General features: G+C 62.5%; 103 protein-coding genes. 64 read left to right on the top strand and 39 right to left on the bottom strand.

Features of this window, described 5'->3' with window-relative positions:
- Window positions 1-108: 108 nt before the first annotated feature.
- The 3 genes from KZX66_RS06420 to KZX66_RS06410 all read left to right on the top strand — a co-directional run bounded on the left by KZX66_RS06420 (window position 109) and on the right by KZX66_RS06410 (window position 1,761).
- A complete protein-coding gene (locus KZX66_RS06420; RefSeq protein WP_248077686.1) occupies window positions 109-402 on the top strand; it encodes an antibiotic biosynthesis monooxygenase in 294 nt (97 codons plus the stop codon).
- A gap of 24 nt (window positions 403-426) precedes the next feature.
- Window positions 427-1,440, top strand: a complete 1,014-nt coding sequence (locus KZX66_RS06415) for a zinc-binding alcohol dehydrogenase family protein (protein WP_248077685.1) — start codon at window positions 427-429, stop codon at window positions 1,438-1,440.
- 147 nt (window positions 1,441-1,587) lie between these two features.
- Window positions 1,588-1,761: a hypothetical protein gene (locus tag KZX66_RS06410; protein WP_248077684.1), complete on the top strand. Its 174-nt coding sequence runs from the start codon at window positions 1,588-1,590 to the stop codon at window positions 1,759-1,761.
- 8 nt (window positions 1,762-1,769) lie between these two features.
- On the opposite strand, the gene KZX66_RS06405 is transcribed toward KZX66_RS06410, so the two are convergent.
- Window positions 1,770-2,963 (bottom strand): Bcr/CflA family multidrug efflux MFS transporter, encoded by a 1,194-nt coding sequence (locus KZX66_RS06405; RefSeq protein ID WP_248077682.1) that lies wholly within the window; start codon window positions 2,961-2,963, stop codon window positions 1,770-1,772.
- An 84-nt stretch (window positions 2,964-3,047) separates the two neighbouring features.
- Window positions 3,048-3,245, bottom strand: coding sequence for a heavy-metal-associated domain-containing protein (locus KZX66_RS06400; RefSeq protein WP_248077681.1), 198 nt, complete (start codon window positions 3,243-3,245; stop codon window positions 3,048-3,050).
- Between the two features lie 146 nt (window positions 3,246-3,391).
- Here KZX66_RS06400 and KZX66_RS06395 point away from each other — a divergent pair, with 146 nt between their 5' ends.
- The 3 genes from KZX66_RS06395 to cueR all read left to right on the top strand — a co-directional run bounded on the left by KZX66_RS06395 (window position 3,392) and on the right by cueR (window position 6,438).
- Window positions 3,392-3,772 carry a hypothetical protein gene (locus KZX66_RS06395; protein WP_248077680.1) on the top strand — a complete coding sequence of 127 codons (381 nt, stop codon included), beginning with the start codon at window positions 3,392-3,394 and terminating at the stop codon, window positions 3,770-3,772.
- Between the two features lie 66 nt (window positions 3,773-3,838).
- Window positions 3,839-6,040, top strand: coding sequence for a heavy metal translocating P-type ATPase (locus KZX66_RS06390; RefSeq protein ID WP_248077679.1), 2,202 nt, complete (start codon window positions 3,839-3,841; stop codon window positions 6,038-6,040).
- On the top strand, window positions 6,037-6,438 hold the full coding sequence (gene cueR / locus KZX66_RS06385; RefSeq protein ID WP_248077678.1) for a Cu(I)-responsive transcriptional regulator: 402 nt from the start codon (window positions 6,037-6,039) through the stop codon (window positions 6,436-6,438). The genes KZX66_RS06390 and cueR overlap by 4 nt, the downstream gene beginning before the upstream one ends.
- A 77-nt stretch (window positions 6,439-6,515) precedes the next feature.
- Here the strand turns inward: cueR and KZX66_RS06380 are convergent, their stop codons facing one another.
- Both KZX66_RS06380 and KZX66_RS06375 read right to left on the bottom strand, forming a co-directional pair.
- Complete coding sequence (locus KZX66_RS06380) at window positions 6,516-7,412, bottom strand: PA4780 family RIO1-like protein kinase (RefSeq protein ID WP_248077677.1); 897 nt, start codon at window positions 7,410-7,412, stop codon at window positions 6,516-6,518.
- 134 nt (window positions 7,413-7,546) lie between these two features.
- A complete protein-coding gene (locus KZX66_RS06375; protein ID WP_248077676.1) occupies window positions 7,547-8,824 on the bottom strand; it encodes an acetyl-CoA C-acetyltransferase in 1,278 nt (425 codons plus the stop codon).
- Between the two features lie 105 nt (window positions 8,825-8,929).
- Here KZX66_RS06375 and KZX66_RS06370 point away from each other — a divergent pair, with 105 nt between their 5' ends.
- The 4 genes from KZX66_RS06370 to KZX66_RS06355 all read left to right on the top strand — a co-directional run bounded on the left by KZX66_RS06370 (window position 8,930) and on the right by KZX66_RS06355 (window position 14,871).
- The gene (locus KZX66_RS06370; RefSeq protein ID WP_248077675.1) at window positions 8,930-10,273 is read left to right on the top strand and encodes a 3-oxoacyl-ACP reductase; all 1,344 of its coding nucleotides are present in this window, start codon (window positions 8,930-8,932) and stop codon (window positions 10,271-10,273) included.
- A 3-nt stretch (window positions 10,274-10,276) separates the two neighbouring features.
- On the top strand, window positions 10,277-11,134 hold the full coding sequence (locus tag KZX66_RS06365; protein ID WP_248077673.1) for a MaoC/PaaZ C-terminal domain-containing protein: 858 nt from the start codon (window positions 10,277-10,279) through the stop codon (window positions 11,132-11,134).
- A gap of 292 nt (window positions 11,135-11,426) precedes the next feature.
- Window positions 11,427-13,004 carry a collagen-like triple helix repeat-containing protein gene (locus tag KZX66_RS06360; protein WP_248077671.1) on the top strand — a complete coding sequence of 526 codons (1,578 nt, stop codon included), beginning with the start codon at window positions 11,427-11,429 and terminating at the stop codon, window positions 13,002-13,004.
- 184 nt (window positions 13,005-13,188) lie between these two features.
- Window positions 13,189-14,871 carry a POTRA domain-containing protein gene (locus KZX66_RS06355; protein WP_248077669.1) on the top strand — a complete coding sequence of 561 codons (1,683 nt, stop codon included), beginning with the start codon at window positions 13,189-13,191 and terminating at the stop codon, window positions 14,869-14,871.
- A 111-nt stretch (window positions 14,872-14,982) separates the two neighbouring features.
- On the opposite strand, the gene KZX66_RS06350 is transcribed toward KZX66_RS06355, so the two are convergent.
- Together KZX66_RS06350 and KZX66_RS06345 are read right to left on the bottom strand one after the other, a co-directional pair.
- A complete protein-coding gene (locus tag KZX66_RS06350; RefSeq protein WP_248077667.1) occupies window positions 14,983-15,387 on the bottom strand; it encodes a response regulator in 405 nt (134 codons plus the stop codon).
- A 63-nt stretch (window positions 15,388-15,450) separates the two neighbouring features.
- Window positions 15,451-15,648, bottom strand: coding sequence for a Flp family type IVb pilin (locus KZX66_RS06345; RefSeq protein WP_248077666.1), 198 nt, complete (start codon window positions 15,646-15,648; stop codon window positions 15,451-15,453).
- 332 nt (window positions 15,649-15,980) lie between these two features.
- On the opposite strand from KZX66_RS06345, the gene cpaB reads away from it, so the two are divergent.
- From cpaB to KZX66_RS06305, 8 genes are read left to right on the top strand one after another with little or no spacing between them, the layout of a single operon-like run.
- A complete protein-coding gene (gene cpaB / locus KZX66_RS06340; RefSeq protein WP_248077665.1) occupies window positions 15,981-16,922 on the top strand; it encodes a Flp pilus assembly protein CpaB in 942 nt (313 codons plus the stop codon).
- A gap of 19 nt (window positions 16,923-16,941) precedes the next feature.
- Entirely contained in the window at window positions 16,942-18,159 is a 1,218-nt protein-coding gene (locus KZX66_RS06335) for a type II and III secretion system protein family protein (RefSeq protein WP_248077664.1), read from the top strand.
- On the top strand, window positions 18,156-19,349 hold the full coding sequence (locus KZX66_RS06330) for a pilus assembly protein (protein ID WP_248077663.1): 1,194 nt from the start codon (window positions 18,156-18,158) through the stop codon (window positions 19,347-19,349). Before KZX66_RS06335 ends, KZX66_RS06330 begins: the two co-directional genes overlap by 4 nt.
- Complete coding sequence (locus tag KZX66_RS06325; RefSeq protein ID WP_248077662.1) at window positions 19,346-20,617, top strand: CpaF family protein; 1,272 nt, start codon at window positions 19,346-19,348, stop codon at window positions 20,615-20,617. Before KZX66_RS06330 ends, KZX66_RS06325 begins: the two co-directional genes overlap by 4 nt.
- A gap of 11 nt (window positions 20,618-20,628) precedes the next feature.
- Window positions 20,629-21,510 carry a type II secretion system F family protein gene (locus tag KZX66_RS06320; RefSeq protein WP_248077661.1) on the top strand — a complete coding sequence of 294 codons (882 nt, stop codon included), beginning with the start codon at window positions 20,629-20,631 and terminating at the stop codon, window positions 21,508-21,510.
- Window position 21,511: 1 nt separating this feature from the next.
- On the top strand, window positions 21,512-22,399 hold the full coding sequence (locus tag KZX66_RS06315; RefSeq protein ID WP_248077660.1) for a type II secretion system F family protein: 888 nt from the start codon (window positions 21,512-21,514) through the stop codon (window positions 22,397-22,399).
- Window positions 22,400-22,409: 10 nt separating this feature from the next.
- Window positions 22,410-23,120, top strand: coding sequence for a tetratricopeptide repeat protein (locus KZX66_RS06310; RefSeq protein WP_248077658.1), 711 nt, complete (start codon window positions 22,410-22,412; stop codon window positions 23,118-23,120).
- Window positions 23,121-23,130: 10 nt separating this feature from the next.
- Entirely contained in the window at window positions 23,131-23,400 is a 270-nt protein-coding gene (locus KZX66_RS06305; protein ID WP_248077656.1) for a DUF3613 domain-containing protein, read from the top strand.
- An 11-nt stretch (window positions 23,401-23,411) separates the two neighbouring features.
- On the opposite strand, the gene KZX66_RS06300 is transcribed toward KZX66_RS06305, so the two are convergent.
- Entirely contained in the window at window positions 23,412-24,200 is a 789-nt protein-coding gene (locus KZX66_RS06300; RefSeq protein WP_248077654.1) for a response regulator transcription factor, read from the bottom strand.
- Window positions 24,201-24,327: 127 nt separating this feature from the next.
- On the bottom strand, window positions 24,328-24,777 hold the full coding sequence (locus tag KZX66_RS06295; RefSeq protein WP_248077652.1) for a prepilin peptidase: 450 nt from the start codon (window positions 24,775-24,777) through the stop codon (window positions 24,328-24,330).
- A gap of 72 nt (window positions 24,778-24,849) precedes the next feature.
- On the opposite strand from KZX66_RS06295, the gene KZX66_RS06290 reads away from it, so the two are divergent.
- Both KZX66_RS06290 and KZX66_RS06285 read left to right on the top strand, forming a co-directional pair.
- Window positions 24,850-25,293, top strand: a complete 444-nt coding sequence (locus tag KZX66_RS06290) for a TadE/TadG family type IV pilus assembly protein (protein WP_248077650.1) — start codon at window positions 24,850-24,852, stop codon at window positions 25,291-25,293.
- Window positions 25,290-28,028 carry a PAS domain-containing sensor histidine kinase gene (locus KZX66_RS06285; RefSeq protein WP_248077648.1) on the top strand — a complete coding sequence of 913 codons (2,739 nt, stop codon included), beginning with the start codon at window positions 25,290-25,292 and terminating at the stop codon, window positions 28,026-28,028. The genes KZX66_RS06290 and KZX66_RS06285 overlap by 4 nt, the downstream gene beginning before the upstream one ends.
- On the opposite strand, the gene KZX66_RS06280 is transcribed toward KZX66_RS06285, so the two are convergent.
- The 6 genes from KZX66_RS06280 to pbpC all read right to left on the bottom strand — a co-directional run bounded on the left by KZX66_RS06280 (window position 28,025) and on the right by pbpC (window position 34,735).
- Window positions 28,025-29,977, bottom strand: coding sequence for a pilus assembly protein TadG-related protein (locus KZX66_RS06280; protein ID WP_248077646.1), 1,953 nt, complete (start codon window positions 29,975-29,977; stop codon window positions 28,025-28,027). The genes KZX66_RS06285 and KZX66_RS06280 overlap by 4 nt on opposite strands.
- Before the next feature lie 100 nt (window positions 29,978-30,077).
- Entirely contained in the window at window positions 30,078-30,635 is a 558-nt protein-coding gene (locus KZX66_RS06275) for a DUF4136 domain-containing protein (RefSeq protein ID WP_248077645.1), read from the bottom strand.
- Between the two features lie 45 nt (window positions 30,636-30,680).
- On the bottom strand, window positions 30,681-31,283 hold the full coding sequence (locus tag KZX66_RS06270; protein WP_248077644.1) for a DUF4136 domain-containing protein: 603 nt from the start codon (window positions 31,281-31,283) through the stop codon (window positions 30,681-30,683).
- Between the two features lie 24 nt (window positions 31,284-31,307).
- Window positions 31,308-32,057 (bottom strand): methyltransferase domain-containing protein, encoded by a 750-nt coding sequence (locus tag KZX66_RS06265; RefSeq protein ID WP_248077643.1) that lies wholly within the window; start codon window positions 32,055-32,057, stop codon window positions 31,308-31,310.
- Complete coding sequence (locus tag KZX66_RS06260; protein ID WP_048723087.1) at window positions 32,050-32,358, bottom strand: MazG-like family protein; 309 nt, start codon at window positions 32,356-32,358, stop codon at window positions 32,050-32,052. The genes KZX66_RS06265 and KZX66_RS06260 overlap by 8 nt, the downstream gene beginning before the upstream one ends.
- A 61-nt stretch (window positions 32,359-32,419) precedes the next feature.
- Complete coding sequence (gene pbpC, locus KZX66_RS06255; protein ID WP_282445853.1) at window positions 32,420-34,735, bottom strand: peptidoglycan glycosyltransferase PbpC; 2,316 nt, start codon at window positions 34,733-34,735, stop codon at window positions 32,420-32,422.
- Between the two features lie 132 nt (window positions 34,736-34,867).
- On the opposite strand from pbpC, the gene KZX66_RS06250 reads away from it, so the two are divergent.
- A complete protein-coding gene (locus KZX66_RS06250) occupies window positions 34,868-35,161 on the top strand; it encodes a hypothetical protein (protein WP_248077642.1) in 294 nt (97 codons plus the stop codon).
- 36 nt (window positions 35,162-35,197) lie between these two features.
- On the opposite strand, the gene KZX66_RS06245 is transcribed toward KZX66_RS06250, so the two are convergent.
- Window positions 35,198-40,099, bottom strand: coding sequence for an alpha-2-macroglobulin (locus KZX66_RS06245; RefSeq protein WP_248077641.1), 4,902 nt, complete (start codon window positions 40,097-40,099; stop codon window positions 35,198-35,200).
- Window positions 40,100-40,262: 163 nt separating this feature from the next.
- Between KZX66_RS06245 and KZX66_RS06240 the strand changes: the two genes are divergently transcribed.
- Complete coding sequence (locus tag KZX66_RS06240) at window positions 40,263-41,606, top strand: MATE family efflux transporter (RefSeq protein WP_248077639.1); 1,344 nt, start codon at window positions 40,263-40,265, stop codon at window positions 41,604-41,606.
- A gap of 65 nt (window positions 41,607-41,671) precedes the next feature.
- Here the strand turns inward: KZX66_RS06240 and speA are convergent, their stop codons facing one another.
- The 4 genes from speA to KZX66_RS06220 form a co-directional block, all read right to left on the bottom strand.
- Entirely contained in the window at window positions 41,672-43,585 is a 1,914-nt protein-coding gene (gene speA, locus KZX66_RS06235) for an arginine decarboxylase (protein ID WP_017527874.1), read from the bottom strand.
- 143 nt (window positions 43,586-43,728) lie between these two features.
- Entirely contained in the window at window positions 43,729-44,100 is a 372-nt protein-coding gene (locus KZX66_RS06230; RefSeq protein ID WP_248077636.1) for a translation initiation factor Sui1, read from the bottom strand.
- Window positions 44,101-44,279: 179 nt separating this feature from the next.
- Complete coding sequence (locus tag KZX66_RS06225) at window positions 44,280-44,816, bottom strand: NUDIX hydrolase (RefSeq protein WP_248077633.1); 537 nt, start codon at window positions 44,814-44,816, stop codon at window positions 44,280-44,282.
- A 2-nt stretch (window positions 44,817-44,818) separates the two neighbouring features.
- The gene (locus KZX66_RS06220; RefSeq protein ID WP_248077630.1) at window positions 44,819-45,886 is read right to left on the bottom strand and encodes a DUF2333 family protein; all 1,068 of its coding nucleotides are present in this window, start codon (window positions 45,884-45,886) and stop codon (window positions 44,819-44,821) included.
- 300 nt (window positions 45,887-46,186) lie between these two features.
- Here KZX66_RS06220 and KZX66_RS06215 point away from each other — a divergent pair, with 300 nt between their 5' ends.
- From KZX66_RS06215 to KZX66_RS06155, 13 genes are all read left to right on the top strand, one after another.
- Entirely contained in the window at window positions 46,187-47,857 is a 1,671-nt protein-coding gene (locus KZX66_RS06215; protein ID WP_248077629.1) for a PleD family two-component system response regulator, read from the top strand.
- 53 nt (window positions 47,858-47,910) lie between these two features.
- Complete coding sequence (locus KZX66_RS06210; RefSeq protein ID WP_248077628.1) at window positions 47,911-49,872, top strand: methyl-accepting chemotaxis protein; 1,962 nt, start codon at window positions 47,911-47,913, stop codon at window positions 49,870-49,872.
- A 278-nt stretch (window positions 49,873-50,150) separates the two neighbouring features.
- Window positions 50,151-50,606, top strand: coding sequence for a type II 3-dehydroquinate dehydratase (gene aroQ, locus KZX66_RS06205; RefSeq protein WP_159932734.1), 456 nt, complete (start codon window positions 50,151-50,153; stop codon window positions 50,604-50,606).
- A 24-nt stretch (window positions 50,607-50,630) separates the two neighbouring features.
- Complete coding sequence (gene accB, locus KZX66_RS06200) at window positions 50,631-51,092, top strand: acetyl-CoA carboxylase biotin carboxyl carrier protein (RefSeq protein ID WP_012721998.1); 462 nt, start codon at window positions 50,631-50,633, stop codon at window positions 51,090-51,092.
- A 17-nt stretch (window positions 51,093-51,109) separates the two neighbouring features.
- A complete protein-coding gene (accC, locus tag KZX66_RS06195; protein ID WP_003188188.1) occupies window positions 51,110-52,471 on the top strand; it encodes an acetyl-CoA carboxylase biotin carboxylase subunit in 1,362 nt (453 codons plus the stop codon).
- 208 nt (window positions 52,472-52,679) lie between these two features.
- Window positions 52,680-53,558 carry a 50S ribosomal protein L11 methyltransferase gene (gene prmA, locus KZX66_RS06190; protein WP_248077627.1) on the top strand — a complete coding sequence of 293 codons (879 nt, stop codon included), beginning with the start codon at window positions 52,680-52,682 and terminating at the stop codon, window positions 53,556-53,558.
- A gap of 30 nt (window positions 53,559-53,588) precedes the next feature.
- Window positions 53,589-54,842, top strand: coding sequence for a DUF3426 domain-containing protein (locus KZX66_RS06185; RefSeq protein ID WP_248077624.1), 1,254 nt, complete (start codon window positions 53,589-53,591; stop codon window positions 54,840-54,842).
- A 185-nt stretch (window positions 54,843-55,027) separates the two neighbouring features.
- On the top strand, window positions 55,028-56,041 hold the full coding sequence (dusB, locus tag KZX66_RS06180) for a tRNA dihydrouridine synthase DusB (RefSeq protein ID WP_248077622.1): 1,014 nt from the start codon (window positions 55,028-55,030) through the stop codon (window positions 56,039-56,041).
- Window positions 56,038-56,358 (top strand): DNA-binding transcriptional regulator Fis, encoded by a 321-nt coding sequence (gene fis, locus KZX66_RS06175; RefSeq protein WP_221540807.1) that lies wholly within the window; start codon window positions 56,038-56,040, stop codon window positions 56,356-56,358. The genes dusB and fis overlap by 4 nt, the downstream gene beginning before the upstream one ends.
- Before the next feature lie 81 nt (window positions 56,359-56,439).
- A complete protein-coding gene (purH, locus tag KZX66_RS06170) occupies window positions 56,440-58,047 on the top strand; it encodes a bifunctional phosphoribosylaminoimidazolecarboxamide formyltransferase/IMP cyclohydrolase (RefSeq protein WP_248077619.1) in 1,608 nt (535 codons plus the stop codon).
- Between the two features lie 183 nt (window positions 58,048-58,230).
- On the top strand, window positions 58,231-59,523 hold the full coding sequence (gene purD / locus KZX66_RS06165; protein WP_248077616.1) for a phosphoribosylamine--glycine ligase: 1,293 nt from the start codon (window positions 58,231-58,233) through the stop codon (window positions 59,521-59,523).
- 102 nt (window positions 59,524-59,625) lie between these two features.
- Window positions 59,626-62,400 (top strand): hybrid sensor histidine kinase/response regulator, encoded by a 2,775-nt coding sequence (locus tag KZX66_RS06160; protein ID WP_248077614.1) that lies wholly within the window; start codon window positions 59,626-59,628, stop codon window positions 62,398-62,400.
- A 63-nt stretch (window positions 62,401-62,463) separates the two neighbouring features.
- Window positions 62,464-63,060, top strand: a complete 597-nt coding sequence (locus KZX66_RS06155; protein WP_003171467.1) for a MarC family protein — start codon at window positions 62,464-62,466, stop codon at window positions 63,058-63,060.
- Here KZX66_RS06155 and KZX66_RS06150 read toward each other — a convergent pair.
- The 5 genes from KZX66_RS06150 to cobG all read right to left on the bottom strand — a co-directional run bounded on the left by KZX66_RS06150 (window position 63,057) and on the right by cobG (window position 68,395).
- Window positions 63,057-63,836, bottom strand: a complete 780-nt coding sequence (locus KZX66_RS06150) for a hypothetical protein (protein ID WP_248077611.1) — start codon at window positions 63,834-63,836, stop codon at window positions 63,057-63,059. The genes KZX66_RS06155 and KZX66_RS06150 overlap by 4 nt on opposite strands.
- Before the next feature lie 225 nt (window positions 63,837-64,061).
- Window positions 64,062-65,702, bottom strand: coding sequence for a precorrin-3B C(17)-methyltransferase (gene cobJ, locus KZX66_RS06145; protein ID WP_248077609.1), 1,641 nt, complete (start codon window positions 65,700-65,702; stop codon window positions 64,062-64,064).
- Window positions 65,699-66,430 (bottom strand): precorrin-2 C(20)-methyltransferase, encoded by a 732-nt coding sequence (locus KZX66_RS06140; RefSeq protein ID WP_248077719.1) that lies wholly within the window; start codon window positions 66,428-66,430, stop codon window positions 65,699-65,701. Before KZX66_RS06140 ends, cobJ begins: the two co-directional genes overlap by 4 nt.
- The gene (locus tag KZX66_RS06135) at window positions 66,430-67,056 is read right to left on the bottom strand and encodes a precorrin-8X methylmutase (RefSeq protein ID WP_248077606.1); all 627 of its coding nucleotides are present in this window, start codon (window positions 67,054-67,056) and stop codon (window positions 66,430-66,432) included. The genes KZX66_RS06140 and KZX66_RS06135 overlap by 1 nt, the downstream gene beginning before the upstream one ends.
- The gene (gene cobG / locus KZX66_RS06130; protein ID WP_248077604.1) at window positions 67,049-68,395 is read right to left on the bottom strand and encodes a precorrin-3B synthase; all 1,347 of its coding nucleotides are present in this window, start codon (window positions 68,393-68,395) and stop codon (window positions 67,049-67,051) included. The genes KZX66_RS06135 and cobG overlap by 8 nt, the downstream gene beginning before the upstream one ends.
- Before the next feature lie 38 nt (window positions 68,396-68,433).
- Here cobG and cbiE point away from each other — a divergent pair, with 38 nt between their 5' ends.
- On the top strand, window positions 68,434-69,639 hold the full coding sequence (gene cbiE, locus KZX66_RS06125; RefSeq protein WP_248077602.1) for a precorrin-6y C5,15-methyltransferase (decarboxylating) subunit CbiE: 1,206 nt from the start codon (window positions 68,434-68,436) through the stop codon (window positions 69,637-69,639).
- On the top strand, window positions 69,636-70,355 hold the full coding sequence (locus KZX66_RS06120) for a cobalt-precorrin-6A reductase (RefSeq protein WP_248077600.1): 720 nt from the start codon (window positions 69,636-69,638) through the stop codon (window positions 70,353-70,355). Before cbiE ends, KZX66_RS06120 begins: the two co-directional genes overlap by 4 nt.
- Before the next feature lie 27 nt (window positions 70,356-70,382).
- On the opposite strand, the gene KZX66_RS06115 is transcribed toward KZX66_RS06120, so the two are convergent.
- The gene (locus KZX66_RS06115) at window positions 70,383-70,634 is read right to left on the bottom strand and encodes a DUF6124 family protein (RefSeq protein WP_248077598.1); all 252 of its coding nucleotides are present in this window, start codon (window positions 70,632-70,634) and stop codon (window positions 70,383-70,385) included.
- A gap of 480 nt (window positions 70,635-71,114) precedes the next feature.
- Here KZX66_RS06115 and KZX66_RS06110 point away from each other — a divergent pair, with 480 nt between their 5' ends.
- From KZX66_RS06110 to ureC, 17 genes are all read left to right on the top strand, one after another.
- Window positions 71,115-71,402 carry an addiction module antidote protein gene (locus tag KZX66_RS06110; protein WP_248077596.1) on the top strand — a complete coding sequence of 96 codons (288 nt, stop codon included), beginning with the start codon at window positions 71,115-71,117 and terminating at the stop codon, window positions 71,400-71,402.
- Between the two features lie 97 nt (window positions 71,403-71,499).
- A complete protein-coding gene (locus tag KZX66_RS06105; protein ID WP_248077594.1) occupies window positions 71,500-71,895 on the top strand; it encodes a DUF2946 domain-containing protein in 396 nt (131 codons plus the stop codon).
- 47 nt (window positions 71,896-71,942) lie between these two features.
- On the top strand, window positions 71,943-72,425 hold the full coding sequence (locus tag KZX66_RS06100) for a copper chaperone PCu(A)C (protein ID WP_248077592.1): 483 nt from the start codon (window positions 71,943-71,945) through the stop codon (window positions 72,423-72,425).
- 11 nt (window positions 72,426-72,436) lie between these two features.
- Window positions 72,437-72,844 (top strand): DUF2946 domain-containing protein, encoded by a 408-nt coding sequence (locus KZX66_RS06095; RefSeq protein WP_248077589.1) that lies wholly within the window; start codon window positions 72,437-72,439, stop codon window positions 72,842-72,844.
- 93 nt (window positions 72,845-72,937) lie between these two features.
- Window positions 72,938-75,007 (top strand): TonB-dependent copper receptor, encoded by a 2,070-nt coding sequence (locus KZX66_RS06090; protein WP_248077587.1) that lies wholly within the window; start codon window positions 72,938-72,940, stop codon window positions 75,005-75,007.
- A gap of 117 nt (window positions 75,008-75,124) precedes the next feature.
- Window positions 75,125-76,507 (top strand): PepSY domain-containing protein, encoded by a 1,383-nt coding sequence (locus KZX66_RS06085; protein ID WP_248077584.1) that lies wholly within the window; start codon window positions 75,125-75,127, stop codon window positions 76,505-76,507.
- Window positions 76,508-76,712: 205 nt separating this feature from the next.
- A complete protein-coding gene (gene urtA / locus KZX66_RS06080) occupies window positions 76,713-77,978 on the top strand; it encodes an urea ABC transporter substrate-binding protein (RefSeq protein ID WP_248077581.1) in 1,266 nt (421 codons plus the stop codon).
- 72 nt (window positions 77,979-78,050) lie between these two features.
- Window positions 78,051-79,553 (top strand): urea ABC transporter permease subunit UrtB, encoded by a 1,503-nt coding sequence (urtB, locus tag KZX66_RS06075; RefSeq protein WP_248077578.1) that lies wholly within the window; start codon window positions 78,051-78,053, stop codon window positions 79,551-79,553.
- A complete protein-coding gene (gene urtC / locus KZX66_RS06070; protein ID WP_248077576.1) occupies window positions 79,553-80,620 on the top strand; it encodes an urea ABC transporter permease subunit UrtC in 1,068 nt (355 codons plus the stop codon). The genes urtB and urtC overlap by 1 nt, the downstream gene beginning before the upstream one ends.
- Before the next feature lie 8 nt (window positions 80,621-80,628).
- Window positions 80,629-81,450, top strand: coding sequence for an urea ABC transporter ATP-binding protein UrtD (gene urtD, locus KZX66_RS06065; RefSeq protein ID WP_248077573.1), 822 nt, complete (start codon window positions 80,629-80,631; stop codon window positions 81,448-81,450).
- A 129-nt stretch (window positions 81,451-81,579) separates the two neighbouring features.
- Window positions 81,580-82,278: an urea ABC transporter ATP-binding subunit UrtE gene (gene urtE / locus KZX66_RS06060; protein ID WP_248077570.1), complete on the top strand. Its 699-nt coding sequence runs from the start codon at window positions 81,580-81,582 to the stop codon at window positions 82,276-82,278.
- A gap of 31 nt (window positions 82,279-82,309) precedes the next feature.
- Window positions 82,310-83,149: an urease accessory protein UreD gene (locus tag KZX66_RS06055; RefSeq protein WP_248077567.1), complete on the top strand. Its 840-nt coding sequence runs from the start codon at window positions 82,310-82,312 to the stop codon at window positions 83,147-83,149.
- 3 nt (window positions 83,150-83,152) lie between these two features.
- On the top strand, window positions 83,153-83,455 hold the full coding sequence (ureA, locus tag KZX66_RS06050; protein WP_003171437.1) for an urease subunit gamma: 303 nt from the start codon (window positions 83,153-83,155) through the stop codon (window positions 83,453-83,455).
- A 9-nt stretch (window positions 83,456-83,464) separates the two neighbouring features.
- Window positions 83,465-83,977, top strand: a complete 513-nt coding sequence (locus tag KZX66_RS06045; protein ID WP_248077564.1) for a GNAT family N-acetyltransferase — start codon at window positions 83,465-83,467, stop codon at window positions 83,975-83,977.
- A 5-nt stretch (window positions 83,978-83,982) separates the two neighbouring features.
- On the top strand, window positions 83,983-84,516 hold the full coding sequence (locus tag KZX66_RS06040; protein ID WP_248077561.1) for a GNAT family N-acetyltransferase: 534 nt from the start codon (window positions 83,983-83,985) through the stop codon (window positions 84,514-84,516).
- Window positions 84,513-84,818 carry an urease subunit beta gene (locus KZX66_RS06035; RefSeq protein WP_248077558.1) on the top strand — a complete coding sequence of 102 codons (306 nt, stop codon included), beginning with the start codon at window positions 84,513-84,515 and terminating at the stop codon, window positions 84,816-84,818. Before KZX66_RS06040 ends, KZX66_RS06035 begins: the two co-directional genes overlap by 4 nt.
- A 116-nt stretch (window positions 84,819-84,934) precedes the next feature.
- Window positions 84,935-86,635, top strand: coding sequence for an urease subunit alpha (ureC, locus tag KZX66_RS06030; protein WP_248077552.1), 1,701 nt, complete (start codon window positions 84,935-84,937; stop codon window positions 86,633-86,635).
- Between the two features lie 48 nt (window positions 86,636-86,683).
- Here ureC and KZX66_RS06025 read toward each other — a convergent pair whose 3' ends face one another.
- Window positions 86,684-91,849 (bottom strand): DUF6543 domain-containing protein, encoded by a 5,166-nt coding sequence (locus KZX66_RS06025; RefSeq protein WP_248077546.1) that lies wholly within the window; start codon window positions 91,847-91,849, stop codon window positions 86,684-86,686.
- A gap of 93 nt (window positions 91,850-91,942) precedes the next feature.
- A complete protein-coding gene (locus KZX66_RS06020; protein WP_248077540.1) occupies window positions 91,943-92,881 on the bottom strand; it encodes a DnaJ C-terminal domain-containing protein in 939 nt (312 codons plus the stop codon).
- A 238-nt stretch (window positions 92,882-93,119) separates the two neighbouring features.
- Here KZX66_RS06020 and KZX66_RS06015 point away from each other — a divergent pair, with 238 nt between their 5' ends.
- Window positions 93,120-94,388 carry an Hsp70 family protein gene (locus tag KZX66_RS06015; RefSeq protein ID WP_248077535.1) on the top strand — a complete coding sequence of 423 codons (1,269 nt, stop codon included), beginning with the start codon at window positions 93,120-93,122 and terminating at the stop codon, window positions 94,386-94,388.
- Window positions 94,389-94,463: 75 nt separating this feature from the next.
- On the opposite strand, the gene KZX66_RS06010 is transcribed toward KZX66_RS06015, so the two are convergent.
- The 3 genes from KZX66_RS06010 to KZX66_RS06000 all read right to left on the bottom strand — a co-directional run bounded on the left by KZX66_RS06010 (window position 94,464) and on the right by KZX66_RS06000 (window position 96,834).
- Complete coding sequence (locus tag KZX66_RS06010) at window positions 94,464-95,477, bottom strand: AI-2E family transporter (RefSeq protein WP_248077533.1); 1,014 nt, start codon at window positions 95,475-95,477, stop codon at window positions 94,464-94,466.
- Window positions 95,478-95,671: 194 nt separating this feature from the next.
- Window positions 95,672-95,974 (bottom strand): PsiF family protein, encoded by a 303-nt coding sequence (locus tag KZX66_RS06005; RefSeq protein WP_248077531.1) that lies wholly within the window; start codon window positions 95,972-95,974, stop codon window positions 95,672-95,674.
- Window positions 95,975-96,045: 71 nt separating this feature from the next.
- Window positions 96,046-96,834 carry a helix-turn-helix transcriptional regulator gene (locus KZX66_RS06000; protein WP_248077529.1) on the bottom strand — a complete coding sequence of 263 codons (789 nt, stop codon included), beginning with the start codon at window positions 96,832-96,834 and terminating at the stop codon, window positions 96,046-96,048.
- A gap of 97 nt (window positions 96,835-96,931) precedes the next feature.
- On the opposite strand from KZX66_RS06000, the gene KZX66_RS05995 reads away from it, so the two are divergent.
- Window positions 96,932-97,810, top strand: coding sequence for a DMT family transporter (locus KZX66_RS05995; RefSeq protein WP_248077527.1), 879 nt, complete (start codon window positions 96,932-96,934; stop codon window positions 97,808-97,810).
- Here KZX66_RS05995 and KZX66_RS05990 read toward each other — a convergent pair.
- Window positions 97,807-98,697 (bottom strand): triacylglycerol lipase, encoded by an 891-nt coding sequence (locus KZX66_RS05990; protein WP_248077525.1) that lies wholly within the window; start codon window positions 98,695-98,697, stop codon window positions 97,807-97,809. The two genes, KZX66_RS05995 and KZX66_RS05990, sit on opposite strands and share 4 nt — an antisense overlap.
- 176 nt (window positions 98,698-98,873) lie before the next feature.
- On the opposite strand from KZX66_RS05990, the gene KZX66_RS05985 reads away from it, so the two are divergent.
- Window positions 98,874-99,404 carry a ferritin-like domain-containing protein gene (locus KZX66_RS05985; RefSeq protein ID WP_248077523.1) on the top strand — a complete coding sequence of 177 codons (531 nt, stop codon included), beginning with the start codon at window positions 98,874-98,876 and terminating at the stop codon, window positions 99,402-99,404.
- A gap of 55 nt (window positions 99,405-99,459) precedes the next feature.
- On the opposite strand, the gene KZX66_RS05980 is transcribed toward KZX66_RS05985, so the two are convergent.
- Window positions 99,460-101,529, bottom strand: a complete 2,070-nt coding sequence (locus tag KZX66_RS05980) for an AsmA family protein (RefSeq protein ID WP_248077521.1) — start codon at window positions 101,527-101,529, stop codon at window positions 99,460-99,462.
- A gap of 346 nt (window positions 101,530-101,875) precedes the next feature.
- Between KZX66_RS05980 and KZX66_RS05975 the strand changes: the two genes are divergently transcribed.
- Together KZX66_RS05975 and KZX66_RS05970 are read left to right on the top strand one after the other, a co-directional pair.
- The gene (locus KZX66_RS05975; RefSeq protein WP_248077518.1) at window positions 101,876-102,289 is read left to right on the top strand and encodes a hypothetical protein; all 414 of its coding nucleotides are present in this window, start codon (window positions 101,876-101,878) and stop codon (window positions 102,287-102,289) included.
- A 152-nt stretch (window positions 102,290-102,441) separates the two neighbouring features.
- Window positions 102,442-103,074 (top strand): TetR family transcriptional regulator, encoded by a 633-nt coding sequence (locus KZX66_RS05970; RefSeq protein ID WP_248077515.1) that lies wholly within the window; start codon window positions 102,442-102,444, stop codon window positions 103,072-103,074.
- Window positions 103,075-103,079: 5 nt separating this feature from the next.
- Here the strand turns inward: KZX66_RS05970 and KZX66_RS05965 are convergent, their stop codons facing one another.
- A complete protein-coding gene (locus KZX66_RS05965) occupies window positions 103,080-103,574 on the bottom strand; it encodes a C40 family peptidase (protein WP_248077512.1) in 495 nt (164 codons plus the stop codon).
- A 277-nt stretch (window positions 103,575-103,851) separates the two neighbouring features.
- Here KZX66_RS05965 and ureE point away from each other — a divergent pair, with 277 nt between their 5' ends.
- From ureE to KZX66_RS05940, 5 genes are all read left to right on the top strand, one after another.
- Window positions 103,852-104,352 (top strand): urease accessory protein UreE, encoded by a 501-nt coding sequence (gene ureE / locus KZX66_RS05960; protein ID WP_248077509.1) that lies wholly within the window; start codon window positions 103,852-103,854, stop codon window positions 104,350-104,352.
- The gene (locus KZX66_RS05955; RefSeq protein WP_248077506.1) at window positions 104,349-105,023 is read left to right on the top strand and encodes an urease accessory protein UreF; all 675 of its coding nucleotides are present in this window, start codon (window positions 104,349-104,351) and stop codon (window positions 105,021-105,023) included. The genes ureE and KZX66_RS05955 overlap by 4 nt, the downstream gene beginning before the upstream one ends.
- Window positions 105,024-105,035: 12 nt before the next feature.
- Window positions 105,036-105,650: an urease accessory protein UreG gene (gene ureG / locus KZX66_RS05950; RefSeq protein WP_017526387.1), complete on the top strand. Its 615-nt coding sequence runs from the start codon at window positions 105,036-105,038 to the stop codon at window positions 105,648-105,650.
- 22 nt (window positions 105,651-105,672) lie between these two features.
- On the top strand, window positions 105,673-106,245 hold the full coding sequence (locus KZX66_RS05945) for a HupE/UreJ family protein (protein ID WP_248077503.1): 573 nt from the start codon (window positions 105,673-105,675) through the stop codon (window positions 106,243-106,245).
- A 125-nt stretch (window positions 106,246-106,370) separates the two neighbouring features.
- Window positions 106,371-107,480: an AGE family epimerase/isomerase gene (locus KZX66_RS05940; RefSeq protein WP_248077501.1), complete on the top strand. Its 1,110-nt coding sequence runs from the start codon at window positions 106,371-106,373 to the stop codon at window positions 107,478-107,480.
- Window positions 107,481-107,597: 117 nt separating this feature from the next.
- Here KZX66_RS05940 and KZX66_RS05935 read toward each other — a convergent pair whose 3' ends face one another.
- The 6 genes from KZX66_RS05935 to KZX66_RS05910 form a co-directional block, all read right to left on the bottom strand.
- Complete coding sequence (locus KZX66_RS05935; protein ID WP_248077499.1) at window positions 107,598-108,365, bottom strand: SDR family oxidoreductase; 768 nt, start codon at window positions 108,363-108,365, stop codon at window positions 107,598-107,600.
- 715 nt (window positions 108,366-109,080) lie between these two features.
- Entirely contained in the window at window positions 109,081-109,797 is a 717-nt protein-coding gene (locus tag KZX66_RS05930) for an ABC transporter ATP-binding protein (protein WP_248077496.1), read from the bottom strand.
- The gene (locus KZX66_RS05925) at window positions 109,794-110,669 is read right to left on the bottom strand and encodes an ATP-binding cassette domain-containing protein (RefSeq protein WP_248077494.1); all 876 of its coding nucleotides are present in this window, start codon (window positions 110,667-110,669) and stop codon (window positions 109,794-109,796) included. The genes KZX66_RS05930 and KZX66_RS05925 overlap by 4 nt, the downstream gene beginning before the upstream one ends.
- Complete coding sequence (gene livM, locus KZX66_RS05920) at window positions 110,666-111,943, bottom strand: high-affinity branched-chain amino acid ABC transporter permease LivM (protein WP_248077491.1); 1,278 nt, start codon at window positions 111,941-111,943, stop codon at window positions 110,666-110,668. The genes KZX66_RS05925 and livM overlap by 4 nt, the downstream gene beginning before the upstream one ends.
- 2 nt (window positions 111,944-111,945) lie before the next feature.
- The gene (locus KZX66_RS05915) at window positions 111,946-112,860 is read right to left on the bottom strand and encodes a branched-chain amino acid ABC transporter permease (protein WP_003236186.1); all 915 of its coding nucleotides are present in this window, start codon (window positions 112,858-112,860) and stop codon (window positions 111,946-111,948) included.
- Window positions 112,861-113,058: 198 nt separating this feature from the next.
- The gene (locus KZX66_RS05910; protein WP_248077486.1) at window positions 113,059-114,195 is read right to left on the bottom strand and encodes a branched-chain amino acid ABC transporter substrate-binding protein; all 1,137 of its coding nucleotides are present in this window, start codon (window positions 114,193-114,195) and stop codon (window positions 113,059-113,061) included.
- Window positions 114,196-114,466 lie beyond the last annotated feature (271 nt).

Raw genomic sequence — 114,466 nt, 5'->3', positions numbered from 1 at the left:
CCATTATCAAAATTCCGTTGAAACAGAGTGCTGTTTTAGCCGCTTTTATCGCGGGCGGAAATAGCCAATGATCTGCCCAACCTGCCCATTACGTGCCTGGAGTTGAATATGTCCACTGCCTTTAACGTCATTGCCACACTGATCGCCAAGCCTGGCCAACAAGCGACCCTGGAGCGATTGCTGCGCGGCCTGCTGGAACCGACTCGCCTCGAAGCCGGTTGCCAGCAGTACGACCTTTACCAGGACCAGCAACATCCCGAGACCTTCTACATGCTCGAACGCTGGAGCGACGACGCGGCGCTGGCCGACCACGACAGGAGCGCGCATATCCAGAGTTTTCGCGCTCAGGCGGCTGACGTGATCGAACACTTCGAACTCAAGCGCCTGACATTTCTTGCCTGATCACTGTCCTTTTACGGAGCCACCATGAAAGCCATCGCCTACTACGCATCCCTGCCGATCAACGACGAAAAATCTCTGCAAGACATCGAACTGCCGGAGCCGGTCGCCGGCCCGCGCGATTTGCTGGTGGAAGTCAAAGCCATCTCGGTCAACCCCGTGGACACCAAGGTGCGCCAGAATGTCGCTCCGGAAAACGGCACCGCCAAAGTGCTGGGCTGGGACGTGGCCGGCGTGGTCAAGGCCGTCGGCAGCGACGTGAGCCTGTTCAAGGTCGGCGACAAAGTGTTCTACGCCGGCTCCCTGATACGCCCAGGTGGCAACAGCGAGCTGCACACCGTGGACGAGCGCATCGTCGGCCATATGCCCAAGAGCCTGGGTTTTGCCGAAGCCGCCGCACTGCCGCTGACCGCCATTACGGCCTGGGAACTGCTGTTCGAGCGCCTGCAGGTGCGCGAAGGCCAACAGGACGAAGGCCAGAGCCTGCTGATTGTCGGCGCCGCCGGTGGCGTGGGCTCGATCTTGACCCAATTGGCCAGCCAGCTCACCGCCTTGAAAGTGATCGGCACCGCTTCGCGCCCGGAAACCCAGGAATGGGCCAAGGCGCTCGGCGCCGACCTGGTGATCGACCACAGCCAACCGCTGAGCGAAGCCTTGAAACAGGCCGGCCACCCTCAAGTGACTCACGTCGCCAGCCTGACCCAGACCGATCAGCATCTGGACCAGTTGGTAGAGGCGCTGCAACCCCAGGGCAAGCTGGCATTGATTGATGACCCCAAGGTGCTGGACGTGAGCAAACTCAAACGCAAGAGCCTGTCGCTGCATTGGGAGTTCATGTACACGCGCTCGATGTTCGAAACGCCGGACATGATCGAACAGCACAACCTGCTCAATCGCGTGGCTGAGCTGATCGATGCCGGCACCTTGAGAACCACGGTGGGCGAGCACTTCGGTGTGATCAATGCGACGAACCTGCGCCGCGCCCATGCACTGCTGGAAAGCGGTAAGGCCAAGGGCAAAATCGTACTGGAAGGCTTCTGAAGATAACGTCTGTCAGTGTCGTCTGTTATTGATGTAAGTAACGGACGACACCGCTAGTCAGAGAGTTGACCTTTGTCATATTTGCCAGCGTATTCAGGTTTATATTGGCCGCCTTTGCCACGATTCTTTTACGTGAGGAAGTCAGCAATGAAGATCCTGATAAAAGCGTTAGCAAAATCGCAGTGGGAGGTCCGTCTGGACCAGAAAACCATCATTTTCCACACCGAGGCCGAGGCTCGCGCCTTTGCCAATACCCTGCAAGCGCGCATCCAGGCGCCGCATCGTTTTCCGATCAGCCAGCAACAATCCGCCGCTGGCTGACCCGTCCTTCAGACCTGCGCTTGCAGGGCCCTGGCCCGTTGCAGGCGCTGGGTCATCACGGCCACCGTCACCGCCAATACACCGCACAGGCTGATGACCATCGCCATCGGCATGGCTGTGCCATCGTGCAGCATCCCGACCAAAGACGCCGCCCCCGCCGCCACACCGAACTGGATGCACCCGAGCAATGCCGAGGCACTGCCGGCCCTGGCGCCCTGCCCGCTCATGGCGCAGGCAGAGGTGTTGGGCAAAATGCAGCCCAGACTGGCGATGCAGATAAACAGCGGCACCAACAACGGCCACAGTGCATCCGTGCGCAATGCCGTGATGCCCAGCAACGTCAGGCCCGCCAGCAGATACACCCACACCGAACGCGACAGCAAAAACGCCGGGCCACGCTTGGCCAGCAGACGGGCGTTGAGTTGCGCCACCAGGATAAAACCGGCGGCGTTGGAGCCAAATACCCAGCCGTAATGCTCGGCGGGCACGCCGTAGAGTTTGATAAACACGAACGGCGAGCCGGCAATGTAGGCGAACATCCCGGCAATCGACAGCGCGCCGGTGAGGGCATAGCCGAGGTAAACCCGGTCCGACAGCAGTCCGAAGTAGCGGCGCAGCGAGCCTGACAAGGGCTGGCGCGGCTGGTGGGCCGGGAAGGTTTCCGGCAGGCCGAACGCCACGGCGACGGCGGCCATCACGCTGAAGAGGGTCAACGCCAGGAAGATCGACTGCCAGCCCCACAACCCAACCATCACCCCGCCGGCCAGCGGCGCGAGGATCGGCGCCAGGCCGGTCACCAGCATCAATTGGGAAAACACCTTGGCCGAGCCCACCGCATCACACTTGTCGCTGACCACGGCGCGGGAAATCACCATGCCCGCACAACCACCCAGTGCCTGTACGAAACGCGCGCCGATCAGCCAGTCCAGAGACGGTGCATAGGCGCAGGCGAAAGAGGCCAGGGTGAATAAGGTCACGCCACTGAGCAGCGGCCCGCGGCGGCCGAAACGGTCTGCCAGTGGTCCATAAATCAATTGGCCAATGGCAAGCCCTGCGAAGTACACCGCCAGGGTCAGCTGGATATGCTTTTCATCGGTGGCGAACGCCGTGGCCATCGCCGGGAAGCCCGGCAAGTAAAAATCGATCGCCAGCGGCGCGAAGGCGCTTAAGGCGCCCAGAATCAGAATTATGCGAAGGTTCATCAGGCACCCAAGTGAGTCGGCAGCCCGACAGTCTAGCCGGGGCTGGGTGCCTTGAACATTAAGATAGCTCGCTAACTATCAAAATCAGGCGAGCTTGGCGCTGTAACCTTCTTCGCACATCAGGCGGATCACCTCCTCGGCAGACAAACGGCTCTCCACACCGACTTCCCTGGCGGCCAGATCAACCTTGACGCTGGCGGCCGGGTCCTGGCTTTGCACGGCCTGGGTCACCGCCTTGACGCAATGGCCGCAGGTCATCCCTTCTACGCTGAATACTTGCATGACATGACTCCTTTAATGAGGTTAAAACCAGTTTCGACCTTGCCACGATGGCAAGGTCAAGTTCTGAAAACATCGGCCGGGCTGGTATTCGGTGGCACTGTCGGCCAAGCTTGAGCCCTCTTTGATTCAAACTTGGAGCATTCACCATGCGCTGGTCGTTTTTTGGCCTTGTCGGCCTGATGAGTTTGTCTGCCATTGCCCCACAGGCCGGCGCCGCTGAAGACTATGCCGTGCTGATCATTTCCCGGGAGCGCCTGGAGGTGCCGACCAATTGTGAGATTGGTCTGTACCTCAATGACCAACTGGCAGGCCGGCTGTTCCAGGAACAAGCGACGTCATTCAACCTGGCGCCCGGTAACGTATCGTTGCGCCTCAAGCTGCTGCCGGGCCAATCGCCGGGCTGTCTGCCCGGCCTGCTCGCACCGCCTGCGCAGAACATCACGCTCAAAGCGGGGGATGTGCGCAAGTTGCGTATCGCCCAGGGCCAGGACGGTATGTACCTCAAGCCCGCCGCACTGGAATACTGAAGGCACTTGACCTTACCCATAGGGCAAGGTTGATCCTAAGGGCCACTTCTCCTGGAGGACTGCCCCATGAATGGATCGACCACCTTCGACCTGCCCATCAGCGGCATGACCTGCGCCAGCTGTGCCGGGCGTGTCGAGCGCGCGCTGGGCAAAGTGCCGGGGGTGCAAAGCGTCAGTGTCAACCTGGCCAACGAACGGGCGCATGTTCAAGTGCTCGGCCAGATCGACCCGGCTGTCTTGATCGCCGCCGTCGACAAGGCCGGCTACACCGCCACCCTGCCCCAAAGCGAAACCGCCACCGACGCCAACCAGGCCCAGCGCCTGCACCGTGAACGTTGGGCACTGCTGCTGGCCATCGCGCTGGCGCTGCCGTTGGTACTGCCCATGCTGGTACAGCCCTTCGGCCTGCATTGGATGCTGCCCGCCTGGGTGCAATTCGCCCTGGCCACCCCCGTGCAGTTCATCTTCGGTGCACGCTTCTATATCGCCGCCTGGAAGGCCGTGCGCGCCGGCGCCGGCAACATGGACCTGCTGGTGGCCATCGGCACCAGTGCCGGCTACGGGCTGAGCCTGTATGAGTGGCTCACCGCCCCCGCCGGCAGCATGCCGCACCTGTACTTCGAAGCCTCGGCCGTGGTGATCGCGCTGGTGCTGCTGGGTAAATACCTGGAAAGCCGCGCCAAACGCCAGACCGCCAGCGCCATCCGTGCGCTGGAGGCACTGCGTCCGGAACGGGCGATTCGTGTGCGGGATGGTCGTGAGGAAGACGTCGCCATCCATACCTTGAAGCTCGACGACCGGGTGCTGGTCAAACCCGGCGAGCGTTTCCCGGTAGACGGTGAAGTGATAGAAGGCCAAAGCCACGCCGACGAGGCGTTGATCAGCGGCGAAAGCCTGCCGGTGCCCAAACAACCCGGCGACAACGTCACCGGCGGCGCCATCAATGGCGAAGGCCGCCTGCTGGTGCGTACCACCGCCCTGGGCGCCGAAAGCGTATTGGCGCGAATCATCCGCCTGGTCGAAGACGCCCAGGCGGCCAAGGCGCCGATCCAGAAACTGGTGGATAAAGTCAGCCAGGTCTTCGTGCCCACCGTGTTGGTGCTGGCGTTGATCACATTGCTGGGCTGGTGGCTGTATGGCGCATCCTTGGAGACCGCGATCATCAATGCCGTGGCGGTGCTGGTAATCGCCTGCCCCTGCGCCCTGGGCCTGGCGACGCCGACTGCGATCATGGCCGGTACCGGCGTCGCCGCCCGCTACGGCATCCTGATCAAGGACGCCGAAGCTTTGGAGCGCGCCCATGCAGTCAGCACCGTGGTGTTCGACAAGACCGGTACCCTCACCTCCGGCACGCCAAAAATCGCCCACCTGACCGCTGTCGATGGTCACGAGTCCGTGCTGCTGCAACAGGCCGGCGCGCTGCAACGCGGCAGCGAACACCCGCTGGCGAAGGCCGTGCTGGATGCCTGCCGCGAACGGGGCCTGACGGTAGCGGATGTCAGCGCCAGCCAATCCCTGACCGGACGCGGCATCGCGGGCACCCTCGACGGCCGTCAACTGGCCCTGGGCAACCGCCGCCTGCTCCAAGACAGCGGCTTGAGTGCGGGCGACCTGACAGGCTCAGCCCAAGAGTGGGAGGCCGAAGGCCGCACCTTGTCCTGGCTGATTGAAACAGGCGCGCACCCCAAGGTGCTCGGGCTGTTCGCCTTTGGCGACACCCTCAAGCCCGGTGCGCTGGAGGCGGTTGAACAACTCAAAGCCCGAGGTATCGGCAGCCATTTGCTCACCGGCGACAATCGCGGCAGCGCCCGTGTGGTGGCGCACGCCCTGGGTATAGCGGATGTTCACGCCGAAGTACTGCCCGCCGATAAAGCCGCCACCGTCGCTGAACTGAAAAAAACCGGGGTCGTGGCCATGGTCGGCGACGGCATTAACGACGCCCCGGCCCTGGCCGCTGCGGACATCGGCATCGCCATGGGCGGTGGCACCGACGTGGCGATGCACACGGCCGGGATCACTTTGATGCGTGGCGACCCGCGCCTGGTGCCCGCCGCGCTGGAGATCAGCCGCAAGACCTACGCCAAAATCCGCCAGAACCTGTTCTGGGCCTTTGTGTATAACCTGATCGGTATTCCCCTGGCCGCGTTCGGCCTGCTGAATCCGGTGTTGGCCGGCGCCGCCATGGCGTTGTCCAGCGTCAGCGTGGTGAGCAATGCCTTGTTGTTAAAAACCTGGAAACCAAAGGACGTGGAGGATCAACGCCCATGAACATCGGCCAAGCCGCCCGCCAGAGCGGGCTGAGCGCAAAGATGATTCGTTACTACGAGTCCATCGGCCTGCTCAAGGCAGCACACCGCACAGACAGCGGCTACCGCGTGTACGGCCCGGAAGATCTGCACACGCTGGCGTTTATCAAACGCTCGCGAGATTTGGGGTTTTCACTGGAGGAAGTCGGCAAGCTGCTGACCCTGTGGCAAGACCGGCAACGGGCCAGCGCTGATGTAAAAGCCCTGGCGCGCCAACACATCGATGAGCTGAACCAGAAGATTCTCGAGCTGGGGCAACTGCGCGACACGCTGCAGGACCTGGTGGAGCACTGCCAGGGGGATGAGCGACCGGATTGCCCGATCCTCAAGGAGTTGGCTTCAGGCACTTGCTGTACATGACAGGGGTTGCACAAGGCAACCGAAGACTCATGTGGTGAGCAGGCTCACCACAACAAGCCCCTTTCCATTTCAGTGCGTCACTGCATCCAGGGCGGCGGCGGTTCTTCGGCCGTCTTGGTGGTCGGTGCATCATCCGCCGCTCGAATCGCCTGCTTGCGCTCTTCATCCAACCGCGCCGCTTCGATCTCGCGGATCACGCCGCCCACATCGGCCAGCTCTTCCGGCTCGTCGAACTCGCCGGTCAATACGCTGGCCGGGTGCAAGGTGCCGGCTTCGTAGAGTGCCCACATTTCCTTGGCGTACTTGGTCTTCTTCAATTCCGGGGCGAAGCGCCCGAAGTAGGAAGCCATGTTGCCCACATCCCGCTCAAGCATGCTGAATGCGTGGTTGTTACCCGCCGCATCCACCGCCTGGGGCAGGTCGATGATCACAGGGCCGGTCGGCGTGAGCAGCACGTTGAACTCGGACAAGTCACCGTGCACCAGACCGGTACACAGCATCAGCACGATCTGGGAAATCAGGAAGGCGTGGTATTCGCGCGCCTGGTCCGGCTCCAGTACCACGTCGTTCAGACGCGGCGCCGCATCGCCGTACTCGTCGGCCACCAGTTCCATCAGCAGCACGCCTTCAAGGAAGTCGAACGGCTGGGGCACGCGAACGCCCGCACCGGCGAGGCGGAACAACGCTGCAACTTCAGCGTTCTGCCAGGCGTCTTCGGTTTCTTTCTTACCGAACTTGGAACCCTTGGCCATGGCCCGGGCCTGGCGGCTGTTACGGACCTTACGGCCTTCCTGGTATTCAGACGCCTGACGAAAACTTCGTTTATTCGCCTCCTTGTAAACCTTGGCGCAACGCAATTCGTTGCCGCAGCGCACCACATAAACAGCTGCTTCTTTACCACTCATGAGTGGGCGCAGCACTTCGTCGACCAGACCGTCTTCGATCAGGGGTTCAATGCGTTTAGGAGTCTTCATCAGCTTTTATTGTGGGTCCTTTATTACCAAATACGCGTATGGCACTCGTTATACGGCAATCGGCTCGCCGGTGGGAGGGGCTACCGACCTCTGACCACTCAAGAATGCATCCTATATGCCAGTTTCGGCCGGAATCAACGTTCAATAATCGCCGTCACGCCTTGGCCACCCGCGGCGCAGATCGAAATCAGCCCGCGCCCCTTGCCCGCCGCATCCAGCAATTTAGCCAGATTGGCGACGATGCGCCCGCCGGTGGCGGCAAAAGGGTGCCCGGCGGCCAGGGAACTGCCCTTCACATTCAGCCGGCTGCGGTCGATGGCGCCCAGTGGCGCGTCCAGCCCCAGACGGGTCTGGCAGTAGTCGGCATCTTCCCAGGCTTTCAGTGTGCACAACACCTGAGCCGCGAAGGCTTCGTGGATCTCGTAGTAATCGAAGTCCTGCAGCGTCAGACCATTCCTGGCCAGCAAGCGCGGCACGGCGTAAACCGGCGCCATCAACAGGCCTTCGGCACCGTTGGCGAAGTCCACCGCAGCCGCTTCTCCATCGCGCAGATACGCCAGGATCGGCAAACCGCGAGCCTTCGCCCAGTCTTCGCTGCCCAGCAGCACCAGGGAGGCACCATCGGTGAGCGGCGTGGAGTTGCCGGCGGTGAGCGTACCCTTGTCGCTGCGCTCAAACGCAGGCTTGAGCGCAGCGAGTTTTTCCAGGGTCAGGTCGGGGCGCAGGTTGTTGTCGCGGGTCAGGCCCAGAAACGGCGTGAGCAAATCGTTGTGCCAGCCTTCGGCGTAGGACGCGGCCATTTTCTGGTGGCTCTCCAGAGCCAACTGGTCCTGCTCGGCGCGGGGGATCTGCCAGGTCTGTGCCATCAATTCACAGTGCTGGCCCATGGAAAGACCGGTGCGCGGCTCGCCATTGCGCGGCAGCTCGGGTTTGAGGTGATGGGGACGCAGTTGCAGCAGGGTTTTTAATTTATCGGCCATGGACTTGCCGCGGTTGGCTTGCAGCAGGATTTTGCGCAGCTCCTCATTCACGCCGATGGGCGCGTCGGAGGTGGTGTCCACCCCACCGGCAATCCCACAGTCGATCTGGCCCAGGGCGATCTTATTGGCCACCAACAAGGCCGCTTCCAGCCCAGTCCCACAGGCTTGCTGCACATCGTACGCAGGGGTTTGCGGCGACAGACGCGAGCCCAGCACGCATTCGCGGGTGAGGTTGAAGTCTCGGGAGTGCTTGAGCACCGCACCGGCGACCACCTCACCCAGGCGCAGGCCATGCAGGTTGTAACGCTCGATCAGGCCCTCGAGGGCGGCGGTCAGCATCGCCTGGTTGCTCGCCGTGGCGTAGGGACCATTGGAGCGGGCGAACGGAATGCGGTTACCACCGATGATCGCCACGCGGCGCAATTGAGTCATGGAAAGCTCCCTCTGTCTGTTATGGGCGTGATCAATGAGCCTAGTCGAACGACTGCTACCCTGGGATGGTCAACCCTTTGAACCCCAGCCTTCGGAGAGCGTTCCATGTCTGACCGTTATATCGACTTCGCCAACTCAAGCCTCGGCCATCGCCTGGTCGCCGCCCTTGGCCTGCCGTCACCGGTACGCCTGGAACGCTGGCAAGCCGGGCGCCTGCGCCCTGTGGAAGGCGCCCTGCTGCTGGGCGGCGGCCCGCTGGTAACAAAGGTGCAGGCCTTTGCCCACAAACTCACCGAAGCGATTTACAGCTACGGCGCCGAGACGTCCACCTGGATCCCCGGCCACGGCCCCAAGCTGAAGGCGGTGGTATTCGACGCCAGCCACTTGCAGCACACCGATGAACTCAAGCAACTGCGCGAATTCTTCCAGCCGCTGCTGAAAAACCTCGACAACAGCGCCCACCTGGTCATCCTTGGCCGCGCGCCGGAAAGCCTCAGCGACCCGTTCGCCGCCAGCGCCCAGCGGGCCCTGGAGGGTTTCAGCCGCTCCCTGGCCAAAGAACTGCGCAACGGTGGCGTGTTGCAGTTGCTCTACGTCGGCGACGGCGCCGACGATCAGTTGGAAGGTGCGCTGCGGTTCTTCCTCTCGCCCAAAAGCGCGTATATCTCGGGCCAGGTGATTCGCCTGCAAGCCTGCGTCACGCCCGTTGAAGACTGGACCCGACCGTTGGCCGGGCGCAAGGCACTGGTCACCGGTGCCGCCCGTGGCATCGGCGCGTCCATCGCCGAAACCCTGGCCCGTGACGGCGCCGACGTGATCCTGCTGGATGTGCCCCAGGCCAAGGCCGACCTTGACGCGCTGGCCGCGCGCCTGGGCGCGCGCACGGTGGTGCTGGATATCTGCGCCGAAGATGCCGCCGCTCAATTGATCGAGCACCTGCCCGATGGCCTGGACATTTTGGTGCACAACGCCGGCATCACCCGCGACAAGACCCTGGCCAATATGACCCCGGACTATTGGGACGCGGTACTGGCCGTCAACCTCAATGCCCCGCAGTTGCTGACCCAAGCCCTGCTCGACAGCGGCACCCTGCACGACAACGCCCGCGTGGTGCTGCTGGCGTCGATCAGCGGCATTGCCGGTAACCGTGGGCAAACCAACTATGCCGCCAGCAAGGCCGGATTGATTGGCCTGGCCCAGGCCTGGGCGCCGCTGCTCGGCGAGCGCGGCATCAGCATCAATGCGGTTGCCCCGGGTTTTATCGAAACCCAGATGACCGCGCACATTCCGTTTGCCCTGCGTGAAGCCGGGCGCCGCATGAGTTCGCTGGGCCAGGGCGGCGTACCTCAAGACGTCGCGGAAGCAGTGGCGTGGCTGGGCCAACCCGGTTCCGGTGCGGTCAGCGGGCAAGCGCTGCGTGTGTGTGGGCAAAGTCTATTGGGAGCGTGAACCATGCAATGGCAGACCTTGAGCAGCCCCCCGTTTCTGCCGCCGCTGTATTGGCGCGCGGCACTCAAGCGCAAGATCACCGGCACGGCCCTGCCTGAACAGGGCGTGCGCTGCCGGGTCAGCGTCAATCCCAGGCAGGTGGCGGCCTATCGCAAAGTCTGCGGGTTTGCCGACAGCCCCATGCTGCCGGCCACCTACCCGCATATCCTGGCGTTCGGCTTGCAGATGCAGCTGCTCACCGATCACGCCTTTCCTTTCCCGCTGTTGGGCTTGATCCACCTGAGCAACCGCATCCGTATCCACCGGCCTTTGGGCGGTGTGAGTGAACTGTCCATCGCCGTGCACGCGCAAAACCTGCAGCCACACCCCAAGGGTGCGACGTTTGACGTGGTGACCCGCGTCGAAGATTCCCTCGGCCTGTTGTGGGAAGCCGAAAGTCGCATGCTGTGCCGAGGCGTGAAACTCGACGGCGAAACGGCGCAGGCCGTGCAAGCCGCCCCCACTCAAACCGGCGAAATCACCCGTTGGAAAGCCCCGGCCGATATCGGTCGCCGCTATGCCCGTGTGTCGGGCGACTACAACCCGATCCACCTCAGTGCCTTCACTGCAAAACTGTTCGGCTTCCCCCGGGCCATCGCCCACGGCCTGTGGAACAAGGCGCGCACACTCGCCGCACTGGCTGAGCATCTGCCCGCGGCCAATATTGAACTAACGGTCGAGTTCCAGAAGCCCGTGCGCCTGCCCAGTGAAGTGGTATTGCTTGCCAGTGCTGCCGGTGCCCGTGGCGAATTGACGTTGAAAGGTGCGGGCGACATTGAACATATGCGGGGTAAATGGCAGCCGATCACGGAACGGCACTGATTAATTGTATATATACGCAAAAAGTTATAGCGGGCCTGATCAGGCCCGCTTCTGTTAATTAAGCTTCTGATTTAAAACACCTATACATTTTTGATACTCGCCCGCCCACACCCTTTTGATTAATCATTAAGCCCCTTCCGAGCCGCCCTATATAAATCGTTAATACCAAGTTGAGCATTGAGAGAACACGCCTCCGGGTCTGTGATGAGCACACGGACAAACGCATCGTTATCCGAAGAAATAACCAGCGTTTGATGACAACTCAGGTTGTACAGGTGCAAGGAACTCAATCATGAATACTCAACGCATGTTTTGGAAAACCAGTACCGCATTGGCCCTGGCAGTCGCAATGACGCTCGGCGGTTGCAGCAGCGGTGGCGGCGGGCATCACAGCAGCGACTCTGCGTCCTCGGACACCGGCACCAGCGGTGGTACTGCCGGTGGTGGTGCCGGGGGCGGCACCGGTGGTGGCACTGACGGAGGAGGCACCGGCGGTGGCACTGACGGAGGAGGCACCGGCGGTGGCGGCACCGGCGGTGGCACTGACGGAGGAGGCACCGGCGGTGGCGGCACCGGCGGCACGCTGGTCACGGCCGATGTGGTTGACACCGCCGGCGGCACTGTCAGCGACCTGGGCGGCACTGTCACAAGCCTGGGCACCACCCTCGGCAGCCTGCCAATCGTAGGCGCCAGCGCACGCAGCCTGGTCACCGCCACCGGTACGGCCGTGAGCAGCATTGGCGATGGCCTGTCGGAAGGTCTGGGCTCATTGGGCACAGACAGCAACGCGTTGGGCATCACCGTTGCCGCGGTGGGCACAGGCGTTGCCGACCTGGGGGATGGCGTCACTGCCACCGGAAATAACGTTACCACCCTGCTGGGCAAAGTGCCGGTGGTACGCACGGCCGCACCGGCGGTCGGCGGTGCGGTAAACAAGGTCGGCAGTGCCGTGACCATGCTCGGCGACACCCTGAGCATCGCCAGCACCACTGGCCCACTGGGATCGGTCACCGATGCCGTAGGCGAACGCGTTCTGGTGCCCGTCGTCTCCCTGATGGAGAACACCACCGGCAAAGTCGGCACAAGCACCGGGCTGAACGGCCCTGTCGGTGGCCTGCTGCAAAAGGTAGGCGAAACCGCAGACAGCCTGGGGGATAAAGTCGCCGGCGCAGGCGGTACCGGCAACCCTGTGACCGGCGCCGTGGGTAATGTGCTCAATGGCATAGGCACCGTCGTCGGCAAGACCAGCGGTTATGTCGATCCGAACGGCGGCAGTTCCGGCGGCAGCGCCGGGCGACTGGGTCTGGCCGAGTTGATCGGCGGGGTGATCTCCGGCGCCGGCAGCGGCCTGAATGCAGGCAGCACCAACGGCGTGGTCAGCGCGATTGGCATCACCGGCGTCAAGGGTGGTACCACCGTGGCGTCCCTGGGTACGCTGCTCGGCGGCAGCGGCACGCCGAACATAAAGGCAGGCGCCTCGATCGCGCCCGTCACCAACACCCTCGGCGGGGCCTTGAACCCGGTCACCAGCGGCGTACAAAGCCTCACGCAAACCATCGGCGGCAGCACGGGCCTGGGCAGTCCGGTGAACGGCCTGGTCACCAACATCGGCGCTGCCGTCGGCAACCTGGGCACCACCCTCAGCGCCACTGGCAGCAGCCCGATCACCAATGCCTTGGGCGGTACGGTCAACGCCGTGGGCGGCACCGTGGCGTCGGTCGGTGGCTTGGTCACCGGCGGCACCACCTCCAGCAGCAGCGGCTTGCTCAGCGGTGGTCTGGGCCTGAATGGCAGCGCGTCCACCTCCGCCACCACCACAACCAACACGGGCGTACTCGGCGGAATCCTGGGCGGCCTGACCCGAAACTAGCCTTGCACCTGGCCGATTAGACGGCCTCACCTACAGCGCCTACGCTTGGTTGAGACGAGAGACCGCATCAGTCTCTCGTCTTTTTTATGGACCGTTCAATAGCACCTGCAAGCACCCGAACCGTGCCCCAAGAGCCCGGCGGGTATCTGCAAAACGTCGCTGCAGTTTGACCATGGAGTGTCCTATGCGCGCTTTGACGCCGTTGTTAGTGCTCACCCTCAATGCCTATGCCCACGCTGATACCCTGCCCAGCTTCCTCAACAGCAACGACACCATCCGCAACCTGCCGGTGCCCAACCTGCCAGCCGATGCCTACCGCCCTGTCACCCCGCAGACGCAGTTGCCGGTACCCGCCGCCACCGCCGCACAACCCTTGCTGATGGACACCAAGGTGACCATCAGCAAGTTGCAGATCGAGGGCGGCACGGCCTACGCGCTCAAAGACGTCGCCCAGGCATTCGAACCCTTGATCGGCCGCGAGACTAACCTGGCGCAGTTGATCGAAGCCACCCGCAGCATCACCCGGCGTTACCAGGAGGACGGTTATTTACTGTCCTATGCCTTCCTGCCGGAACAGCGCTTTGAGGGCGGGCTGGTGCGCGTGGTACTGGTGGAAGGCTACATCCGCGATTACCGGTTGGAAGGCGACATCGGTGCCGTCTCGTCCTACGTCGACAAGCTCGCCGAAAAACTCAAGGCCGAACGTCCACTCACCCGCAAGACCTTCGAACGCTACACCACGCTGATGAGCGCCATTCCTGGCGTGACCGTGCTGGCTCAAGTCCCGCCGCCTGGCACGACCGATGGCGGCACCCTCATGAACATCACCGCCAGCCGCAAACCCTTCACCACCAGCATGAACATGACCGAGGCCAGTCGTGGCGGCACCCAGGCGCTGCTGACGGCCACCAGCAATTCGTGGACCTCCCTGGGCGAACAACTGAGCATCAGCGGCCTGTTCCCGCCGGGGGACGACAAAGAACATTACTACCGCGCGGCCTACAGCCAATTCATCAATGCCGAGGGCACCCAGTTGTCGCTGGCGGGCGAACGCTACCGCGCCGATCCAAGCACCCACCTGCAAGTGGGCGATGGTTTGGAGCTCAAACCGCACAAGGCGATCGATCGCTACTCCATCGGCCTCAGCCACCCGCTGATCGCGTCGTCCAACGAGTCGTTGAGCCTGGGGACGCGCCTGTACGCGGTGGACCAGACCACGGGCTATAAGCTGGTGGGTTTCCCACTGCGGTTCGACATCGAAACCGACCTGCGCGCCCTGGCCTTCGAGGGCGACTGGCGCAAGGCCGACAGCACCCAACTGCGCATCCTCAGCGCCGGCCTGTACCAAGGCATCAACGGCCTGGGCGCTAAAAACCGCACAGACTTCGGCGGCCTCAAACCCGACCTCGACTTCTTCCGCCTGCGCCTGTCAGGCGTGCAGAGCAATACACTCTTCGATAACTGGCAAGGCGTGCTCTCCGGCGCGCTGTACTGGAGCAACGACACGCTGCCCGACAGCGAGCGCGCCACCTTCGGCGGGCAGAGCTTCGGCCGCGGCTACCCCGATGACCAGGGTTCGGGCGACAAGGGCTGGGGCATGGCTTACGAGATCAACTACAGCCACAATCGCGCCGGCGACTGGGTCAGGATCCTGCAACCCTACATCGTGCTCGACCGCGCCAAGACCTGGTTCAACGACCTGCCCGTCAAAGGCAACAACCTGTCATCGGCCGCCGTGGGTCTGCGCTTCGGCGACAACAAGTACTACAACATTGCCCTCGAAGCGGCCAAACCGATGTCGGACGAAGCCCTCGACAGTCTCAATCGCAAGCCGCGGTACTCCTTGAGTTTCAGTTATCAACTCTAACCATCGGCGGCGAACAGCGTCATGGGGCAAACGGGGCGACGTGGCAAGCCCGCGTGTGTGATGAGCGGGCTTGCCCGCGCCGGCCTGAAGGGGCGCCCTGCTCACCGGCATCTACCTATAACGCTGATTAACCGGAAACAGGCTGTCCAAGGTATCGATCAACCGCACCAGGTAGATAGGCTTGCGAAACAGGTCCAGTACCTGCAACCGCAGCATGTCACTCACATCATCCATTTCGGCATGACCGGACATCACAATCACCGGCAGGTCTGAGCGGGAAGTATGTTCGCGCAGACGCTTGATCAAGGACATACCGCTTTCCTCGGGCATGCGCAGGTCAGTGATGACCAGAGCGATATCGGGGTGCAGGGTCAGCTCCTGCAAGGCGAAGGTCACGGAGGTAGCGGTAAAGCAAATGAATCCCTCATTTTCGAGGGATTCGGCGAGTTCGACCAGGGCGTACTCTTCGTCGTCCACCAATAGAATTTCCTGGCGGGAGAATGACGCGCCGTTCATGAGTGGTCCCTGCTAATAGTTAATCGCCCCCATCAATGCAGCGCGGTGCCTTAGTGCCTGGCATTAACTACCGCTGGGCAGCCCGTTGGAAATCGAATTGAAGACGCCTTTGATTTTATCGCCAAGGCCCGTGCCGACACCGAGAATAACCAGTGCAACTATCGCGACGATAATTACATATTCAATCGCTGATGCGCCCTCCTGACGCCGGAAGAATAATTGCGTCTTTACATACAGTTTCAACATCAGATCAAGGAACATAAGACTTCTCCTTAAAACGCCACACAAAGCCGGTACGGCTCTAGCACCGAGGCTCGCGGCGTGCCACTAGAGCATTGTCAACAAACCTTGGGCTCACAACTGTAATAACGGATTAATCACAAAGTATTAGTCGCCTCCTCGCGCCGCAAACCTCCCTATATTTAACTGGCGCCAGTTAAAACGCTTGTAAATTTTCCGGCAGTTAATGGCGTTTTGTCCTAGCTGAGCTACCGTCAAATAGCCAAATCGTTAGATGTTCATCACAGCCACGGTTGCGTATTCACCCGTTTGGATTGACGGGTCAGCAGTGCACCGGGAGAAGGAGAGCCGTCATGAACAGTCGCATCAGCCTGGCACTGGCCGGCTTGCTACTTATCGGGGCACTGACAGCAGGGTACTGGGGGCTGGTGTTGAGTCGCGCACCCGAGCCCGCTGCCGTCCCTGCCGAACCTGTCGTTTCTGTTGAAAACACCGTCGCCGCCGTCGAAGACCAAACCCGCCAGCCGGTGGTGGTACTGGCGCACAACGTCCCGGCTTTTGTGCCGCTCACCGCAGCCGACCTGGCCGTGGAAAAACTGCGCACCGTACCCGCCGGCAGCCTGACTCAACTGGACCAGGTCATCGGCCGTATCCCTCTGCGGGCACTGGGCGCAGGCACGTGGCTCAATGAAGAAAGCTTCACCGCCGGCGGCCCGCTGGCCCGCATGATCCGGCCCGACGAGCGCGCGCTGGCCGTTGCGGTGGATGACGTGATCGGCGCCGGCGGCCAGTTGAGTCCCGGCGATTACGTGGATGTGCTGCTGTTTCTGCGCCAGGACGCGCTCAACGCCGAACAGTCGGCCCAGATCGTGATTCCGGCCATGCGCCTGCTCAGTGTCGGTGAGCAAATGGGCCTGGCCAGCGACGGCCAACCCGCCGTCCCGCCGCCGGCCACGGCCGAAGAGCGCGCCCAGGCCGTGCAACGTCGGGCCGCCGCCCGCACCGTGGTGCTGGCGGTGCCGGAGCCTTTACTGAGTCGCCTGATGCTCGCCACCCAAGCCGGCACCTTGCGCCTGGCGGTGCGCAGCGCAGACGAGCAGTTGCTCAGCCGTTACTGGGCCGGCGAAAACGACTCACCGGTCACGCTGGAAAAGGCTGACCGCGACCTCTACCAATTCACCCAACTTGCCCTGGTCGGCCCGCCCAAACGCGTCGCGCAGGTTGTTACGCAGCCTGCCGTGCGCCGTGGCATTGAAGTGATACGCGGTGCCCAGGCCACTGAACAAACCCCGTGATTGAGCAAGGATGCCTTGAATGAGCCATCGCTACGCAGTTGTGTTCGCACATGTGGCCTGGGCCCTGATGCTGTTGGGCGTGCCGTTAGGCACGGCGCTGGCGGCACCCGGCAATTGCAGCGCCCTTGGCCAACTGCCCGCGGTGGTCGAGGTGGGAGAAGGCCTGCAACAAGCGATGCAATCGCCGGTCCCCATTACACGCCTGGCCATCGGCGACCCCAAAATCGCCGACGTGCGGGTCAACGGCGACCGCAGCTTCCTGCTCACCGGCGTCAGCAGCGGCGCCACCAGCCTGATGGTCTGGACCGCCTGTGCCAGCGCGCCACGCCAGAGCATGGTGTTCGTCAAAGGCAAGGCCACCTCGGCGCTCACCCGCTTATCGCTGTCGCCATCGGACGATCCGTTGTTGTCCAGCCAGGTTCAGACCGACATCCGCTTTGTGGAAGTCAGCCGCACCAAACTCAAGGAAGCCAGCACCACGATCCTGGGCACCGCCAAAAATGCGTTTTTCGGCAGCCCCAACCTGCTCTTCCCAACCCCCACAACCCAAGCCCTGCCCATCAGCGGCACCAGTTTCAATATCGGCTTCGGCGGCGGCCGCGTTTCGGCGATGATCAACGCCCTGGAGCGCAGCGGCTTTGCCTATACCCTGGCGCGTCCAAGCCTTGTGGCCATGAGCGGGCAAAGCGCGAGCTTCCTCGCGGGTGGTGAAGTGCCCGTACCGGTGCCCAGCGTCGGCAGCGACACCATTTCTATCGAGTACAAAGAATTCGGCATCCGCCTGACCCTCACCCCGACGGTGATCGACCGCAACCGCATCACCCTCAAGGTGGCGCCGGAAGTCAGCGAACTGGACTACAGCAATGCCGTGCAGATCCAAGGCATCCAAGTGCCGGCCCTCACCGTGCGCCGCACCGACACCAGTGTGTCCCTGGCCGATGGTGAAAGCTTTGTGATCAGCGGCCTGATCAGCAGCAACAACCGCTCCACCGTCAGCAAGTTTCCTGGACTGGGGGATATCCCGATCCTCGGTGCGTTTTTCCGCGACGCCAACATCAGCCGCGAAGAAAAAGAGTTGCTGATGATCGTCACCCCGCATCTGGTCCAGCCCCTGGCCGCCAACGCCCAACTGCCATCCTTGCCTGGGGAAAAACTACGCAGCTACGACCCCAATTGGTACCGACTGTTTTTCCTCGAAAACGGCAATTTCGACCGCCGCAGTGGACTGTCCCAATGAGCGATAGCCTGAGCCAGACATTTCTGGCAATCACCCGTAACAGTATCGACCTGGAGTGGCTGCAGGGTGCATTGGCGCCGCTGGGGCAAGTGGTCAGCGCCGGCGGCGGCAGCCTTGATGAACTGCTGGCCCTGGTCGACGTGACCTTCGCCAATCTGGTCTTTGTGGGCCTGGACCGTGAACATATCGTGGCCCAGAGCGCATTGATCGAGGGGGCGCTGGAAGCCAAGCCGATGCTGGCGATCGTCGCTCTGGGTGACGGCATGGACAACCAGTTGGTGCTCAACGCCATGCGCGCCGGCGCGCGGGATTTCGTTGCCTACGGTTCGCGCTCCAGCGAAGTGGCCGGGCTGGTCCGCCGCTTGAGCAAACGCCTGCCGCCCGCCGCATCCAATGCGCACCTGGGCGGTCTGACCGTGCTGTATGGCACCCAAAGCAATGCCGACGGCGCGCTGCTGTCAAGCCACCTGGCGATGGTGGTGCAAAAGAGCGGGCAACAAACCCTGCTGCTGGATCTGGGCCTGCCGCGCGGTGACAGCCTTGCACTCCTGGGTCTGGAAAGCACCTTTAACTTTGGCGATGCCCTGCGCCATCTCAGACGCCTGGACACCACGCTGATCAACAGCGCCTTCGCCCGCACCGAAGACAACTTGCGCATCCTCGCCTACGCGACTACCGACGAACCACTGGAGCTGACCAGTGCCGCGGAGCTGTACATGCTGCTCAGTGCGCTGCGCCAACACTTCCAGCACATCGTGGTGAACCTCACCGGGCAAACCGACAGCGAAGCCCTGCGCACCTTTGTCAGCCACTGCGACAAGCTGTTGTGGTACACCGACCAGAGCGTGCTCGACTGCCGCCGCAACCTGGCGGTAATCAACCTGTGGCGGGACAAAGGCATGAAGCTCGAACACGCCAAGCTGCTGGTGGACCGCTACCTCAAAGCCTGCGCCCCCGGCATCGAAACCTTGGAAAAAAGTTACGGCCTGGCGTGCGTCGCCGTGCTGCCAATGAGCGCCGAACTACGCCTGAACGCCAAGAACCAAGGACAAACCCTATTTGCATTGGCCCCGCGCGAACCCTTGACCCAAGCCTTGCGCACCCTGGGCGAACGCCTGGCCAAGCGTTCCGAAGGCATGGAAAAACCCTCGGCGCGCTGGTTCGAGCGCTTGTTGGGGACGGGGAGATGAACGGCGAAAAACTGTTCGGCGGGCCAGCAAGCAGCGCCGCCGGAAATAACGACCACGATGGCCTGAAACTGGTGCTGCACCGCTACATCATCGATGCCATCGAGGAGTCCGGCAAAAACCTGTTGGAAGGTTCGCGCCAGTCCCTGGCGCAATTTGTCATCGACAAAGTGTCCGAATACATCACGCGCATGCACTTGGCGATTTCCCGCTATGAGATGGAACGCCTGGCCGAAGAGATCGTCGACGAACTCACCGGTTTCGGCCCGCTGGAAGTGCTGCTGCGCGATCCGTCGGTGACCGAAATTCTGGTCAACGGCCCGCACCGGGTGTTCATCGAACGCGACGGCCTGCTGCACCACAGCGACCTGCGGTTCATCGACGCCCACCATGTGGAGCGGGTCATGCAACGCATCCTGGCGCCGCTGGGCCGGCGCCTGGACGAGTCTTCGCCGATGGTGGATGCACGGCTACCCGATGGCAGTCGGGTCAACGCAATCATCCCGCCGATTGCCCTGGACGGCCCCTGCCTGTCGATCCGCAAGTTTCGCAAGGACATGCTCAAGAGCAGCGACCTGGTGGCGATGCAAACCATCGACCAGAACATCTTCGAGTTCTTCCAGGAGGCGGTGGGCAAACGCTGCAACATCCTGATCAGCGGCGGGACCGGCACGGGTAAAACCACGCTGCTCAACATCCTCAGCCAGTTGATCACCCCGCACGAGCGGTTAGTGACCATCGAAGACGTCGCTGAACTGCAATTGGGCCACCCGCACGTCGTGCGCCTGGAAACCCGCCCGCCGAATTCCGAGGGGCATGGCGAGGTCAAGGCCAGCGACCTGATCCGTAACGCCCTGCGCATGCGCCCCGACCGCATCATCCTCGGCGAGATTCGTGGCGTGGAGGTGCTCGACGTGATGACCGCCATGAACACCGGTCACGACGGTTCCATGAGCACGGTGCACGCCAACAACGCCCAGGATGCGCTGCTGCGCCTGGAAACCCTGGTGGGCCTGACTGGCCGTGTGGTTGCGGAAAAAACCCTGCGGCAAATGGTCTGCGCGGCGCTGGATGTGGTGATCCAACTGACCCGCCTGCCCGATGGCCGACGCTGTGTGAGCGAGGTCGTGGAAGTGGTGGGCGTCCGCGATGACGTGTATGTCACCAACACCCTGTTTCGCCTCGACCGGCGCACCGGCTGCGGTTTCCTGCGGGATGCGATCAACCCCGCAGGTGACAAACTGCGCCGCGAAACGACGCTGTCGCTCTAAGGAGACGCACCATGACCGGCCCGATCCTGCTACTGACCTGCATCATCCTGGTGGGCCTGTCATTGAGTCTGTTCAAGAATGGCTTGCGCCGGGCCAGCACCGACCGGGTGTTGGAGCGGCTTGCCGAAGGCCAGCCGGTAGCGGCGCAAGCCGTTGCCGGATGGGATGGACTGGAGCGCATGTTCCAGCGCGCCGGGCTGGGCAAACCCACCGACCGTCTGGGGCTGTGGCTCACCGGCTGGGCATTGGGCGCGCTGCTGGGCCTGGTCGTCGCCGAGTGGCTCGGCCTGTTGCTGATGATCGCTGTGCCGCCGCTGGCGCTGCGCGTGTATATCGCCTGGCGATATCAACACCGTGTGCGCCGCATGATCGAACAACTGCCGACGCTGCTGGACCACACGGTGCGCAGCCTCAAGTCGGGACGCACCTTGGCGGACGCGGTGCTGGGCGGCATCAACGCCAGTGAGTACCCGCTCAAACATGCCATGGGCCGCGTTCAGCGCAACGTGCAACTGGGCGTAAGCCTGCCGGATTCGATCCACGATTTTGCCGAGCTCTATGAGCGCGACGAATTCCGCCTGTTCGCTCTCGGCTTGAAGGTGAACCATCGTTACGGCGGCAATGCCAGTGAACTGCTGGAAAACCTGATCAAGATGATTCGCGAAAAGGAACAGGGGCTGCGCCAACTCAAGGCCATGACCGGCGAAACGCGGATGACCGCCTACGTACTGGCCGGGTTGCCGATCGGCATGGTGGCGTACTTCATGTTCGCCAACCCTGGTTACCTGATGACCATGTGGAACGACGAATCCGGTCGCTACCTGCTGTTCGGTGCGGCAGCCATGGACCTGACGGGCACCTTCGCCATGTGGCGCATGTTGCGGAGTATTTGAGATGGTCCTGCTCGCCTGCGCACTGATGATGTTGGCGGCGCTGGTGCTGATCGGCGGCCAACTGCTCGAACAACGCCGACGCCAACGCCTGGTCAACAGGCGACTGCAGGGCCAGATGATCCGCGAAGCCAAATTGGGCAGCCTGATGCGTCATCTCGGCACCAGTGCCCTGGCCCAGCGCTCGGTGAACCTGGACAACGAAACCCAAACCCTGCTCAATCGTGTCGGCTGGCGCAAAGCACAGCAACGCTCAATGTATGCCGCCTTTCAACTGGGTACGCCGCTGGTGCTGCTGGGCGTGACCCTGGTGGGGCAGCAGTTGCTTTACCCGCATAACGCCTCACCGTGGCTCGCGCCTTTGATTGCCCTGGGCATCGGTTACCTGTTGCCCAAGCGCATCCTCGCCGCCACGGCCAGGCACCGTCAGCAGCGTATCGCCGTGGAGGTGTCGACCTTTATCCCGCTGCTGCGCATTTTGTTCGAGTCAGGCATGGCGGTTGAGCAGGCCCTGCGGGTATTGAGCAACGAAGGGCAACGCCTGCTGCCGGAGTTGACCCGCGAACTGAGGCTGATCCTCAGCCGTGTCGATTCCGGCCTGGAATTGGCTGAAGAGTTGGGCAAGACCGCCCGCTTGCTGGCCGTCGATGAGTTCAATGACACCTGCACCATCCTTCAGCAGTTGATCTCGCAGGGCGGCGGCGCGATGAAGTCACTGCTGGCCCTCAAGCAATTGCTCGACGACCGGCGCCTGACACGCCTGCAGGAATACATTTCGAAAATGTCGGCAAAAATGTCGGTGGTCATGATGGTTTTCCTGTTTCCCGCCTTGCTGATCGTGCTGGGTGGGCCGGCGTTTATTGCCATCGCCCGCGCCTTGAACCACTTTTGAGGAGACCTCGATGAAAGCACTGATCACCGCACTGACGCTGTTAACGCTTGGCGGCTGCGCCACCTATGGCCAGTCGCCCTGGACGGAGCTGACTTCGCCCGCAAGTTGCGCCAAACCCAGCGCCGATCAGGACCTGGCGCTCAACGTTGCCGATGACATGGCCAACGAAGGCAAGCTGCACGCCAGCCTGGCCAACCTGCAAAGCCTGCCCGACGCCCTGCCCCAAGTGCGCCAGCGCAAGGCCCGCGCCTATCGATTGCTAGGGCGCGCCGAAGCCGAGCCGCTGTATCGCAGCCTGCTGGGCAGTTGCATGACCGCCGAAGGCGAACACGGCCTGGGGCAACTCGCCGCCGCCAAAGGCGACAACGCGCAGGCCATGGCCCATATGCAACGGGCGGCGCGGCTGGCGCCCACCGACGAAAAAATTCGCAATGACCTGGGCGTGATCTACCTCAACCAACTGCGCCTGGAAGAAGCGCGCTTTGAATTCATGACCGCCATCGAGCTCAAGCAGAGTGACGCCCTGGCGGCCGTGAACCTGGTGACCCTGCTGATTTATCAGGACGACTGGAGGCAGGCGGCCAACGTCGTCAGCCAACTGGGTCTGAGCCCCGAACAAGTGACCGCGGCCCAGGCCCGCGCCGAGCAACTCAAAGGCTCCGGTGCAGCGGCACGCAACGTAGCGGCGGTCAGTGATGCCCTGCCGGCCACCATCGAGTAAGGAGTCATTGATGAAAAGCCATTACCTGATCTGCCTGGCATTGCTGCCATTGACGGCATCGGCTATCCCAGCGGGGCCGTCATCACCGCAGCAAGCGGAAACCGAAAACTGGATGGCGCTGCAGGTCAGTGGACGCGCCGCCTCGCCCACGCCGCAAAGGGCCTCGCCCTACGAGCGGGAGCAGGCCTTGCAGCGTTGGCTGGACAGCAACAGGCATCCAATTCCGGATTTTTTCGACGAGAAGGCGGGGGGCGCAAGCGGCGGCCAGGGGCGCCAGTGACGCCCTGCCCTTCAGTGCGCCGTGACCGGCTGGCGCATCGCCAATTGGCCCGGCGACAGGGCCAAGGCCAACTGGGTGCGGTTATGCATGTGGGTCAGGCGCAGCACCTGGGACACGTACAGCTTGACCGTGTTTTCAGTGATCCCCAGTTCACAGGCGATCTGGTAGTTGGTCTGGCCCTTGCCCACCAGACGCGCGACATCCAACTGACGCGGGGAGAGCTTGTTGAAGATGCTCGGTATCGGCGCCGACACGGCGTCTTCGGCCATTGATTCAGTGTCATCGGCCGGCACTGGGGTTGGGCTGCGACGGACTTTGTCGAGGTCGTGATAAAGGTCATTGATGGATTCGGAGAGGTACTGCAACTTCAGGTTCAAGTGCCCCAGATGCAGCTCTTTTTGCCGTTCCTGCAATGCCGCTTCCTGGCGCTGTATGCCTTCCAGCAATTCGTCGAGGTTGATCGGTTTCTGGTAGTAGTCCGAGATTCCCGCGCGCAGCGCCTTGATCACGTCCTGCTTGTCGGAACGCCCGGTGAGCATGATCGCCTCGAACGCACGCTGTTTGCCCGCAACCTTTTGCATGGCCTGGACCAGCTCGATGCCGTCCATGTCCGGCATGTGCAGGTCACACAGCACCAGACCGATCTCGGCGTCCTCACCGAAGCGTTGCAAGGCGTGGCGGCTGGATTCGCACGGTACACAGCGGTACCCACTGCTCTCGAGAAATTCGCAAAGTTCTTCCACGATCAAGGGTTGATCGTCGACCACAAGCACTTTTACTGCCGATGTCAGCTTGTTCACACGCTACTCCATGCCTGGCAAGCCAAAGGGCGACCTATCCATTTTGACAAACAAATCGTTTACAGATGCTTCATAGAAAGTAGACGTAGTTTCCGAGTCTGTACATAGCGCAGCGCCAGGCCTGCGACTAGTGGATCCAAAGCCAATACAGCGCAAAACCGACCCATACAAAGGGGGCAAAAGGTTGTTTGGTTGCCGCGTGATCTGAAGGGCACCGCGCAGGCCCTGCAAGCCATTGATGGATAAGAACCCAGGCCCCCTGGGCAACGGCGGCACCGATCAACGACCACAGCACATGATCCACCGCACTGGCCAGCGCCAACGCGCCGAGCAACTTCACATCCCCCGCGCCAAAGCGGCCCAGCGCGTAGCCCGGCAGCGTCAACAACACAGCCAGCGCCAAGGCCCAGCAACCCTGGCCGGCAGGCGCGCCCAGCCAGGTGGTGCCGGTCCACAGCAGGTAGATCAACGCCAACAGCGCAGCGCCCAGGGTCAAGCGGTTGGCGATCTGCCGCTGCCGCATATCCTGCAGCGCACAGAGCCCCAGCCACAGCAGTACCACCACGCCATGGATCACGTAAAAAACATCCCTTTTCGTTGAATGATTCTATGCTGATATCAGGTAGTAGCCGTCAGGGTAGACGCAGTCATGAAAACAGGCCTCCCCAGAAAACAAAAAGGTGCCGCCGCGATCGAGTTCGCCTTGGTTTTCGGCATTTTTTTTGCGGTGTTCTATGGGTTGATCAGCTACAGCCTGCCTCTGCTGTTGATGCAATCGTTCAACCAGGCGGCCGCGGAGGCCGTGCGCCAGGCCATGGCGGTGGACCCGGTGAGCGCCGGCAGCGCCTACGGCACACAGGTCACCCAGCGCGCAAAAAATACCGTCGTGACGCAACTGAGCTGGATTCCCGCCGGTTTCAAATTCAAGAGCGAATACGTCAGCGCGACCTACGTCGGCACCACACTGACGGTGGCGATCACCTACCCCACGACCAACCTCTATTCAGTGTTCCCGGCCTTGGTATTGCCGGGCGTGGGTACCGTTCCGAAACTGCCCGTCAACTTGTACGCCCGCTCGAGCCTGCAGTTTTGAGCCCCACTGATAACCTCTTCGGGCGCCTGTTAGGCCGCCCCGGCGCACTGGACCTGGGGCCCCCCGCCGCGCCCGGTATGGGCTTGCACCTGCAATTGGATCAACGGGGTCACGTTCTCAGTATCAGCGGCAGCCTGCGTATGCAGCTCGCTCCGCGTGTCCGGAATGAGCCTCCCCCGCTGCTGCGTGAACTGGTGTGCCGCGACAGCGCCTTGTGTATCGAAGGCCACCCCGCCGACTGGCAACAACAAAGCCTGGATCTGGATTTCCTGGGCCTCGCCGACCAGGTTCTGCACACCCGTGGTTGGGTCGAGCCAAACGGTGACAACTGGGCCCTGCACCTGCTGGACATCAGCGACCTGCTCGGCGGCAAGCGACGGGCCCAGGACCGCGAACAAAACCATCAATTGGCCTGCCAGATGAGTGAGCAACTGCGGGTGTGCAGCCTCAGCCGCTTGCCGGAGGTATTCAACGAGCATCTGCGCAGCCTGGCCCAGCGCTGGCACATTCCGTGTGTCGCGCTGGCCTTGCTCGATGAAGAAGATCAAGGCTGGCGGGTCTACAGCGGGTATGCCGCCCACGACGCGCCGGCCCTGTGGCAGACCGGCCAACACCTCGGCACCTGCCTGGACAGCGCCAATGGCAATGCAACGTTGCGCATGGATACGCTTCGAGGGCGCAGCGACAACCCGCGCCTGCACAGCGTGTTTGGTAACACCGAAGGGTTCCTGGTGCCGTACCGCGATGGCCAGGGCGTCGCCGCCTGGTTGCTCTGCGGTTTCTATAGCGGCCAGCCGCACACCGGCGAACGCGACTGGCTGAACCTTGCGGCCGCCCTCGCCGCGCCCCTGCTGAGCCGCCTGCGCGAGCAACGTCACCATCAACAATTGGAGCGGGTCGAAGCCCTGCAAGGTTTGCTCGGCACCGGCTGGTGGGAGCTGCTGCCCGCGACCCGGGAAATCCAACTGGCCCCACAGTTGCTGCACAGCCTCAGCCTGGAAGACGGCCCCACCCGCCAGGCGTTGGCCCAGTGGCTGCAATTGATCCACCCGGCCGACCGCCAGGCACTCAATAGCCGCCTGCACGACCTGCAAGCACTCGGTAAACCGTTGTTGACCAGCGTGCGCCTGCAACGCAGCGACGCCGATCACACCCCCATCTGGTATCGCGTACAAGGCCAGATGCTGGACGGCGACGACAGCCGACGCTGGATAGGCTTCATGCTCGACATCAGCGACATCAAAAACCAGCAACTGGAAACCGCCGCCGCCCATGCGCGCCTGGATAACCTGATCGCCAGCTCGCCGGCGGTGATCTATGTACAGCGTTACCTCAGCGGCGCTCTGCACCCGACGTTCTTCAGCGACAGCCTGATGCCGCTGCTGGGCTGGACCCTGGCCGAATGTAATCACGACAGCCTGGCCTCACTGATCCATCCCGACGATCGTGACCTGTATTTTGAACGCAGCCGCCAACTGCTGCGTGAGGGCACGGTGCGCAGCCGCTACCGCGTGCGCGACAAACAGGGCCATTACCACTGGCTGCTCGACGAAGCCAAGTTGCTGCGTGACGACCTGGGCCTGCCGGTGGAAGCTGTCGGCCTGTGGCTGGACGTGACCGACGCGACGCTGGCCGCCGAACAGATCAAACAAAGCGAAGAGCGCTACCGCATCCTCGTGGAAGATTCCCCGGCGATGATCTGCCGCTACCGTCCGGACCTGACCCTGACCTTCGGCAATACGCCGTTGGCCAACCATCTGGAGCGTTCGCCCGCCGACCTGCAGGGGCTGAACCTGGGCCATTGGCTGTCGGACGAACAGCGCCAGGCCTTCGTGCAGCGCATCAACCAACTGACGCCGGAGTTCCCGGTAAGCACCGCCGAAATCAGCCTGGAACTGCCAGGTCGCGAACACGCCTGGTGGGTATGGTCCGACCGAGGGGTGTTCGACGAACACGGCACACTCCTGGAAGTGCAGGCCGTGGGCCGCGACAACAGCGAAGTGCGCCGCTCCCAGCAACAACTGACCCAGAGCGCGAAAATGGCCACCCTCGGCGAAATGGCCACCGGCCTGGCCCACGAGATCAACCAGCCGCTGAACGTGATGCGCATGGCCATCGTCAATGTGCTCAAGCGCCTGAGCAACGGCACTGCAGACGCCGCCTACCTCACCGAAAAACTCCAGCGCATCGACGCTCAGGTGCAACGCGCGGCACGGGTGGTGGACCACATGCGCGTGTTTGGCCGGCGCTCGGAAATCGAGCAGCAGCTTTTCGACCCCTCGCAGGCGGTGCACGGCACGCTGTCGCTGCTCAGTGACAGCCTGAAGGCCAAGGGCGTGGAACTGCGCATCGTCCCGACGGACTTTACGGTGCAGGTCAAAGGCTATGTCGACCAGTTGGAACAAGTGCTGATCAACCTGATGGTCAATGCCCGCGACGCCCTCCTGAGCCACCGGGAAAAGCACCCGCAACTGCAGCCATGGATAGCCCTGCATTGCGAACACGACAGGTGTCATGTGCGCATCTGGGTCGAGGACAACGCTGGCGGCATCGACCCGCGGTTGCTGGAGCGGATCTTCGAGCCATTTTTTACCACCAAGCCGATCGGCGTGGGCACGGGGCTGGGGTTGTCGGTGAGCTACGGCATTGTGGAAAACATGGGCGGACGCTTAAGCGTCGCCAACGCCGAGGAAGGCGCGCGATTTTGTGTGGAACTGCCGGTGATGGGGGGTTAGATCACCAGGTAGGCGCGGCCCATGTGGCAGGTCAGGTTGGCACCGACTTCGGCGTTGCCCAGGGTGATGCCCAAGCTGCCCAATATCGTATTCACGATAGGGTCCAGTACTGGCGACAAGAGATTCTGTATCGCACCCACCAACGTCGTGGTGATAGTCGTGAGCAGCCCCGCGACGCCAGCAAGCGCACCACTTGAAACATTGCCGCTGGGGGGGGCATACGTGACTTGGATTCCCCCGAGTGTATTGACCAAGCTGTTAACCATGTCACTGCTGGGCAAGGCTTTCTGGTAGGTGGGGGCGGCATTCATCTCACTCACTGGAGCGAACAGCATCGTGGCGTCAGTCCCGCCGACTGTCGAATGCGCAAATTGCACCAACAGACTTCCTCCCACACCCGGCTGGCGCGCAGCGCAGCCGAATATTCCCTTACACGTCTGCACACCGATATCTACAAGCGGGACAGGCTGGACGCTGACAGCTGCCGAGGAAGAAAACGCATCTGTCGCATTGATTTTGCCGATGGACAAATCAGCCAGCGATGTCTTGGTTTGGACCGTCAGCGATTTTGCAGCGCTGCTTGCGCAACTGAAGTCTTTAACATAGCTCTCGGCGCTCACCGCTTCTAAATTGATATCCAGCCTGGAAAACAGTTGAGGATCGGTATGATCGCAGGGCTTCAAAACGAGACAGAGCAATGGGTCCAGCGTACCGACCAAGTTCAGATGCAACAGATTATTCACGACGCCAGTCACCGGGGTGGTCAGCGCTGTGACGGCTGACGTCAATTGGGACACACCTTTAAGTACCGGAAGATCAATAGAGACCAGCGTTCTGACTTGAGCGGTACGCACAAAAATCTGATCCGTCTTGGGCGTATTGTTCAAACCAGCCTTTGCCAGCGCAGGGTTGCCTATCGCCGACAACTGGGGCGGCTGGATGACTTTGGTCTGGATCGATACGTTGCCCACCAGCGGAATATTGAGCTGGACAGCCGTGCTCACCGCACTTTTACTGCTGGACAATTGCGCCACCGCCTCCAGCAATTGAAACAACTGCAGGTTGGTATTGAGCGCGGCGGACGGCGTTCCGGTGGCCATTTTCAACAAATCGCCGACCTTCAACAAGGGGGCATTGGGAGCGACGGCTTTGAGTGAGAGCACATCGTTGATCACCGCCGCGGCTGCACCGTTTTTTTGCAGGACCTTGGCCGCCGCGTTGATCAGTTGGGCAGCCGATACATTGGTATTGAGCAGCGCTTCGTAATCACCTGCCTTGACCGTCAAATCAATCGCCAACTGATCCAGGTAGCCGAGCAGGTTAACGTTGCTCTGCAACAAGCCATTCCAACCCGCCGGGGTGAGCGACAAGCTGCCCCCCAGCAAATTGCCGATGATCATGTTCAGGGCCGGGGACTTGGAAGAGTCAACCGTCGCCAGGCTGCTGCGAATCGTCAGTTGCGCCACCGGCGGAGCATAAGCCGCAACCGCCGTCGCACTCATCACCGTCTGCACTGCCGGCCCATTGCCGCTGAACATGCCCCAGATGCCACTGGCGACACTGCTCGTCACGCGCTGCGTCGCCACTACCCGAATCGCATCGTTCCTGCTGGCATCGGCGGTGAATACGCGGATATTGGCGGCGTTGGTCGCCAGTGTGCCGCAGCTCACGGTCAAGCCACGGCTGGCGTCGCCGGCGACGAGGGTAAAGCCGTTACGTGCGGCGTTCTGCCTGGCGTAGTCGTTGGCGGTGGTGGTGGGCGTGCACAGGCCGCCACGGGCGGCGGCTTCCAGGGCGGAGGTGTCGGCGATGGATTGCAGTTTGCGCTTTTCCAGGTACAGGCGACCGCTGTCCACGGCCAACAGCAGGAACACCAAGGCCAGCGCCAGGGTACCCGCCGCCATCAAGCCAATCGCACCACGCTGCTGGGAACGGAATCGGGGAGACATCAAGGCACTCCAAAGCACTTACTCTCCGTAGATGATCTGGAGTGTAGACAAGGCTTAGGGAGTGCGCTGGCCAGTCGCCATAGGAGCGACTGGCGGAAATTCAATGGGGCGGATAGCTGGAGAGCACGCGGCTCACGGTGGTGCGAATGGCTTTGTCGCGATCCTGGGGGTTGGGCGTGCCGCTCATCATTTGTTCATCACTGCCGCGCCAGACCAGCTTGCCGTCCTTGCCGTCGAGCAGGTCGATCTGAATCGTCGCGACCTTGTAGGTGATGTTGCGCGTTTCGTTGTACATCGGCCCGCCCCAGTAGCCATTCCAGGGACCACCCCAGGCACCACCGTAGTGGGTGGTGACTTGTTGCTGGCGGTCCTCGACGATCAAGTAGGCCTGCACGTTCAGGTCGGCCCGGCTACCGGCCGCCGCTGGGCGCAGGCCGCGTTGGTCGAGTTGTTCGCCCACGGCCTGGCGGATACGTTGTTCGGTGAGGTCGCTCTTGATACGCGGGTCATCGGGGCGGTATTGCAGGGCCGGGTCTTTCCAGGCCCAACTGCGGTAGGCGCCGAAGTCTCGGCTGGCGTCAAAATCATGGTTGACCTGGTTAGTCTGGCAACCGCCCAGCAGCACAACAAAAGCAAGCGTAGCGATGCGACGAAACATGGTTGATCTCCAAAAAACGAGCCGTGCGTCAGATGAGAATAGCGGTTAACTCGGTGGGTAGGCCGTCATCGCCTTTTGCACCGCCTTGCGCAACGCATCGGCCCGCTCGCTGAGGCTGCCCTGGCTGCCGGTTTCGGCGCTGGCGCTCCACACCGGCTGACCGCTGCGGGCGTCGAACAAATTGACGCGAACCACCACCACCTGCACTTCATAGGTGCGCACGATCGGCGCGGAGTTGTACATGCCGTAACCGTTGCCATAACGGTTGTAGCCGCCGTAACCGTAGCCGTAGTCGTCCTGAACTTGCTTGAGACGCTTCTCCAGGCGTACGTCGGCGCTCACTAACAGGTCGGGGGCGCGGTTGTCATGCAGCGGACGCAGGCCACGCTGGTCAAGGGCACCGCTGACCGCCTCTGCCACCTGGGCCGAATCCGCCCAGGCGGTGCCCGCCGGCAACTGGCCGTTGCGCCAGCCCCACGTGCGGTAGGCGCCGTAGTCGCGCACCGGCGCCGGGTAGGCGCTGGCGTCAAACGTGGTGGCGGCCTGGGCCGGCGCCGGTGGCATCGGGGCCGAGGCAGCGACATAAGGATTGGGGCTGGAGCACGCGCCCAACCCTAACGACAACAGGATCAAACAGAGACGACGCATTTCGACCTCCGCAGACTGGCCCGCTTAAACCGGACGGCAGATCCAGTGCAAATAACGCCCAAGTCCGGCAAAGCTTGGGTGACGACGATGAGCGAGTTCCATTTCAACCAGGTCCTGTAACGGGGCGCGGGCCTGGAACTCCACCGGCATATAGTCGTGGAACACGCGCACGCCACTTTGGCTTTCGACCTGCCACAGCCCGTCGAGTTGCGCCGCCAGTTCATGCGGGTCCAGCGGCTGTTGCGGGGTCAGGCTCTGCTTTTCGCCGGCCATGTCGTTCTTGCGCATTTTGCGAAAGTGGCCTTTGAGCAGGTTGCGGTAGATCAGCGCATCGCGGTTGTAGAACGCCAGGGACAGCCAGCCGCCGGGCACGGTCAACTGGTGCAGCACCGGCAGGATCGCATGGGGTTCGGCCAGCCACTCCAGCACGGCGTGGCACAGCACCAGGTCGTAGGGTTCGGTGAGCTGACCGAGCAGTTCCTGCCAGGGCGCGTGGATAAACGTGGCGGTCTGCCCGGCCTCGGCGAACCGCTGGCGCGCGCCGTCGAGCATCGGTTCGGCAGGCTCGGCCAGGGTCACCTGATGACCGCGCTCGGCCAGCCACAGCGACATATGCCCCAGCCCCGCGCCGATATCCAGCACGCGCAAGGGCCGCTCCGGCAGCGCTTCGGCCAGGTCGGCCTGGAGCACCGCCAGGCGAATCGCGCCCTTGGCGCCGCCATAGATCTTCTCGGCAAAGCGGGTGGCCAACTGATCGAAATGACGGTCACTCATGGGCAAACCGCCGTTCGCTGTCGGCCAGTTTGGCGCGCACCACCTCATTCATGTCCAGCCCCAACTCACTGCACAACAACAGCAGGTACAGCACGATATCGCCGACTTCCTGCCCGGCGTGGGCGAGTTTGTCGGCCGGTAACTGGCGCGATTGGTCTTCGCTGAGCCATTGGAAAATTTCCACCAGCTCGGCCATCTCGACGCTTGCGGCCATGGCCAGGTTTTTCGGGCTGTGGAATTGCTTCCAGTCGTTGGTATCGCGAATACGGTGCAGGCGTTCGGTGAGGTGTTCGAGGTTCATGCGGGGCTCCTGAAGGTGTGTAGCTTCCGGCGGATCAGGGACGAAGGCAAGTGAAGACCATCTAGTCGACCACGCTGAATTCAATCCGGGCGGTTTGGCCGGCTTCATCAAGGACACTAAGCTGATAGCGCCCCAACCGCTCGAAACTGGCGTTGATGAAGTCCTGGCTCGCGCTGTCCCCCAACGGCGCGCCATTGAGGAACCACCAGCGCCGGCCGCTGCCGCCCAGGGCGGAGAGTTTCAGGCGCAAGGCCTGCTGGCTGGCGGCGGGCAGGCGCAGTTGGTCGCCGTCACGCACGCCGACGATCGACAGCGGCGACGACGCAGCCAGCGCCGATGGCGGGCAGTCCGGGTCAGGCGCCGGGATACGTGCGTCACGACGTTCCGCCCGTGGCAGCCAAGGCTCAAGGGGCGCCGGCCACAGCGCGATGTGCCTGGCGACGGCTCCGGGGCAATGGGCGTCCACCCGCAGCCCCTTGGCATTGACCCAGACACTTTCCATCAAGCCCACGCTCAACGGTTGATCCAATGCCTGCAAAGTCGGCGGCGTGGTGTTGTCCAGCGTCCAGGCAAAGCGCTGGCGTCGGCAATTGGGATCACTGCGGCTCATGGGCTGGCCCAGCGGCCAACAGATCGCCGCCACGCCGACGTTGGCCGGTACCGGTTTAACCGGCGCACTGATGCCGCGCTGGCTGTCGCGATTGGTCAACACGTCGTGCACCTGCAACATCAACGGCGCCGCCGAGGCCAGGCCGAACTGACCCGGCACCGGCGTGCCATCCGGCCGCCCGATCCACACGCCGATCAAATAGCGCGGGCCCACGCCGATCGCCCAGGCATCGCGAAAGCCATAACTGGTGCCGGTTTTCCAGGCGAGCACCGGGCGCTGCACCAGTTCAGCACGCGGGTCGCGGTCCGGGCGTGCCTGGCCGCTGAGGATGCGCCGCACAATCCAGGCGGCGCCGGGCGACAATAACGGCCGTTCGCGGAGCGTGTCGTCCGGCTGAAGGCGCAGGGTGGCACTCTTGCCGTCGCGGGCGAACGCGCTGTAGCCGCTCACCAAGTCTTCCAGGCGGCTGCCGGCGCCGCCCAGAATCAGCGCCAGATTCGGCTCGGCCAGAGCCGGTAATGCCAAGGGCACGCCGCCGATGCGCATCTGCGCGGCAAAACGCTTGGGCCCATAAGCCTCCAGCAACTGCACCGCCGGCAGGTTGAGTGAACTGGACAGCGCCGTACTCGCCGGCACCGCGCCGGTAAAGCCCATGGAGAAGTTGCCCGGCCGGTAATCGCCGTAGCGCCTGGGCACGTCCTGGAGCAGCGATTCGGAGTGAATCAAGCCCTCGTCCAGGGCCATGCCGTACAGGAAGGGCTTCAAGGTCGAGCCTGGCGAACGCAGCGCGCTGATCATGTCCACATGGCCAAAACGCTTGGCGTCGTTGATGTCCACCGAGCCCAGGTACGCGCGCACGGCCATGGTTTCTGCTTCGACCACCAGGATCGCGGCGCTGGTGTGCTCCGGCAATCGCGCGCGCCAACCCAGCAGCAGGTCTTCGAGGCGACGTTGCAAGGTGGCGTCCACGGTGGTGCGGATCAGCGGCGGGCTGTCGGGGCGGTTGAGGCGGCGCGCGAGCAACGGCGCCAGGCTCGGCTCCAGACGCGGGGCGAGCAACAGTGGTTCCTGCAAGGCTTCGTCGACGGCCGCTTGCGGCCAAACCTGATACTCGGCGAGGCGGCGCAGAACTTTGTCGCGGGCCTGCTGGGCGCGCTGGGCGTGGCGGTCCGGGCGCAAGCGGCTCGGCGCCTGGGGCAACACCGCGAGCAACGCGGCTTCGGCGCGGGTCAGTTGCGCCGGGGATTTCCCCAGATACGCCCAACTGGCGGCCGCTACGCCCTGCAACGTGCCGCCAAACGGCGCACGGTTGAGGTACAGGTTGAGGATCTGCTCCTTGGACAGGTGCCATTCCAACTGCGCGGTACGCCACAGTTGGCGCAGCTTGCCATGGAAGGTGCGCGAATGCGGGTCGAGCAAGCGCGCCACCTGCATGGACAAGGTACTGCCACCCGAGACCACGCGCGCGCCGGTCAGGTTCTGCCAGCTCGCCCGCGCCAGCGCCAATGGGTTTACGCCAGGATGCTGGTAGAACCAGCGGTCTTCGTAGGTCAGCAGCGCATCGAGGTAATACGGCGAGACCTCGCTGGTGTGCACGGGGTAGCGCCACACGCCCTGGGCATCGGCAAAACGCCACAACGGCGTGCCATCCTCGGCCAGCACCACCCGCGCCAGGTCATCCGCCGGCAAGGGCAAGGGCCAGAGGTGGTCGGCCAGCCACAGCAGCGCAATCACCAACGCGATGGGCGCCACCACCCAGCGCAGCAAACGCGAGCGCGCGCACCCAACGATGATTAATCGAAAACTCAAACCGGCAAACCTCTATGCTTGTAGGGAACTAGCCTGTCGTAATAACAACCAAAGACACAGATTCGCCCACCTTCTCATCAGGACGCACACATGCAGGTAGAAAGCTTTTTCGAATGGTTGGGCCAGGCGCTCGGTTCCATCATCCGTTTTATCGTCGACGGCCTCAGCGGTCTGTTCGGCGCGCTGACGAATGCGGGCGGCAACTTTGTCGAAGGCCTGTCCCGAACGTTGGGCATGGACACCTCGATCATCAGCATCATCACCCTGATCATCGGCCTGATGTTGTTGTACTCGGCGATACGCGCCTTTATGCGAGCGTCGATCATCATGGGCATTATCTGGTTGATACTGGGGTTGTGGTTATTGAGTTGGGTGGTGCATTAAAAAGCGGGGCCATGATCAACATGGCCCCGTTTTTCATTACCGGCCCTTGATCACCAGGTCGGCCGGAGTATCGCCCACCGCTTGCCAGTTCGGCCGATACATCGACTCCACCTGCGGCGGCGGCACCCGGTAAGTGCCAGGGGTCACCGCACGCGCCAGGTAGAGCAAATGCGTGGTGCCGTCGCTGTCGAGGTTGATCGCCGCCACGTAGCGATCATCGCGGAACTCTTGATGCTTGAGTGCCGCGTTCTGCATCGACTCACGCCACTCCTTGACCTGGCTGCTGGCGTTTTCCAGGCTGGCCGCGCTTTGTGCCAGGTTCTGGTTTTCCAGCTCAAGGCCTGCGGGCAGCAGGTCGACCACCAACGCATCCGGCACACGCTGCCTGGCGCTGACCGCCAAATGCACCAGCACCAGGTCGCCGCTGTTGAGGTTGCGCAGGTTCAGCGGTTGGCCGTTCATGCCCAGGTATTCGCGGCGGATGCTCAGATTTTCGCCGCCCGCTGCCGGTGGCACCTGTGGATAGCCCGAAACGGTGAGTTGCTGGTACACCGGCGTGTCGCCCTGATTGCTCAGGCTCAAGTCGCCGGATAGCCATTTTTGGTCCAGTTGCAGCGTCGATTGCTGATTGTTCAGCTCCCGCACGCCGCCGTTGCCGGTCAGTGATACCTGCCAGTTCGCCTCAGGCTGGGCGAACCCAAGCCGCCCGGCGAGAAACAGCGAATTACGCTCCTGGGTCGACAGGTAGGGGCTGGCGGCCAACTGGTCCGACAGGCTGAACAAGCGCTCCTCGCGTTTGCCCTTGGCCAGATCGTTTTCTTCCAGCAAGGCCAGGATCATCGCCTGGTCACGCAGCGGGCTGCCATAGTCGGCCAGCCACTCCCTGGCGCTGCGCTGGGCCGCCAGACCGGCCTGCAAGGCTTGGTCGGCACGGGGTTGGTCGCCCATTTTTTGCAGGGCGATCGCCAGTTGCACCAGCGGCAGCCCGGAACGCGCATCGCTGCGCCGCTCGAAAATACTGCGCAACGCGCCCAGCGGCGCCTGCTGACTGCGCGCCAACACCATGCCCGCATAAGCCTGCACGGCAAAACGGGTGTGCTCGGCGTTGTCACTGTAGTCGACGTCGATCAGGTTGCGCTCCTGCACATACCGCAGCAGGCGCTCGCTGGCCTTTTTCAAAGCCTCGGACGGCACGGCAAACCCCTGGTCGCGGGCGCGCAGCAGGAAGTCCGTGACGTAGGCGGTCAGCCAGTACTCTTCCTCGCCATCGGCGCCCCACAAACCAAAGCTGCCGTTGTAGCGCTGCATGCCCAACAAGCGTTCGATGCCCAGTTCGATCTTGCGTTTGCGCTCGGCATCCGGCTCGCCCTTGATGCTCAGGCGCTTGAGCAACGCATCGTCGGCATACAGCGACGGGTACAGGCCGCTGGCGGTTTGTTCCAGGCAACCGTAGGGGTAGGCCTTGAGCGCCTTGATCTGTGCCCCAAGATTGAGCGGCGGCCGGCTCGACAGACTCAACAGCGCTTCGCGCCCCGAGGGATCGAACTGATCGAGGGTTGCGCCAGGCAAGCTCCACGGCTCGCTTTTCAGCACCGCGCGATACTGCTTGAGCAACGCCGGGTAGGCAGGGCGTACACCCAGGGTCCATTCACGGCTGAACGGCGGCAGGTTTTCACCGGGCAGCTCCAGCCCGTTTACCGTCACTTTCACTTTGCCTTGACCCAACCCGCCCCAGGCCTTGACCGGGATGCGCAGGGTGGTGCGCTGACCTGCCTTGAGCTCGACGGTTTGCGCGCCAGCGTTGACCAATTCCAACTGGCCGTCGGCGCTCAGTTGCACATCGAGTTTCTGCGCCTTGCCCGACAGGTTGGACAGGTCCAGCGCCAGGGTGGTCTGGTCGCCTCCGGCGAGGAAGCGCGGCGCCGACAGCTCGGCAATCAGCGGCGCGGCAATCACGGTCTTGGCTTCGGCCATGCCATAGCGGTCATCGCTCCAGGCTTGGGCCATCAGGCGCAGCTCGCCATTGAAGTCAGGAATATTGACGCTGACTTCGCCCTCACCTTTGTCGTTGAGCACCACCGGCGCGCTTTGCAGGGCGACGATGGTTACGCTGGTGTCCGGGCGCTTGCCGCCCTTGGCCAGCGCCGCGTCACCGCCGTAGGCCAGGCTGGCCAGACGGCCCTGGCCGGCTTCGATCAGTTGGCCATAGATGTCGAACTGGTCGACACCGTAGGCCTTGCGGCCGAACAGGCTGGAGTACGGATCAGGGGTCGGGTATTCGGTGATGTTGAGGATGCCTACGTCCACCGCCGCGACCAGCACATGCACCTGTTTGGGCACGCTGCCGTCAGCATTTTTGGCGGCGACCTTCACCGTCAGCGGTTGTTTGGGGCGCATTTTTTCCGGCGCGGTCAGGGTCACGCCAAGCTTGCGCTGGGAGCGGTCCAACGGCAGGTGCAACAGGCCCACCGCGCGTTTGGGGGTGATATTGGCTTTGCGCTCACCGGGACGGATCACCAGGGCGCTCACGTACAGGTCATGACGCGACCATTTCGGGTCGAGCTTCACCGCGAAGCTTTTGCCTTCAGCCGGTACGTCGATTTCCTGCCACCACAGCGGCCCTTCGGCGGACTCCACCAACAGGTAGCCTTTGCCGGCCGCGGGTGGTGTTACGGTGACATTGGCGATATCGCCGTCGCCATAGGCCGGTTTGTCCAACGCCAGCTTGACCTGATCGGGGCGCACGGCGCCGCCTTCGGTGTTGTCCTGGGCCTGGTAGCCGGCCCAGAAGCGCAGGCTGCTGATCAAGCCGGTCTGCGGGTCTTCGACTTCGACGCGGTACGGGCCCCACTCCACCTGAAAACTGACCTTGGCGGTGTCACCGGCTTTGATGTTGAGGGTCTGCTCGTCGAGGTTGAGGAATTTTTCGTTGAAGTGGTAGCTCCAGCCGTCGTTGTCCGAGTAGTTCCAGTAATAGTCACGGCGCTCGCGCACCAGGCGCACCTTGAGGTGTTGCGCGGCGAGTTTCTGCCCGTCCTGATTGGCCAGCAGCACTTCGAATTCCGCCGGGCCATCGCCATTGGTTTCGGTGCCGTCAAACAGACCACGCAGCCCCGGCAACTGCTTGGCCGGCCAGATCGGCTGCACCAGGCGCCGGGTGATCGGCCGCCCTCCCGACTCTTGCAGGCTGGCTTGCACGATCAATTGCAACGGTGATTTGGCCTCGGCCCATTTGCTCTCCAGGGTGATTTTTTCCTGGCCCTTGGCATCCAGCACGCTTTCGTCCAGCTCGAAATCCTGGCTCAGCTCTTCTTCGGTGACGGAACCGAACTGGTAACCCGGCAGCGCCTTGACCGCCTCTCGCAGCGGCCGCACGTACACTTGCCCGCTGATGCGATTACCGGACGCCGGCGCGCCATAGAGGTAACGGCCGTCGACCTGGATCACCGGGTTGTCCGTCGGGCTCAGCGCCGTGTCGCTGCCCTTGAGTTCGAGCGCCAGGCGCTCGGGCAGGAAGTCCTCGACCAGGAACTCATACAGCTGCGGTTTGCCGTCGCCCAGGTCGAACACCAGTTGCCAGCGCCCGGTAGGCGCTTCACCGGCCAGTTGCAGTGGGTATTGATAGAGGCCGGACGCGTCGGCATCCCACACAAATTTGCGGCTTACTTGCTCATCCGGGCGACGCACTTCGACGCTCACCGGTTGCGGTTTGACGGCGTGGCCGTCCTTGTCGCGCAACAGGGCGTTGAGCAGCACGGTTTCGCCGGGGCGATACAGGTCCCGTGGGCCGAACACAAAAAACTGCAGCGGGTGCGACGGCTGGCCGCCGATATCGAACTCGGCCAGGTCCAGCGCCGCACTGTCCAGGCGCAACAGGCTGGTCTGTTCGCCCTGTTTTGCCAGCAGCACCTGGGCTTTTTTCGGCAATGGCAGCTCGGCATGGCCACCCTTCTCGGTCTTGCCCTGGCCAAGCACACGGCCATCGGCATCCAGCACCTCAAGGTCCACGCCATCCAGCGCCTTGCCGCCTTCGAGGGCCTGGGTAAACACGTCCAGGCGATTGGCATAACGGTGCACCGACAGGCCGATGTCACTCAAGGTGAACAGCGTTGCCGGTTGCGAATAGTTGTAGGTGCCCGACGCCCGCATCACCGCCAGGTACACACCCGGCTGCTGCAGTTGCTTGAGGCCGGCGATCGGCAGCAGCAAGGTTTCGCGGGTGTTGCGCGCCGGATTCAGGTCAAAACGCCCGCCATAGACCAGATCTGCCAACGGCAGCAGTTCGCGCGACTCATAACTTTGCAGGCTGGTATTGCGCCCCCACTGCGCCAGGAACGCAGGCAGGGATTCGGGCTTGATGCGGAAGAACTCGACGTCGATTTTGTCGACATTCAGCGCAATCACCGGCAGGCCTTCGGCCAGGCGCGTCGGCAACAGGGTGCCACGGCTGGCAAAGCCGACCGTGGCTTGCAGGTCACGGGTTTCCAGGCGGGCGACGTACTCGGCGGCGAGTGTGTTCTCGTTGACCGCTTTCACCCCGGCATCCACCGTGAGCACCAGCTTGCGCTGCGGCTCCAGGTGGCGCAGGCGCAGTTCCATCAGGTTATCGGACAGCTCCCACGCGCCGTCGACCTTGCCGGACTTGCTGTCCACCAGATGGAGCCTGTCGGCGAATTTCTGATCGGGGTCCAGAGGGATGGAAAAGCTCACCGACAAGGTGCTGGCCCCGTCCAGTTGCACCTCGGACACGTCCACCACGCTTAATTCACGCCCGGCATAGCGTTGTTTCAACGCCGCCACATCCACCGCCGCCTTGACCGGTTTTGGCGCAGCGGTCGTGGCCGCCGCAGGCGCGGAAGGTGCAGCGGATTTATCGGAAGAATCGCAGGCGCTCAGCAGGGCCAGCGCGCAGGCCAGGAACAGTCCTTTGTTAAGCATGGGGCACTCGTCGTCAGAGGTAACCGGGGGAGTGAACTATATATCAGCCGGGGCGGGGCCGATGAGGTGCTGGTCACATTGACCGACGGAGGGTGGCCGGGTTCACAGCGCGTGGGAACGCTCAGGTTACGTGGTTACAATGCCGCTCCCTCAAGGAGACTGCATGCCCACCTTACTCACCGACTGGCACGACCGCCCGACCCATCGCCGCGTATGGGCCCTGGCAGCGCCGATGATTCTGTCGAACATCTCGGTGCCGTTGGTCGCGCTGGTGGACAGTATGGTCATCGGCCACCTGCCCCATGCCCACCAACTGGGCGCCGTGGCGGTGGGGGCCAGCCTGTATACCTTCCTGGCCTGGGCCATGGGGTTTCTGCGCATGGGCACCACCGGTTTTGCCGCCCAGGCCGCCGGGCGTAATGACGGCGCGGCCCTGCGGCAAATCCTGCTGCAGGGGTTGCTGCTGGCGCTGGGCCTGGCGATGCTGCTGGGCACCGTGGGCATTCCCCTGAGCCATCTCGCACTGGGATGGATGCAGCCCTCGCCCGAACTGAACCAACTGACCCGCGATTTCTTCCACACTCGCCTGTTCGGCCTGCCAGCCGCGCTGGCCAGCTATGCCTTGGTCGGCTGGTTCCTCGGCACGCAGAACGCCCGCGCGCCGCTGGCGATTCTGCTGAGCACCAACGCGGTCAACATCGCGCTCAACCTGTGGTTCGTGCTCGGTTTGGACTGGGGTGTGGTCGGTTCGGCCCGCGCCTCGGTGATCGCCGAATGGACCGGCGCCCTGCTCGGCCTGGCGCTGACGCAAAAAGCCCTGCGCGCCTATCCTGGGCACCTAGTCTGGGCCGCGCTGAAGGTCTGGAAAAGCTGGCGCCCATTGCTGGCGGTCAACCGCGATATCTTTATCCGCAGCCTGGCGTTGCAGTCGGTGTTTTTCATGATCACCGTGCATGGCGCACGCCTGGGCGATGCCACTGTCGCGGCCAATGCGCTGTTACTCAACGGCCTGCTGCTGACGGCCCATGCGTTGGACGGGTTGGCCCACGCCGTGGAAGCCCTGTGCGGCCACGCCATTGGTGCCCGTGACCGCCAATCCCTGCGTCGCTCACTGGTGGTGGCCGGTGGTTGGTCGCTGATCGCCAGCCTCGGTTTTGCCCTGCTGTTCAGCGTTGCCGGGCACCTGTTTATCGCCATGCAAACCGACATTCCCAGCGTGCGCGAAACCGCTGACATCTACCTGCCTTACCTGGCGGTGCTGCCGCTGATTGCGGTATGGAGTTATTTGCTCGATGGCCTGTTTATCGGCGCCACGCGCGCGCGGGAGATGCGCAACGGGATGCTGTTGACGGTGCTGCTGGTGCTGCCGATTGCCTGGGCATTGCAGGGGCTGGGCAACCACGGATTGTGGATAACCTTCCTGCTGTTCATGGCAGTGCGCAGCCTGACGCTATGGGCGATTGCGTGGCGTCTGAATCGGCAAGGGCTGTGGCTGGGAGGCAACTGAAGCCTCACTGAGGCAACGCCATCGCGGGCAAGCCCGACTCCCGCACGGGAGCCGGGTCACCTCACTTACGAGGACAGGTACGAAGACCGCGTCAGGCCCAGGCGCAAGGCATCCAGGAACTGGGTGCGCTCACTGGCGCTGATCTTCGCGCTGGCGCACTTGTCACGGTAGTGAGTCATCAACTCCTCGGGCGACAAGTGCACGTAGCGCAGCATGTCTTCGATGGTGTCGTGGGTCTCGATCCCGGCGCTGTACACCGAACCGTCTTCACGCTGGTAGATGTTCACCGAGTCGGTGTCACCGAACAGGTTGTGCATATCGCCGAGGATTTCCTGGTAGGCACCGACCAGGAAGATGCCCAGCAGGTAGTCTTCGCCCTCGTTCAAGGCGTGCACCGGCAGGCTGGTTTCGATGCTCTGCTCGTCGACGTATTGCTTGATCTTGCCGTCGGAGTCGCAGGTCAGGTCTTGCAGCACGGCGCGGCGCAGCGGCTCTTCGTCGAGACGGTGCAGCGGCAGGATCGGCAGCACCTGGCCGATGGCCCAGGTGTCCGGCAGGCTCTGGAACACCGAGAAGTTGCAGATGTACTTGTCGGCCAGCTTGTCGTTGAGTTCGTCCAGCACCTGGCGGTGCGAGCGCTGGCGGGCTTTCAACGAGTTGTGCAGGCGGCGGCACACGGCGAAGTAGCACTGTTCGGCCAGGGCTTTCTCGGCCAGGGTCAGTTTGCCGTCGGCGTACTGGGTGGCCACGTCGCTCATGTAGTGGGTGGCGCGCCAGTAGGTTTCGGTGACCATCTCGATGTCGGTCGGGCCGAGCAGGTCCACCAGCCACTGCACGGTTTCCGGCAGGCTTTCCTTGTTTTCGATCTTTGGGATTTCGTCGTTGTGTTTCTCGACGTCGGTCACCTGCACCACCAGCATGGCGTGGTGCGCGGTCAGGGAACGGCCGCTTTCGGAGAAGATATGCGGGTGCGGCAGGCTCTGCGCATCGCAGAATTCCTTGAGCATGCCCACGACCACGCCGGCGTAGTCGTCCATGTCGTAGTTGATGGAGCTGGCGTTACGCGAGTGCGTACCGTCGTAGTCCACGCCCAGGCCGCCACCGACGTCGATGTGATCCACCGGCAGGCCGAGGTTGCGCAGTTCGCCGTAGTAACGAATGGCTTCCTTGAACCCGTGCTGGTAGTCGGCCAAGTTGGCGATCTGCGAGCCCATGTGAAAGTGCAGCAGGCGAATGCCCTGATCCAGGCCCGCCGCGCGGAAGCGCTCGACCACGGACAGCAATTGCGCCGCCGACAAACCGAACTTGGACTTCTCGCCGCCGGTGTCCGCCCACTTGCTCGACGCCAGGGACGACAGGCGCACACGCAGGCCCACCTGTGGCTTGACCTTGAGGCTGGCGGCCTCTTCGATCACCAGGCCGACTTCGGATTCTTTCTCGATCACGATAAATACGTTGTGGCCAAGCTTCTGGCCCATCAGCGCGAGGCGGATGAACTCACGGTCCTTGTAACCGTTGCAGACGATGGTGCCGCCCTTCGGCGCCAGCGCCAGCACCGCCAGCAGCTCAGGCTTGGAGCCGGCTTCCAGGCCGATGGAGACGTTCTGGGTGGCGATGATGTTTTCGATCACCGCTTCCTGCTGGTTCACCTTGATCGGGTACAGCGCGGTGTATTTGCTCTGATATTCCAGGCGTTCGATGTTGGCATCGAAGGCGCCGGTGAGCTGACGGACACGGTCCTGCAGGATGTCGGGAAAGCGCACCAGCAAGGGCAACGACAGGCCGCTTTTGCGCAACTGATCGACCTGCTCGTAGAGGTCGACAGGTGTGCTGTTCGGGCCGTTCGGACGGACTTCAACGCGACCGGCGTCATTGATCGCGAAATACCCGGCCCCCCAATGGCGGATCCCGTAAACACTGCGGCTGTCCGCAACTGTCCATTGGCTGCCATCGTCTTTGCGTGTGCGTCGTACGGACATCGAAGTCCCCTATAAATGAAGGCGAAGGCGCCACCTCTCGTTCGAGGCTGGCGCAGTCTAAAGAATGAAAATGACGATTTGCCTGCAAGGGAGGTAGACCTCACGCGCAGGGCAGAGTTTAGACACAGGTTGGGAAGAGGCTTTCAGCCGCCGGACTTCTTGGCCTTGTAACCGAGCTTGATCAGCTCGGCCAACAGCAACTCGACGTGATCGCCCTGGATCTCGATGACCCCGTCCTTCAACGCGCCACCGGTGCCACAGCGCTTTTTCAGCGTCGTGGCGAGGTCCTTGAGCGCGTCTTCGGCCAACGGCACGCCGGTGATGGTGGTCACCGTCTTGCCGCCACGGCCCTTGCTCTCGCGTCGCACGCGGGCAATACCGTCGCCTTGCGGGATCAGCGTCTGTTTGCAGGTGCATGAGTCCACGGGCTGACGACAGTCCGGGCAATGCCGACCTGCGTCGGTGGAAAATACCAGGCCACCGAGGGCGGCGAAGGATGCGGCTTTTTTGGCCACCGGCAATCCTCTTGGGAGGATGAAGACTGATCGGCGCGCTTATCCGCCACCGACCGCGAAGCCCCACTCAGGCAGGGGCAGCGCTACCGAACCGCCAAGGCGGCTCGGGTGAAAAGTCGCGCAGTGTAACGGCAAAAAGCTCAGTTGCTAAGAGCCAAATGGCGCCAATTTATGCAACTTTAGCGACGCGAGGCCAGATAGCGCCGCAAGCCCTCTTGAGCGTCCGGGCAGTAGGGCTTTTGCTCAGCCTCCTGCAGGACCGTTTCAATCGGTAAAAAGCGTGCTTCCATGACTTCTTCGGGTTGCAGACAAAGCTCGCCATCCCACACGGCGGAGTAGGACGTACACCACAGACGGCTGTCACCGTCCTCGAAGTAGAAATGATCATGCTCGATCAATTCCACCCCGCTCACGCCCAGCTCTTCAGCCAGTTCGCGCTGCGCCGACAGGGCATAACTCTCCCCCCGCGCGACCATGCCACCGGCGGCCGTGTCCCAGAAACCGGGGTACAGCGCCTTGCTCAAGGTACGCCGATGCACACACAGCTCGCCTTTGGTGTTGAACAGGAAGATAAAAGTGCAGCGGCCGATCAGACCGCGCTGGCGAAGGTCGGACCTGACCAGGTGGCCGAGCAGGTTGTCGTGCTCGTCGACCCAGCAGATCAGTTCAGCATCGGAGGCCGCGCGGTGGGCGGCCTCCTTTTGAGTAGCGTCCATCATCAACCCTGATTGAGGAGCTGACGCAAATCGATCACTGCAGCGTTGGCTCGGGAAATGTAGTTGGCCATCACGAGCGAATGATTCGCCAGTACACCGAAGCCACTGCCGTTAAGAATCATAGGACTCCACACCGGTTCCTGCGAGGCTTCCAGTTCACGAATGATCTGGCGCACGCTGACGGTGGCGTTTTTCTTGGCCAGTACGTCGGCAAAGTCGACTTCAATGGCACGCAGCAGGTGGGACAAGGCCCACGCCTGGCCACGGGCCTCGTAGAACACGTTGTCGATCTGCATCCAAGGGGTTTCCACCACTTCTTCATCGACTTGCGGCGCTTGACCCGGCGCCAGTGCTTCGGTCTTCAGCGCGGTGTTCAATTTGACCCGGCCGACACTGGCCGACAGGCGCTGGGACAGCGAGCCCAGGCGGGTGGCGACATCGCCCAGCCAGTTGTTCAGGTTGTCGGCACGAGCGTAGAACAACGCGCCGCGCTGGTTCGGGTCGGACAGACGGGCTTCATAGCGGCTCAGGGAATTGATGCCTTCCTGGTATTCCGACTCGCTGGAAGGCAGCACCCAGCTCTTGTTGTCGAAGTTGAAGCGCGGCTCGGCCTTGGCCAGGTCAGCGTCTTCGGCCGACTGCGACTGGGAGCGGGCAAAGTCTTTGCGCAAGGCGCGGGTCAGGTCACGTACCTGCACCAGCACGCCGTATTCCCAACTGGGCATGTTGTCCATCCACAGGCCCGGCGGGAAACGGTCATTGGAAATATAGCCACCGGGTTTATTCAGCAAGGTGCCGGCCACGGTTTTGAGGGTTTCGACGGTGGTGTAGCCCAGCACCATTTGCTTGCCGTCTTTCTCGGCAGCAATTTGCGCATTCTGCTGGACCGGGAACAGTGCCGGCTCTTCGCTCCAGTACCAACCCAGGGCACCGGTGGCCAACAGGTACAGGCCGAGGACGCTGAGCACCGCCCGGCTCATCAGCACTGTACGAAAATAGCTGCGGTTGGCCGACTTGGGCTCAGGGGCGGGGCCTTTGGCGCTGCCTGCACGGTTTTTCCAGTCCAGCATGGCGATATCCTTTCAATCACTTGAGTTCATGCACTTGAATTGATGGCGTGCGTTCAAACATTCCGACCGCAACCCTACCCCATCGTGCCCGCCAGTGCGGGGCTTTTAATCAAACTGGCGCGCGCGGGATGTTCGACTATAAAGGATGCACGCTGTTTATGCTGCGCGACCGCCTGGTCATTAACTGAATGCCAGGGGCTCGCAGTTAATTGATGTATGACACTCATACGATCGAAAAGAGGTGCTAGCATAGAGCCATCAGTTCGACCTCTGCATGCCCCCCAAACTAGTAGTCAGGATATGAACGAGCCAGAAGACCCCAGCCGTGAGCGCCTCAAGCAACATTTTGCCCAGCGGGTGATTCATCAGGCACGTCAAATTCTTGAGATCTGGCAGCGCCTGCAGCGCAGCGAATGGTCAGGCGCCGACCTGTCCGAACTCAGCGAAGCCAACTTGCGCCTACTGCGCTTTGCCGAGCGATTTGAACAGCCCGAGCACGGCAAACTGGCTCAGCATATCGGCGAGTCGCTCAAGGCCGTGGATGAAAACCGCGGCCGCCTCAGCAGCCAACTGATCACCGAACTCAACCGCTTGATGCAGCGCTTGTCCCGCACCGGCCTGCGCCAGGGCGACTTGCTCGAACAAACCTACCTGCCGCCGATGCGCAAGCCGATCTACGTGATGCTGGCCGATCACGACCGTGCCGAGCGCCTGGCCAAGCAACTCGAATTCTTTGGCATGAGTGCCCAGTCCCTGGACAGCGTGGCGGCGTTTCGTGCCTCCATGGCCGAGCGTTTACCTTCAGCCATTGTGATGGACGTGGACTTCTGCGGTGCCGGCCTGGGCCTCAAGCTCGCCGCCGAAGCCCAGGAAGGCCTGGAACATAAGCTGCCGCTGCTGTTTTTCAGCCTGCATGAAACCGACACGCCTACCCGCCTGGCCGCTGTGCGCGCTGGCGGCCAGGAGTTTTTGACCGGCACCCTGGAAGCGTCCAGCCTGCTGGAAAAAATCGAAGTGCTCACCTGTATTGCCCAGTACGAGCCTTACAAAGTGCTGATCATCGACGACTCGCGGGCCCAGGCCCTGCATACCGAGCGCCTGCTCAACAGCGCCGGCATTGTCACCCGCACCTTGATCGAGCCGATCCAGGCCATGGCCGAACTGGCGGACTTTCAGCCCGACCTGATTATCCTCGACATGTATATGCCGGCCTGTACCGGTACCGAGTTGGCCAAGGTGATACGCCACAACGACCGCTATGTCAGTGTTCCGATCATTTACCTCTCGGCCGAAGACGACTTGGACAAACAATTGGACGCCATGAGCGAAGGCGGCGACGACTTCCTCACCAAACCGATCAAGCCGCGTCACCTGATCACCACCGTGCGCAACCGCGCGGCCCGCGCCCGCCACCTCAAGGCGCGGATGGTGCGCGACAGCCTGACCGGGTTGTACAACCACACCCATATCCTGCAACTGCTCGAAGACTGCAGCTTCCGCGCGCGCCGCGAGAACAAGCCGTTGAGCTTTGCCATGCTCGACATCGACCACTTCAAGCGCGTCAATGACAGCCATGGCCACCCCATGGGTGACCGCGTGATCAAGAGCCTGGCGCTGTTCCTCAAGCAGCGCTTGCGCAAGACCGACTATATCGGGCGCTACGGCGGTGAAGAGTTCGCCATCGTAATGCCCGACACCGACCTGGAGTCGGCCTGCCAGGTGCTCGATGAGATCCGCGGGCGCTTTGCCGAAATCCACTATCCGGCCCAGCCGCAGGATCTGTGGTGCACGTTCAGCGCCGGGGTGGTGGAACTGCGCGACGACTCCGACAGCCTGATGATGGCCGCCCAGGCCGACGAAGCGCTGTACCGCGCCAAGGGGGCCGGACGCAACCGCGTGCAAGCGGCACGCACATCAAAGCAAAGTGCCATCTTTTCACCGGAATCCACTGAGTCCGTCATAACGCTGTAACAGAAACGCAATAACTTCAGGCACTTATCTTCTGCCGTCGGTTGAAACCACGCATGCGCCTGAAGCTGCTGACCAATCTCAACACCCTTCTTCTGGTGGCCGTGTGCCTCGCACTTGGGGCCACACTGTGGTGGTCGCAACGCGCGCTGGAACGCCCCTATTTACTGATGGAACGCTACCTGTCGCTGTCGCAGACCTTCCAGAATCAGGCGGCCCGCAACATCAACGACTACCTGGCCAGTGGCGATGCCCTGCGCTTGAGCAGCGCCAGTCAAAGCCTGGAAAGCCTGCTGCAGCACTTGGATGAACTGCCCGCCGACCTGGCGCAAAACCTGCGCCCCAGCCTGGTAGACCTGGAGGCCTTCAGCAAGACCGACCTGCTGGCCGCCGGCAAGTTGGCCGGCGACCCGCAAGCCCTGCTGCTGCAAGCCGAGCGCGAACTGGGCGCGAACCTGGAACAGTTGAGCGGGTATGCCCTGGGCGTGAATACGCCTGAGGCCTCGCGTTATCTGCCGCCGCTGCTGGCGGCATCCCAACACTTGAGCAAGCTGTCCCTGGCCCGCGACAAATTGGTAAGCAGCGGTCGCGCTGAACTGGCCGACGATGTAGAGCGCGAAGTCGGCACTATCCGCAGCCAGGCCGATTTGCTGGAGTCGTTGCCATTGCTCGGCGTCAAGGCCAGCACTGAATCCAACACTGACGATTTTTCCACGCTGATGGGCCTGGAAAACACCGAGAAAGCTGAAGTCCAGGACTCCGGCGTTGACCTCAAGCGCGAACTCAACAGCCTGTTGACCCGCTACCCCGCTGAACTCAAGCGCACCCGCGAACAGATCCAGAAACGCGCCGACCTGGCGGCCGCCACCCATCTGAAAATAAACGCCGTGCAACAGGCCATCGCCGGTCTTGAACCGGTGGTGCGCGCCCAACACGCCATCATCCAGGGCGAAGTGCGCATGATGCAGGGTGTAATGATCGGCCTGATCCTGCTGATTGCGCTGCTGATCGACACCCTGCAACGACGCCTGGCGCGGGTGTTGACCAACCTGGCGCCAGCGCTGTCGACCTGGGGCGAAGGCGACTTCAGCCAGCCGATCGCCCTGGGCAAAACCAATCGCGAATTGCACGATATCGAAGCCTCTCTGAACCGCTTGCGCGCTTATCTGGTGGACTTGGTGGGCACTATTCGCGGCAATGCGCAGGAAGTGGCCGGCAGCAGCCGCGCCCTCGCCGAACTGAGCAGCGGCCTGCACGATGGTGCCGGACGCCAGGCCGCAGACACGGCGCAGATCCGCGACTCCCTGGGCGAACTGGAAGCCACCATCCAGCAAGTGGCTGGCGATGCCAGCCAGGCCGCCGGCGCCAGCCGCAGCGCGGGCCAGGCGGTCGAGCAAGGCCAACGGGTGATCGGCCTGAGCCTCACCGGCCTGCATGCGTTGGTGGGTGAGGTGCAGCAAAATGCGCAGATGATCGAAAAACTCGCCGAAGAGTCCGCCACCATCGGCGGCGTACTGACGGTGATTCGCTCGATTGCCGACCAGACCAACCTGCTGGCACTCAACGCTGCCATCGAGGCCGCCCGCGCCGGTGAAGCCGGGCGTGGCTTTGCCGTGGTCGCCGACGAAGTACGCACCCTGGCCCAGCGCACCGCGGGCGCCACCGCCGAAATCCAGGGTTTGATCAGCAACCTGCAAAGCGCTGCCCACCGGTCCGTGGAAGGCATGCGCGCCCAGGTCGAACACGCCGAAGCCACCGCTCAGCAGGCGCAAGCGGCGGACGGCGCGCTGGACGAAATCGTCGGGGCGATCCAGACCATTGCCGACACCGCCGTGCGGATTGCCGATGTCACGGCGCAGCAAAGTGGCGCCGTCAGCGAAATTCGCGATAACAGTGAGCGCATCCACCAACTGGGTGAGGACAACTTGCTGCGCATCGGCCAGGGCCGCAGCCAGGGCGAGCGCCTGCTGGTGCTGGGTGGGCAGCTCAACACGGCGGTGCAGGCCTTCCGCGTCTGACGCGATCGCCACCCATGGGACGATCAAAATGTGCGGGCTTGCGCTCGAATGCAGCGGATCAGTGAGGGGCGCAATGGCTGACCCGCTGCATTCGTGAGTGCACCCACCCCAACATTTCAGAACCGGACAATCAATGACCGGATCACTGGCCCCGGTCACAAATTTCGCGCAATCCTCGCTAATCGTGCTGCCTACTGCATAGAACTGGACAGTCACAAAGGCTTTGCGGCATAGTCGCCGGGTTCTGCCGTACTCCCACCAATAACAAGGAACAGCCGATGGCGACCTTACTGGTTCTTCACGGACCCAACCTGAACCTGCTTGGCACCCGCGAACCGGGCGTCTACGGGGCGGTAACCCTGGACCAGATCAACCTCGACCTGGAACGACGGGCGCGTGAAGCCGGCCACCATTTGCTCTACCTGCAAAGCAATGCCGAGTACGAACTGATTGATCGCATCCATGCCGCGCGCGGCGAAGGCGTGGACTTTATCCTGATCAATCCCGCCGCTTTTACGCATACAAGTGTTGCATTACGTGACGCGCTGCTGGCGGTGAGCATCCCATTCATCGAAGTGCATTTATCGAACGTGCACAAACGCGAAGCTTTCCGCCATCACTCTTACTTCTCCGACGTAGCGGTAGGAGTGATCTGCGGCCTTGGCGCCAGCGGTTACCGACTGGCCCTGGAGGCCGCCCTGGAACACGTTGAAGAACAGGCTAAACGCCCCTGACCGACCCTTGGGAGTTGATGATTCATGGATATCCGTAAAGTTAAGAAATTGATCGAACTGCTGGAAGAATCCGGTATCGACGAGCTGGAAATCAAGGAAGGCGAAGAGTCCGTACGGATCAGCCGCCACAGCAAGACCCCGGCCCAACAGTTCTACGCACCGCAGATGCAAGCACCGGCTCCAGCCGCTGCTGCTCCAGCTGCCGCGCCTGCCGCCGCCGCCCCTGCTGCCCCAGCCGCGCCTGCGCTGAACGGCTTCGTGGTCAAGTCGCCAATGGTCGGTACCTTCTACCGCACCCCGGCACCGACTTCGCCAGCCTTCGTTGAAGTCGGCAAGACCGTGAAAGTGGGCGACACCATCTGCATCGTTGAAGCGATGAAGATGATGAACCACATCACTGCCGAAAAAGCCGGCGTCATCGAATCCATCCTGGTAGAAAACGGTCAGCCGGTTGAGTACGACCAGCCGCTGTTCACCATCGTTTGAACCGCGGAGCGCCTTCGATGTTGAAACCTGCGAAGAAACTGCAAAAAGTCCTGATCGCCAACCGCGGCGAGATCGCGCTGCGTATCCTGCGCGCCTGTAAGGAAGAGGGCATCAAGACCGTCGCTGTTTACTCGACGGCCGATACCGAATTGATGCACGTGAAACTGGCGGACGAAAGCATCTGCATCGGCCCGCCACTGGCCACGAACTCGTACCTGAAAGTCTCGAACATCATCGCGGCCGCTGAAGTGACCGGCGCTGATGGCATCCACCCCGGCTACGGCTTCCTCGCGGAAAACGCCGACTTCGCCGAACAGGTGGAAAAATCCGGGTTTGCCTTCATTGGCCCGAAAGCCGAAACCATTCGCCTGATGGGCGACAAGGTATCGGCCAAGGACGCCATGATCGCGGCCGGCGTGCCGACCGTTCCAGGCTCCGACGGCCCACTGCCTGAAGACGAAGAAACCGCTCTGCGCATCGGTCGCGAAGTCGGTTACCCGGTGATCATCAAGGCCGCCGGTGGCGGTGGTGGTCGCGGCATGCGCGTGGTGCACAAGGAAGAAGACCTGATCGAAGCCGCCAAGCAGACCCGCTCCGAAGCGGGCGCCTGGTTCGGCAACCCGATGGTCTACCTGGAGAAGTACCTGACCAACCCACGTCACGTGGAAGTGCAGGTACTGTCCGACGGCCAGGGCCACGCCATCCACCTGGGCGATCGCGATTGCTCGCTGCAACGCCGTCACCAGAAGGTGCTGGAAGAAGCACCGGCTCCGGGCCTGGATGAAAAAGCCCGGCAGGAAGTGCTGGCTCGCTGCGTCAAGGCGTGCATCGACATCAACTACCGTGGCGCCGGCACCTTCGAGTTCCTCTACGAAAACGGTCGTTTCTACTTCATCGAGATGAACACTCGCGTGCAGGTAGAGCACCCGGTGTCGGAGATGGTCACCGGTATCGACATCGTCAAGGAAATGCTCAGCATCGCCGCTGGCAACGTGCTGTCCTTCACCCAGGACGACGTGAAGATGCACGGCCACTCCCTGGAGTGCCGTATCAACGCCGAAGACCCGAAAACCTTTATCCCAAGCCCTGGCCTGGTCAAGCATTTCCATGCGCCAGGCGGCAACGGCGTACGTGTGGATTCGCACCTGTACAGCGGCTACAAGGTTCCGTCCAACTACGACTCGCTGATCGGCAAGCTGATCACCTGGGGTGCCACCCGCGACGAGGCCATGGCCCGTATGCGTAATGCCCTGGACGAAATCGTGGTCGACGGCATCAAGACCAACATCCCGCTGCACCGGGATCTGGTTCGTGATGAAGGCTTCTGCGAAGGTGGTGTGAACATTCACTACCTGGAACACAAGCTGGCCAACCAGTAAGTGCTCCACCCAACAGAGCCGCCTTCGGGCGGTTTTGTTGTTTCCGGGCCCTGTGTTTTGAAGGTGTACACAGAGCAAATGCGGGAGGGCGCTTGCCCCCTGCCACATTTGCTCTGTGTCTGTCGTCTTCTGCCCGCCGCTGGCGTAAACTTGCGCCCTTTCGCAGCCCCACCCCGCTGCACACTCATTCTTTTCAAAGGTGCCCGCCATGCCTTGGCTGCAAGTCCGTCTCGCCATCAGCCCAGAACAAGCCGAAACCTACGAAGACGCGTTCCTCGAAGTCGGCGCGGTATCGGTGACGTTCATGGACGCCGAAGACCAGCCGATCTTCGAACCGGAACTCAATACCACGCCGTTGTGGTCCCACACCCATCTGCTGGCCCTGTTCGAAGACGGCACCGATGCCGCCGCCGTCCTGGCCCACATGGAATTGCTCACCGGCAGCCCGCTGCCGGAACATCACAGTGAAGTGATCGAAGACCAGGACTGGGAACGCAGCTGGATGGACAACTTCCAGCCAATGCGTTTCGGCCAGCGCCTGTGGATCGTGCCGAGCTGGCACGCCGCACCGGAGCCCGACGCGGTCAACCTGCTGCTGGACCCGGGCCTGGCGTTTGGTACCGGCACCCACCCCACCACCGCGCTGTGCCTGGAATGGCTGGACGGCCAGGACCTGACCGACAGCCACGTGCTGGACTTCGGCTGCGGTTCAGGGATCCTGGCGATTGCCGCGCTGCTGCTGGGCGCCAAAGAAGCGGTGGGCACCGATATCGACGTGCAGGCGCTGGAAGCCTCCCGCGATAACGCCGGGCGCAACCATATCCCTGAAGGCAAATTCCCACTCTACCTGCCTGAGGACCTGCCTCAGGTGCAGGCCGATGTGCTGGTGGCGAACATCCTCGCCGGGCCACTGGTGTCGTTGGCGCCGCAATTGTCGAGCCTGGTCAAGCCTGGCGGACGTCTGGCGCTGTCGGGCATCCTTGCCGAGCAGGGCGAAGACGTCGCTGCGGCGTATGCCAAGGATTTCGAGCTGGACCCGATCGCCAACCGCGACGGCTGGGTACGCATCAGCGGACGTCGGCGCTAGAATGAGCGCTTGCCTGAATCGGATGGCCGCATGACCGACAGTTTCGTCACCCAGTGCCCGCATTGCCACGCACGCTTTCGCGTCAACCACGCTCAATTGAGTGTGGCCCGCGGCGTGGTGCGCTGCGGCTCATGCCTGCAAGTGTTCAATGCCGCTCGCCAATTGCTGGAGCAGCGCGCCCACGCGCCTGCGCCGGAACAGCCGGCCGCCACTGAGCCGACGCCCGAGGCAACGCCCGAGCCAGAGCCACAGCGCGCGATCAGCCAGAAGCAGTGGACCGCCGAAGAGCTGGACCTGGACAACCTGGACCTCGACGAGGAACTGGCCAAGCTCGAACGCCGCGAGATTCAGCACACCCTGCCGGCGGGCGCGGAGCGTCGTCAGCCCGGCGCCGACCGCCGGCAAAAAGAAGACACCCTCAGCGCCAGCCGCGAAACGGTCAAGGCCGAGGAAGAAAAATGGGCCACCAGCCTGTTCAGCGAACCGCCGCAGGAGCGCCCCAGCGCCGCCGAAGACGAACCTGAACCGCCTCAAGCCTCTGCGGCCAATCAGCGCACCGAACCGTCCATGACGCTGCACGCCAACGCGATTGACGACGAACCGCCGTTGCACGCCGCGCCGGACGATGAAGACCGCGACCCGCCCTTCACGCCGCTCACCCTAGCAGCAGATGAGCCGGAACACGAAGAACGCCCACAACCGCGTCGCAAACGCCTGCGTCCGGAGCCTGGGGTGCACGACGACGTGCTGCAGGACCTCGAAGACGATCCCTTGCACCTGTACGCGCAAAAACGTCCGTCGGGCTGGGGCCGTCGCCTGATTTGGATCCTGCTGGTGCTGATCGCGGCCGCCGGCCTGGCCGCCCAGTACATCGCCTACCAATTCGACGACCTGGCGCGCCAGGACGCCTACCGCCCATGGTTCCAGCAACTGTGCCCCACCCTGGGCTGCACCGTGCCATCGCGGGTCGATATCTCCCACATCAAGAGCAGCAACCTGGTAGTGCGCAGCCACCCGGAGTTCGCCGGAGCGCTGGTCGTGGATGCCATCATCTACAACCGCGCAACGTTCTCCCAGCCGTTCCCCCTGCTGGAGCTGCGCTTTGCCGACCTCAATGGCAACCTGATTGCCAGTCGTCGCTTCAAACCCGCCGAATACCTGAGCGGCGAATTGGCCGGCGTGAGCGAAATGCCATCGCAGACCCCGATTCATATCTCCCTGGACATCCTCGATCCAGGCAACAAAGCCGTGAATTACAGCCTGAGCTTCCATTCCCCGGAGTGAATCGACCCACGCGCAGAAGCTTGACGGTGGATTATTGACCCCACGCCACCCAACCAAACCGGCGGCGATAAAGAAATAACTGTTCAGATTTTATCCAATTCAGCCTTTATCCAGTCATCGAGAGCGGGTATCATGCCAACCCTTTTTCGAACTCTAATGATCCGGCCCCACAACAGGGAAGTCCTATGTCGGCGGTACGCATCGGCCCATATACATTGCACAACGGCTTGATTCTCGCCCCAATGGCGGGCGTCACCGATCAGCCCTTTCGTCAGCTCTGCAAACGTTTGGGCGCGGGTCTTGTAGTCTCGGAAATGGTCACCAGCGACATGAGCTTGTGGAACACCCGCAAATCGCGGATGCGCATGATCCACGAAGGTGATCCCGAGCCCCGCTCGGTACAGATCGCCGGTGGTGATGCACAGATGCTGGCGGATGCGGCCCGAGCCAACGTGGAGTTGGGCGCACAGATCATCGACATCAACATGGGCTGCCCGGCCAAGAAGGTCTGCAACAAGGCCGCCGGTTCCGCCCTGTTGAAAGATGAGCAGTTGGTTGCCGAGATCCTGCAGGCCGTTGTCGCCGCAGTGGATGTGCCGGTGACCCTGAAGATTCGGACCGGTTGGGACCGGGACAACAAGAATGGCCTGACGGTGGCGAAGATCGCCGAACAGGCAGGCATCACAGCGCTGGCGGTGCATGGCCGCACCCGCGCCGATCTGTATACCGGTGAAGCCGAGTACGACACCATTGCCGCGATCAAGCAGGCGGTGTCGATGCCGGTCTTTGCCAATGGCGATATCGACTCAGCCGAGAAAGCCCGGCGCGTGCTGCACGCAACCGGTGCCGATGGTTTGTTGATTGGCCGGGCCGCCCAGGGGCGGCCGTGGATTTTCCGTGAGATCGAACACTTTTTGCGTACCGGCGACGTGATGCCGGCGCCGGAGCTGGTCGAGGTGGAACGTATTCTGCTAGAGCATCTGGCTGCCCTTCACACCTTCTATGGCGATGTGATGGGCGTGCGCATCGCTCGTAAGCATGTGGGTTGGTATCTCGCAACCCTGCCGGGCGCCAGGGAGTTTCGCGCCGGCTTCAATCGTTTGGATGAAACGCAAGCACAGGTCACCGCCGTTCGAGAGTTTTTTGCCGAACGAGACAAGAGCCTGAGAGCAGGGGACGGAAAAGGGGTGGCCGCATGACGATGATGACCGAGACTTTAGTGAGTGGAACAACACCCGTGAGCGACAACATCAATTTGAAACAGCACCTCAACACGCCGAGCGAAGAAGGCCAGACCCTTCGCGGGAGTGTCGAGAAGGCGCTGCACAATTATTTCGCCCACCTTGAGGGTGCTTCCGTCACGGACGTGTACAACCTGGTGCTCTCCGAAGTCGAAGCGCCCTTGCTCGAAAGCGTGATGAACTACGTCAAGGGCAACCAGACCAAAGCCAGTGAGCTGCTGGGCCTCAACCGTGGCACCTTGCGCAAAAAGCTCAAGCAATACGATTTGCTGTAAGCATTCAATCAAACCAGAAAGGCGCCCGCGTAAAACCGGTCGCCTTTTTTGCTGACTCCTTTGCTTTTGATGGAAATTGAAATGACCGACCAGACTACCCGCCTGCCGATCCGCCGCGCCTTGATCAGCGTCTCCGACAAGACCGGCATCCTCGAATTTGCCCGGGAGCTGGAAGCCCTGGGCGTGGAAATTCTCTCCACGGGCGGGACCTTCAAACTGCTGCAGGACAACGGCGTGGCCGCAGTAGAAGTTGCGGACTACACCGGTTTCGCAGAAATGATGGACGGTCGGGTCAAGACCCTGCACCCGAAAATCCACGGCGGCATCCTCGGCCGTCGCGGTATCGACGACGCCATCATGACCGAGCACGGCATCAAGCCGATCGACCTGGTGGCCGTTAACCTCTACCCCTTCGAAGCCACCATCAACAAGCCAGGCTGCGACCTGCCGACCGCCATCGAAAACATCGACATCGGCGGCCCGACCATGGTGCGCTCGGCGGCCAAGAACCATAAAGACGTGGCCATCGTGGTCAACGCCAGCGACTACGCCCAGGTGCTCGAAAGCCTGAAAGCCGGTGGCCTGACCTACGCCCAGCGTTTTGACCTGATGCTCAAGGCGTTCGAACACACCGCCGCCTACGACGGCATGATCGCCAACTACATGGGCACCGTGAACCAGGCCGCCGACACCCTGAGCACTGAAGGCCGCAGCCAGTTCCCGCGCACCTTCAACAGCCAGTTCATCAAGGCGCAGGAAATGCGCTACGGCGAGAACCCGCACCAGAGCGCGGCGTTCTACGTGGAAGCCAAGCCGGCCGAAGTCGGGATCGCCACCGCGACCCAACTGCAAGGCAAGGAGCTGTCCTACAACAACGTGGCCGACACCGATGCCGCGCTGGAATGCGTGAAAAGCTTCGTCAAACCGGCCTGCGTAATCGTCAAGCACGCCAATCCATGCGGCGTGGCGGTGAGCCCGGACGCTGAAGGCGGCATTCGCCAAGCCTACGAACTGGCCTACGCCACCGATACCGAATCGGCCTTCGGCGGCATCATCGCCTTCAACCGTGAACTGGACGCCGAGACCGCCAAGGCCATCGTCGACCGTCAATTCGTTGAAGTGATCATCGCACCAAGCGTCAGTGAAGAAGCCCGCGCCATCGTTGCCGCCAAGGCCAATGTGCGCCTGCTGGCCTGTGGCGAATGGTCGGCGGAACGCGCCGCTGCCTGGGACTACAAGCGCGTCAATGGCGGCTTGCTGGTACAGAGCCGCGACATCGGCATGATCGGCAGCGACGACCTGAAAGTGGTCACCAAACGCGCACCGACCGAGCAAGAGATCAACGACCTGATCTTCGCCTGGAAAGTGGCCAAGTACGTTAAGTCCAACGCCATCGTCTACGCCAAGAACCGCCAGACCATCGGTGTCGGCGCCGGCCAGATGAGCCGCGTGAACTCGGCGCGTATCGCCGCGATCAAGGCTGAGCACGCCGGTCTGCAGGTTGTGGGTTCGGTGATGGCATCCGACGCGTTCTTCCCGTTCCGTGATGGCCTGGACAACGCCGCCAAGGCCGGCGTGACCGCCGTGATCCAACCGGGCGGTTCGATGCGCGACGCAGAAGTGATTGCCGCGGCTGATGAGGCAGGCATCGCGATGGTCTTCACCGGTATGCGCCATTTCCGCCACTAAGCCACTGCGTAAAGTAGCCCGCTTATCGCTGCAAGCGCCAAGCAAGAGCAGACCAGAGTCGCTTTTACTTTCGCTTGCAGCCTTACTCATTCAAGGCTGCGCAACGCAGGGTGGAGCAATACAGATTGCTTTTACTTGCCGCTTGCAGCTTGCAGCTTTTAACTTCCCTCGAAGGAGTCTGACTTGAACGTCCTCATCATTGGCAGCGGTGGCCGTGAACATGCCCTGGCCTGGAAAGTTGCCCAGGACCCGCGCGTCCAGAAAGTTTTCGTAGCCCCCGGCAACGCCGGCACCGCAATTGAAGCCAAGTGCGAAAACGTCGCCATCGACGTGTTGGCCCTGGAACAACTGGCGGACTTCGCAGAGCAGAACGTCGCTCTGACCATCGTCGGTCCGGAAGTGCCGCTGGTTGCCGGCGTTGTGGACCTGTTCCGCAGCCGTGGCCTGGATTGCTTCGGCCCAACCGCCGGTGCTGCACAGCTGGAAGGCTCCAAGGCGTTCACCAAGGACTTCCTGGCGCGCCACAAGATCCCGACCGCCGACTACCAGAACTTCACCGAAATCGAGCCGGCCCTGGCTTACCTGCGTGAAAAAGGTGCGCCGATCGTGATCAAGGCCGATGGCCTGGCCGCGGGCAAAGGCGTGATCGTCGCGATGACCCTGCAGGAAGCCGAAGACGCCGTACGCGATATGCTCGCCGGCAACGCGTTCGGTGATGCCGGCTCGCGCGTGGTAATCGAGGAATTCCTCGACGGCGAAGAAGCCAGCTTTATCGTGATGGTCGACGGCAAGAACGTATTGCCGATGGCCACCAGCCAGGACCACAAGCGCGTCGGCGACGGCGACAGCGGCCCGAACACGGGCGGCATGGGCGCATACTCCCCTGCCCCAGTGGTCACCAGCGAAGTGCACCAGCGCGTCATGGACCTGGTGATCTGGCCAACCGTGCGCGGCATGGCCGACGAAGGCAATGTCTACACCGGTTTCCTCTACGCCGGGCTGATGATCGACAAGGCCGGCAACCCGAAAGTTATCGAGTTCAACTGCCGCTTCGGTGATCCGGAAACCCAACCGGTAATGCTGCGTCTGCAGTCGAGCCTGGTACTGCTGGTGGAAGCCGCCCTCGCCCAAGCCCTGGACAAAGTTGAAGCCCAGTGGGACCCACGCCCGAGCGTCGGCATTGTGCTGGCGGCCGGTGGTTACCCTGCCGACTACGCCAAAGGCGATGTGATTAAAGGCCTGGACGCGGCGGCGACCCTGGAAGGCAAGGTGTTCCATGCGGGCACCGCCCTCAAGGATGGCCAGGTCGTGACCGCCGGTGGCCGTGTGCTGTGCGCCACCGCAATGGGTGACAGCGTCGATGCCGCGCAACAACAGGCGTATAAGCTGGCCAGTAAAATCGATTGGAACGGCTGCTTTTATCGCACCGACATCGGCTACCGCGCCATTGCCCGTGAACGCGGCGAAACGCAGTAACACTAACTATCCGTTCGGTTAGGCAAGGGCCTCTGGCCCTTGCCGTATACAGGCTCCCCGCGCATAGTTAACCCGTGCATCAACCTACGAAGGGATTTCGCCGTGCGCTGGCTCAGGATCGCCATAGGTTTCACTGTCAGTCTGCTGACGCTGCTCTGCCTGTTCCCGGCCCAGGCCGCCGCACAGGGCAGTGGCTGGGCAGTATTGCTTGATGAACAGGCCGACCTGCAACTGAGCGACATCCGCTCCCCCCGCTACACCAACCAATTCAGCCCCATCGAACTGGACCGCATTACCGCCGCGCAACCGGACGGCGCGTTGTGGGTACGTTTCAAGCTGCAACCGGGCAAGCACGAGCAAGTACTTCGGGTATTCGCCCCGGACCTGTCCCACCTGAGCCTGTATGTCCTGGACGGCGACACTCTGGTGGAGCAACAAACCACCGGCACCCGCCAGCCCCAGGCGGAACGCCCGTTGCCCAGCACCGACTTCATGCTGCCGATACCCCAGAGTCAGAAGCCCCTGGAAGTCTATCTGCGCCTGGTATCGGAACACGAGCTGCGCCCCTATATCACCCTTGGACCGGCCGTGCTCGCCGCCGCCGACCAGACCCAGACGCTGATCTACGGCCTGCTGTTCGGCTGCCTGATGATGCTGATCCTGCATAACTTCTCACGCTTTGCCTACCATCGCTCGCGCAGCAGCCTGTGGCTCGCGGCCTGCGAAGTGCTGTTGATGCTGAGCCTCGCGCTGTTGCTCAACCTGGTGGGCCCGTGGTTGCCGAACTGGCACGCGATCCAGACCCCAGGCGCCTACCTGGCGCTGCTTCTGACCGCGCCATGCGGGCTGATGTTCGCCTACCGTTTCTTCATGCCCCTGGGGCCGCACCCGCTGAACAAACTGTTGATGGCCGATATCCTGTTTATCGTGCTGTCCGGCCTGTTGCTGTTGTTCGTCAACACCCTGCCGCTGAACATCATCACCTACGCCCTGGTAGCCCTGGCGGGCCTGAGCATGTTGTTTGTCTCGGCGTATCACTGGCAGAAAGGCTATCGGCCGGCGCGTTTATTCGTGGCGGGCATGGTGGTGTTCAATATCGGCACGCTGATCATCCTCCCGGCGCTGCTGGGCCTGACCATGATCTCGCCCCAGGGTTTGATCGTCACACTCCTCGCGTTCATCTGCCTCAGCGGCCTGCTGATGAGCCTGGCCCTGGGTGAGCGCCAGCGCGCTATCGTCGAGGCGCGCTTCAGCCTCAGCCGCGACCTGGCCGCCAGCAACGCCGAGATCGCCGCCAAGGCCGAGTTCCTGGCCAAGATCAGCCACGAAATCCGCACCCCCATGAACGGCGTGCTGGGCATGACCGAACTGTTGCTCGGCACCCCGTTGTCGGTGAAGCAGCGCGACTACGTGCAGACCATCCACAGCGCCGGCAACGAACTGCTCACGCTGATCAACGAGATCCTCGACATCTCCAAGCTCGAATCCGGGCAGATCGAGCTGGATGATGTGCAATTCGACCTCAATGCGCTGATCGAAGACTGCCTGAGCATCTACCGCGCCAAGGCCGAGCAGCAGAACGTCGAGTTGATCAGCTTCATCCAGCCTCAGGTGCCCCGCGTCATCAGCGGCGACCCCACACGCCTGCGCCAGGCGCTGTTGAGCCTGCTGGAAAACGCCCTGCACAAAACCGATGAGGGTGAAGTGCTGATCGTCGTCGCCCTGGACGACCGCAGCACCAAGCCGCGCCTGCGCATCGCCGTGCAAGACAGCGGCCTACCCATGGACGCCGCCGAGCGTGATGCGCTGCTGCACAGTGAACTGCACAGCAAAAACTTCCTGTCGGCCACCCGTTTGAGCGGCCATCTGGGCCTGGTGATCGCACGCCAGCTTATCCTGTTGATGAACGGCGAGTTCGGCGTCAAAAGCGGCAGCCATCAGGGCAGCACGTTGTGGCTGACCCTGCCCCTGGACCCGGAACGCCTGGAACACCCGACCTCCGACCTCGACGGCCCGCTCAAGGACGCGCGCGTGCTGGTGGTGGACGACAACGACACCTGCCGCAAGGTGCTGGTGCAGCAATGCACGGCCTGGGGCCTGAATGTAAGCGCCGTACCGTCGGGCAAGGAAGCCCTGGCGTTGCTGCGCACCAAGGCGCACCTGCGCGACTACTTTGATGTGGTGCTGCTGGACCAGAACATGCCCGGCATGACCGGCATGCAGTTGGCGGCGAAAATCAAAGAAGACCCGAGCCTGAACCACGACATTCTGCTGATCATGCTCACGGGCATCAGCAATGCGCCGAGCAAGATCATCGCACGCAACTGCGGGATCAAGCGCATCCTCGCCAAGCCGGTGGCCGGCTACACCCTCAAAACCACCCTGGCCGACGAGCTGACCCAACGCAACAAAGGCGGCGTTGCGCCACGCGCGATGCTCAACCCGCCGGTGGAAGTGACCGTGCCCAGCGATTTCAAGATCCTGGTGGCCGAAGACAACAGCATCTCCACCAAAGTGATTCGCGGCATGCTCGGCAAGCTCAACCTCAACCCGGACACCGCCAGCAATGGCGAAGAAGCACTGCAAGCCATGAAAGCCCAGCGCTACGACCTGGTGTTGATGGACTGTGAAATGCCGATCCTCGATGGCTTCTCGGCCACCCAGCAACTGCGCGCCTGGGAGGTCAGTCACCAACGCATTCGCACCCCCGTGGTGGCACTCACCGCGCACATCCTCTCGGAACACAAAGAACGCGCACGCCAGGCGGGCATGGATGGGCACATGGCCAAACCGGTGGAATTGTCGCAGTTACGTGAGCTGGTGGAGTTCTGGGTGGCGCAACGCCAACAGAAACAACAACACAGCCCCGTGTCCTGACTGCTACAGGACCTGAAGGCCTGATAGACTCCCCCACGACTTCTCCTGCCACGAGCCGCCCCCATGCTCCACGTGTTGTTCAGCGTTTACCTGAAGATGCTCGTGCTCTATAGCCCGTTCTTCGTGCTGTCCTGCTTTATCAGTCTGACCCGCGGCTATTCCAGCAAAGAGCGGCGACGCCTGGCCTGGAAGGTGGCGTTGGCGACCCTGGTCTCGAGCGTGTTGCTCTACCTGTTCGGTCGGGTGATTTTCAGTGTGTTCGGCATCACCGTGGATGCGTTCCGCATCGGCGCCGGCAGTGTGTTGTTCATCTCCGCCCTGGGTATGGCCCAGGGCAAGTCGGCGGTGCAGACCGACAACGTGCAGCAGGACGTGACCATCGTGCCGCTGACCATCCCCCTCACCGTCGGCCCCGGCACCATCGGCGCCTTGCTGGTGATGGGCGTCAGCCAGCCACACTGGGATGACAAGCTCACCGCCATCCTCAGCATCGCCCTGGCCAGCCTCACCGTTGGCGTGGTGCTGTACCTGTCCAATCGGATCGAACGCATCCTCGGCGACCAGGGCTTGCAGATTGTCAGCCGGTTGATGGGCTTGTTCGTGTGCGCCCTGGCCGCGCAAATCATTTTTACCGGCGTGCGCGGTTATCTGGTGCCTTAAATCCGGTACCTGGCAATGGCCGACTGCACCTTGTCCCCAGCACTTTCGCGCATCAGTTGCAGGGTCTTGTCGTTGACCATCGACGTATTCAGCACCAGACAGGTCTGCCCGCTGAACGCCTCAACCGAGCCACTGTCCCACTCCAGGAACGGCAACCCCACCTGCTTGCTCACGCCCTGAGTGCTGTAAGTCACCAGCACCATCATCAGTTCACCGTCCGCCTCGGCACAGGACGCCAGGCCGAAATCACCGCCCTGGTGCAGTGTGCTGTTGCGCTTGAACAGTTCGAAGGACGTCGGCTGCTGCTTCAACGCTTCCAACGCATCCGCCGCGAGTTTCGGCAGCGTCGCCACCAAAGGCCCGGACAACGACATCGAGGCCCACAGCGCCGTGATGATATTCAGCGCCGTCAGTTGCACTGTCAGGCCCTTGCCGTGACTTGAGACCCGTTCGAAACGGCTGCGCACCGGCACCCAGCCCAGGCCTGTCATCACCTTGATAAATTCCTCATACCAGGCCTCGCTACCGCGAGGAATGTTCAGCACATCACTGACGTAGCTGCTGGCCAGCAGATAGCTTTTGCGGATGTACTCCCGGTTCACACCGGACAGCCCCTGCGCAAACGAAATCACGCTGTTGTTGACCACCGCCGCATCGCATTCCTCCTCAGTATCGAGCGGCAAAACGGCCTGTTCTGCAGATGTCTTCGGCAGTCGGTAAGCCGCAATCAACTTGCGCCTTTTGGTCGTGTTGATCCTTCTGTGATATCGCTCCATTTTTCGTTCTCCACAAGCACCCCACATGGGGCTTGCTTGCACCCTAATCCAGCGTTCGGTGAGCTTGCCAGACGATAAACATCGCTTGGCCCAGCCCCTCCAAAAACACCGCCCAGCAATCGTTGGGGGCAGCACCCGCCCTTCCGGTTTTCGACGATAAAAAAAGAAAAAGCCCCGAATAACGCCCGATGTTTACCAGGCGCTATTCGGAGCTTTCGTGCCGCTTCAGCCGACGGGTTTTTCGCCGTACCAGCGCGGCGTATACACCCACTCACCACCTCCGGCACGGGGGAATGTGCAGGTGGTGGACGAGCCGATCAGCACCATGGTGCGCATGTCCACCTGCTCCGGGGTCAATTGCCCCAGGGTGGTGACCCGCAGGGTCTGGCCTGGGCGACCGATGTCGCGCCCCAGCACCACTGGGGTGGCGGGCGCGCGATGCAACGCGACGATTTCCAGCGCACGGCCCAACTGCCAGGGCCGCGAGCGCGAGATCGGGTTGTAGAACGCCAGCGCCAGGTCGGCCTGGGCAGACAGGTCCAGACGCTTTTCGATGATCGACCAGGGCTTGAGGTTGTCCGACAGCGACATCACGCAGAAGTCATGCCCCAGCGGCGCACCGGCCTGGGCGGCAGTGGCCAGGGAGGCCGACACGCCCGGCAGGATCTGCAGGTCGACCAGATGCCAGGCCGGGTCGTCGGACTCATGCAATGCCTCGATAACCGCCGCCGCCATGGCAAATACACCGGGGTCACCGGAGGACACCACCACCACCGAACGGCCGCTGGCAGCCAGTTCGAACGCATGGCGCGCACGCTGCATCTCTTCGCGGTTGTCGGTGCAGTGCTGCACCTGGTCGTCTCGGAACGGCCCGGCCATGCGCACATAGGTTTCATAGCCCAGCACATCGGTGCAACGCGCCAGTTCGGCTTTGACCGCAGGCACCATCAACTCGGCAGCGCCAGGGCCCAGGCCGATCACCGCGAGGCGACCACGGGGGCGCCCGACTTGCGACACATCCAGCGGTTGCTCGGCCATCTCGATGACGATATCGGCGTCCTGGGTCACGCGGCCAAAACGCAGCGGCACCGCCAGCGCCAACGCCGCTTCATGCAGCGAAACCTCAGCCATGTGCAGGTCGCCCGCCAACAGGCACGCCAGGGATTGCACGGCGATCCCGGCCTCCTGCAATGCCACGCGCACGCGTTGCGCCAAATCCGCCCCCGGCTTGCACGTAACACATACGTTCTTCGGATAAATCAGCAGCTCGTTGACCACCGGCACCCGCTCGGCACTGCCCACATGGATGGCCAGACGCGCGTGCGGGTCCTGGGGCAGGTTCGCTTGATCCAGCCACGGCGCCGCGCCTTCGATGCGTACGCTTTGACCGGCCAGCAGGTCCGAGACGAAGCGCTTGCCCAGCTCCAGATCGGCCAACTCATAGCCCGTCGGCGGGTTGAGCAGGCAGGTGCCGAAGCGCAACTCGCCACTGGTGGTGATCGCCGCGGCGACGTTGAGCGCCGCCGCGATGTCCCGCGCCATCCCATTAACGCCGCCCAGGCCACCGAGCAGCGGCACCACGGCGCTGCCGTCTTCGGCCACGGCCAGCACGGCCGGCTCTTCACCTTTTTCCAGCAACAGCGGCGCCAGGGTGCGGATCACAATACCCGCCGCGCACAGGGCAATCAGCGGCGTGCCGTGTTGATACAGCTGACGCACAGTGACGCCGAACTCGGTGTAGGCCAGGTCCGCGCCCTCAACCCGCCCGAGCAAACCGTGGATCAACGCGCCGGGGTACAGCTGCTGGATCTTGCGCGCAGTGGCCAGGCTGCCCTGCCCCAGAATGACAATCGCCGGACGCGTCATCCTTGCCACCGTTCACCGGGCACGATGATCAGCGAGAAATACGGCGAGGACGACGGGTCGACCTGATCCAGCGGCACGATCTTCTGATTGACCATGGTGGCGCGTTCCACGTACAGCGCGCGCTCGGCCAGACCGAGCTCTTCCAACACCTGGCGCACCTTATGGAAGTTACGGCCCAGCTTCATGATCACCGCCGCGTCGGCATCCGCCAGGCGGCGCTTGAGATCGTCATGGGGCAGCACGCCCGACAGCACCGACAGGCTCTGGTTGCGATACACCAACGGCGCGCCCAGCACCGAAGCGCCGCCGAGCATCGAGCACACGCCAGGGATGACCTGGGCTTCGTAGCGCTCGGCCAGGCGGTCATGCAGGTACATGTAGGACCCGTAGAAGAACGGGTCGCCTTCGCAGATCACCGCCACATCGCGACCGGCATCCAGGTGCGCGGCCACCTCGACGCTGGCGCTGTCGTAGAAATCGCTGATCACTTGCTCGTAGGACAAGGGCGCGGGCAGCGCTTCGGTGGTCACCGGGTACACCAGCGGCATCAGAGTTTGTTGCGCCACCAGGTGGTCTTCGATGATGCCGAACGCGTTACCTTTCTTGCCCTTGGCCACGAAGTACGCCACCACCGGCGACTCGCGCAGCAGGCGCAGCGCCTTGAGGGTGATCAGCTCGGGATCGCCGGGGCCCACGCCCAGGCCGATCAAACGTCCGCGTGCCGGCATCATTCGACCTCCGTGGCGAGCGCATTGACCGCCGCCGCTGCCATCGCACTGCCACCCAAACGGCCCTGCATGATCACGAACGGCACGCCACGGCTGTCGGCCGCCAGCATCGCCTTGGATTCGGCGGCGCCGACAAAGCCGACCGGGAAGCCGAGGATCAGCGCCGGCTTCGGCGCACCGGCATCGAGCATTTCCAGCAGGTAGAACAGCGCGGTCGGCGCGTTACCGATCACCACCACACTGCCTTCCAAATGCGGGCGCCACAGCTCCAGAGCGGCAGCCGAGCGGGTATTGCCCAGCGCCTGCGCCAGCGCCGGCACGCTGTCGTCGCGCAAGGTGCAGATCACTTCGTTGTTGGCCGGCAAGCGGGTGCGGGTCACGCCTTCGGAGACCATGCGCGCATCACACAAAATCGGCGCGCCGGCGGCCAACGCGTCGCGCCCGGCCTTGCCTGCGCCTTCAGAGAATTGCAGGCCGTCGATGACATCGACCATGCCGCACGCATGAATCACCCGCACCGCGAGTTTTTCCAGGTCGGCCGGGATGCGGTCCAACTTGGCTTCCGCGCGAATAATGGCAAAGGAGTTGCGATAGATCTCCTGACCGTCGCGGATGTAATCAATCATCGGTGTTGCTCCGTGGGTGAGCGCGCAACAGGGCGCCCGCCGCTTCAATGGAAAGGTTGCGCGCGTGCAGCCGGCCGAACCCTGGGTGGGCTGCATCGCAAAAATAGAGGTCGTAGTGGCCGGGGCTCACCGCCAGCAGGGTGACGGGCGCGGTGTGCGCCGCAGCGCAGGAGCGCGGGCAACCGGACAAGTGCACGCTGTGGGCGGTTCGCAGCGCCGCCAGCTGCACGGCGTCGGCCTTGGTGTCGGCCAGGGCTTTGCCGCAGCCGCTGGAGCCGGTGCAAGCGGTCAAACGCGCCAGGGGCTGGTCGATGGAACACAGAAAACCCAGTTGCGCCAGGCGCTCGGTCACGGCGTGAGGTTTCTCGACGTAGGGCAGCAGCACGCCTTGCCAGGGGGTGAAGCGCAACGTGCCGTCGCCATAGTCGTCCGCCAGCTGTGCGGCGCCCTTGAGCATCGTCGGATCCAGTCGACCCAAGGGGGCGCCGGCGGCGACATAAAACTGATTCTGTTGCGACTGTGGATAAGTGCCGAGCTGCAGCAAAGCCCCGCTGGGCGGGCGTTTGAACCCGTCGACCGGCAGCAGCGGCAAGCGCAGGCGGCTCAGTAAGTTATCCACAGGCAACTGGCGCATGCGCGTCTGTTCGGCGGTGGCGAGGTCGAGAAAAGCCTCCAACACCGCCACCACCAGCGCGTGGCCCTGATCCAACGGCACCGCGGCCAAGGGCGCATTCAGCCCCGGACATCCGGCCAGACCGAACGCAAGTAACGTCTGGCCATTACGCACGAACGCCGACAGCCACAGGTCATGGTGATGCTCAAGCATCGCCAGCGCCTCGCCGCCATCCACTTGCACGGCGAACTTGGCCGACAACTCATGAAAACGCGGATGGGTTTGCAGGGTCGCGAGGATCTGAGCGGCCAGCGGACGCGTGTCGAACAGCATCTGCGGGTCGATCCCGGCGCTGGGGCTGAGCATCAGGTTGCGCACATCGTCACCGGCGGCGTTGCTCGGGCCCAGGTCTGCGGCCAGCAGCCTGGCGATCAGGGCGTCCTGCTCGGCGCCGATTCCGCGGATCTGCAGGTTGGCACGGTTGGTCGCCTCGATCACCCCACCGGCATACGCCTGGGCCGCGTCCGCCACGGCGTTGGCCTGGGCGGCGGTGATCGAACCACCGGCCAGTTTGATCCGGCAGATGCCGCCATCCAGCGCCTGGACGATACGCAGCAACCCCGGACAAGCCGAGGGGCGCAAGGTATTCACAGCGGGCGTTGGATTCACGGGGCTACCGGTTGACGGGTAAAGGCGCGGTATTATGCCTGCTTTGTCCGGCGGCATGAAAAGCCTGCCCGTCGGATGTCGTTCAAGGAATTGATATGTCGCCCTGGCTGACGGTTGTAGGCATCGGTGAAGACGGCTTCAAGGGGCTGGGCAGGAATGCCCGGCATGCCCTGTTGCGCGCCACGCGGATTATAGGTGCGCAGCGCCAGTTGGACCTGTTGCCGGTGTGTATTCGTGGCGAGCGCCAGCTGTGGCCGAGCCCGTTTTCCCTGGAGCCGGTGCTGGCCACACCGGGCGAACCGGTGTGTGTGCTGGCCAGTGGCGATCCGATGTTCTATGGCGTGGGGGCCAGTTTGGCGCGGCAGGTGGCGGCTGAAGAATTGCTGATTCTGCCCGCGCCTTCGTCGGTGTCCCTTGCCGCCGCGCGTTTGGGCTGGCCGTTACAGGACGTGGTGACGTTATCCGTGGTGGCCCGGCCCGTCGCGGCAATCAACGCGCATCTGGCCAGCGGTGTGCGCTTGTTAGTGCTGAGTAATGATGGTGGCAGCCCTGCGTTGATCGCTGCTGTGTTGACTGAGGCCGGGTTCGGACCGAGCCGATTGACCGTGTTTGAACACTTGGGCGGCGCCAATGAGCGGCGTATTGACGGCCTGGCTGCGGAGTGGCAGCACCACTCGGCCGCCGATCTGAATCTGGTCGCCATCGATTGCCTCGCCTCTCCCGACACCCCACGTCTGTCGCGCCTGGCAGGCCTGCCGGATAGCGCCTTCAAGCACGATGGCCAACTGACCAAACGCGATGTGCGCGCCATGACCCTCGCCCGCCTGGCCCCCATGCCGGGCGAACTTTTGTGGGATGTGGGTGCAGGCAGCGGTTCCATCGGTATCGAATGGATGCGCGCCCACCCCAGTTGCCGTGCGCTGGCGATTGAAGCCGACGCAGGCCGCCAAGACTTGATCGAACACAACCGCGACGCCCTCGGCGTGCCTGGCCTGCACCTGGTACGCGGCACCGCCCCGGACGCCTTGCACGGTTTGCCGACACCCGACGCGATCTTCATCGGCGGTGGCGTCACCCGCGACAGCGTGCTCGACACCTGCTGGCAACAGCTGCGCCCTGGTGGTCGCTTGATTGCCAATGCCGTGACCCTGCAAAGCGAAATGACCTTGATGAACTGGCGCGCGCAGCACGGCGGCGAACTGACCCGCATCCACGTGGCCCAGGCGCAGCCGTTGGGGGAGTTCGATACCTGGCGCCAGGCGCTGCCGATCACCTTGCTTGAAGTGACCAAGCCGCTATGAAACGCATCCTGCTGCTGGGCGGCGTGACTGAAGCGCTGGCCATTGCCCGCACGCTGGGCCCGGAACATATCTACAGCCTGGCCGGTGTCGGCCGCGTGCCCACCGACCTCACCTGCCAGGTGCGCGTCGGGGGTTATGGGGGAGCCGAGGGGCTGGCGCAGTTCGTTCGCGATGAGGGGGTTAGCCTGATCCTCGACGCGACCCATCCGTATGCGGCGCAGATCAGCCGCAATGCCGCCGAGGCTGCACAGTTGAGCGGCGTGCCCTGCTGGGCACTGCGTCGCCCGGCGTGGCAGCCGCAGGCAGGGGATGATTGGCGCGAAGTGAGTGATTGGGCCGAGCTGATCGCGGCGCTGAAACCCTTCAAACGGCCATTGTTTACGCTGGGCCGCGAACCGCTGCAACACCTCGAAGAGATCCCCGCAGACCAGTACTGGACGCTGCGCGCACTGGACGTATATCCGGGCAATGAGCGCTGCAAAGTCATCGGCGCACGCGGGCCGTTTTTGATCGACGACGAGCGAGCGTTGTTTGAGCGGCGGCGGATTGATGTGCTGATCAGCAAGAACAGCGGCAGCACCGCCACCGAGCCGAAGCTGGAAGTGGCGCGGGAACGAGGGGTGCCAGTGCTGGTGTTGAAACGGCCGGTGTTGGCGGCCGTGGACCGGGAGTTCCCAACCGTCGCGGCGACATTACAGGCAATCACCCTTCTCTAAACACCCCGTTCCACAGTTAAAACCGCGTCATCCAGCGACGGCTGTCGTCTGCCCGACGCCGTCATGCACGCGATCGGCCAGCAACTGCGCCAGCTCGATCAACTGCGCGACGCCGAGCAATTCCTCGCGTTTCGGGCCTTCCAGGTCAAAGGCCAGATCACAACTCAGTGCATTGGCCGAGGCCAGTGTTTCGCTGAGGTTGACCAGCAGGTCTTCGGTGCTGAATCCGTCAGCCACGGTGAATAGCCGGATGGGGGGATTGGGGGTGGGTTTGATCATTGTGAAGTCCCTTAATCTAAGTGGAGCTGCCACTGATCGCCGCGATGCGATGGGGTGGCAGCTGTGCGCAGGTTCGCGGACCGGAGATTAAGGAAACCGGCATACCCGAAGGCATCCCGCGCACAGCCACCATAACGCCGCACAGTAGACGATAAAAAAGCGTCAACTGAAAGGAGGCAGTACTTAATCAAGCCGGGCCGCGACGCCCGTCCGCTGCATTTGCAGCGGTGTACGGAGACTAGAGACCGAGTGTCCTAGGGACAACCTCAAATCCTTGTCGGAAATTTCTGTTTGTACGAATAGCCAGCCGGGCGGCTAGCTACCAAGATCGTTCCCACGCTCCCGCGTGGGAATGCAGCCCGTGACGCTCCGCGTCACCTGTGCGCAGTAGCCGAAACTTGCAGCGCTTGGCGGGACGCGGAGCGTCCCGGGAGGCATTTCCACGCAGAGCGTGGGAACGATCAAAAAAAGGAGTAACTCATGAATGAATTCACTGACTTCGACGTGGCAGAGCACCTAAAAACCCCCGAGGATATGGCCGAATATCTTGAAGCGTGCTTCGAAGAAGATACGGGTGACGGCCTGCTGATCCGTTCAGCGCTCAACAACATCGCCCGCGCCCAAGGCATGACCCAAGTAGCCCGCGACGCCGGCCTCGGACGAGAAAGTCTGTACAAAGCCCTCTCCAGCACTGGCAATCCCGAGTTCGCGACTATCATGAAGGTCATGAAAGCGTTGGGTCTCAAGCTTCACGCCAAGGCGGTCTGATTCCACTGCGACACCAAACCACACCGCCCCTTTTTACTTCTGCGCACCGATAAGGCTAAATACCCGCCTGATCGATTAACCCTACGGATTGTCCGCCATGGCCCGTCAACGCTTTGCAATTGCCTGGATCGCCTGCCTTGCAGTGCTGTTCAACGCGTTTGCCATGCCGGTGGCCGGTGCGATGCAGCAGGCGGACGATCCGGTCAAGCGCCTGATGTGGGGCGGTTTCTGCTCTTCCAACGGCACAAGCCTGAAGACGATTGCCCTGGGCAAACTGGAAATCCCAACGCCGCAACAGGACGATCATTCCACCATGCAGCATTGCTGGTGTTGCTCGGGCTCGGCGCCATTGGTGGCGCTGCCGGGGCATGTGCCGCAGTTGTATGTCACGCAGTTCGAGGCGGTCGAGAGCCTGCCGCCGCCGTCAGCAGCACCGCCGACCCCGCGCCAGCAATGGCCGAGCCTCAACCCCCGCGCCTCTCCAACGGTTTGATTGCCTTCGCAAGTGAACTGCGTTTAGAACCGTTCTGGAGAACTGCCATGCTTAAATCTTCCCTGCTTCTGGCCGCGTTGCTGCTGCCGGTGTTCAGTGCCGCCAATGCCGAAGACTACAAGGCCGGCGACCTGCTGGTCAGCGATCCCTGGTCCCAGGAATTGCCGCCCAATGCCCCCACCGTCGCCGCGTACTTTGTGATTCATAACACCGGCGCCACGCCGGATCGCCTGCTCAGTGCCGAAACCCCCTTGGCGCAGAAAGCCGAGTTGCATGAGCATGTGATGCAGGGCGATTTGATGAAGATGCAGCAAGTGCCCAGCGTGGCCGTACCGGCCAAGGGTGAGCTGACCTTCGCGCCCATGGCCTACCACGTGATGTTGCTGGGCCTCAAAGACCGCAGCCTGTTGGCCGACGGCAAGCAGTTTCCGCTGACCCTGACCTTCGAAAAAGCCGGCAAGGTCGAGGTGCAAGTGTCGGTACAAAAAGTCCCGCCGATGGCCAATCACGAGCATAAACACGCTCAATAGGCCACCGCTCGATGGGCGCCCCCCGCGCCAGGCTCTCTGCACACCGCCGCGTGAAGCGCGGCAGTTGGGTCAGCCTGTTCGCCATGCTGATGATTTTTATCGGACCGCTGATTTCCCAGGCGATGCCGATGGATCATCACGCCGGTATGTCGATGCCGATGAGCATGTCCATGGACATGCCCGGCGACCATGGCGAAGATCATCAGCCTAAAGCCCCCAGCGAACATCATGCACTCTGGGCCAAGTGCGGTTATTGCGACCTGCTGTTCAGTTGCCCGGCCCTGCCCGGCAATGTGTCATTCGTGGCCCTCGGTTCCCCGCCGCCGGCCAATGCCCTCACCCCCGCCACGCGCCTGGGCCATGCCCGGCAGAGCATCTTCCCCGGCGCGCGCAGCCGTGCACCGCCCATCGCCTCGTAGCCCCTTAGCACCGTTACTTCACCCCGGCCGACTTTAGACAGACAGCCGCAGGCTGCTGGCCGTGTTGTTTACGAATGATTGATGGAATTTGTCATGTCCAGGTTTTCTGCTGACACCCGTTTGGGAAGTACCCCTGTGCTCGCGGCCCTGTGCGGCGCTTTACTCGCGCCCTGCGCTCAGGCCGACGAACACGCCGAACATGAGCTGAGCCCCACCGTGATCACCGCGATCGCGCCCAGCTCACCGCTGACCGCCGTCACCAACCCGAAAGATCCGCGCCAACCCGTGCCCGCCAGCGACGGCGGCGACTACCTCAAGACCATCCCCGGCTTCGCCCTGGTGCGCAACGGCGGCACCAATGGCGACCCGGTGCTGCGCGGCATGTTCGGTTCGCGCCTGAATATCCTCACCAACGGCAGCATGATGCTCGGCGCCTGCCCAGGCCGGATGGACGCGCCCACCTCATACATATCCCCGGAAATCTACGACCGTCTCACCGTGATCAAAGGCCCGCAAACCGTGCTGTGGGGCCCTGGTGCCTCGGCCGGCACCGTCCTGTTCGAGCGCGAGCCGGAACACTTCGGCGAACTGGGCACCCGGCTCAATGCCAGTGTCCTGGCCGGCTCCAACGGGCGCTTCGACAAGGTCATCGATGCCGCCGCCGGCGGGCCATTGGGCTACGTGCGGGTGATCGGCAACCAGGCCCATGCCGATGACTACAAGGACGGCAATAACGACACGGTCGCCTCGCGTTACGACAAATGGAACGGCGACGTCGCCGTGGGTTTCACCCCAGACGCCGACACCCTGCTGGAACTCACCGCCGGGCGTGGCGATGGTCAAGCACGCTACGCCGGGCGCGGCATGGACGGCTCGCAGTTCCTGCGCGAAAGCCTGGGGCTGCGCTTCGAGAAATCGAATATCGGCGAGGTGCTGGATAAGGTCGAAGCCCAGGTCTACTACAACTATGCCGACCACGTGATGGACAACTACAGCCTGCGCACGCCCTCAGGCACCGGGATGATGGCCGGGCCGATGGCGTCGAATGTCGACCGGCGCACCCTCGGTGCACGCATCAAGGCCACATGGCGCTGGGCCGATGTGCAACTGATCGGCGGCCTGGACGCGCAAACCAATGAACACCGCGCGCGCAGCAGCATGGGCGTCGACACCTACAAGGACCTGCCGCGAAACAAGGACGCCGACTTTCACAACTACGGCGTGTTCGGCGAACTCACCTGGTACGCCGCCGACCGCGAGCGCCTGATCAGCGGCGCGCGCCTGGACCGTGCTTCGGCCAAGGATTTTCGGCAAACCACCGGCTCGGGCATGAGCACCCGCGCCAACCCCACCGCTGGTGACACGCGCGCCGATACCCTGCCCTCAGGTTTCATGCGCTACGAGCACGACCTGGCCGACAGCCCCACCACCCTCTATGCCGGCCTGGGTCATGCGCAGCGGTTCCCGGATTACTGGGAGCTGTTCTCGCCCAACACCGGCGCGAGCGGTTCGGTGAATGCCTTCGACGGGGTGAAGCCGGAGAAGACCACCCAGCTCGATGTCGGCGCGCAATACAAAACCGACGATCTGGAGGCCTGGGCCTCGGCCTACGTTGGCCAGGTGCGTGACTTCATCCTGTTCGACTACCGCGCCGGCATGATGGGCACCACCTCCCAGGCGCGTAACGTCGACGCCCGTATCATGGGCGGCGAACTGGGCGCGGCGTACAGGCTGACGCGCAACTGGAAAGCCGACGCGACCCTCGCCTACGCCTGGGGCAAGAACAGCAGCGACGGCAAGGCCCTGCCGCAGATGCCCCCCCTGGATGCACGCCTGGGCCTGACCTACAGCGAAGACGACTGGAGCGCCGGCGCGCTGTGGCGGGTGGTGGCTGCGCAACACCGTATCGACCCGAACAAGGGCAATGTGGTCGGCAAGGACTACGACAAGAGCGCTGGGTTCGGCGTGTTTTCGCTGAACGCGGCGTACCGCATCAACAAAAATTTCAAGGTCAGCACCGGCGTCGACAACCTGTTCGGCAAGGCCTACGCCGAGCACCTGAACCTGGCGGGCAATGCCGGGTTCGGCTACCCGTCCAGTGATCCGCAGGCCATCAAAGAGCCAGGGCGCACGCTCTGGACCAAGGTGGACATGAGCTTCTAAAAGCCTCGCAAGCAAACCCCTCCGACCGTTGGAATGCAGTCCAAAGATCGGAGGGGCCTGCTTCCAGAGGCTGCCTGACCCCAACTAAAAAAATTCAAGCGCTGCGGAGCATCCCTGATGAACAAGCAAAAAATTTCCTTTTACAACCTGGCCTGGCGTTGGCACTTCTACGCCGGCCTCTTCGTCGCCCCGTTCATGGTGCTGCTGGCCCTCACCGGCATCATCTACCTGTTCAAGCCCCAGCTCGACCCGCTGATGTACGGCCACCTGCTGACCGTGCCGGCCGCCGAACACGCCTTGAGCGCCGACGAGCAACTGCAACGCGCCAAGGCCGCCTTCCCCCAGGCCACCCTCAGCAAATACCTGCCGCCGGCGGACGCCACCCGCAGTGCGCAGTTCGTCATGCATAAGGATGGGCGCGAGGTGACGGTGTTCGTCGACCCCTATCGCGGCACCGTGCTCGGCGAACAGGACGCAAAATACAACCTGCAAGCCATCGCCCGCGCGCTGCACGGTGAGCTGATGATCGGCACCACCGGCGACCGGCTGGTGGAGCTCGCCGCCGGCTGGGGCGTGATGCTGGTGGTGTCGGGCCTGTACCTGTGGTGGCCGCGTGGCAAGTCGTCAGCTGGCGTCTTGTGGCCACGTTTTAACAGCCGTGGCCGGGTGTTCTGGCGCGATCTGCACGCGGTCGCCGGTTTCTGGGGCGCGGCATTTTTGCTGGTGATGCTGCTCAGCGGCATGACCTGGACCGGCTTCTGGGGCAAGCAATACGCCGACCTGTGGAACACCTTTCCGGCGGCGATGTGGAACAACGTGCCGCAGTCCGATCAACAGGCGCGAGTGCTTAACACCGCCACCCAACAGACCGTGCCCTGGGCCATGGAAAACACGCCGATGCCGGTGTCCGGCGACCATGCCGAGCACATGAACCACGGCGCGATGCATGCAACGCCGGCCGCGCCTGCCATCAGCCTGCAACAGGTGGTCGACCTGGCCACCGCGCGCAAGGTCGAGCCCGGCTACAGCATCACACTCACCACCACCGCCGAAGGCGTGTTCACCGTCTCGGTGTTTGCCGACGACCCGCGCAACGACGCCACCCTGCACGTGGACCAGTACACCGGCAAGGTGCTGGCGGATGTGCGCTGGGAGCATTACAACCTGGTCGCGCGGGCGACCGAGACCGGGGTGATGCTGCACGAGGGCAAAATGTTCGGCTGGGTCAACCAACTGATCGTGCTGGTGATCTGCCTGATGATTCTGCTCAGCGCCGTCAGCGGCGTGGTGATCTGGTGGAAGCGCCGGCCCCAGGGTGGACTGGGCGTTCCGCCGTTGCACCATGACCTGCCGAAGTGGAAAACCGCGATGACGATCATGCTCGGCCTGGCGATCATTTTTCCGCTGGTGGGCGCCTCGCTGATCGCGGTGTGGGCGTTGGATCGGTTGGTGTTGGCGCGTTTCTTTGGCCAGCGCGCGCCCTCCAAGGATCAGGCATAAGCCTGGCAATGCCAATCACCGCCTGACGCACCAGCACGGTGCCCGCTGCGCACCATCGCCAGATCCAGGCGCCGTATCGGTGCAGGGACTGGCGCAGAACGCGGTGCGCAGCGCCGCATTCAAAGGCCGGTCCAAGCAGGCACAGCCTTTGCAATCACTCCAGTATCTGACCCATAACAACACTCAGGCACTCGGAGATCGCACCATGAAGCGTCGCAGCTTGATCAAGGCTTTCACTTTGTCGGCATCCATTGCCGCTATGGGCATGACCTGGACGGTCCAGGCCGCCGAGACCATCAAGGTCGGCATTCTGCACTCGCTGTCCGGCACCATGGCCATCTCCGAAACGTCCCTCAAAGACATGGCGCTGATGACCATTGATGAGATCAACGCCAAGGGCGGCGTAAACGGCAAGATGCTCGAACCGGTGGTGGTGGACCCCGCGTCGAACTGGCCGCTGTTCGCCGAGAAAGGCCGCCAATTGCTGACCCAGGACAAGGTTGCCGTGGTATTCGGCTGCTGGACGTCGGTGTCGCGTAAATCCGTGCTGCCGGTGTTCGAAGAACTCAACGGCCTGTTGTTCTACCCGGTGCAGTACGAAGGCGAAGAGATGTCGCCGAACGTGTTCTACACCGGTGCCGCGCCGAACCAGCAGGCGATCCCGGCGGTGGAGTACCTGATGAGCGAAGAAGGCGGCAGCGCCAAGCGCTTCTTCCTGCTGGGCACCGACTACGTGTACCCGCGCACCACCAACAAAATCCTGCGCTCGTTCCTGCATTCCAAAGGCGTGGCGGATAAAGACATCGAAGAGGTCTACACCCCGTTCGGCCATGCCGATTACCAGACCATCGTCGCCAACATCAAGAAGTTCTCTGCCGGCGGCAAGACCGCGGTGATCTCCACCGTCAACGGCGACTCCAACGTGCCGTTCTACAAAGAACTGGCCAACCAGGGCCTGAAGGCCACCGACGTACCGGTGGTGGCGTTCTCGGTGGGTGAAGAAGAACTGCGCGGCATCGACACCAAGCCGCTGGTGGGCAACCTTGCCGCGTGGAACTACTTCCAGTCGGTGGAGAACCCGGTGAACAAAAAATTCGTCGCCGACTGGAAAGCCTACGCCAAGAAGCACAACCTGCCGGGCGCCGACAAAGCCGTGACCAACGACCCGATGGAAGCCACCTACGTGGGCATCCATATGTGGGCGCAGGCGGCCGAGAAAGCCAAGTCCACCGACGTCGACAAAGTGCGTGAAGCCCTGGCCGGCCAGACCTTCGCCGCGCCGTCGGGCTTTACCCTGACCATGGACAAGACCAACCACCACCTGCACAAGCCGGTGATGATCGGCGAGATCCAGGCCGACGGGCAGTTCTCGGTGGTGTGGCAGACCCAGGAGCCGATCCGCGCGCAGCCGTGGAGCCCGTACATCCCTGGCAATGACAAAAAGCCGGACTACGCCGTGAAAAGCAACTAAAGCCCCCCAGGCCAAATGTGGGAGGGGGCAATCCTCTTCCCACACTGTCCGGCACGACTAGGACATTTGTTTATGCCCGCTGCCCTCCATCGCTATTTCCTGGCACTGCTGCTGTTACTGCCTTTGGCGGTACACGCAAGCGACGCCGAAGACTTCCTCGCCGCCAACCCGGCGCAACAAGCCAAACTCCTCCAGGACTGGGCCGCCAACCCCGACCCGGCGCGCATCGAGCTGGTGGACGCCCTGGAGCAAGGCCAGCTCACGCTCAACGGCGAAACCAAAACCGTGCGCCTGAACAACCGCCTGCGCGGCCTGATCGATAACGTACAAGCCAGCCAGCAACTGCTCGCCGCCGATCCCAAGGTCCGTTTGACCGCCGCGCAAACCCTGCAAAAAAGCGCACAACCGGCGCAGCTCAAATTCCTCGACCAGCGCGTCGCCGCCGAAACCGACGAAGGCGTGCACACCGCGCTGAGCCTGGCCCTGGCCAACCTGCAACTGGTCGACCCCGACCCGGTCATACGCCTGGCCGCCGTGCGTCTGCTCGGCAGCACCGGCGACCCGCTGGCCCGCACGCGCCTGGAAGCCTTGCTGGCCCCCGGCGTCGAAACCGATGCCGGCGTGCACACCGCCGCCGAAACCAGCCTGGCCCAGGTCAAACGCAAATTGATGATGGGCGAGATCCTCGGCCAAGCCTTCAGCGGCATGTCCCTGGGGTCGATCCTGCTGCTGGCCGCGCTGGGCCTGGCGATCACCTTCGGCCTGCTCGGCGTGATCAACATGGCCCACGGCGAGATGCTGATGCTCGGCGCCTACTCCACGTACGTGGTGCAGTTACTGATGCAGCGCTACGTACCCGCAGCCATCGAGTTCTACCCGCTGGTGGCGCTGCCGGTGGCGTTTTTTGTGACCGCCGCCATCGGCATGGCGCTGGAACGTACGGTGATCCGCCACCTGTACGGCCGCCCCCTGGAAACCCTGCTCGCCACCTGGGGCATCAGCCTGATGCTGATCCAACTGGTGCGCCTGGTGTTCGGCGCGCAGAACGTCGAGGTGGCCAACCCGCAATGGCTGTCCGGCGGCATCCAGGTGTTGCCCAACTTGGTGCTGCCGTACAACCGCATCGTGATCATTGCCTTCGCACTCTTTGTTGTCGTGCTCACTTGGCTGCTGCTGAACAAGACGCGCCTGGGCCTTAACGTGCGCGCCGTCACCCAGAACCGCAACATGGCCGCCTGCTGCGGCGTGCCCACCGGGCGTGTGGACATGCTCGCGTTTGGCCTGGGTTCCGGCATCGCGGGCCTGGGCGGCGTGGCGCTGAGCCAGATCGGCAACGTCGGCCCGGACCTGGGCCAGAGCTACATCATCGACTCGTTCCTGGTGGTGGTGCTCGGCGGCGTCGGCCAACTGGCAGGGAGTGTCACCGCAGCGTTCGGCCTGGGCATTGCCAACAAGATTCTTGAACCGCAGATCGGTGCCGTGCTCGGCAAGATCCTGATCCTCGCGCTGATCATTCTGTTTATCCAGAAACGCCCGCAGGGACTCTTCGCACTGAAAGGACGGGTGATCGACTGATGAACCAGCCATTGATGCTCACGGCCGCGCAAAAGGCCGGTCCCAAGGCGACGGTTGCCGCCGGTGCGATCATCCTGATCCTGCTGCTGGCCTTGCCGTTGTGCTCACTGCTCACGCCGGAAAACCCGCTGCATGTGTCGGCCTACACCCTGACCCTGGTGGGCAAAATTCTCTGCTACGCCATCGTCGCCCTGGCCCTGGACCTGGTGTGGGGTTATGCCGGGATGCTGTCCCTGGGCCACGGTTTGTTTTTTGCCCTGGGCGGTTACGCGATGGGCATGTACCTGATGCGCCAGGCGGCCGGCAGTGAGTTGCCGGCGTTCATGACCTTTTTGTCGTGGACCGAACTGCCCTGGTACTGGGCCGGCACCGATCACTTCCTCTGGGCGCTGTGCCTGGTGGTGCTGGCGCCGGGTTTGCTCGCATTGGTGTTCGGTTTCTTCGCCTTCCGTTCGCGGATCAAGGGCGTGTACTTCTCGATCATGACCCAGGCCCTGACGTTCGCCGGGATGTTGTTGTTTTTTCGCAACGAGACGGGCTTTGGAGGCAACAACGGCTTTACCAACTTTCGCAGCATCCTGGGCTTTGGCATCACCGAGCCGGGCACGCGCGCCGTGCTGTTTACCGCCACGGTATTGCTGCTGGTGGCGAGCCTGTACATCGGCTGGCGCCTGGCGCAAAGCAAGTTCGGCCGCGTGCTGACCGCCCTGCGTGACGCCGAAAACCGCCTCATGTTCTGCGGCTACGACCCGCGCGGCTTCAAGCTGTTCGTGTGGGTGTTGAGCGCGGTGCTGTGCGGCCTGGCCGGGGCGTTGTATGTGCCGCAGGTGGGCATCATTAACCCCAGCGAAATGTCGCCGACCAACTCCATCGAAGCCGCCGTGTGGGTGGCCCTGGGCGGGCGCGGCACACTGATCGGCCCGCTGCTCGGCGCCGGCGTGGTCAACGGCATGAAGAGCTGGTTCACCGTGGCCTTCCCGGAGTACTGGCTGTTCTTTCTCGGCGCGCTGTTCATCATCGTCACCTTGTACCTGCCCAAGGGCGTCATCGGCCTGTTGAAGAAGTGAGGAACGTCATGCTTGAACCTATCTTCGACGCCGGCAGCGGCCGCGACGCCATCGGCCTCGGCCAGGCCGCCGGCAAGGGCCTTAACACGCGCCATGGCACGATCCTGACCCTGGAAGACATCAGCGTCAGCTTCGATGGTTTCAAGGCGCTCAACGACCTCAACCTGTACATCGGCGTCGGCGAACTGCGCTGCATCATCGGCCCCAACGGCGCGGGCAAGACCACCCTGATGGACGTGATCACCGGCAAGACCCGGCCCAGCCACGGCAACGCCTGGTTCGGCGAAACCCTGGACCTGACCAGCCTGAGCGAAGTACAGATCGCCCAGGCCGGTATCGGCCGCAAGTTCCAGAAACCCACGGTATTCGAAGCCCTCAGCGTGTTCGAAAACCTGGAACTGGCGCAGAAGACCGACAAGTCGGTGTGGGCCAGCCTGCGTGCACGCCTGAGCGGCGAACAGAAAGACCGCATCGATGAAGTGCTCGACACTATTCGCCTGACCGCATCCGTGCATCGCCCCGCCGGCTTGTTGTCCCACGGCCAGAAGCAGTTCCTGGAGATCGGCATGCTGCTGATGCAGGACCCGCAACTGTTGCTGCTGGATGAACCGGTAGCGGGCATGACCGACGCCGAAACCGAGTTCACCGCCGAGCTGTTCAAGCGCCTGGCGGGCAAGCACTCGTTGATGGTGGTGGAGCACGACATGGGCTTTGTCGGCTCGATTGCCGACCACGTCACCGTATTGCACCAAGGCAGCGTGCTGGCCGAAGGGTCGCTGGAACAGGTGCAGGAAAACGAGCGCGTGATCGAGGTGTATTTAGGACGGTGATCGTTCCCACGCTCCGCGTGGGAACGCCGTCTTGGACGCTCCGCGTCCCGCTGCGCAATGGTGATGCAGAGCGTCACGGGATGCATTCCCACGCTCCGCGTGGGAACGATCATTGAGGAGGTTTTGAGAATGCTGCAAGTCGACAAGCTGCACCAATACTACGGCGGTAGCCACATCCTGCGCGGGCTCTCGTTTGACGTGAAGATCGGCGAAGTCACCTGCCTGCTCGGCCGTAACGGCGTGGGCAAGACTACGCTGCTCAAGTGCCTGATGGGCTTGCTGCCGGCCAAGGAAGGCGCGGTGAACTGGGAAGGTAAAGCCATCACCGGTTTCAAACCGCACCAGCGCGTGCACGCCGGCATTGCCTACGTGCCCCAGGGGCGGGAGATTTTCGGGCGGCTGACGGTGGAGGAAAACCTGCTGATGGGCCTCTCGCGGTTTCCCGGCAGCGAGGCCAGGGAAGTGCCCGCGTTTATCTACGAGCTGTTCCCGGTGCTGCTGCAGATGAAACATCGGCGCGGCGGTGACTTGTCCGGCGGTCAGCAGCAACAGTTGGCCATCGGCCGCGCCCTGGCCAGTCGCCCGCGCCTGTTGATTCTCGATGAGCCGACCGAAGGCATCCAACCGTCGGTGATCAAGGAGATCGGCGCTGTGATCAAAAAGCTCGCCGCCCGTGGCGACATGGCGATTCTGTTGGTGGAGCAGTTCTACGATTTTGCCGCTGAATTGGCCGACCAGTACCTGGTGATGTCCCGAGGTGAAATCGTGCAGCAGGGCCGTGGAGAAAATATGGAAAGCGACGGTGTGCGCGGTCTGGTAACCATCTAATCTGTAGCGTCCTGACAATAAGCACACAACCATGAATTTGCCCGTAACCCCTGCCCTGTTCACCCCCAGCTGGCATGCCGAACTGGAACTCGGCTACGCGCGTTTCGGCGACACCACGCGCCCGGTGATGCGCCGCCACATCGGCCCGCTGCGTGTGCAAAAGCACCTCTACGCCGAGGGCCCCGAGGTGTGCCAGCACATCATCGTGCACCCGCCCGGCGGAATTGCCGGCGGCGATCGCCTGGATATAACCGCCCATGTCGCCACAGGCGCCTGGGCGCAATTGACCAGCCCCGGCGCGGCCAAGTGGTACCGCGCCGGCGGCCCGGCGTTCCAGCAACTGGCGCTGACTGTCGAAGCCGGCGCCACTCTGGAATGGCTGCCCCAGGAAACCATCGTGTTCAGCGCCGCCCAGGCCGAACTCACCACCCGCATCGACCTGCACGGCGATGCCCGCCTTTTCTACTGGGACGTGGTTGCCCTCGGTCGCCCGGCCAGCGACGAGCGTTTCGACCTTGGGCACTTTCAATCGCACCTGGATATCCGCCGCGACGGCCAGTTGCTCTGGCACGAACGCCAGCGCATCGTCGGTGCCGACGGGTTGCTCGACTCGCCCATCGGCCTGGACGGGCAACCGGTGTTCGCCACCCTGCTGGTCACCGGCGAGATAGGCCCTGACCTGCTTGAACACTGCCGCGCGCTGCCGAACGCCGTGCGCGGCGACCTGACCCAACTGCCCGGCCTGCTGGTCGCGCGCTGCCTGGCCAGTGAAGCGTTGCTGGCACGGGCATGGTTGATTGATTTATGGCGGCTGTTGCGCCCGGCACTCCTTGGCCGCGAAGCCGTTTCACCACGAATCTGGAGCACCTGATCCATGGATTTAACCCCACGGGAAAAAGACAAACTGCTGATCTTCACCGCCGGTTTAGTCGCCGAGCGGCGCCTGGCGCGCGGTGTGAAGCTCAACTACCCGGAAACCATCGCCTACATCTCCGCCGCCCTGATGGAAGGCGCGCGCGATGGCCGCACCGTGGCCGACCTGATGCACTACGGCACCACCCTGCTCAGCCGCGAACAGGTGATGGAAGGCATCCCGGAGATGATTCCGGATATCCAAGTGGAGGCCACCTTCCCGGACGGCACCAAGCTGGTCACCGTCCACCAACCGATCGCCTGAGGCTCGGCCATGATTCGTGATGCAACCGAAAAGGACCTTCCCGCCATTCGCGATATCTACAACGACGCGGTGCGCAACACCACGGCGATCTGGAACGAGCAACCGGTGGACCTGGCCAACCGTCTGGCCTGGTTCACTGCGCGCCAGGCCCAGGGTTACCCAATCCTGGTGGCGGTGGAAAACGATGAAGTCACCGGCTACGCCTCTTACGGCGATTGGCGGCCCTTTGAAGGCTTCCGCTACAGCGTCGAGCACTCGGTGTACGTGCACAACGACCAACGCGGCAAAGGCCTGGGCCCGCGCCTGATGAACGCGTTGATCGAACGCGCGCGCGCAGGCGGCAAGTACGTGATGGTCGCCGCCATCGAAAGCGGCAACCAGGCCTCGATCCGCCTGCATGAACGCCTGGGGTTTATCACCACCGGGCAGATGCCCCAGGTGGGCATCAAGTTCGGCCGCTGGCTCGACCTGACCTTTATGCAACTGGCCTTGAACCCGGGCGCCGAACCGCCCAAGGAGTGAGATCGATGAGCGCTGCGCAACTGCGTCGAGTCAATGCCGAGAGTTTTGCCCATTACCGCCAGGGCCTGATTGAGCTGTTGCTGGACGCGGTCAGGCACGGCGCCTCGGTGGGCTTTATGGCCGACTTCGATGAAGCCCAGGCCCGCGCTTACCTGAGCGGCGTGCACGCGGGAATCGAAGACGCCAGCCTGTTGCTGTGGGTGGTGGTGCGCGATGAACAGGTGCAGGCCAGCGTGCAATTGGCGCTGTGCCAAAAGGCCAACGGCCTCAACCGCGCCGAGGTGCAAAAGTTGCTGGTGCACAGCAGCGCTCGTCGCCATGGCCTGGGCCAGCAACTGATGCACACCCTGGAACTCGCCGCGCGCCAGCACAAACGCGGCCTGCTGTACCTGGACACCGAAGCCGGCTCTGCGGCCGAAGCCTTCTACCAGGCGCTGCGCTACACCAAGATCGGTGAACTGCCCGATTACTGCCAAAGCCCGGACGGGCGCTACAGCCCGACCGCCATTTACTTCAAGACCCTGGGGCAACCTGCATGATTCCTGGTGAATATCAGATCCAGCCTGGCGAGATCGAGCTCAACGTCGGCCGCCGCACCGTCACCTTGAGCGTGGCCAACAGCGGCGACCGGCCGATCCAGGTGGGTTCGCACTACCATTTTTTCGAGACCAACGACGCGCTGACCTTCGACCGCGCCGCCAGCCGCGGCATGCGCCTGAATATCCCTGCGGGCACGGCTGTGCGGTTTGAGCCGGGGCAGGCGAGGACTGTCGAGCTCGTCGACCTGAGCGGGTTGCGGCGCGTTTACGGGTTTGCCGGAAGAGTCATGGGCGAGCTTTAGGTCGACGGCAAGCCATCACCTGCAAGCGGCAAGAAAGAGCGGCTTGCGGCGCCCCATTTGCTTTTACTTGAAGCGTGCAGCGAATAACGTGCAGCGCATATCCGAGGACCCAGGTTATGAAAATCGATCGTCAGGCATACGCCGACATGTACGGCCCCACCGTCGGTGACAAGGTCCGCCTGGCCGACACCGAGCTGTTTGTGGAAGTGGAACAGGACTTCACCGTCTATGGCGAAGAGGTCAAATTCGGCGGTGGCAAAGTCATCCGCGATGGCCAGGGCCAGAGCCAGTTGCTCGCCCATGAGGTGGTGGACACGTTGATCACCAACGCGCTGATCATTGACCACTGGGGCATCGTCAAAGCCGACGTGGGCCTGAAAAACGGCCGCATCCACGCCATCGGCAAGGCCGGCAACCCGGACATTCAGCCCGGTGTGACCATGGCCATCGGCGCCAGCACCGAGGTGATTGCCGGTGAAGGCATGATCCTCACCGCCGGCGGTATCGACAGCCACGTGCATTTCATCTGCCCGCAGCAGATCGAAGAAGCGCTGACCAGCGGCGTCACCACCATGATCGGCGGCGGCACGGGACCGGCCACCGGCACCAATGCCACCACCTGCACCTCGGGCCCATGGCACCTGGCGCGCATGCTGCAGGCCAGCGATTCGTTCCCGATGAACATCGGCTTTACCGGCAAGGGCAACGCCAGCCTGCCGGAGCCGTTGATCGAACAGGTCAAGGCCGGCGCCATCGGGTTGAAGCTGCATGAAGACTGGGGCACCACGCCCGCCAGCATCGACAACTGCTTGAGTGTGGCCGACGACTACGATGTGCAGGTGGCGATCCACAGCGACACGCTCAACGAGTCCGGCTTCGTCGAAACCACCCTCGCCGCGCTCAAGGGCCGCACCATCCACACCTACCACACCGAAGGCGCCGGTGGCGGCCACGCGCCGGACATCATCAAGGCTTGCGGTTTCCCCAACGTGCTGCCCAGTTCCACCAACCCGACGCGGCCGTTCACACGCAACACCATCGACGAGCACCTGGACATGTTGATGGTCTGCCATCACCTGGACCCGAGCATTGCCGAGGACGTGGCCTTCGCCGAAAGCCGTATCCGCCGCGAGACCATCGCCGCCGAAGACATCCTGCACGACCTGGGCGCGTTCTCGATGATCAGCTCCGACAGCCAGGCCATGGGCCGCGTCGGCGAAGTGATCACACGCACCTGGCAGACCGCCGACAAGATGAAAAAACAACGCGGCGCCCTGCCCGGCGATGGGCCCGGCAACGACAATTTCCGCGCCAAACGCTACATCGCCAAGTACACCATTAACCCGGCGATCACCCATGGCATCAGCCATATCGTCGGCTCGATCGAGGTGGGCAAATGGGCCGATCTGGTGCTGTGGCGCCCGGCGTTTTTTGGGATCAAGCCGACCCTGATTCTCAAGGGCGGCGCAATTGCGTCGAGCCTGATGGGCGATGCCAACGCCTCGATTCCCACGCCCCAACCTGTGCATTACCGCCCGATGTTCGCCAGCTTCGGCAGTTCGCTGCACGCCACCAGCCTGACGTTTATCAGCCAGGCCGCATTAGCGGCCGGGCTGCCGGAGGCGCTGGGGTTGAAGAAGCAGATCGCGGTGGTCAAGGGCTGTCGCGAGGTGCAGAAAACCGACCTGATCCACAACGATTACCTGCCGGATATCGAGGTCGATCCGCAAACCTATCAGGTCAAGGCCGATGGGCAGTTACTGTGGTGCGAGCCGGCGGACGTGCTGCCGATGGCCCAGCGTTACTTCCTGTTCTAAAGGCCGCCCGCGCCCGGCCACCCGGCGGGTCGGGCACGGGCGGGCACCTCAACCGGCGACGCGCCCCATCATCTGGTCCGTCAGCGTCTGCAACAGGGTTTTGCGCTGTTGCCACAGGTTGTCCAGCTCAGCGTCATAGACCTGCTCATCCATCACCGCGCCGGGGCTGACCTCGCTGGGCGCCTTGCCCAGCAACACGGCGTCCGCCTCGATCCGTTCTTTCAGCGCCTGCTTTTCCTGAGCGGCCAGCCCGCCATCGGCGCGCCATCGTTGCTGCGCCTCCTGCAGATCAGCCAAGGCGTCCACCTTGGCACTCATGGCATCGAAGGCCTGCGGGTTAGCCGCCTGGACATGGTCGACCCAGAACGGCTGTTCGAGCAGGTTGTCGCGCAACAGGTCACCGGCCTCCAATGCCTCGACGCGCTTGGCCGCCCCCTCCAGCATCGGCTCGGTCACATCCGGTTCGGCGAAGGTCATGCTGCGGGACTGCCAGGGCAAATCCAGGCGTGCGGCCAGCCGCGTGGCATAGGCCAGATGGATCTCCACTTCGTCAATGCTGCGGACCGCGTTGCCCTCTTCGTCGAACTGGGTGATGACGGCGCCCTCGTCATCGTAGATTGGAAACTTGCGCCCCTGAGAGAGCAATTCGCTGACCCTGGCCCTGGCGATCCGGCTCAGCTCGTCCAGGCGCGAGCGGCCCTTGGCCAGGTCCAGCAGCTCCAGGGTTCGCAACGCGAGGGGTTCGATCGCGCTGGCTTGGTGCACCAGTACCTCGACGCCCATGGCATTGAATAACTGCGCCCCGGCGTCAACGCAGGTGGTGGGGGCGGCAGCCATCTTGAACAGCCGCTCACGCAACACCGTATCGGCCGCCATGGCCTCGAGCATGCGCCAGACTTTGCCGGTCAGTTCCTCTTTGTACCCCTTGGTGCCGGCATCGGATGAGGTGCTGAGCTTGCGCAGTTCATTGAAGAACGGCTCACTGCCTTCGGCCTCTTCGAGGGCATTCCAGGTCTGCTGCTTGTGCAAGAACTGTTCGGGAGTCAGTCCGGTTATCCAATCGATACTGTCCTGCAGGCCCCTGGGTGCTGTGTGGGACGCGGGATCCAGGCCCACCGATTCGATATAGAGGCTGAGTTGGCTGAGCACATCCGGCGCCAGTTGCTCGCGGCTGACCTGCGTCCTGGCCAGGAGCATGGCGCGGTCGGAGCCGGGGGCGACATCGGGGATCTCGCTCAGCGGGTTGGCGCCCAGCTCAAGGATGAACCCAGGCGGTCGGGGCTTGGCGAACAGCCCAAGTGGCCAACCACTGAGTTCACAGCCGGCCAGGTACAACGCACGCAGTTCGGCCATGCGACTGACATCCGGCGCGCGCCCCAGCGGATTGCCCTCCAGGGACAGGGTGTGCAGGCGCGTCATGTTCCTGATGTAGCCTGCCGTGTGCTCGGTCAGTTCGATCTCGTTGTCCGCCATCGACAGGAAATCCAGGTACGGCATCTGTTCAAGGGCGGCAGGCAACCGGGTCAGCTCGTTGTCGTCCAATTCCAGCTCGCGCAACCTGGGGAACTTCGCCAGGAAGCCGACCGACTCATCAGTGAGCTGACAATTGTTCAGCGATAGGCTGGACACATGGTCAAAGTTGCCGGGCAGGCTCGGCAGGGTCTCCAGGTGTTCACCGAGTTCAATCCCCGTCAGCATGATTTTCTGCCCGACGTAGCGATTGCCGGCGTCAAGATCCCGCTCGCCGCTGCGCCGCCAGGCATCGATCAATACCGCTTGGACGTCCTGGCGAATCTGCAACGACGATGCGTCCCTGGGGCCGGTAAATACCCAGGTGCGCAACGTGCTGTCCAACGCCCTGAACTCTGCCTCCAGCGCGCGCAGCCAGCCGTCGTGTTCAAGGTCGCGGTCCTGCAGGTAGCCCTGCAGTTCCGCATCGCTGATGCTGGGGTACAGCGCGCGCACGCGCGCCATCAGCCCGTCGCCCCGACGGCCGGTGCCACGGCCACTCAATGGGTATCCCAGGCGCTGGCCGGACAATCGCCGCGGCGATCTGAAAAAAGGCAGCGCTTGCGGCTGCATGCCCAAGACCTTGCGCAACGCCTCAGGGGGCAAGGCCTTGGCAGCGATCAAGGCCCTTAACTGCTCGCCCTGCCCCACATGCGGCAGGCCGATGGCAGTGCGATGAGCGTCGGTCAGCGCATGCTGCAACGCGCCGTACAGATCACTGGCGCCATGCAGCCCATTGCCCAGCTCATCGAACGCTTCATAGCGCCCGTCTGCCAGGCGAACCAGAACCTTACGACTGGACGCCGTCAGCTCACCGAAACGGGCGCGCAATGGGCCATGGAACGCCCCTTCACGTACTTCAATACACAGGTCGTCACGCCAGCCGGGGAGGTTTTCCAGGCTGTGCAGCACCAGCGCTTCGGTGTCCGGATTGTCCAGGGCGTCCAGGTACAGGCCTTCGTAGGCGCGTACCAGACGCATGTGCGATTGTGCCTTGCGTGCCTGCTCGGCCAGGCGCAGGGGCAGCCGTTTATGGGTGGCGATAAACGCCAGTTCGTCGTCGGTGGCACTCGCCAAGACCTCACCCGCCACTCCCGTGGGAACGCCTTTGAAGTCGCGCTGCACAATCTGGATCGGCAGACTTTTTTGAGGTTGTTGCTCGGTGTACAGGCTGCTGAACAATCGCGTGCGCTGCTCCTTGGCATACAGGGCCAGACGCGCAGTGAGTGTCTCGACCTGGCGCATGCTGTCCGTCACCAACTGCTTGCCCAGCAGGGTCTCACGCTGCGCTCTGTCGAGGTTTTCCACCACGCGGGCCGACAAGCGCCCCTGCATCAGGTCGCGGCGACTGATGCGAATCAGGTCATCGCCCGACGCGCTGGCCGAGCCGTAGCGAGCGACAGCCCGTGTCGGCGCGGCGGTTTCATACACCTCGATCCCTTTGCTGGCGGGCCAACCGTTCAACTCCGTCATCATTGCCGCGGCGTAGCCATACAGCCCGTCCGACAACGCGCCCGCCGCGATCTGCTCGCTGACACTGACCGCATCCGCATACGCGCGAAATTGCCGGGCGGTGTCGAGCAACACCGCCGGGGTCGGAAGACCGTCGGCATGCACCCTGCGCAATGTATCCTCGTTGACGCCGCAGGCCATGCGTATCTGCTCGAGCTGGGTGTCACTGAAGCCCTCCATCGCCGGGCCCAGGCGGCGCATCAGTGTCGCGCCGGCCCAGGTGCCGGGCTGCTCTGCCTCGTGCACCCAGGCCCCCTGGCCGTTATGCCGCACCCACGGCTGGTAAGCCTCTGTGCGGGTCGGATGCTGGATTCGATAGGTCTCGGGCAGTGGGTCCTGGGCCACCACAAAATGCTCGCCGTCCAGCGGCAAGACGCGTTGACCGTTGTGCAGGTGCAGACCGTCGCGGCTTGGGCCAGAGCCCGGCGCCAGGCTGATGTTACGGGCGTACGGCTTGAGGTCGGGCTTCCACAGACGCGTCTTGCCATTGGGCAAACGCACCGGTTTCATGTTCTCGATCAGCGGTGACACGGTGAAGTGGAACGCCACCCCTCCCACCACCAGCATCGCCAGGTTCTCCAGCACATCCATGATGTGCGACCAACCGGCTTCGCGGTCGCCCTCGCCCAGTTCAACCGTGCCCTCCAGCACCTCGTATAACAACTGCCCGGCGGTCGCCACCGCCATGACCGCACCCAAGGGCGGAATCGCCATGGACAGCGCGGTCAACACCACACCGCCGACAAAGATCCCGACGTTGAGGTAATGCGCCAAGCGTCTGGAGCGGCTGGCGGCGTCCGTGTCTGCGGTGGAAATGGCCAGCGTGCGGGCGTCGTCGAACACCCGCGTGAGCATGCTTTCGTACAACTCATCCCACAGGTCGACTTCCTGCCAGAGCCCCTTGATGGCATCGGCATTGATGTCCAGATTCGGCCCTTCGATGGGCTCCCGACGGGTGTAGTGCGGCTGGCCAAGGATCGACTGCAGCGGTGTCAACACAAGGGAGGGCGCCAGGGTTTTGGCCCAGAAAGCGCCCTGCTCGGAACGTAACCAGCGTGCCAGCCAGGATTCGGAGGGCGCTTTGATCACGGTCTCGGTAAACCGACGGTAGTAGTAGGGACGGTCCTTGTGCGCGATAAAGCGGCTGAAGAAGCGCTGGTAATCAGGCACCCCGGTCTGGGTGCGCAGGCTGCCGCCGAGCGCCGGCCACGCAGTGAGCTGGCGGGTCAGCTCACTGCGAAACGCCGCAAAGGACTCGTAGCGCTTGATCGGGTGTTCCGGGTCGTCCGGGATATACACGATGAACCAGTCCGAATACTGGTGCGCAACGCAGGGGTCGATAATCACGCAGCCCTGCAGGTGCAGGTTCATCAGGCAAGGCGTGCGATACCAGACCTGCTTGTCGCCGAGCCGAATATTCTGTTCGCCACTGGCCACGCGCATCAGCAGGGCAAAATCGTCCTCGCCGATATCGCCCTTGAGCAAGGCCAGGTGCGCGGCCGCCTTGAAGTCATCCTTGCGATTGGTGAGGTAGCGGATACGCAGCAGTTGCCGGGCCACTTCGTTGTCCGGGCGCAGGAGCCTGTCCAGGTAGGCCTGGTATTGCGCGCCCAGGTCAAGCCGACGGCACAGTTGGGCAAAGTCTTCGATCTTGAGAGGGGTCGAATGCCGGTCGAAATGGCCGCGCGCGTCGGGCAAGGTGATAAAACCCGAGGCTGCGTTGAAAAAGCCGGCCTGGGCTTCCGGTTCCTCAAAATTGTTCAGGGCCGCTTCGAGCAGTGTCAGCGTCTTGGTGCGGTAGCCGTTGGTGCGGCGGCCGAAAGCATCGTCCACCGGCACATACAAACGCAGGCACACCCGATCGACATCCAGCTCGTGGCCAGCGGCCTTCAGCGCTGCGGTGAGCAGCGGGTGGGCGAACGCATTGACCTCCTGAACATTGGCCATCAACTGGTCGAGCTTGTTCTGGGAGTCGCACCGGGCGTTCAGGCTGCGATTGAGTTGCTCACGCTGCTCGGCAGTGGCGGCGGCATACCAGTCGGGGATGGTCGCCGGGGTTTGGCGCAGTGCCGTACGCCGCTGGGGCGCAGCACGGGTGAGGCAGGCTGGGATCGCCTGTTTGATAAGGTCATAGTGCTGCCCCTGATCTCCCGGTACGGGAATATCCGGGGCAGCTGGATGTGGTTCGCTCATGGGTTGATACCTTGGCAGAAGAACAAGGTATCAACCTACTGGGGGCACGCCGGGCTCAGGCCGTAACTATTTAGCCGTTACCCCTCACACGCTTCAGAAGTGCTCGCGCGGGTTGAAGTTGGCCTTTTTCGCCAGCGCCTGCCACAACGCGATGGTCTCGTCGTCCGCCTGCTTGGGCATCACGGCCTTGAGCTGCACGTACAGGAAACCGCGCTCCCCGGCCTTGTTCAGCAAGCCATGGCCCTTGGCACGCATGCGCTGGCCGTTCTGGCTGCCGGCCGGCACCTTGAGGTTGATCTTGCCGGTGAGCGTCGGCACCGCCACTTCCGCACCCAGGGCCAACTCCCAGGGCGCCAGGGGCAAGGTGATCACCAGGTTTTCGCCTTCCACTTCAAACTTGGGGTGCGGCGCAAACTTGACGATCAGGTACAGGTCGCCATTGGCTCCGCCACCAATGCCCGGTGCGCCCTGGCCCTTGAGGCGGATACGCTCACCGTCGGTCACGCCGGCGGGGATCTTCACGTTCAGGCTCTTGGTGGTATTGCTGACGTGTCGGCCCGACGCGTCGTATTGCGGCACCTGGAAGGTGACCTGCTTGGACTCGGTGGACAGTGTCTCCTCCAGGAACACCGAGAGCTGCATCTCTACGTCCTGGCCTTTACGCCCGGCAGGACGACGCTGGCCGCCACCAAAGGCGTCGCCACGGCCACCGAAGATCGAACTGAAGAAGTCCGAAAAATCGCCCGCGTCCTGGCCGCCGCCAAAGCCGCCACGGCTCTGCCAGCCCGGTGGTCCCTGGAACGGCTGGCCATGCTGGCCGTATTTGCGCAGTTCGTCGTACTCGGCGCGTTTGTCGGCGCTTTTAAGCGCTTCATAGGCTTCGGACGCGTCCTTGAACTTGGCTTCGGCGTCTTTTTCCTTGCTTACATCCGGGTGATATTTGCGCGCGAGCTTGCGATAGGCGGCCTTGATTTCCTTGTCATCGGCGCTCGGCTCGACACCCAATATCTTGTAGTAGTCTTTGAAATCCATCGGCTGTTCACCATCCTTAATCGAGATCGCACAGCCCGGGGCACAACGTGCGCTGCTTTGCACCTGTTGAGTGGTGTGGCCTGGGGGTGCGTCGGAGTGTTATCGGCACTTGCGGTATGCACCAGATGTGGGGGCGAATCGCGCCGTTTCAAGCACGATTTAACGGATGGTCGGCCTACGCATCCGCGCTCGACTGACATACACTGCGCGGCCGTTTTTCGACCGGAACCCGATAGACATGAAAAACCCATCCCCAGCCCGTGCCTGCGGCATCGACTTCGGCACGTCCAACTCCACCGTCGGCTGGATCCGCCCCGGCATGGAAACGCTTATTGCGCTGGAGGACGACAAAATTACCTTGCCGTCGGTGGTGTTCTTCAACTTCGAGGAGCGTCGCCCGGTGTACGGGCGCCTGGCGCTGCACGAGTACCTGGAAAACTACGAAGGCCGCTTGATGCGCTCGCTCAAGAGCCTGCTGGGTTCCAAGCTGATCAAGCACGACACCAGCGTACTCGGCACCGCGATGCCGTTCACCGACCTGCTGGCGCTGTTTATCGGCCAGCTCAAGAGCCGCGCCGAAGCCAACGCCGGCCGTGAGTTCGAAGAAGTGGTGCTGGGCCGCCCGGTGTTTTTCGTCGATGACGACCCGATGGCCGACCAGGAAGCCGAAAACACCCTGGTCGACGTGGCGCGCAAGATCGGCTTCAAGGACATCTCGTTCCAGTACGAACCGATTGCCGCGGCCTTCGACTACGAGTCCACCATCGAGAAAGAAGAGCTGGTACTGATCGTCGACATCGGCGGCGGTACGTCGGACTTCTCCCTGGTGCGTCTGTCGCCGGACCGTCGCCACAACGACAACCGCCACGACGACATCCTCGCCACCGGCGGTGTGCACATCGGCGGTACTGACTTCGACAAACAGCTCAGCCTGCAAGGCATGATGCCGCTGTTCGGCTACGGCAGCCGTATGAAAAGTGGCGCCTACATGCCCACCAGTCACCACATGAACCTGGCCACCTGGCACACCATCAACTCGGTGTACTCGCAAAAATCCCAACTGGCCCTGGGCAGCATGCGCTACGACATCGAGGACACCGGCGGCATCGACCGCCTGTTCAAGCTGATCGAACAGCGCGCCGGGCACTGGCTGGCAATGGAAGTGGAAGAGACCAAGATCCAGCTCACCCACGAAGACCACCGCCACGTGGCGCTGGACCGTATCGAAGCGGGCCTGAGCGTCGACCTCAGCCGGGCGTTGTTCGAGTCGTCCATCGATGCCTTGCTCGAACGCGTGCGCGGCAGCGTGACGCAGTTGCTCAACGACGCCTCGGTGAGCGTGGCGCAGGTGGACACGGTGTTCTTTACCGGCGGCTCCAGCGGCATCCCGGCGCTGCGCCACAGCATCTCGGCGATGCTGCCCAATGCGCGGCATGTGGAAGGCAATATCTTCGGCAGTATCGGCAGCGGCCTGGCGATTGAGGCGAGTAAGCGCTACGGCATCTGACAGGCGGTTGTAGTGAGCGGGCTTGTCCAGCGCGAGGCAAGCCCGCTCACTACGACAGCCCAGGCAACCCCGTGCTTAAACCATCCCACCGAGCTTGAGCTCACTCTTCAAGTACGCATAGTAAATCGGCCCGGCCACCACCCCCGGCAAGCCGAATGCCGCCTCAAACACCAGCATCGCCAGCAGCAGCTCCCACGACTTGGCACTGATCTGCCCGCCGACGATGCGCGCATTGAGGAAGTACTCGACCTTGTGGATCACGATCAAATAGCCCAACGCCGCCACGGCCACCCAGATCGACAGCGACAGCGCGACGATGGTGATCAGGGTGTTGGACATCAGGTTGCCGATCACCGGCAACAGGCCGAGCAGAAAGGTCAGCACGATCAGGGTTTTGGTCAGCGGCAGGTGGATGCCGCACAACGGCAGCACCACGGCCAGGAACACCGCGGTAAACGCGGTGTTGAGCGCGGCGATTTTGATCTGGGCGAAGACGATGTTGCGAAAGGCCTGGACCAGCAGGTGCAGGCGGTCGAACAGCGCGGCGGCCAGGGGTTTGCGCTTGGTCAGGTCGGGGATGCGCTGCAGGGCGATGATGGCGCCGAGCACCATGCCGATCAGCAGGGTGACGAACATGTGCGCGGCGTCTTTGCCGACCAGTTGCAGTTCGCTCAGGTGCTTGCTCAGCCAATCGCCGATGGCCACGCGGAACTCGGCAGCGCTGGCGGGCAGGTAGGCATCGAGGAACGGCGGTAACTGCCCGCGCGCACGATCGACCACGCCCATGAATTTGTCGAGGGAGGCCCCTGGGTTTTCTGCTTCGTGAAGCAGGAAGCTGATGGCGCCGGCGAAAATCAGGGTCAGCACGCTGACGATCAACGTGCCCAGCAACGCCACTGCCAGCCAGCGGGCGCGGCGGCCTTCGATCAGCCGTTGCAGCTGGGGGGTGAGCATGTTGACCAGTTCAAAGACCAACAGGCCGGCCAGCAGGCTGGGCAACAACTTGAGCGGCAGCACCAGCAGCAGTCCGCCGAAAATGATGATGTAGCTGGCCAGCAACAACACATGACGCTGAGAAAACGTTGGCATACAGCCTCAAAACGAACGGCGTTAAAGGATGGGCAGTCTGCCAGCCTTGAGGGAATCAAGCGAGGGGGGACGTGTTGTGAATGCGATCACGTGTGGCAGGGGGCTTGCCCCGATAGCGATGTGTCAGTTCCGCATGAGCTGGCTGATGCACCGTTACCGGGAGCTTGTCCCCTCTCGCAAGGGGATTGCCCTACTCAGTTGCCCTTGAGGCAGGTGCTCATGAATGCCTTGCGCGCATCACCGGCCAGCGCCTTGGTTTTGGCCGACGCGTTGCAATCCTTCATTTTCTGCTGCTGCGGGGTGAGGGTCTTGGCGTCATTCGCCGCCGGCGCAGACAGGCAGGTTTTCATGAACGCTTTACGCTCGTCACCTTTGAGCGTTTTGGTGGTGGCTTGAGCATTGCAGGTGGTCATTTTGGTTTGCTGAGCGGTGGCGGCATAGCCCTGGGCGCACAGCAGCAGGCCCGTCATCAACAACGCAACACGCGACATTTTCATGGCGTTTTCTCCCTGTTACCGCGCCGAGGGGCGCAGCCTATGGGGCAGTGTAGTCAAAGCCTGTTACATCTTCATCCACGGCGGATATTCGTCCGCCGATATTGCTCCGGGGTGCAACCGGCATGGCGCTGGAACATGGCGATAAACGCCGAAGCAGTGCTGTAACCCAGGTCGAACGCCACCTGCTGCACGCTGTGTGCGCTGTCCAAGGCTTCGATGGCCGCCAGGTAGCGCAGGCGCTGGCGCCATTCGCCGAAGCTCATGCCCAGCTCACGCACAAACTGCCGTGCCAGGGTGCGTTCGCTCACATGCACCTGCCCGGCCCATTGCGCCAGGGGGCGGTTGTCACCGGGGTCGGCCTGCATACCTTCCAATACACCAAGCAACCCGGCGTGGCGGGCGTAGGGCAAGAAACCATCGTGGATCGGCGCTTGCCGGAGCTGATCGACCAGCACCTGGGCCAGACGGATATCGGCTTCGCTCTGCGGACTATTCACGTCACGTCGGGCAAAATCGCGCAGGATCGCCTTGAGAATATCGCTGATCGCCAGGGTGCAAGGCTGCTGCGGCAGTTGCTCGCACAGCTCAGGCGCCAGGCCCACCGAGTGGTAGACAATCGCCTGGGCGTTGTAGGAACTGTGCTCGGTGTTCGGCGGGATCCACACCGCGTATTGCGGCGGCGACATGAAGCGGTTGCCCGCCACTTCCATGCGCATCACGCCACTGGCGGAGTAGTCCAGCGAACCCCAACCATGCCGGTGCGGCGTGCACTCGGTGTCCGGGGCGAAGTCGGAATAACGGAAGTACACGGGGCCGGGCAGGCTGTGGAAATCGGCGAGGCGTACGGTGTGTCTGGCCATATTGTCTGGATGCAGAGGTCTGTTGTCTGGATCGCAGTATAGGCTTCGATCCGGACAGGGGATAATCCCGGCTCATCAACACGCCTGGTTTCTTTCGATGCAATACGCGTATCCCCTGCTGGCCATTTTTATCTGGGCCGGTAACACCGTGGTCAACAAACTGGCCGTGGGCTCGATCTTTCCCTCCGAGATCGGCTTTTACCGCTGGCTGCTGGCGGCCTTGCTGTTCACGCCGGTCATGCTCAGGCCAGTGATCGCCCACTGGCCGCAGATTCGCCCGAGCCTGGGCAAAATCTTCGTCCTCGGCCTGCTGGGCATGGCGGTGTACCAGAGCCTGGCGTACTACGCCGCGTCGCTGACCAGCGCCACCAACATGGGCATCATCCTGTCGCTGATGCCGTTGATGGCGCTGACGGCGGCGATCATCAGCCTCGGCCAGCGCCTGACCTTCGGCGCCCTCACCGGGGCCGGACTGTCGTTTGCCGGCGTGGCCGTGGTGGTCTCGGCCGGTAGCCTGGGCGCGCTGCTGCAACATGGGGTCAACCTGGGTGACGGCATGATGCTGGTGGCGACACTGGCCTACGCCCTCTACAGCACGCTGCTGAAAAAATGGCAACTGCGCCTGCCGCCGTTGGTGTTGCTGTATTTGCAGATCCTGGTGGCGGTGGTCGTGCTGTTTCCGCTGTTTGTGTGCTCGGCAAAGGCCGGCCTGGGCTGGGCGAATATCCCGTTGGTGTTGTACGCCTGTCTGCTGGCCTCAATGCTGGCGCCGCTGGCCTGGATGCATTCGATCAAAACCCTGGGCCCCAGCCGCACCACGCTGTTCTTTAACCTGCTGCCGTTGGTGACTGCGCTGATTGCGGCGCTGGTCTTGCAGGAAGAGCTGTCGTCATACCATCTGGTGGGTGGTTTGCTGACCTTGGGCGGAGTGATTGTGTCGGAGCGCTGGACCACGCCGGTGCGCCGCCAGGCTTAAACCCCGGCGGCTTTCAAGCGCTGGGCATGTTCGACAAACAGGCGGATCGGCTCGGCCCCTTTGCCCACCAGGCCCAGGGACTGATTGACGATGTCGAAATGGTCCAAGGCAAAGTCATCGCCAATCACCGTGCCCAAATGTGAGCTGTAGCGCCCGACCATGCCGTCACAGTGGCCCTTTTCGCGCACGAAGCTGCGGGCGAACAAGCGACAGCTGCGATGGGTACCGTCGAACAGGTTGCGCCCACGGTCGGTGATGCCCGGTTGCAACGTGCCGGACCACGAGTAATAGCGCACACCATTGACCAGTTCCGCGCCCTGCCCGCCCCACGTGTCGGGCAGCCCTTGGGGATATAGACGATTGAACGCAGCCACGCCTGCGCTCGTCAGGGAATGGTGCGATGCATGCAGATCCGCCTTAAAGCGCGGCCCGCGATAGCCAGTCTCCAACAGGCCCATCCCCCAGGCAGCCAGGTGGAACAGCGCGCTCATGAGGCGACCCTTGGCGCCGTCGATGGGGTAATGCAGATGAATATGGTCGGCCAGCTCCGAGCCGTGGTTAGGCCCGGCCACCGAGGTGACCGACGCCACCCATTCAGGCCGTTCGGCCGCGGCATAGCGCGCCGTCAGTGCGCCTTGGCTATGACCGATCAGGTTGACCTTTTCGGCACCACTTTCGCGGCGAATCCGCTCGATCTGCACCAGTAACTGCTCGCCGCGGACTTCACTGGCGTCCAGCGGCGCCACCTGCACCGGGAACACCTGCGCCCCCCCTGCCCGCAACGCAGGAACGATGCCATACCAATAGGGAAAAAAGCCCAGGCGCACGAAACCCAGCATGCCGGGCACCAACACCAAGGGATAACGGGTGGCTAACCACTGCGACATGAAGCGAACGTCCCTGATCGAGAAAAAGTACGTGCAGCATAGCCGCGCCCCGCGACGCACTCATGACACCTCCCGTCAAATCCGATAAAACTTTTTGCGTTGCCCGGTACTCACAACTTGGAGCGATCACGCCGGCAGAGCGTGGCGCAAAACCGGATTAGCACCAGGAGATTGAGATGACCGAAGCACATTTGACCGACGTTGCGACCCTGCGCGCCCGCGCCCGCCAAAACGTCGAAAACGGCGCCGTCACGGAAGGCTACGATGCCGACCGCGAAGAAATCATCCGCCTGCTCAACACCTCGCTGGCGACAGAACTGGTGTGCGTGCTGCGCTACAAGCGTCACTACTTCATGGCCAGCGGCCTGAAAGCCAGCATTGCCGCCGACGAATTCCTGGAACACGCCACCCAGGAAGCCGAACACGCCGACAAACTGGCCGAGCGCATCGTGCAGCTGGGCGGTGAGCCGGAGTTCAACCCGGACCTGCTGTCGAAGAACTCTCACGCCCAGTACGTGGCCGGCAACAGCCTGAAGGAAATGGTCTACGAAGACCTGGTGGCCGAGCGGATCGCAGTGGACAGCTACCGCGAAATCATCCAGTACATCGGCGATAAAGACCCGACCACGCGCCGCCTGTTTGAAGAGATCCTGGCGCAGGAAGAAGAGCACGCGGACGATATGGCCGACATCCTCGAGAGTCTGTAACTCGAGCGTAAAAAAAGGGCGACCCCAGGGTCGCCCTCTCTGACAATCTCGACGGTCAGCCCTTCACCGTCTTCGGCGCCTTGCCTTCCTTCATCTGTTGCAGCAGCGGCGCGCACTCATTGGGCTCGCCGCCGCTCGGCGCCACCAGCGCCAACAACCCCGCCGCAGGGCCGGCGATTACGCCCAGCGCCACCATGCCTGCACCACGCAGCGCCAGCGGGATGGCTTTGACTCCGGCATTAGGCTTGATGAACGGGCCGTTGACGTACAACGGCGAGCGCAGCGAGAACAGGCGGAAGCCCTTGGACTCAGGGGTGATGGTCAAGTCCAACTGTTCCGTGGCCATGTTCGCGGTGCCATCGATATAGATGATGGCGTTCTCGGTGTCGAACACAAACAGCCGGGTCGTCGCCAGACCGGTCTTGATGCCGAAGTCGGCCGCCGCGCAGTTGATCTTCACTTCCTTGTCGCCGAACAGTCGGCCCACTACGTAGTTGCCGACGTTGAGCCCGGCGATTTCCATCAGGCCACGGCTGATGGCGCCGTCATTGATCAGCATCTTCAAGTCACCGTTGGAACTGCCCAACAACGCCGCCACGGAGTTGCCGCGCCCGGCGATATCAGCGTCGCCATTGAGCTCGCCGAAGCTGGTTTTCATCGGTTCGAAGGTGGGGAACAGCTGCTTGAGTTTGAAGTTGCGCGCGGTGAGTTTAGCGCGACCTTCCATCGGCGTGATGCGGCCGTTCAAGCGAATCTGCGCATCGAGTTTGCCGCCGGCCACGCCAAAGCGCAGAGGCTCAAGGCTCAGTTCGCCGTCATTGAGCACCAGGTGGGTGTAGAGGTCGGTAAAGGGCAAGTCGGCGCTGTGCACGATGCGTTTGCCGGTGAATTCCACGTCGGCATCCATGTCGCGCCAGCGCTCGGTGCGAAACTCTTCAACCGGCAGCACTTTGGTCGCGGGCTGCTTGCTTTCACCGCCACGGGCTTTTTGCCTGGCGTTGGAATCGGCGCCGATCAAGGGCGCCAGGTCAGTCATCAGTAACTGGTTGGACACCAAATCGCCGCTGAGCTTGGGCCGTGGCTGGCTGGCGAGGTAGGCGAGGTTGCCGTGGATATCGCTGTTGCCGATCTTGCCGTTGAAGTTTTCGTAGCGAAAGGAGGCACCGCCGGCTTGGTGCAAGTTGGCGATCAGGTGACCGTCGGTGGCGTAGGCCGGCGAGTCCGGCAGCGTGACGCCGGTGAGCGGGTACAGGTTGCCCAGGCTGCTGCCGGACAGTTTCAGGCGCAGGTCAAGGGCGCCGAGGTTAAGCGGGTCGGTCAGGGTGCCGGCCAGGGCGATGCGGGTGTCGGCGATCTTCACCTGGGCCTGCAGCGGGAATGGCTTGGCCGCGTCCTGCAGGGCCAACAGGCCGCCGATCTTGCCGCTGCCATCAAGTTTCTTGCCGTGGTACTGGCCTTGGACTTTAAGGCCGAAAGCATAGTCCTGGGGCGCCGAGCCTTTTTCCAGCGCCTTTTTGGCATCGGCATCGCCGACGATTTCCCCGAACGGGATCGGCTTGCCCAGGGGGTCGATGATCACATCGAGATTGGTCTTGAGCGTTTGGTCATCGAGGGTGACGTGGCCCTTGTCGAAGCCGATGGCACCGATGTCCACCACCCAGTTGGAGGGCTCGGCGTTCGGGTCCTTAGGGTCGAACGTAAAGGTCCAGTTGGCGCGGCCGTCGGCCAGGCGCTGCAATTGCGCACTCGGCTCGGTGAGGTCGATACGCGGGATCACCACGCGCTGCACCAGCAAGGCCAGGGGCGAAATGCGCAGCTCGACCTTTTTGAGCGTGACCATCTGCGGTTGTTTCGACCAGTCGGGGTTACCCAGCGTCAGGTCTTCGGCGATCACATGGGGCCAGGGTACCCAGGCACGCCAACCGCCTTCATCGGGCTCGCGTTGCCACACCACGGCCAGGTTGCCATTGATGGCGAAAGGACGATGCAGCTCTTCGGAAACTTTGGCATTGAGGGGCGGTTTGATGCGGTTCCAGTCAAAGAACACCAGGACCAGCACCACCACGGCGATCAATAGAACGAAGCTGGCGCAGCTCCAAGCGATGATTTTACGAGTGCGCGTCATTGCACAGAACTCCTCAACACGACTAGCTGAACTCCAGCTCATAAGGGTACGACTGGCAAACCGCCTGCGGGTTTAACCCCGCCGCCAATTTAGTCGCAAAAAGCCATTTTTCTGATCATCCAGACAGATTCGATCATCGACGACGCACCATTGTTACCCAGGTTCGTGTCGAAAATACCCACCTCGGTGCAAAACCGCGTGCTTGAGAGGCGCGTGCTAGAGCCCCCGCGACGAACAATCAATTCCGTTGATTATTACCATTGTGTTTATGAACTTTTATATCGACTTATCGAGAGTAGCATTAGCCCCGTACCCACTTTATCGCCCTCCCAAGGAGCAACCGATCATGAAACGCCAAATACTCGCTACCGCCCTGTTGTCTATCCTGGCTTCCAGTGCTTTTGCCCTGCCAGCAGCCGAACAGGTTACCCCACAAGTCAAAGCCGACGCCGTGCATTTGAGCCAAACCCTGGCCCGCAGCGGTTCGCAGGAAGACGAAAACCGCGACTACGCCAAGGGCGCCGTTGCCGAAAATGGTTCGCAGCGTGCCAACGAACGCGCTTACACCGAAGGCCTGACCGAAAACGGCCGCAATCGCCTGGAACAGAAAGGCCTGGTTGAAGGTGGCGCTGATCGTCTGCAAGAACGCAATGCCGTGGCCGAAGGCGGTGCTGAACAAGCCAACGACCGTGCCTACGCCCAGGGTATCGCTGAAGGCGGTGCTGATCGTTTGCAAGAACTGCATCAAGCACAGAGCTAAGCCTGTGGTGACCCAGAAAAAAGCCCGATCCGTCGATCGGGCTTTTGACTTTTTGTAGCACCGGTCACGCAACCTCTCCCGCCAAGTTCGACGCCAACGAAGCGGTTTTGCTAGAGTGCTTCGCTGTACTTGCCGACAAAGCTCACCCGCCCATGCTGCCCCGCGCCGAACAGAAGCAACAGACCCGCCTCGCCCTGATGGACGCTGCCCGCCATCTGATGGAGTGTGGCCGTGGGTTTGGCAGCTTGAGCCTGCGCGAAGTGGCCAAGACGGCCGGCATTGTTCCCACCGGGTTCTATCGCCACTTTGCCGATATGGACCAACTTGGCCTGGTGCTGGTAAGTGAAGTCGGTCAGACCTTTCGCGCCACCATTCGACTGGTGCGTCACAACGAATTCGTGATGGGCGGCATTATCGATGCCTCCGTGCGGATCTTTCTTGATGTGGTGTCGGCCAACCGTTCGCAATTCCTGTTCCTGGCCCGCGAACAATATGGCGGTTGCCTGGCGGTGCGCCAAGCCATCGGAGCCCTGCGCGAAGACATCACCCGCGACCTGGCGGCCGACCTGACGCTGATGCCCAAATTGCAGCACCTGGACCCCGAAGGCCTGCATGTGATGGCCGACCTGATCGTCAAAAGCGTGTTCGCCACCCTCCCCGACATCATCGACCCACCGGCCCAGGCGCTGCCGGCACACCTCACGCCCCAGGCCAAGATCACCCAACAATTGCGCTTTATCTTTATCGGCCTCAAGCACTGGCAAGGCCTGGGCAGCACCGAATAAGCCAATCACGCCCCAGGATGAAAGCGCTTGGCGCCGGTGTAGTGTTTTTTCCAGTAGCGGTTACTCAACGAGTCGATGCGCACACGCTTGCCGGTGCTGGGCGAATGGATAAATTGGCCGTTGCCTATATAAAGGCCGACATGACTGACCCGGCCGCGCCCATTGCCCTTGAAGAACACCGCATCGCCAGGCTTGAGCGCCTCTGGCTGCACCGTCGTGGCACTCGATCGGTGCATCGCCGCTGTCGTGCGCGGCAAACGGATATTGGCTTCGGTCTTGAACAGATAGACCAGGAAACTGCTGCAATCAAACCCTTGCTCCACGGAGGTTCCGCCGCCCTTGTAGGGCGTGCCGATCAACGCGTGGGCGCGATCGATCACATGGCTGATGGACGACTGCCGGGCAGTGCCAGCGGTCGCCGCCGCCGAAACGTTGGCTGAGGCGGTTGGAGCCGCGAGGACCAGACCGCCAATGGCCAGGCAACAAAATAACTTAAACATGATAAACGTCGCAGTGAATGACACACGGCGCAAAGCCTAATGAATGCACGCGTAACGCGATGAAAGTCGAATCGCTATATGGCGTAGGACAAATCCGAAAGCGCTCACAGCAGGTGCGCGAAACACCAAACAGCACCAATTTGGTGCGCAGCAGCCATTCAGCGACGCCCTGTTTAGTGGCATTGGAGTGCCTGCCTACAGGTAATTCCTACTCACCGACGGGGTTGGCAAGCCCCTTGCTCTAGCGGTTGTATCGCTCATAGCTGGAAGCTTTCTGATGCTGGTGATCCACCGCCGAATCGCCCCCCAAGCCCTCTGGGCCGCCGAGTTGCTGCTGAATTTCGAGGCACGCAGCAAAAGCCGCCTGCGCTGTTTCAGTGCCGACGGCGAAGACGTCGGCCTGTTCCTGGAGCGCGGCCAGCCGCCGCTGCACGATGGCGAATTCCTACAGGCCGAAGACGGACGTGTCGTACGCGTGTGCGCCCGGCCTGAACAACTGCTGCACGTCACCTGCGCCAGCGCCTTCGAACTGACCCGCGCCGCCTATCACCTGGGCAACCGCCATGTGGCGTTGCAGGTCGGCGATGGCTGGTTACGCTTGCTCGATGACTACGTGCTCAAGGCCATGCTCGAACAACTGGGCGCCCACACCGAAAGCCTTGAAGCACCGTTCCAGCCGGAACACGGTGCCTATGGCGGTGGTCACCACCATTCGCGTCACGGCGATGAGGACTTCAATTACCCGCCCAAGCTGCACCAGTTCGGCGTGCGTCTATGAACCCAGCCTGGGCGCTGCTGCGTCTGGCCAGTCCGCAATTGCCGATTGGCGGCTACAGCTATTCACAGGGCCTGGAAATGGCCGTGGACAATGGTCGCGTCAGTGATGCAGCCAGCGCTCGCCGCTGGATCAGCGACCAGTTACGGCTCAACCTCGCACGCTTCGAGGCGCCGCTGTTGCTCGCCCATTGCCGCGCCGCTGCCGAGCAGGATTGGCCGACGCTGGCGCAATTATGCGAAGCGCACCAGGCCAGCCGCGAAACCCGCGAGCTGTATCAGGAAAGCCGGCAGATGGGCTATTCGCTGCAGCAGTTGCTCAACGGCCTGCCGGAGCTGGACAGCGCCGCCCGTGCCTTCCTCGAACAACGCAGCGAACCCCATCTGGCGCTGGGCTGGGCCCTGGCGGCTCGCGCCTGGCAGATCAGCCCCGACGACGCCCTCGCCGCCTGGTTGTGGAGCTGGCTGGAAAACCAATTGGCCGTGCTGATGAAAACTCTGCCCCTGGGCCAGCAAGCCGCCCAACGCCTGACCAGCGAACTGCTGCCGCTGCTGCAGCAGGCCCAGCAGGACGCCGGCCGCGTCACCCCCAACACTGTCGGCAGCGCCGCGTTCGGCCTGTCCCTGGCATGCATGGCCCATGAGCGCCAGTACAGCCGCCTGTTCCGTTCCTAGGAGAAACACCACATGAACACACAACCCCTGCGCGTCGGCATCGGCGGCCCGGTCGGCTCCGGCAAGACCGCCCTGACCCTGGCCCTGTGCCTCGCACTGCGCGACCGCTACAACCTGGCGGTGGTCACCAACGACATCTATACCCGTGAGGACGCCGACTTCCTGGTCCGCAACGAGGCTCTGGCGCCCGAGCGTATCATCGGCGTGGAAACCGGCGGCTGCCCGCACACGGCCATTCGTGAAGACGCCTCGATCAACCTGGAAGCGGTGGACCAACTCAACCGCCGCTTCCCCGGCCTGGACCTGATCCTGGTGGAGTCCGGCGGGGACAACTTGTCGGCCACCTTCAGCCCCGAGTTGTCGGACCTGACTATTTACGTGATCGACGTGTCCGCCGGCGACAAACTGCCGCGCAAAGGCGGCCCCGGCATCTGCAAATCCGACCTGCTGGTGATCAATAAGATCGACCTCGCGCCTCTGGTCGGCGCCTCGCTGGAACTGATGAACAGCGACACCCAGCGCATGCGCAACGGTAAACCTTTTGTCTTCAGCAACCAGAAAACCGGCGTGGGCCTGGACGACATTGTTGCCTTCATCGAACGCCAAGGCCTGCTGACCGCCGCCTGATCACTCCAAAAGGAACCTGTTTATGACCCTCAATAAACTCTTGGCCGCCGCTGCGCTGCTGCTCACTCCGGCTCTGGCTTTCGCTCACCCTGGCCACGGCGACAACGGCCTGATAGCCGGGATCAGCCATCCGCTGGGCGGTATCGACCATTTGCTGGCCATGCTTGCGGTCGGCCTGTGGGCGGCGCAGCAAAAAGGCGCGGCCCGCTGGGCGCTGCCGTGCACCTTCGTTGGCACCATGCTGATCGGCGGCGTGCTGGGTTTTGAAGGCCTGGCGCTGCCGGCACTGGAAAGCGGGATCGCCGCATCGGTGCTGGCCCTGGGCCTGGCCGTGGCATTGGCGGTGCGGCCGCCGCTGTTTATGGCCGTGGGTGCGACGGCGCTGTTTGCACTGTTCCACGGTGTGGCCCATGGCCTGGAGTTGCCGGACATGTCCAGCCCTTGGGCGTATGCCGCCGGGTTTGTCGGCGCGACAGCTGCGCTGCATGCGGCCGGTTATGCGCTGGTGCGCTTCCTGCCGACAGCTGCCGCGCCGCTGGTGAGAATTGCCGGGGCAGCTTCGGCGGCGACTGGGGTGTGGCTGCTCGCCAGCTGACAGTCGCAAGCGGCAAGCGGCGAGTAAAAACCGAACGGCTCTTACTTGCCGCTTGCAGCTCACAACTTAAAGCTGCCCCTCTGCTACCATGCGCGCCTACGCCCCAGCCGTGACGACGCCAGCCAATGCCCATCGCTTCCCCGCCTTCCTTGAATACCGTGCTCACGCACTTCCACAGCCTGATCGTGCCGCTCTGGCAGGGGCCAGGCTGGAACGCCGAGCTGGCGCTGCCGTATGAGGCGCTGGGCGCCGATCACCAGCCGTTGCCCCCGCAACGCTACCGCGCCATGGCCTGCGCCCGGCAGTTGTACCTGTTCGCCAGCCTGATCGGCGAGCCCGGTGCGACCTTCGCCGAAGCCCGCGCGACAGCGTTGTTCCGTTCCCTGCAGCAGCACTTCCACGACGCCGAGCACGGCGGCTGGTTCTACAGCATCGACCCGGCCGGGCAGCCGCTGGATAAACGCAAAGACCTCTACACCCACGCCTTCATCATCTTTGCCTGTGCCCACTACTGGGCCAAGGTGCGTGAGCCGTTGGTGGAATCGGTGCTCAATGCCGCGCTTGCCGTGGTTGCCGAACGCTTCGCCACGGGCGACGGCCTGTACGAAGCGGTGCTGGAACGCAACTGGTCGTCCCTCAAGTCCGGCCCTTTGCAGAACCCACTGATGCACCTTGCCGAAGGCTTCCTCGCCACACTGGCCGTGCGTGAAGACGCCGTCACGCGGGACGCGTTGCTGGACTTGGCCAGCGCACTGCAAAAGCGCTTCATCGACCGCCAGCACGGCGTGATGATGGAAAAACCACTGGGCGCGGTGGATAACTGGTTCGAGCCGGGACACCAGTTCGAATGGTTCTTTTTGCTGGAATCCTCGAATGTGCTGCGCGGTACGCCGCTGCATGCCTCGCTGAACCGGGCATTTGCCTACGCCGAGCAAAAGGGTGTGGATAAGTTAAGCGGTGCGGTCAGCGGCATGCTCGCCCTCGACGGCAGCGTGCGCGACGGCACTCAACGCATCTGGGCCCAGGCAGAATACCTGCGGGCCTTGACCCTTCGTCCCGGCAGCGAAGCGGTATTGCAACGTCAATTGCTGGCACTGCAAAACAACTTCCTGCACGACAAAGGCTGGCACGAATGCCTGGACGCCAAGGGCGCGGTGAGCCGACGGGACATGCCGTCGACCACGCCGTATCACTTGGCGACCTGTTATCAGGGATTGATCGAGCATCTCGGCTGAGGGTCAGAGCCTTTTGCGAGCACGCCCTGCACTCATTGCATCCTTTGGCGCCTCACCGCCCTCCCCCGGTGGTGAGCGGGCTTGCCCCGCGCGGGGCAAGCTCGCTCACTACAAAAATCAGCCTTTGGCACCCCGCTCAATCGCAAACCCGGCCCAGGTCTGGCTCACCGGCATCAGCTCCAGGCGGTTGATGTTGACGTGCGCCGGGGTGTTCATCACCCAGAAGATGGTGTCGGCAATGTCCTGCGGCTGGATCGGCTCGGCGCCGGCGTAGGTGGCGTCGTAGCGCGCCTGGTCACCGCCGAAGCGCACCAGGGAAAACTCGCTTTCGCACAGGCCCGGCTCGATGTTGGTCACGCGCACGCCGGTGCCTTGCAGGTCGCAGCGCAGGTTCAGGGAGAATTGTTTTACGAACGCCTTGGAGCCGCCATACACGTGGCTGCCGGGGTATGGGTAGCTGCCGGCGATGGAGCCCAGGTTGATGATGCCGGCGCCACGGCCGTGGGCGATCAGGCGCGGCAACAGCAGGTGGGTGGTGGTCAGCAGGCCTTTGATATTGGTGTCGACCATGGTTTCCCAATCGTCGAGTTCACACTTGGGAGCTGGGTCCGTGCCCACTGCCAGCCCGGCGTTGTTGATCAGGCCGCGCAACGTGGCGAACGACGGCGGCAGGTTGGCGATGGCGTCTTCCATGCCCTTGCGGTCACGCACGTCCACGACCAGGCCATGCACCTCGGTTTGCTTGGAAAGCTCCTCGACCAGCGCATTCAAACGCTCGGCGCGACGACCGGTGAGCACCAGCTTCCAGCCGGCCTCGGCAAACCGACGGGCGCAGGCTTCGCCAAAGCCTGAAGTAGCGCCAGTGATAAACAGCGTGTTGGACATGGTGTTCTCCTTACGGGCATCGGTAAAAAACCAGCCAGCAGAATGCCCTTACGCCGCCGTTGCGGCAACCGCCGTGCACACACCTCCATGCATAACTGGCTGTTTTTTAACCACTCGAAGCGAAGCCATACAAACCGTGGCCTGCAGCCATATGCGCGCAGGTTATCCACAACTGCGCCCACAGTCTTTGGGGGCAAGTGCAAAACAGCTCAGGCCTCTATCCACAAGGCCTGCAGGCGATTTTAGAAAGTTTTTTGCTTGACCTCAGTCGGGCTGTATGTACGCACGCGACAAGAGGAAAAATCCGAACGATGGCTCCAGGCCAGTTAATCCGGCCTCTGCGGCACTCTTTCCAGAGTTTAATCACAGACTTATCCACAGGCTTGCTGGACATATTCCGGTCATATACCTGTGTCTTTAAACAGGTTGACAAACCCCTTGGCCAGTCACCAAAAAACCGCTGATCAAAAATCAACCGCTGCGCTGTAAGCCACGTTTTTAAAGGCTTTCAGCCAGCTACTCCCACGTTACCCACAGCCGGTTCCACAGCGAATGGGGACAAGTCAAAACTGTGACAAAACAGGGATTTGCGGCGGCTATATGTCGCGCTTTGGAGGGTAGCCGGATTTGTTTTCCACAATTCGGGATTGCCAGGGTGGATGGCACAAAAACAACTGTGGGAGGGGGCCCTCCCACAGGGATCCTGCGTTTTAGATCAGTGCCCGCCCAGGTAGGCGTTACGCACCTCTTCGTTCACCAGCAACTCTTTGCCGGTGCCTGTCAGGCGGATCTCGCCGTTGACCATCACGTAAGCTCGGTCCGACAAGCGCAGGGCGTGGTTGGCGTTCTGCTCCACCAGGAAGATGGTCATGCCGGTGGCCGCCAGCTCGCGCAGGGTGGAAAAGATCTGCTTCACCACAATCGGCGCCAGCCCCAGGCTCGGCTCGTCCAGCAGCAGCAGCTTGGGCCGGCTCATCAGCGCACGGGCGATGGCGAGCATTTGCTGCTCACCACCGGACATGGTCATGGCACGCTGGTTACGCCGCTCCTTGAGCCGTGGGAACAGCTCGAACATGCGCTGCATGTCCTCGGCGGCGAACTTGTCGCCAATGGGGATGGTGCCCATCAACAGGTTTTCCTCGACAGTCATGTCAGGGAACACCCGCCGCCCTTCCGGCGACTGCGCGATGCCGTTGGAAGCGATGTAGTGGGAGGACTTGTGGGTAATGTCGACGCCGTTGTAGAGGATCTGCCCCGACTCGGCCCGCGGCTGACCGAAGATCGACATCAGCAGCGTGGATTTGCCCGCGCCGTTGGAGCCGATCAGGCTGACGGTTTCACCTTCGTTGATGTGCAGCGAGACTTTTTTCAGGGCCTGGATCGGGCCATAGAACACGTCCAGGTCTTTCATTTCGAGGATAGGTGCACTCATACCAGCTCCTCTTCGTCAGCGCCCAGGTAGGCGGCAATCACTTTCGGGTCGTTGCGGATCGCCTCCGGCCCGCCCTCGGCGATCACGTTGCCGTGGTCCAGCACCACGATGTGGTCGGAAATACTCATCACCATGCCCATGTCGTGTTCGATCAGTACCACCGTGAGGTCGTGTTCGTCGCGCAGCAGGCGAATCATCGCACTGAGGGCTTCGGTTTCCTGGGGGTTGAGGCCGGCTGCCGGTTCGTCCAGGCAGATGATCTGCGGCCGCGTGCACATGGCGCGGGCGATCTCCAGACGGCGCTGCTGGCCGTAGGAAAGCTCACCGGCCAGGCGGTTGGCGCAGTCCACCAGGTCCACCACTTCCAGCCAGTAGAAGGCGCAGTCCAGTGCATCGCTTTCGGCCTTGCGGTAGCCCTTGGTGTTGAGGATGCCCGCCAGCATGTTGCGGTTGACCCACATGTGTTGGGCCACCAGCAGGTTCTCCACCACCGACATTTCCTTGAACAGGCGAATGTTCTGGAAGGTCCGCGCCAAACCTGCACGGTTGACCAGATGGGTGCCGCCGAACATCTTGTAGTACACGCGGCTGAGGAAGCTCTTCGGCGACACGAAGTCGGTGGCCTGGAAGCGCTCGCCCAACAGTTGGATCACGTCGGTTTGCTTGCCGCGCACGTTGAGCTGGATCTTGCCGCCACTGGCTTTGTAAAACCCGGTGAGGCAGTTGAACACCGTGGTCTTGCCGGCGCCGTTGGGGCCGATCAGGGCGAAGATCGAGTTGCGTTCGACCTTGAGGCTCACATCGCTCAAGGCCTTGATGCCACCGAAGTGCATCATCAGGTGTTCCACGCAGAGGACGACTTCCTTGCTCATGGCGCCACTCCTTTACGTGGTGTCACACCGGTACGGCTGATGCGGATCAAACCGCGTGGTCGCCAGATCATCATCACCACCATCAACACACCAAACAGCAACACGCGGTACTCGGAGAAGCTGCGCAGCAACTCCGGCGCAACGGTCAACACGAACGCGGCAATCACCACGCCCACCGTGGAGCCCATGCCGCCCAGCACCACGATGGCCAGAATCAGCGCCGACTCGAAGAAGGTGAACGACGACGGGTTGACGAAGCCCTGATAGCTGGCGAAGAACACCCCGGCCAAGCCAGCGGTGGAGGCACCGATGGTGAACGCCGAGAGCTTGACCAGTACGTGGTTCAGGCCCATGGAGCGGCAGGCAATCTCATCTTCGCGCAGCGCTTCCCACGCACGGCCGACCGGCATGCGGGTCAGGCGATGCTTGATGTACAGCACCAGCAGCACCACCAAAAACAGCACGATGTAGATGAACATGAATTTGATGTTGGGGTTGTAGTCGATGCCGAAGAACTCGTGGAACGGAATCCCGCCATCCTTTGCACGCCTGCCGAATTCGAGGCCGAGGAAGGTCGGTGATGGCACCGGCATGCCGTTCGGACCGCCGGTGAACGACAGCCAGTTGTTGAGCACCAGGCGGATGATTTCACCAAAGCCCAGGGTCACGATGGCCAGGTAGTCGCCGTGCATGCGTAACACCGGGAAGCCGAGTATGCACCCGGCCAACGCGGCCGCGATGGCCGCCAATGGCAACACCGTCCAGAATCCCAGGCCCAGGTACTGGTAGCCCAGCGCCAGGCCATAGGCACCGATGGCGTAGAACGCCACGTAACCCAGGTCGAGCAGGCCCGCCAGGCCCACCACGATGTTCAGGCCCAGGCCCAGGAGCACGTAGATCAAGCCGAGGATCACCACGGTGAGCAGGTACTTGTTGGCGAAAATCGGGAACACGATGGCGATCACGATCAGCGCCGGAATGATCCAGCGCAGTCGCGATTTGTAATCGGGTTTGAGCACATGCACGCCCGAGCCTGAGCTTTCAAAGCCCTGCAGAATCTTCACGCCCTTGGGGGTTTGCAGAAACAGGCTCATGGCAAAGCGGCCGACCATCACGATGGCCACCAACAGGCCCACGCGGGCCGGTTCCAGGTTGAAGCTGTAGCCGTCGAGGACCACGCCGACGATCGGACCGAACACGATCAACGAAATCAGCCCGGCAAGGATCGTATCGACGACACTTTTCTTGATATCGATAGGTTTGGCAGCAGACATGTTTACACCTTCGCCACGAGTGGGCGACCAAGCAGGCCCTGGGGACGGAAAATCAGAATCACCACCAGCAGGGAGAAACTGAACACGTCTTTGTAGTCAGAGTTGATCAACCCCGAGAACAACGACTCGGAGATACCGAGGATGATCCCGCCCAACATCGCCCCAGGCAGGGAGCCGATGCCGCCGAGTACCGCTGCGGTAAACGCCTTGATGCCGATGATGAAGCCGGCATAGAAGTCAAAGGTGCCGTAGTTGAGGGTGATCAGTACGCCGGCCAGTGCGGCCATGGCGGCACCAATGACGAACACGTAGGAGATCACGCGGTCGGTGTTGATCCCCAGGATTGAGGCCATCTTGCGGTCTTGCTGGGTGGCGCGGCACATGCGTCCGAGCTTGGTGTACTTGATGATGTAAGTCAGCAAGGCCATGCCGGCGAAGGCGGCGACCAGGATGAACACTTTGGTGTAGGTGAGCTGGACGAACCCGCTGCCGATATCGACACGCCAGGCCCCGGCCAGCAGGGTCGGAATACCTTGTTGCTTGGCGCCCTGGGCGATCTGCGCGTAGTTCTGCAGGATCAGGGAGATACCGATGGCGCTGATCAGCGGAGCCAGTCGGGTGGAGTTACGCAACGGTTTGTAGGCGACACGCTCAATGACCCAACCGTACACGCCGGTGACGACGACGGTGAAGATCAAGGTGCCGAGTATGAGCAGCGGGAAGGATTCGATGCCGAAGTAAGCCAGCAGTGCCAGACTGATCGCCGCGAGGTAAGCGGAAATCATATAAACCTCGCCGTGGGCGAAGTTGATCATGCCAATGATGCCATAGACCATTGTGTAGCCGATGGCGATCAGGCCATAGACCGACCCGAGGGTCAGGCCGTTGACCAGTTGCTGCAGGAAAATACCATCCATAACGCAATCTCACGCGGTGAGCACCTGCACACCGGTGGGTGTGCGGCGCTTCTGGAGGAAAAGACAGATCTTGATCAGAACACGGCCCCCCTGTGGGAGGGGGCTTGCCGCCGATTGCGGAGGATCAGCTCAGCATCGGGGCTGACACACCGGCATCGGGGGCAAGCCCCTCCCACATTCGGACTCAGGCGCTATGCCTTACTTCTGCTTTTCCAGCTGGTGGTATTTGCCGTCTTTATCCCACTGGTACACCACGTAGTCGGAGATTTTCAGGTCGCCTTTACCGTCCCACTCCTTCTTGCCCATCACGGTCTGGACCGGGTGGGCCTTCAACCACTTGGCGGCGTCTTCACCCTTGTTGGACTTGGCACCGTTGAAGCCGGCAGCCAGGGCCTGGACCGACGCGTAGGCGTACAGGGTATAGCCTTCAGGCTCGGTGCCGTTTTTGCGGAACTCTTCCACCACGGCCTTGCTGTCCGGCAGCAGACGCGGGTCAGCGCCGAAGGTCATGTACACGCCGTCGACGTATTGCTTGCCGCCTGCGGTCGCGACCAGTTCGTCGGTCACGATGCCGTCATCGGACATGAACTTGACGTCCTTGAGGCCAGCTTCACGGATCTGGCGAACCAGCGGACCGGCTTCAGGGTGCAGGCCACCGAAGTACACCACGTCAGCCCCGGTTGAACGGATTTTGGTAACCAGGGCGCTGAAGTCTTTCTCGCCACGGGTCAGGCCTTCTTCCAGCACCGGCTTGACGCCGCGCTTGGTCAACTGAGCAGCGGTGGCATCGGCCAGGCCTTTGCCGTAGGTGTCCTTGTCGTTGATCACCGCGACTTTTTTGCCCTTGAGCACGTCGACGATGTAATCGCCGGCGACGATGCCTTGCTGGTCATCACGGCCGCACATGCGGAACATGGCGCCGAGGCCGCGCTCGGTCACTTGTGGGTTGGTGGAGCCTGGGGTGATGGCGATGATGCCCGCTTCGTCGTACACCTCAGAGGCCGGGATGGTGTTGGACGAGCAGAAGTGCCCGACCACACCGATGACTTTGTCCTGGTCGGCCAGGCGGTTGGCCACGGCCACAGCCTGCTTGGGCTCGCAGGCATCGTCGCCGGCGACCAGTTTGATCTGCTCACCGTTGATACCGCCAGCCTTGTTGATGCTATCGGCTGCCGCCTGGGCACCCTTCATGTACTGCTCACCGAAAGCGGCGTTGGCGCCCGTCATAGGCCCCGCCACGCCGATCTTCACATCAGCTTGAACAAACGTAGAAACACCCAGCGCCGCAGCAACGGCGAGGGCCAGAAAACCTTTCTTGTAAAACGTCTGGGACATGAGTGGTGCTCCGATATTTTTGATTTTTGGCACGACAACTTGCATTCAAACCTTTCACCGAAAGCTCAGAGCAAGCGTCGTGCCAGTACGTTTTTATTCTTCAAAAAGACACGGTGTCATTGTAATTACAGGCGTTTCGCCGCCGCTTGCCAGCACGTGCAACCCTCTAGCTCAAACAGGTGCAACCAACCGGCTTAAAAAGTACAACCCTGGCAGGTCGCACCTGCAACCGGATGTACAAACGACTCTTCCTACACGTGTTACAACATGC

It is taken from the genome of Pseudomonas sp. EYE_354 (genome assembly GCF_023148575.1).
Lineage (GTDB): Bacteria > Pseudomonadota > Gammaproteobacteria > Pseudomonadales > Pseudomonadaceae > Aquipseudomonas.
The sequence above is the reverse complement of the archived record's forward strand: the minus strand, read 5'-3'. Positions and strand labels throughout refer to the sequence as shown.

Coding starts and splice junctions, on each gene's coding strand:
- KZX66_RS06420 (WP_248077686.1), top strand. CDS start 109: ATGTCCACTGCCTTTAACGTCATTGCCACACTGATCGCCAAGCCTGGC.
- KZX66_RS06415 (WP_248077685.1), top strand. CDS start 427: ATGAAAGCCATCGCCTACTACGCATCCCTGCCGATCAACGACGAAAAA.
- KZX66_RS06410 (WP_248077684.1), top strand. CDS start 1,588: ATGAAGATCCTGATAAAAGCGTTAGCAAAATCGCAGTGGGAGGTCCGT.
- KZX66_RS06405 (WP_248077682.1), bottom strand. CDS start 2,963: ATGAACCTTCGCATAATTCTGATTCTGGGCGCCTTAAGCGCCTTCGCG.
- KZX66_RS06400 (WP_248077681.1), bottom strand. CDS start 3,245: ATGCAAGTATTCAGCGTAGAAGGGATGACCTGCGGCCATTGCGTCAAG.
- KZX66_RS06395 (WP_248077680.1), top strand. CDS start 3,392: ATGCGCTGGTCGTTTTTTGGCCTTGTCGGCCTGATGAGTTTGTCTGCC.
- KZX66_RS06390 (WP_248077679.1), top strand. CDS start 3,839: ATGAATGGATCGACCACCTTCGACCTGCCCATCAGCGGCATGACCTGC.
- cueR (WP_248077678.1), top strand. CDS start 6,037: ATGAACATCGGCCAAGCCGCCCGCCAGAGCGGGCTGAGCGCAAAGATG.
- KZX66_RS06380 (WP_248077677.1), bottom strand. CDS start 7,412: ATGAAGACTCCTAAACGCATTGAACCCCTGATCGAAGACGGTCTGGTC.
- KZX66_RS06375 (WP_248077676.1), bottom strand. CDS start 8,824: ATGACTCAATTGCGCCGCGTGGCGATCATCGGTGGTAACCGCATTCCG.
- KZX66_RS06370 (WP_248077675.1), top strand. CDS start 8,930: ATGTCTGACCGTTATATCGACTTCGCCAACTCAAGCCTCGGCCATCGC.
- KZX66_RS06365 (WP_248077673.1), top strand. CDS start 10,277: ATGCAATGGCAGACCTTGAGCAGCCCCCCGTTTCTGCCGCCGCTGTAT.
- KZX66_RS06360 (WP_248077671.1), top strand. CDS start 11,427: ATGAATACTCAACGCATGTTTTGGAAAACCAGTACCGCATTGGCCCTG.
- KZX66_RS06355 (WP_248077669.1), top strand. CDS start 13,189: ATGCGCGCTTTGACGCCGTTGTTAGTGCTCACCCTCAATGCCTATGCC.
- KZX66_RS06350 (WP_248077667.1), bottom strand. CDS start 15,387: ATGAACGGCGCGTCATTCTCCCGCCAGGAAATTCTATTGGTGGACGAC.
- KZX66_RS06345 (WP_248077666.1), bottom strand. CDS start 15,648: ATGTTCCTTGATCTGATGTTGAAACTGTATGTAAAGACGCAATTATTC.
- cpaB (WP_248077665.1), top strand. CDS start 15,981: ATGAACAGTCGCATCAGCCTGGCACTGGCCGGCTTGCTACTTATCGGG.
- KZX66_RS06335 (WP_248077664.1), top strand. CDS start 16,942: ATGAGCCATCGCTACGCAGTTGTGTTCGCACATGTGGCCTGGGCCCTG.
- KZX66_RS06330 (WP_248077663.1), top strand. CDS start 18,156: ATGAGCGATAGCCTGAGCCAGACATTTCTGGCAATCACCCGTAACAGT.
- KZX66_RS06325 (WP_248077662.1), top strand. CDS start 19,346: ATGAACGGCGAAAAACTGTTCGGCGGGCCAGCAAGCAGCGCCGCCGGA.
- KZX66_RS06320 (WP_248077661.1), top strand. CDS start 20,629: ATGACCGGCCCGATCCTGCTACTGACCTGCATCATCCTGGTGGGCCTG.
- KZX66_RS06315 (WP_248077660.1), top strand. CDS start 21,512: ATGGTCCTGCTCGCCTGCGCACTGATGATGTTGGCGGCGCTGGTGCTG.
- KZX66_RS06310 (WP_248077658.1), top strand. CDS start 22,410: ATGAAAGCACTGATCACCGCACTGACGCTGTTAACGCTTGGCGGCTGC.
- KZX66_RS06305 (WP_248077656.1), top strand. CDS start 23,131: ATGAAAAGCCATTACCTGATCTGCCTGGCATTGCTGCCATTGACGGCA.
- KZX66_RS06290 (WP_248077650.1), top strand. CDS start 24,850: ATGAAAACAGGCCTCCCCAGAAAACAAAAAGGTGCCGCCGCGATCGAG.
- KZX66_RS06280 (WP_248077646.1), bottom strand. CDS start 29,977: ATGTCTCCCCGATTCCGTTCCCAGCAGCGTGGTGCGATTGGCTTGATG.
- KZX66_RS06275 (WP_248077645.1), bottom strand. CDS start 30,635: ATGTTTCGTCGCATCGCTACGCTTGCTTTTGTTGTGCTGCTGGGCGGT.
- KZX66_RS06270 (WP_248077644.1), bottom strand. CDS start 31,283: ATGCGTCGTCTCTGTTTGATCCTGTTGTCGTTAGGGTTGGGCGCGTGC.
- KZX66_RS06265 (WP_248077643.1), bottom strand. CDS start 32,057: ATGAGTGACCGTCATTTCGATCAGTTGGCCACCCGCTTTGCCGAGAAG.
- KZX66_RS06260 (WP_048723087.1), bottom strand. CDS start 32,358: ATGAACCTCGAACACCTCACCGAACGCCTGCACCGTATTCGCGATACC.
- KZX66_RS06250 (WP_248077642.1), top strand. CDS start 34,868: ATGCAGGTAGAAAGCTTTTTCGAATGGTTGGGCCAGGCGCTCGGTTCC.
- KZX66_RS06245 (WP_248077641.1), bottom strand. CDS start 40,099: ATGCTTAACAAAGGACTGTTCCTGGCCTGCGCGCTGGCCCTGCTGAGC.
- KZX66_RS06240 (WP_248077639.1), top strand. CDS start 40,263: ATGCCCACCTTACTCACCGACTGGCACGACCGCCCGACCCATCGCCGC.
- speA (WP_017527874.1), bottom strand. CDS start 43,585: ATGTCCGTACGACGCACACGCAAAGACGATGGCAGCCAATGGACAGTT.
- KZX66_RS06225 (WP_248077633.1), bottom strand. CDS start 44,816: ATGGACGCTACTCAAAAGGAGGCCGCCCACCGCGCGGCCTCCGATGCT.
- KZX66_RS06220 (WP_248077630.1), bottom strand. CDS start 45,886: ATGCTGGACTGGAAAAACCGTGCAGGCAGCGCCAAAGGCCCCGCCCCT.
- KZX66_RS06215 (WP_248077629.1), top strand. CDS start 46,187: ATGAACGAGCCAGAAGACCCCAGCCGTGAGCGCCTCAAGCAACATTTT.
- KZX66_RS06210 (WP_248077628.1), top strand. CDS start 47,911: ATGCGCCTGAAGCTGCTGACCAATCTCAACACCCTTCTTCTGGTGGCC.
- aroQ (WP_159932734.1), top strand. CDS start 50,151: ATGGCGACCTTACTGGTTCTTCACGGACCCAACCTGAACCTGCTTGGC.
- accB (WP_012721998.1), top strand. CDS start 50,631: ATGGATATCCGTAAAGTTAAGAAATTGATCGAACTGCTGGAAGAATCC.
- accC (WP_003188188.1), top strand. CDS start 51,110: ATGTTGAAACCTGCGAAGAAACTGCAAAAAGTCCTGATCGCCAACCGC.
- prmA (WP_248077627.1), top strand. CDS start 52,680: ATGCCTTGGCTGCAAGTCCGTCTCGCCATCAGCCCAGAACAAGCCGAA.
- KZX66_RS06185 (WP_248077624.1), top strand. CDS start 53,589: ATGACCGACAGTTTCGTCACCCAGTGCCCGCATTGCCACGCACGCTTT.
- dusB (WP_248077622.1), top strand. CDS start 55,028: ATGTCGGCGGTACGCATCGGCCCATATACATTGCACAACGGCTTGATT.
- fis (WP_221540807.1), top strand. CDS start 56,038: ATGACGATGATGACCGAGACTTTAGTGAGTGGAACAACACCCGTGAGC.
- purH (WP_248077619.1), top strand. CDS start 56,440: ATGACCGACCAGACTACCCGCCTGCCGATCCGCCGCGCCTTGATCAGC.
- KZX66_RS06155 (WP_003171467.1), top strand. CDS start 62,464: ATGCTCCACGTGTTGTTCAGCGTTTACCTGAAGATGCTCGTGCTCTAT.
- KZX66_RS06150 (WP_248077611.1), bottom strand. CDS start 63,836: ATGGAGCGATATCACAGAAGGATCAACACGACCAAAAGGCGCAAGTTG.
- cobJ (WP_248077609.1), bottom strand. CDS start 65,702: ATGACGCGTCCGGCGATTGTCATTCTGGGGCAGGGCAGCCTGGCCACT.
- KZX66_RS06140 (WP_248077719.1), bottom strand. CDS start 66,430: ATGCCGGCACGCGGACGTTTGATCGGCCTGGGCGTGGGCCCCGGCGAT.
- KZX66_RS06135 (WP_248077606.1), bottom strand. CDS start 67,056: ATGATTGATTACATCCGCGACGGTCAGGAGATCTATCGCAACTCCTTT.
- cobG (WP_248077604.1), bottom strand. CDS start 68,395: ATGCCGCCGGACAAAGCAGGCATAATACCGCGCCTTTACCCGTCAACC.
- cbiE (WP_248077602.1), top strand. CDS start 68,434: ATGTCGCCCTGGCTGACGGTTGTAGGCATCGGTGAAGACGGCTTCAAG.
- KZX66_RS06120 (WP_248077600.1), top strand. CDS start 69,636: ATGAAACGCATCCTGCTGCTGGGCGGCGTGACTGAAGCGCTGGCCATT.
- KZX66_RS06115 (WP_248077598.1), bottom strand. CDS start 70,634: ATGATCAAACCCACCCCCAATCCCCCCATCCGGCTATTCACCGTGGCT.
- KZX66_RS06110 (WP_248077596.1), top strand. CDS start 71,115: ATGAATGAATTCACTGACTTCGACGTGGCAGAGCACCTAAAAACCCCC.
- KZX66_RS06105 (WP_248077594.1), top strand. CDS start 71,500: ATGGCCCGTCAACGCTTTGCAATTGCCTGGATCGCCTGCCTTGCAGTG.
- KZX66_RS06100 (WP_248077592.1), top strand. CDS start 71,943: ATGCTTAAATCTTCCCTGCTTCTGGCCGCGTTGCTGCTGCCGGTGTTC.
- KZX66_RS06095 (WP_248077589.1), top strand. CDS start 72,437: ATGGGCGCCCCCCGCGCCAGGCTCTCTGCACACCGCCGCGTGAAGCGC.
- KZX66_RS06090 (WP_248077587.1), top strand. CDS start 72,938: ATGTCCAGGTTTTCTGCTGACACCCGTTTGGGAAGTACCCCTGTGCTC.
- KZX66_RS06085 (WP_248077584.1), top strand. CDS start 75,125: ATGAACAAGCAAAAAATTTCCTTTTACAACCTGGCCTGGCGTTGGCAC.
- urtA (WP_248077581.1), top strand. CDS start 76,713: ATGAAGCGTCGCAGCTTGATCAAGGCTTTCACTTTGTCGGCATCCATT.
- urtB (WP_248077578.1), top strand. CDS start 78,051: ATGCCCGCTGCCCTCCATCGCTATTTCCTGGCACTGCTGCTGTTACTG.
- urtC (WP_248077576.1), top strand. CDS start 79,553: ATGAACCAGCCATTGATGCTCACGGCCGCGCAAAAGGCCGGTCCCAAG.
- urtD (WP_248077573.1), top strand. CDS start 80,629: ATGCTTGAACCTATCTTCGACGCCGGCAGCGGCCGCGACGCCATCGGC.
- urtE (WP_248077570.1), top strand. CDS start 81,580: ATGCTGCAAGTCGACAAGCTGCACCAATACTACGGCGGTAGCCACATC.
- KZX66_RS06055 (WP_248077567.1), top strand. CDS start 82,310: ATGAATTTGCCCGTAACCCCTGCCCTGTTCACCCCCAGCTGGCATGCC.
- ureA (WP_003171437.1), top strand. CDS start 83,153: ATGGATTTAACCCCACGGGAAAAAGACAAACTGCTGATCTTCACCGCC.
- KZX66_RS06045 (WP_248077564.1), top strand. CDS start 83,465: ATGATTCGTGATGCAACCGAAAAGGACCTTCCCGCCATTCGCGATATC.
- KZX66_RS06040 (WP_248077561.1), top strand. CDS start 83,983: ATGAGCGCTGCGCAACTGCGTCGAGTCAATGCCGAGAGTTTTGCCCAT.
- KZX66_RS06035 (WP_248077558.1), top strand. CDS start 84,513: ATGATTCCTGGTGAATATCAGATCCAGCCTGGCGAGATCGAGCTCAAC.
- ureC (WP_248077552.1), top strand. CDS start 84,935: ATGAAAATCGATCGTCAGGCATACGCCGACATGTACGGCCCCACCGTC.
- KZX66_RS06025 (WP_248077546.1), bottom strand. CDS start 91,849: ATGAGCGAACCACATCCAGCTGCCCCGGATATTCCCGTACCGGGAGAT.
- KZX66_RS06020 (WP_248077540.1), bottom strand. CDS start 92,881: ATGGATTTCAAAGACTACTACAAGATATTGGGTGTCGAGCCGAGCGCC.
- KZX66_RS06015 (WP_248077535.1), top strand. CDS start 93,120: ATGAAAAACCCATCCCCAGCCCGTGCCTGCGGCATCGACTTCGGCACG.
- KZX66_RS06010 (WP_248077533.1), bottom strand. CDS start 95,477: ATGCCAACGTTTTCTCAGCGTCATGTGTTGTTGCTGGCCAGCTACATC.
- KZX66_RS06005 (WP_248077531.1), bottom strand. CDS start 95,974: ATGAAAATGTCGCGTGTTGCGTTGTTGATGACGGGCCTGCTGCTGTGC.
- KZX66_RS06000 (WP_248077529.1), bottom strand. CDS start 96,834: ATGGCCAGACACACCGTACGCCTCGCCGATTTCCACAGCCTGCCCGGC.
- KZX66_RS05995 (WP_248077527.1), top strand. CDS start 96,932: ATGCAATACGCGTATCCCCTGCTGGCCATTTTTATCTGGGCCGGTAAC.
- KZX66_RS05990 (WP_248077525.1), bottom strand. CDS start 98,697: ATGTCGCAGTGGTTAGCCACCCGTTATCCCTTGGTGTTGGTGCCCGGC.
- KZX66_RS05985 (WP_248077523.1), top strand. CDS start 98,874: ATGACCGAAGCACATTTGACCGACGTTGCGACCCTGCGCGCCCGCGCC.
- KZX66_RS05980 (WP_248077521.1), bottom strand. CDS start 101,529: ATGACGCGCACTCGTAAAATCATCGCTTGGAGCTGCGCCAGCTTCGTT.
- KZX66_RS05975 (WP_248077518.1), top strand. CDS start 101,876: ATGAAACGCCAAATACTCGCTACCGCCCTGTTGTCTATCCTGGCTTCC.
- KZX66_RS05970 (WP_248077515.1), top strand. CDS start 102,442: ATGCTGCCCCGCGCCGAACAGAAGCAACAGACCCGCCTCGCCCTGATG.
- KZX66_RS05965 (WP_248077512.1), bottom strand. CDS start 103,574: ATGTTTAAGTTATTTTGTTGCCTGGCCATTGGCGGTCTGGTCCTCGCG.
- ureE (WP_248077509.1), top strand. CDS start 103,852: ATGCTGGTGATCCACCGCCGAATCGCCCCCCAAGCCCTCTGGGCCGCC.
- KZX66_RS05955 (WP_248077506.1), top strand. CDS start 104,349: ATGAACCCAGCCTGGGCGCTGCTGCGTCTGGCCAGTCCGCAATTGCCG.
- ureG (WP_017526387.1), top strand. CDS start 105,036: ATGAACACACAACCCCTGCGCGTCGGCATCGGCGGCCCGGTCGGCTCC.
- KZX66_RS05945 (WP_248077503.1), top strand. CDS start 105,673: ATGACCCTCAATAAACTCTTGGCCGCCGCTGCGCTGCTGCTCACTCCG.
- KZX66_RS05940 (WP_248077501.1), top strand. CDS start 106,371: ATGCCCATCGCTTCCCCGCCTTCCTTGAATACCGTGCTCACGCACTTC.
- KZX66_RS05935 (WP_248077499.1), bottom strand. CDS start 108,365: ATGTCCAACACGCTGTTTATCACTGGCGCTACTTCAGGCTTTGGCGAA.
- KZX66_RS05930 (WP_248077496.1), bottom strand. CDS start 109,797: ATGAGTGCACCTATCCTCGAAATGAAAGACCTGGACGTGTTCTATGGC.
- KZX66_RS05925 (WP_248077494.1), bottom strand. CDS start 110,669: ATGAGCAAGGAAGTCGTCCTCTGCGTGGAACACCTGATGATGCACTTC.
- livM (WP_248077491.1), bottom strand. CDS start 111,943: ATGTCTGCTGCCAAACCTATCGATATCAAGAAAAGTGTCGTCGATACG.
- KZX66_RS05915 (WP_003236186.1), bottom strand. CDS start 112,860: ATGGATGGTATTTTCCTGCAGCAACTGGTCAACGGCCTGACCCTCGGG.
- KZX66_RS05910 (WP_248077486.1), bottom strand. CDS start 114,195: ATGTCCCAGACGTTTTACAAGAAAGGTTTTCTGGCCCTCGCCGTTGCT.